Here is a 114264-nt window from a genome sequence, read left to right as displayed (position 1 = left end):
CCGCCGCGCCCACCAGATGACCGTCGGCCACCGCGACGACGCTGGGATGCTGCGCCTGCAGCGCGGCGACGACCTCCGAGAGCCGGAAGACGGCAGGCTCGTCGGTGGTGGCGCTCTCACCGTCGAGCCGCACCACCGCTTCGAGATCGTCCGGGATGAAGTCCCGCACGTGCCACACGGCCATGACCCCGCCCTCACACATCGCGTTCCGGGGCTTCCATCATCGGCCAGGTCCCGCCGGGCCGCCTGTTCTGACCAGGTCTGCCGGGGTGCGGGTGCGGCGGCGTGGGCTATGCGTCGAACTCGGTGAGGTCGATCGTGTACACCTGGAGCGGGTAGCCGTGGACCGGATGCGTCGTGGCGTGTCCGGGGACCATGCCCAGCTTGTGCGCGATGTTCTCGGAGGCCTCGTCGCCCGGCCGGATGATGCTGACGACGCGGTCGAGACCACGGTCCTGGAGGGCGAACTCCAATGCGGCGTGAGCGGCTTCCGACGCGTAACCCTGGCCCCAGAAGGACTGGCCGAGCCGCCAGCTGATCTCCACGGCGGGCAGTGTCTCCGGCAGGTACTCGGGCACGGAAAGGCCCGTGAAGCCCGCCAGCTCGCCCGAGGCCAGAAGTTCGACGGCGAAGAGGCCGAAGCCTTCCTCGTCCCACTCCTCCTCCCACCCCTCGAGGGCCTCCTCGGTGCGGTGCAGGTCGAGGACCGAGCCGTCGCCGATCCAGTGCATGACCCGGGGGTCGGCGTTGATCTCCGCCATGGGGGCGAGGTCGTGGTCGTGCCAGCGACGAAGGGTGAGGCGGGGAGTGTGGATCTCGGTCATGACGCCCATCCTGCCGAAGCGAGGGCAGCATGGGTAATCGGCGCCCGTCAGAGGGCCGGCGGCGGGGCGCGACCAGGAAGGAAGTCCGCCGCCGGCCCGGTCGGGCGACCGGCGGGTCAGCTCTTGTTCTGCTCCTTCCACTCCGCCTGGGCCGCGTTGAGCTCCTCGGCGACCTTGTCCGCGAACTCCTTCGCCGTCATGTCGCCGAGGAGCACCTTCTGGAAGTTCGGCTCGTTGCCGCTCTTGCTGATGGTGTTCCAGTCGGGCAGGTAGTACGGCAGATTGACGATCTTCGTCGAGCCGTCGCTGAGCGCCTCCATCGCGGCGCCGGTCGGCTCGGCCTGCTGGATCCAGGTGTCGGCGGCGGCGTCGATGTTGGCGGGTATGGAGCCCGCGGACGCGTTCCACGCGCTGTTCGACTTGTGAGAGGCGGCGAACTCGATGAGCTTCCAGGCGGCCGCCTTGTTCTTGCTGTTCTTGAACAGACCGAGACCGTCGACCGGGTTGGAGACCTGGACGCGCGAGCCGTCCTCCTGTGTCGGGAAGGGAAGACCCTTGAACTTCTCCGGTCCCAGCGCCTTCACATGGTCCTGGTACGAGGCGAGATTGTGGGTCAGCATGCCGATCGAGCCGTTGTCCCACTGGGCGACCATCTTGATGAAGTCGTTGTTGACGTCGGCGGACGGCGTCACCTTCTTGTACAGGGCGGCGTACTTCTCCAGGGCCGCCACGTTCCTCGGGTCGTTGACCGTGGTCTTGTCACCGTTCCAGAAGGACGTGATGCCGGACTGCCCGTACATCGCGTCCATCGCCGGGGCGATGGAGCCCGAGCCGCCGCGAATGGTGTAGCCGAACTCGTTCTTCGCCGCGGCGGTGAGCTTCTCGGCGGCCGCGTAGAACGTCGCCCAGGTGGTGGGCGCCTCCAGACCGGCCCGGGAGAACAGGTCCGTGCGGTACCACAGCGTGCCGTTGTTGGTGGAGGTCGGCACCGAGTACATCTCGTCCCCGCGACCGCCCGCCGCCTTGACGCTTGCCACCAGGGTGGGGACGAGCTTGCCCTTGAGGCTGCTCTCCTCGACACGGTCGCCGACCGGCTCCAGGACGTCCCGTACCACGAGGTTGGAGAGATAGGCGGTGCCGACGCCGCCGACGTCCGGCAGCCCCCCGCCGTCGATCGCCGTGTCGTACTTCGCCTGGACCTGGTCGATCGGAACACCGACGTACTTGACGTCGATGTCCGGGTACGTCTTCTCGAAGTCCTTGATGATCTGCGCCCAGATGTCCCGGCGCTCACCCGTGTTGTTGTCCCAGAGGGTGATCTGTCCCTTGCCGGAGCCCTCGCTGCCGCTCCCGCCGCTTCCGTCGTCACCGCACGCCGTCGCCGTCAGGGCGAGCGCCGCGGTCAAGGAGACGGCCGCGGCCGTCCGTCCTCTATATGCCTTCGAGATCCTCATGGCCGGCTCTTCTCTCTCGGGGTGGTTCATTGCTGGGGTGGATGTCAGGGAGGGGTGGTCAGGCGGTGATACGGGACGCGGCCGCGGCCTCGCGGGCGAGCGCGGCCGCCGCCGGGCGGTCGAGCCTGCCGTCCGCGACGACGGTGACCACGCGCCGGGCGAGACGCGCGCCGGCGGGCAGTGGCAGCCGGCGCCGCCAGGCGGGCGACGATCCGACCCCGGGATATCCGGCGGTGCGTACGAACCAGGGATCGTCGCGGGTGTCCTCGTCCGCCCCCGCGAAGATCAGGGTCCAGTCCGGTCCGGTGAGCGCCAGCCAGTCCGCGGTGCGCCCGTGCACCGCGTCCTCGCCCGTCGCGTCCTCGGTGAAGGCGTCCGGCGCCGCGTCCGCCGGGCCCGCCCTGGGCGCACGCCAGAAGAATCCGCCGTACCCCGCGCCCGGACGGCCGTTGGTGGCCGGGCTGCCGAAGGACAGGTCCTCGCCCGACACATTGCTCAGCGCCGAGGTGAAGTCGAGGGCCCACGCGTCGCCGGACAGTGCGAGGGCGCGGATCGTGCGCCGCTCGTTGAGCAGTTGGCGTCCTTCCCGCGTCCAGGAGAGCTCCTGCACGCAGCCGTCGTGGTCGCGCGACAGCCAGCCCGTGTGCTCCTGCGTGCCGTGGTTGTCGAGCTCGACGGAGCCCCGGTCGCGCACATAGGTACGTCCGCCCCAGAAGTTGCCGCCCGAGACGTCCGGCACGGCCATGGACACCCCGAGGTGATGCGGATGGTCGGCGGGCCGAAGCTCGGTCACGGTGACACCGCCGAGGGTGCGCACGGGATGCAGATACGGGCGCGGCGAGAGCGTCGCCGGCAGCCGCGGCCGGTACACGTAGTCGGCCACGGGGCGGCCGCCGCAGCACAGCACCGTGATACCCGGGGAATCCGGCGGCCCGCTCATGGCGCGTGCACCGCGGCCGGGGGAACGGCCCAGCCCGCGCCCAGTTCGGAGAAGGTGGAGAGACTCTCGGCGCTTGCCGCGACCAGAGCGTCGATGCCCTTGACGACCCGGCGCGGCGCGCGCTCGCCCTGCGCGCTGTACCAGGCGTCGGCCGGCAGTGGCTCGGGCTGGGGCCCGGTCCTGACGGCCTCGACGATCCGCATGAAGGCACCCGTGCGCGCGGGCGGTACGAGCAGGCGGGCGCCCTCGCGCCGGTGCGCGACCAGGTTCTCCAGCAGATCGGTACGCGGGTGGACGGTCTGGACCGGACCCCGGTTCGCGCGCTGCACCAGCACCCGGTCCTCCTTGTACCAGAAGGTGATCCTGCCGCTGGCCCCGTGGATCATGACGTACGGCTCCCCGGCCCGCTCCGCGCACAGGGTGACCGCGACCGTGATCCGGGTGCCCCTGGCCGTCTCCAGACGCAGACAACTGGTGTCGTCGGCCTCGATGTCGTTGGCCCTGAACTGCTCCAGCTCCACCCCGGCGAGGTCCTCGGCCAGATCGCTGCCGTCGAGGCGCAGCGCGGTGGCCACCGCGTGCGCGAGCGGATTGGTGAGCACCCCGTCCACGACGTCCCGCCCGTTCAGGGTGCGGCGCCCGGCCCAGGGCACGCGCTTGTAGTACGCGTCGTCGCGCACCCAGGCCCCGGCGGCGCCGATCCCGCGCAGCGGGCCGATGGCACCCTCCGCGATCAGCTCTCTTATCGCGTCGACGGCATGGGAGCCGAGCGACTGGAAGCCGACCTGACAGGCCGTGCCGAACTCGTCGAGCCCCGAGAGCAGCCGCTCGTACTCCGCGTACGACGCCGTGGTCGGTTTCTCCAGCAGGGTGTGCACACCGTGGGCGGCGGCGGTCAGCGCCAGAGCGGTATGGGTGTGGATGGGCGTGCAGATGACCGCGATCTGCGCGCCCGTGCGCTCCAGCAGCCCGGCGAAGTCGGCGGACTGCTCGGGGCTGCCGAAACCGGTCAGCTCCTCGGCGGTCAGCGGCTCCAGCTCGCAGATGCCCACGAGCCGTACCAGCCCTGCCTGTTCGAGACGGTGGATGTTGCGCAGATGCGAGCGGCCATGACCACGCGCACCGGCGAGTACGACGCGCAGGCTCATCCCTTCACCGCCCCCGCGCTGAAGCCGGTGATCAGCCCTTTCTGGATGTAGGCGAAGACGATGACGACCGGCACCGCGGAGATCACACCGCCCGCGGCCAGTGCGCCGAAGTCGACACTGTCCGCCCCGATGAGGGTGCTCAGCCCGACCGGGATCGTCTGCTTGTCCTGGTCCATGAGGAACATCAGGGCGAAGAGGAAATGGTTCCAGCTGGCGACGAAGGCGAAGGAGCCGACGGCGATCAGGCCGGGCCGCAGCATGGGCAGCACGATGATGCGGAAGGCCTGTAGCCGCGAGCAGCCGTCCACCCAGGCCGCCTCCTCCAGGGAGTACGGCACATTCTTGATGAAACCGCTGATCAGGATGATCGACAGGGGCAGCTGGAAGACCGTCTCGGCGATGACCACGCTCCCCAGGGAGTTGATCATCTGGAGGTTCTTGAAGATCTGGAAGAGCGGCACCAGCATCAGCGCGCCCGGGATGAACTGCGAGCACAGCAGCGCCAGCATGAACCCCTGCTTGATCCGGAAGTTGAAGCGCGCCAGGGCGTAACCGCCGGCGAGCGCGACCCCCGTCGTACAGATCAGGGTGCAGAGGCCGACCAGCGCGCTGTTCTGAAAGAAGACGGAGAAACTCCGGTCGTTCCAGACCTTCGCGAAGTGCTCAAGGGTGACCGGCCAGGGCACCAGCGAGTCGGAGCCCGCCGGCCGCACGGCGAACAGCAGCATCCAGTAGAAGGGGACGAGGGTGAAGAGCAGATAGAGGCCGAGGGGCAGATAGATCTGCCAGCGCGGCACCTCGTCGAAGGCGCGCTCGCGTTTCCTCCGCCGTACGGGCGGGAGCTGCGGGGGACCGGTCACGGGCTCGGTGTACGTGCCCTGTTCGGTGAGTGCCGCGGTCACTTGTCGTCGCCTCCGAACTTGCTCAGACGCAGATAGAGAATCGAGAAGAAGAGGAGGATCGCGAAGGCGACGGTGGTCAGCGCGGTGGCGTAGCCGAAGTCGTGCGCCTCGAACCCGGTGACCGCGACATAGAGCGGCAGTGTGGTGGTGACACCGGCCGGTCCGCCCTCGGTGAGGGTGAGCAGCAGGTCGACGTTGTTGAACTCCCATACGGCCCGGAGCAGTGTGGAGAGAATGATCGCGTCCTTGAGGTGGGGCAGTGTGATGTGGACGAACTGCCGGAACCTGCTCGCCCCGTCGACCGAGGCCGCCTCGTACAGGTCCCCGGGAATGGACTGGAGATCGGCGAGGATGAGGATCGCGAAGAACGGCACACCGCGCCAGAGTTCGGCCAGTACGGCAGCCCAGAAGACGGTGCCGGTGTCGGAGAGCACCGACGATCCGTATGTGCCGACGCCCGCGTCGGCGAGATAGCGGCCGATGCCCGTCGACGGGTTGTAGAGCAGCAGCCAGATGGTGGTGGTCAGTACGCCGGAGACGGCCCAGGGCGAGAAGACCAGGGCGCGGGCGATGGCACGGCCCACGAAGGTCTGGTTGACGAGGAGCGCGAGCACCAGGCCGAAGGCGAGCTGGAGCGAGACCTCGGTGACGACCCATTTGCCGCTGAAGACCAGGCTGTCCCAGAACAGCGGGTCATCGGTGAAGATCCGTTTGAAGTTGTCGAGGCCCGCGAAGCCGTTGCGCCAGGGCTTGGTGGCGTTGTAGTTCCGCAGGCTGTAGTAGAAGACGCTGAGCATCGGATAGGCGATGAAGCCCAGCATCAGCAGTCCGGCGGGGGCGATCAGCAGATAGGGGAGGCGCCGCGGCGTCGCTCCCGTACGGCGCTTGGGCGCCCTGGGTGCCCGGGGCGGAGCCCCTGATGAGTCCTGCGCCACAGCTGAGGCCATGACTGCTTCTCCGTTCCTAGGGTGAAGCGCTGCATAGTCGGAGTTCGGGGGGAGGGGACAGGGGGGGAGACGCGAATCTCAACCCACGTACGGGTCGGGCACCGTGCCCTGCCTGGCCAGGAAGGCGAAGTCGCAGCCGGTGTCGGCCTGGGTGATCTGCTCGTTGTAGAGGGCGCCGTAACCGCGCTCGTACCGCTCGGGCGGCGGCGTCCACGCGGCCCGCCGCTGCTCCAGTTCCTCGTCCGGCACGTGCAGATGGAGGCTGCGTGCCTCGACGTCCAGGGTGATCGTGTCGCCGGTGCGTACGAGCGCGAGCGGCCCGCCGATGTACGACTCGGGCGCGATGTGCAGGACACACGCGCCGTAACTCGTGCCGCTCATCCGGGCGTCGGAGATCCGGACCATGTCCCGTACCCCCTGCTTGAGCAGGTAGTCCGGGATCGGCAGCATCCCGTACTCGGGCATTCCGGGGCCGCCCTTGGGGCCCGCGTTGCGCAGCACCAGCACATGTTCGGGGGTGATCCCGAGTTCCGGGTCGTTGATGGTCCGCTGCATGGTCCGGTAGTCGTCGAAGACCAGGGCGGGACCGGTGTGCTTGAGGAGGCGCGGTTCGGCGGCGACATGCTTGATGACCGCGCCGTCGGGACAGAGATTGCCGCGCAGCACCGCCACCCCGCCCTCCGGCGCGAGGGGATTCCCGCGCGGCCGGATCACCTCCGGATCGTGGACGAGCGCGCCGTCGAGCTGTTCCCGCAGGGTGGCGTGCGCGACGGTCGGCCGGTCCAGATGCAGCACGTCCGTCAACCGCGACAGGAATCCCGGCAGTCCGCCCGCGAAGTGGAAGTCCTCCATGAGGTACTGCCCGCCGGGACGGAGGTTCGCCAGGACCGGCACGGTGCGGGCGATCCGGTCGAAGTCGTCGAGGGTGAGCCGTACGCCCGAGCGTCCCGCCATCGCGATCAGATGGATCACCGCGTTCGTGGAGCCGCCCAGCGCCAGAACTGTGGCGACCGCGTCCTCGTACGCCTCCCGGGTGAGGAGCTTCGACAGCCTCAGGTCCTGTTCCACCAGGGCGACGACGCGTCTGCCCGAAGCGGCAGCCATCCGGTCGTGCCCGGCGTCGACGGCCGGGATCGACGAGGCTCCCGGCATGGTGACCCCCAGCGCCTCCGCGGCGGCGGTGAGCGTGGAGGCGGTGCCCATGGTCATGCAGTGGCCGGGCGATCTGGCCAGGCCGTTCTCCAGCTCGGCCAGCTCGGCGTCGCCGATCAGCCCGGCCCGCTTGTCGTCCCAGTACTTCCACATGTCCGTCCCCGAGCCGAGGACCTCGCTCCGCCAGTGCCCCGGCAGCATGGGCCCGGCCGGCACGAAGAGGGCCGGCAGGTCCACGCTCGCCGCGCCCATCAACAGCGCCGGTGTCGTCTTGTCGCAGCCGCCCATCAGCACCGCGCCGTCGACCGGATAGGAGCGAAGCAGCTCCTCCGTCTCCATCGCCAGCATGTTGCGGTAGAGCATCGGGGTCGGCTTCTGGAACGTCTCCGAGAGGGTGGAGACGGGGAACTCCAGCGGGAAACCACCGGCCTGCCAGACCCCCCGCTTCACCGCCTGCGCACGTTCCCGCAGATGGACATGGCAGGGATTGATGTCCGACCACGTGTTGAGGATCGCGATGACCGGCTTGCCGAGGTGCTCCTCGGGGAGGTAGCCGAGCTGGCGGGTACGGGCGCGGTGGCTGAAGGAGCGCAGCCCGTCGGTCCCGTACCACTGGTGGCTGCGCAGGTCCTCGGGCCGTACGGTCATATCGACCACTCCGCCACGAGTGCGGCGACGGCCGCTCGCTGTTCCTCGGGCAGCGCGCTGCTCGGCGGGCGGATGTCGCGCAGGCACAGCCCGAGGGCGGCGAGCGCCTCCTTGACCATCGTCACGTTGTCGGCGGACTGCCGGACGGCGCGCAGTTCCTCGAAGGGCCTGATCTGTTCCCAGAGCTTCATGGCGGCCGCGTAGTCCCCGGCGCGCAGCGCGTCCAGCATCCCCAGTGAGACGGCCGGTGCGACATTGACGAGCCCCGAGGTGAACCCGGTGGCTCCGCCGGCGAAGTACGAGGGCGCGTACAGCTCGGCGAGTCCCGCGACCCAGACGAAGCGCTCCAGACCCGCGTCCCGCGCGAAGGCCGCGAAGCGCGCGGCGTCCGGCACGGCGTACTTCGCCCCGATGACATTGGGGCAGAGCTCTCCGAGCCGTGCCAGGCTCTCGCCGCTGAGCTGCGCGTTGCGGATGTACGGGACCACGCCGAGCCCGGGGACCGCGTCGGCGATGGAGCGGTGGTAGTCGATCCAGCCGTCCTGCGACACATAGGGATGGACGGGCTGATGCACCATCACCATCCCGGCGCCGGCCGCGCCGGCGTGCTCGGCCGCGGCCACGGCGGTCGGCACGTCCAGGCCGATCCCGACAAGGATCGCGGCCCGGCCGGCCGCCTCCTCGACGGTCAGCTCCGTGACCGTGCGGCGTTCCTCGGGGGTCAGCGCGTAGTACTCCCCGGTGTTGCCGTTCGGCGTGAGCGTGCGGACGCCGCCGTCGAGCAGCCGGCGCAGCAGAGCGCGGTGAGCCACGGTGTCGAGGGTGTCGTCGGCGGTGAACGGGGTCACGGGGATTGCCACGACATCGGCGAGCGCGTCCCGCAGCGAGGTGAAATCAGGGCTGTTCATATGGGGTCTCCCTCGGGGAACGCTCGCCGCACGAAGTCGGCGATGTGATCGTGCAGGGCCCGGGAGGCGCCGTCGGCGTCACCGGCGAGGGCGAGCCGCAGGATCTCCCGGTGTTCCCCGGCCTCCCGCTTCCACGACGGGACGGCGGACCAGGCGACGGTCGAGACGAGGGCCGCCTGATCGCGCACCTCGTCGAGCATCCGGGCCAGCAGCGGGTTGCCGCAGGGGAGATACAGCGCCCGGTGGAAGTCACGGTTGGCGAGCGAGCGCTCGGCCTGGTCCGCCGCTTCGTCGGCTCTGACCAGGGCTTCCCGCGCGGCGTCCAGCGAGGCGTGGCGGGCGAGGGAGCGCCGCAGCGCCTCCGGTTCCAGCAGCAGCCGTACGTCGTAGACCTCGTGGGCCATGGCGGCGTCGACCGTGCGCACGGTGGCGCCCTTGTACTGGCTCATGACGACGAGGCCGGTGCCGGCCAGGGTCTTGAGCGCTTCGCGTACCGGAGTCTTCGACACCCCGAACTGCGCGGCCAGTTCGGTCTCGACCAGGGCCTGTCCCGGGCTGAGACCGCCGGTGAGGATGCCGTGTTTGATCGCCTCCAGTACGTATTGGGTGCGGGAGGGGATCGGACTCGGGGCGAAGGCCATGGGCGCACTCACATCTCGCGTATCGCGTCTCATATATGACGTACGAAGTACGACGCGATGAAGCTAGGACCGCCTTTATGTTTCGTCAATGCTTCGCGCAGAAGTGATGTGGCGTCACGGGTGACCGACGTGAAGCGCTTCCATCGATCTCCGCAGGTCCGTTGACGTATGGCCGCGTGGCCTATAACTTCTGCCGGAAAGCGCTTACTGTCGAGCCCTCTGGAGACGTCGTCGGGAGCCGATTCCACCGGCGAGGGCGACCGGCCACGAGCTGCTCCTCCGCGCGGGAATGATCGCGTTGACGAGTAGTGTTCGTGAGGTGCCGGCTGGGCACCGCGACCCGTGCCGCACCGGAGGAGACAGGCGTAAAGGTGGTTCAGGCGTGAAGCTGACAATTCTCGGCGGCGGCGGATTCCGGGTGCCGCTGGTGTACGGAGCGCTGCTCGCCGATCATGCCGAGGGCCGCGTCACCCATGTCACCCTCCACGATCTGGACCCCGCCAGGCTCACGGCCGTCGCGCGCGTACTGGCCGAGCAGTCCGAGGGCATTGCCGACGCGCCGGCCGTGACGCACACCACCGACCTCGACGAGGCGCTGCGCGGCGCCGACTTCGTCTTCTCCGCGATCCGCGTCGGCGGGCTGGCGGGCCGCGCGGCCGACGAGCGCATCGCGCTGGACCAGGGGGTCCTGGGCCAGGAGACGGTCGGCGCCGGCGGTATCGCGTACGGACTGCGCACGGTCCCCGTCGCCGTCGACATCGCGCGACGCGTCGCCCGGCTCGCCCCCGACGCCTGGGTCATCAACTTCACCAATCCGGCGGGCCTGGTCACCGAGGCCATGTCCCGCCACCTCGGCGACCGTGTCATCGGGATCTGCGACTCGCCCGTGGGCCTGGGCAGACGCGTCGCCCGCGTCCTCGGCGCCGACCCGGACGAGGCGTGGATCGACTACGTCGGCCTCAACCACCTCGGCTGGCTGCGTGGCCTGCGCGTCGCGGGACGCGACGAACTCCCGCGCCTGCTCGCCGACACCGAGGCCCTCGGCTCCTTCGAGGAGGGCAGGCTCTTCGGTCCCGAGTGGCTCCAGTCCCTCGGCGCGATCCCCAACGAGTACCTGCACTACTACTACTTCAACCGGGAAGCGGTACGCGCCTACCAGGACGCCGAGCAGACGCGCGGCGCGTTCCTCCGCGACCAGCAGGCGCGGTTCTACGAGGAGATGGAGCGGACCGGCACCCCGGCCCTCGCGGCCTGGGACCGTACCCGCGCCGAACGCGAGGCCACGTACATGGCGGCGAACCGCGAGGCGGCGGGCGTCGGCGAGCGGGACGAATCCGACCTGGAGTCCGGCGGCTACGAGAAGGTGGCCCTCGCCCTGATGCGCGCCATCGCCCGCGACGAACGCGCCACGCTCATCCTCAACGTCCGCAACCGCACCACCTTGCGCGTGCTGGACGAGGAGGCGGTGATCGAGGTCCCCTGCCTCGTGGACGCGAACGGCGCCCACCCTCTGTCCGTGGCCCCCCTGCCGGATCACGCCACCGGCCTGGTGTGCGCGGTCAAGGCCGTCGAGCGCGAGGTCCTGGCCGCCGCCGCGAGCGGCTCGCGCACCACCGCGGCCAAGGCGTTCGCCCTGCACCCGCTTGTCGATTCCGTGACCGTCGCCCGCCGTCTCGTCGACGACTACACGAGCGCGCACCCCGGCCTGGCGTACTTGAACCGGCGGTAGGAGATCGGAAGACGGTCCCGGCGATGAGGAAACGCCCGGGCGGCGGGGTGGCCGAGGTTCATCGTCCAGTTGGAGCCACCCGCCCGCTGGTGAGTCTCTCCGCGGGAAGCCCCTGCGCGGCGGCCTCTGCGAGCAGCGTGCGCAGTCTGCCCTGCCATTCCTCGGAGAAGGGCGCCTCGGGCGGCCCGGGGTGTGCGGGCGGCCCCCGGCTCACTGTTTCGGGTGGTGTTCGCCGGCCCGCCGGAACCCCCGGCCCGTATCGGGGCCAGGACCGTTTCCGCCGCGCACCGCCGCGGCGGGATGTCCGGCCGCATGTGCGGAGGTTCTCCCCGGCCGGTGGACCTGGTCAGCGGGATACGCTGCTGACGTGGTGATCACCAGGGAGGACACACGAGCGGGTACCGCGCTGCTGCTCGCGGCCGCGCCGGCGGGCAAGGGCTGTCTCATCGACGCGGCATCCGTACTGCCCGCGCTCGCGGCCGTCCCCCCGAGCACCCTCACCGGCACGGCCGCGGCGACCGTGATCGAACTCGCCGACCCGCTCGACCCGCAGACCGTCCTCACCCGTATCCGCGCCGCGGCCGCCACGGCCGGCCCGCTGTCCCTCTACATCACGGGGCAGTTGCACCTGGACCACAAGCAGCGCCTGGTCCACCTCGCGCTGGCCCGCACGGCCCCGGCGACGCTGCGCTACACCGGCCTGCCCTGGCACTGGCTGGCCGCCGAGCTCAAACTGCGCCGGCCGGGTACCACCACGGTGGTCGTGGATCTGGTGGCCGACGCGGAAGCCTGGCAGCGACTGGGCGCCGAGGGGATCGGCCTCGGCTACGGCACCCGCCTGTACGGGCGCATCGCCCCGCCTCCGCCGCGCCGAACGGTCGCCGCCCCCGCGTACTTGGCGGCGTGCGCGGCGATCTGGCGCAGCGGGGCGCGGCCGCCGCTCACCCAGCTCCACGAGCAGGCCGCCGCGCGCGCCGGGGTCCAGGACGCGCTGCTGCTGGCCTTCGACGCTCCGCCCGTACACCACCTGCCGTTGGACAACGGTGCCGAGCCGGTACGCCATGACCGGCCGCCGGTCATGGCGCCGCCCGGCCCGCCAGCCGGGGCGGAGGCGGAGGCCGAAGGGCCAGGGGCCGATCCGCATCCGGCGATCCTGGCCGCCGCCCGGGCCGGGCGCCACACGGAGGCGGCGTCGATCGCGGCCCTGTGGGAGAGCACGGCGCTGCGCGCCCACGGGCCGGGCTCGATGCAGGCGATCCACTGGCTGGAAGTACGGGCCGATCTCGCCCGCCTCGCCCAGGACGCGGGCCGCAGCTGTGCATTATGGATGGCGGCAGCCGAAGCCCGCCTCGCCTCGCACCAGGCCCCGGATCACGAGGACGTCGAGGCCGCGGTCGACCGCGCCCACCACCAGTGGGAGCAGCTCCATGACCCGGCCCTGGCCCGCTCCCTGGCTCCGGCGCTGACCGCGCTGCGCCGCCGGGTGCCGGGCCGCAGGCGCGGCGCGATCGAGGCGATCCAGCGACAGATCGAGAACGTGCACTCGACTTACGCCGGGCCCGAGTAAGGCGGCTGACGGAGCGTCAGGTCCGCCGCCGGAGCGGAGGCGCCCCGGTCAGTGGCCGCCGAAGCGCCGGTCGCGTCTGCTGTACGCGACCGCCGCCGCCCACAGATCATGACGGCCGAAATCGGGCCAGAGGGTTTCGGTGAACAGAAGTTCGGCGTAAGCGCTCTGCCAGAGAAGGAAGTTGCTGAGCCGCTGCTCGCCGGACGTCCGGATGAAGAGGTCGACATCGGGCAGATCCGGCCGGTACAGATAGCGGCTGAAGGTCTCCGCGTCGATCAGCGCGGGATCGACGCGGCCCGCCGCGCTGTCCAGCGCCAGATGCCGGGCCGCCCGCCACAGTTCGTCGCGGGCCCCGTAGTTGATCCATACGGTCAGGTCCAGCCGGGAGTTGCCCGCGGTCCGTGCCTGGAACGCGTCGAAGCCGACGAGCATGTCCGCGCCCAGGCGTCCCCGCTCGCCCGACCAGGTGACGCGCACACCTCGCTGATCCAGCCAGTCGCCGTGGTCCGTCACGAACGCGCTGATCAGCCGCATCACCTCGCCGACCTCCGTCCGCTCCCGGCGCCAGTTCTCGGTGGAGAAGGCGAAGAGCGAGAGATGCCGCAGTCCGAGCTGCAAGGCGCCGTCGACCGTGTCCAGCACGGCCGCCACCCCCGCCCGGTGCCCGTCGGTGCGCGGCAGCCCGCGCCCGGTCGCCCAGCGGCCGTTGCCGTCGAGCACCACGGCGACATGGCCGGGCAGCCGCCCCTCGGGGATCCGCGGCGGCCCGTCGCCCGGGCGCGGTGACGGAGCACTGGACCGCGCCCGGGGGGCAGCGGGAACAGAAGGGATGACCACGAGCTCACCTTTGCCGGCCGGCGCGTCCACGATCGGACACTTCGGATACTCTCCGTGTCTCGATGGTAACAGCAGGTGCTGATGGGGGTCTTGCGGTGCGCGGTTCGCGGACCGGTGGCCAACTCCCCGCCCGAGCAAGGGAGATCGAATGAACGGCTGGCAGCGCGGACTGACGGAGGCCGGGGTGGGTGACCCCCGGCTGCGCGCGGAGTACACCCGGCAGGCGCGCGGACTGGCCCGGTACGTTCCCGCCCACTACGCGGCTCTGCGGCTGCTGCTGACCCCGGCGACGGCGGTACACGTGGTGGCCGCGATGTCGTTCATGCACACCTGCGACGAACTGCTGGACCGGGACGACCGGGCCCCGGCCGAGCTGCGGGCCGCCCGCTTCGCGGAGTACGAGACGCGGGTGCGGCTGGCGTTGGCGTCCCCCCGGGCTCCCTCGGGCGGCCTCGCGCCGCTGTGGCACACCGCCCGTACCCACCCGCGGCTGGCCGGCTGCGTCGAGGACTTCCTGCGGGCGGCGCCGACCGATCTGTACTTCGCCGGTTTCGAGCAGGAGTCGGACTTCGCGGCGTACGTGGACGGGTACACGCTGCCCGGACTGCTGCTGATCGCCGCCGTGCTCGCCGCTCCGGAGGAGCCCCCGGAGCGGCTGCGGGAGAGCGTCCGGCTGCTGGCCGTACCCGTCCAGCGGATCGATTTCCTGACCGACCTGGCCGAGGACCTGCGAGCCGGCCGGGTCTGCCTGCCGCGCGCGGACCTGCGGGCCACGGAGGTACGGCCCGACGATCTGCGGCAAGGACGCGGCACGGCCCAGGTACGGGCACTGCTGGCGCGCACCGCCGCCAAGTGCTGGGCGGATCTCGCGGCGGCGAAGCGGGCCGTGGCCGGCTTCCCGCCGCTGTACGTGCCCATGGTCGCGGCGCAGCTGGACGTCTACGCCCACCTGCTCCAGCTGGCCGAGGCCCGCGGCCCACGGCTGCTCCGCGCCGGCGTCCGGCCACGGATCCCGGCGGCGGCCGCCATCCTCCTGCGGCACCGAGGACGGACCCGCACGGAAGCTCCCCCGGCCACCAGCCGTCCGTCCCGCCCGGTCACTGCGGCTTCAGCGGGGCGGGACCGCCGTCGAGGGTGATCGGTCCTGCTCACTCAACCCGTCACCGACGTGAACGAGGCCGCCGACCGCATGCGCGGCAGCCTGGCCCGCTCGACAACGCGCCGCGCCCGGCCTCCGAAGCGAAGCGGACATATCGCCTTATCGTTCCAGGCAACCGCCCGCCAGCCTGAGGAGAACCGTGGGACAGCTCGACGGGAAGACCGCGGTCGTGACCGGTGGCACCACCGGGATCGGCCTGGCCGCGGCCCGGCGGTTCGCCCAGGAAGGGGCGCGGGTGTTCGTGACCGGCCGGCGTCAGGCCAGTATCGATGCCGCCGTGGAGGCGATCGGCGCGAACGCCACCGGCGTCCGGAGCGACGCGTCCGATCCGGCGGATCTCGACCGGCTCTACCGGACGGTGGAGAGCGACGGGAACGGCATCGATGTCCTGTTCGCCAATGCGGGCGGCGGCGAGCTCGCGCGACTTGAAGACGTCACCGAGAAGCACTTCGACGACATCTTCGGCCTCAACGTGAGAGGCACCCTGTTCACCGTCCAGAAGGCGCTGCCGCTGCTGAACGAGGGGGCCTCCGTCATCCTCAACGCGTCCATCGCCGGGAGCGTGGGCAGTGAGGCCTTCGGGGTATACGGCGCCTCCAAGGCCGCCGTGCGGTCCTTCGCCCGTACCTGGGCCAACGAGCTGAAGGGCCGCGCCATCCGGGTCAATGCCCTCAGCCCCGGTCCCACCGACACCCCCGGAATCACCGGCCTCGCCGCCGACGAGGAGCAGGCCGCCGAGCTCAGGAAAGCGCTGGTCGGCCAGACGCCCATGGGCCGCATGGGACGGCCGGAGGAAATCGCCGACGCCGTCCTGTTCCTCGCCTCCGACCAGAGCACCTACATCACCGGCATCGAACTGTTCGTCGACGGCGGCAGCAACCAGATCTGACGGCGGGCCGCGCGCCACGGATCCGGCCGGCTTCCCTTTCCGGCGGTACTGCCCGCACTGTCGGAACGCCGCTCAGCTGCCGCGTGCGACCGTGCTCGTGGGGACCGCCGCGCGGATCAGCTGACGCAGCGCGCCGTAGTAGACCTCATGGTCGGACATGCCCGCCAGGACGGCGTCCAGGTGCTCGGTCAGTACGGGAAACCGCGATGGGTCCAGTGGGGCGAGGGCGGTTCGGGTGGCCGCCGTGGCGGCGCCGGGGTGACGGTGGTCGACGAAGCCCGCGCTGCCGAGCGTGAGCAGATACATCCGCCGGTATGTGGCGACCGCGTCCCGCGGGCTCATCCCCGCCGCGATATTGGCGGCGATCTGCGGCTCGGTGAGCCGCGCCAGCAACTCGCGGCCCAGCCACGGACGGGTGCCGCGCAAGGTGGCCAGCCCCGGATGGGCCGTCAGCAGCTGATACAGCGCGCCGAAGCGTGTCTCGGTGGCCCGGGCCCAGTCCGCGTCCGGCGCGATATCGGGCAGCTGCGCGGCCAGGTGGTCGGCACACAGATCGAGAAGCCCCGCCAGGTCGCTGCAACGCCGGAAGATCGTGGCGTGCGAGACCCCGAGACGCTCGGCCACCCCCCGGAAACTCAGTGCGGAGGGACCGTCCTCGTCGATGATCGACAAGGCGGTCCCGGCGATACGGCTGGGGGTCGCCCCCTGAAGAGCGTGTGATTGCCGCGGCATGTGATACAGCGTAACGTACGCTGTATCACAAAACCCGCAAACGCTGCGCCCGCCCGGCCCGGCCAACCCGGCAGTCCGCTGCCCCCGCCGGGCGCGCGGCAGAGGAGACCCCTGTGTTCCAGCCGCTCACCTACGACGCCGTCCAGGAAGCCGCCGCCCGCATCGCCGGACGGATACGGCCGGTGACCGTGGTGCCCGTCGAGCCCGGCGCCGTCGCCACCGACGGACCGGTCGGACGGCCGGACCCCTGCCAGGTCTGGCTGGTGACGGAGTACATGCAGCACACCGGGTCCTTCAAGGCGCGCGGCGCTATGAACTTCCTCACTGCCCACCACGAGGCCGGCAGCCTCCCCGAAGCAGGCGTCACCATCGCCTCCGGCGGCAACGCCGGCCTCGCCTGCGCGTGGGCCGCGCGGCAGCACGGTGTCCCGGCCACCGTCTTCCTGCCGGAGCGCGCCCCGGGCGTCAAGGTCGCCAAGCTCCGTGGCTACGGAGCCGACGTACGCCTCATCGGTACCGAGTACGCCGAGGCGCTGGCCGCCTGCCAGGACTTCTCCGCCGAGACCGGAGCGCTGGCCAGCCACGCCTACGACCACCCGCTGATCGCCGCCGGAGCCGGCACGCTCATGGACGAGATCCTTCAGCGGATCCCGGACCTGGACACGGTGGTCGTCGCGGTCGGCGGGGGCGGCCTGTTCGCCGGCGTGGCCACGGCCGCCCGCCACCACGGGGTGCACACCGTTGCCGTCGAGCCCCAGGACTGCCGTGCGCTCAACGCCGCCCTGCGGGCCGGGCGGATCGTCGACGTCCCGGTGGACTCGGTCGCCGCCGACTCGCTCGGCGCCCGGCGCACCTCCGCCATCGCCCTGCACGCCGCCCAGCAGCCCGGAGTCAGCTCCGTGCTGGTCCCCGACTCCCGGATCGTGCACGCCCGTCAGGCCTTGTGGGACGACCGCCGCATAGTGGTCGAGCACGCCGCGGCGACGGCGCTGGCCGCCCTCGCCCCGCAGGAGGACACTCCCGCGCCCGTCGCGCCCGGCACCCTGGGCGACGCACCGCTACGGAGCTACCGCCCGCGCGGCGGCGAGCGGATCGCCGTGGTGCTGTGCGGTGCCAACACCGACCCGAGCGATCTCGTCGTCCGTACGGGCTGAGGCCGCCGGGGCAGGGGTGAACACGAGCGAGGCGTTGCGGCCGCCGAAGCCGAAGGATGGAGTCGTTTACGACGCCGGCACCCGGACCAGGTGCACCGCCGTGCTCGCCCAGTCGCCGGGTGGCAGATCGGGCAGGAGTCCGTACGCGGTCAGCACCGTCGCGTGATGGACTGCGCCGGTGCGGGCGTCGCGGTAGCGGGCCGCGGGGTCGAGGCCGGCGAGCCGGACCGGCAGCCGCGGGGCGCCGTGGCGTGGGGTCCTCTGCCAGATCAGCAACAGGGCCTCGCTCCGGTCCGCGGCGGTGTACTGCACCGCGGTCGGCCCGTCCTCGGCGGGGGTACGGAGCCGGTGCAGCGTCCCGTGCTGTACGAGATGACGCACCGTCTTGTACTGGTCCACCAGGGCGGCGCCTTCCGCCAGTTCGCCGTCGGACCAGCGGGTGAGGTCGCCCCCGACGCCCAGCACCCCGGCCATCGCGACATGGAAACGGAAGCGCAGCGGCACGGACCGTCCGGTGTGCTGGTTCGGTACGTCGGTCACCCAGGCCGCCATGGTCCGCGCCGGGTAGATCTGGCTGTAGCCGTGCTGGATGGAGACGCGGTCCGCGGCGTCGGTGTTGTCCGAGGGCCAGGCCTGGTCGGTGCGGGACAGGATGCCCAGGTCGACCCGGCCGCCACCGCCGCTGCACGACTCGATCCGCAGGGCGGGATGGTCGGCGCGCAGCCGGTCGATGACCTCGTAGAGGTTGTGGACGTAGGCCGTCCACAGCCGGTCGGCGCCCTCCGCCCGCTCCGGCCAGCCGGCTTCGCTCAGCGCGCGGTTCATGTCCCACTTGAGGAAGTCGATGGCATGCTCGGCCACCAGCCGCGTCAGCCAGCCGTAGGCCCAGTCCGCGACGTCACGGCGGGCGAAGTTGAGGACAAGCTGATGGCGCAGCTCGGTGCGGGCGCGGTGCGGGATGTGGAGTACCCACTCGGGATGCCGGCGGTACAGATCGCTGTCCGGGTTGACCATCTCGGGTTCCACCCACAGCCCGAAGCGCATACCGAGCCGGTGCACCTCGCGGACCAGCGGTCCGAGCCCGTCCGGGAAGCCCTCCGGGGACACGGTCCAGTCACCGAGGCCCGCCCGCTCGCTGCGGCGCGCGCCGTACCAGCCGTCGTCGACGACATAGAGCTCCACGCCGAGCGCCGCCGCCCGCGCGGCCAGCGCCTTCTGGCCGCTCTCGTCGACCTCGAAACCGGTCGCCTCCCACGAGTTGTACAGCACCGGCCGCACCTCTCCGGCATGCGGCAGAACGTGGGCGAGGGTGTACGCGTGCCAGGCACGGCTCGTCGCGCCGAAACCGCCGTCGGCATAGAGCCCGGCGTACGTCGGGGTGGTGAAGTCCTCGCCCGGCGCGAGTGGCAGGGCCGTACCGTCATGCCCGGCGCCGCCGGTGAAGCCCGCCCGGCCGTCGGAGCCACGGTGCACCGTGACGCGCCAGCTTCCGCTCCAGGCCAGGGCCGCGCTCCACACCTGGCCGTGGTCCTCGGTCGCCTCACCCGCGTCCAGCATCACCCAGGGATTCGCGTGGTGGCTGGTGACGCCCCGTCGGCTGGTGAGCACCGTTTCCCCGAACGCCAGCCGTTCCCGGTGCAGTTGGGTCTCACTGGCCCACTGTCCCGTGACGTGGCTGAGCCGGTGGTCGTCCCGGGGCGGCAGCGTCCACGCGGCGGAGTCGGCCCGCAGGAGGAGTACGGATTCACCGCCGGTGTTGCGCAGGACGGTCCAGCGTTCGATGACGTCGCTGTCGTCGTGGACGCGGTAGTGCAGGGTCGTCAGCAGGGGGTAGTGGCGGTCCCTGAACTCCAGGGCCAGTTCGGTCTGTCCCGGGACCGGCTCGTGGACGCGATGGCCCAGGGGCTGCCACTCGAAGGCGCGGGTGCCATCGGCGAACCGCACCTGCAGCGAGGGGGGACCGTAGCGTGTGCCGCCGTCGACGGGAAGCTCTTCCCCGGCCGCCGGTCTTCCTTCGAAACTGCTGGCGGCCGGCGCCGGGGGAGCGATGAGTTCCTCGGCCTCCTCAAGGGTCAGCCGTGGACCCCACGCGAGGTGACAGGGCGCACCTGTCTCGTCGACGCGGAGCGCGTACGACGTGCGCGGAGTGGAGAGCAGCCAGACCCCGGTGTCCGGGGCGAAGGAGATCACAGGCGTTGATCCTCACGGTCGGTTGGCTCCAGGAGAGCAGTCGGCAGCCAACCGCTCCTTCGATCACCTGTCAACACCGCCCACCCACCTCGCATTTGCGTGGCTGGTCCGGACCATGACGGGATTTCAGAAGGACCTTGCTTCTTTCATTGACAGAGGAAAAGAACCCCCCTACGTTTCCGGCCATGCGCTCGACACCTCGTCACGAGGCGGTTCCGGCCCCCACCCCGGCCGCTTCCCTCGTCTTCACCACCGTGCTGTCCCACGGCCCGCTGACGCGGGTGGAGATAGCCCGGCGGACGATGCTCTCCTCAGCGGCGGTGACCAAGGCCGTACGTCCGCTCATGGAGGCCGGATATCTGGTCGAAGGCGTGGACGAGGACGCACGCCCCTCCCTCGGCCGGCCCGCCAACGCCGTACGGGTCGACGGCGGACGGGCGCTGTTCATCGGGGTGAAGGTGACCGGCGACGAGATCATCGCGGTCCTGGCCGATCTGTGCTGCCGTATCCGGGTGGCCCGCCACACGCCGCTGACCGGCCGCGATCCCGGCGCGGTGCTCGCTTCGATCGCGACGCTCGTACAGGAACTGCTCACGGAGGCCGACGGGTTCGGCGTACGGGTCAGCGGGATGGGCCTCGCCGTCTCCGGCGACGTGGACCGCGCCGCCGGCGTGGTGCGCTACTCACCCTTCCTCGACTGGCGGGACGTCCCGCTCGCCGAACTGGCCGGGACCGTCACAGGACTGCCGGTCACGGTCGACAACGACGTACGGGCCCTGACCGTCGCCGAGCAGTGGTTCGGGGCCGGCGTGGGGCTCTCCGACTTCGCCCTGGTGACCGTGGGCGCGGGCATCGGCTGCGGCCTGGTGGTGCACGGACGGGTCGTCTCCGGTGCGCACGGCGTGGCCGGTGAGATCGGGCACCTGTCCATCGATCCGCTGGGCCCCGAGTGCTACTGCGGCAACACCGGATGCGTGGAGTCGATCGCCGGTGACGCGGCCATCGTCCGCCGCGTCCGGGAGACCACCGGTCTGCCCGTCGCCGGCGTCGCGCAGGCCCTGGAGCTGGCACACCAGGGTGAGCCCGGCGCCAGGGAGGCGTACACCCGGGCCGGTGAGGCCATCGGCCGCGCCATCGGAGCGGTGGTCAATGTCCTGGGGCCGCAACGGGTGATCATCTCCGGCGAGGGCCTGGCCGCCTACGACCTGTTCGCCGAGCAGATCCGTGACGCGTTCGCCGCGTCCGCCTTCGGCACCGCCGCCCAGTGCGACGTGATGACACGCCCCCTGCCCTTCGAGGAGTGGGCGCGCGGAGCCGCGGCCACCGCGATCCAGTCCTTCATCGGATCAAGCACGAGTTCTAGGAGTAGCGATGACGCTGCAGAGCCGCACCCCCTCGCTCGCCAGTGACCCCGGCCGCCGCAGAGTGGTCAACGGGCTGTTCGGACTCGGCGCCGCCGCGCTGGCCGCACCGCTCCTGACCGCGTGCGGTGGCGGACCGTCGGCCGACCCGAAGACGGTGACGTTCGGATCGAACGGGGCGGACGCCACACCCAAGACCGCCTACGCCGCGCTGACCAAGGCCTTCACCAAGGACAGCGGCCTCACGGTCAAGACGAACACCGTCGACCACGACACCTTCCAGAAGAGCATCTCCACCTACCTCCAGGGCACCCCCGACGACGTCTTCACCTGGTTCGCGGGTTACCGCATGCAGTACTTCGCCAAGAAGGGCCTGTGCCATCCCCTCGACGACGTGTGGGAGACCATAGGCTCCGGCTTCAGCGACGCCGCCAAGCAGCTGTCCAGGGGCGAGGACGGGAAGTACTACTTCGTTCCGCTGTACAACTACCCGTGGGCCGTCTTCTACCGCAAGAGCCTGTTCAAGGAGCGCGGGTACGAAATCCCGCGTACCTGGAGCGAGTTCACCGCCCTGGCCAAGCAGATGAAGAAGGACGGGCTCTCCCCGATCGCGTCCGGCTACGGCGGAGGCGACAGCTGGACCGTCCTCGGCGCCTTCGACTACCTGAACCTGCGCTCCAACGGGTACGACTTCCACATGTCGCTCATGCGGGGCGAGGTCTCCTGGACCGACCGTCGTGCCGCTGCCGTCTTCGACCACTGGCGCGAGCTGGCCCCGTACCACCAGCAGGGCGCCGGCGGCCGCTCATGGCAGGACGCCGCGCAGTCACTGCTCGACAAGAAGTCGGGCATGGCCGTGATCGGCCTCTTCCTCGGCCAGCAGATCACCGACGAGGCGCTGCGCGCGGACATCGACTTCTTCCCCTTCCCCGAGATCGACCCCGCCCACGGCCAGGACACCGTCGAGGCGCCCACCGACGGCTTCATGCTCAGCCGCAAGCCCAGGAATCCGGACGGCGCCAAGCGGTTCCTGGAGTTCCTCGGCAGCGCGGAGGCGGAGCAGCTCTACATGGGCGTCGACCCGAGCAATGTGGCCGCCCACGCACAGGCGGACACCGGCTCCTACAACGCCCTGCAGAAGAAGTCCGCGGCGCTGATCTCCTCGGCGAAGCACCTCACCCAGTTCGGTGACCGCGACAGCGACCCGGGCTTCATCTCCACCGTCGTGCTCCCCGGGCTGACCGAGTGGCTGGGCGACCCCGACAACGGCTCGGCCCTGCTGAAAAAGATCGAGTCCCAGCGCTCGCGCTTCTTCACGGCCTGATCAGGACCGGGAAGGTTCAGCATGTCCTCCGTACGCTCCGCGCCGCCCTCCCCGCAGCCCGCGTCGCAGTCCGCCCGCCGGCCCCGCCCGCCCCGTCGGCTCGGCGCCGGCGACCGGATCTTCCTCGCGGTCATCGTCGGTATCCCGCTGCTCGCCCTGCTGGCCTTCGTCTGGTTCCCCGCGCTGGCCTCCCTCGGCCTGTCCTTCACCAGCTGGGACGGCATCGACCTGTCCGACATCCACTGGATCGGACTGGACAACTACCACCAGATCTTCACCAACTACCCGCCGTTCTGGCCGGCCGTGCGGCACAACGTGGTCTGGCTGCTGTTCACCGCGCTGCTGCCCACCCCGTTCGGGATCTTCCTCGCCTACCAGCTCGACCGGAAGCTCCGCTTCACCAGGATCTACCAGACCGCGATCTTCCTTCCCATGGTGCTGTCACTCGCGGTGGTCGGCTTCATCTGGGAGATCATCTACAACCCCGACAACGGTCTCCTCAACGGCGTCCTGAACGCGGCGGCCCCCGGTCACCACATCGACTGGCTGGGCGACCCGGACCTCAACCTCTGGGCCGTTCTCGTCGCCTCGGCCTGGCGGCACACCGGCTACATCATGATCCTCTACCTGGCGGGCCTGAAGGGGTTCGACCCGGCGCTGAAGGAAGCCGCCGCCCTCGACGGAGCCAACGGACGCCAGACCTTCCTGCGGGTCGTCTTCCCCGCCCTCAAGCCGGTCAACATCATCATCCTGGTCGTCACCGTCATGGAATCGCTGCGGGCCTTCGACATCGTCTACGTACTCGGCGGCGGGATCGGCAGCAAACCGGGCATGGAGCTTCTCTCGCTCCTGATCACCGACAACATCATCGGCGAGTCCAGCCACATCGGGTACGGCTCCGCCCTCGCGGTCGTCCTGCTCGTCCTCTCGCTGGCCGCCATCGGGGCCTTCCTCTTCCAGAACTTCCGCAAGGAGGACCAGTGACCGCGACCGCCACACCGCCGGCCGCCGGCTCACGAACCCGCCGCGCGGCGCCTGCGGGCGGCAGTCCCCGGGGCTCCGGCCGCCAGACCGGCCGCCACCTGCTCCTCGGAGGCATCGCCCTGCTGTGGCTCGTGCCGCTGCTGTGGGCCGTCTACACCTCGCTGCGGCCCTACGCCGACACCAGCGAACACGGCTACCTCTCCTGGCCCGGCGCCATCAGCCTGGACAACTACGCCGACGCCTGGAACCAGTCCGGGATGCCGCACTTCTTCTGGAACTCCGTCCTCATCACGATCCCCTCGGTCCTGGGAACGCTGCTGTTCTCCGCGGCGGTGGCGTTCTTCGTCTCCCGCTTCGACTTCCGCTGGAACATTGTCCTGCTGATGCTCTTCACCGCGGGCAACCTGCTGCCGGCGCAAGTGCTCATCACCCCCCTGTACCGGCTGTACCTGCTGATCCCGCTGCCGGGGTGGATGAGCGACTCGTTCCTGCTCTACAACTCCGTCTGGGGCATCATCGCGATCCACATCGCGTACCAGTGCGGCTTCTGCACCTTCGTACTCAGCAACTACATGCGGACGATCCCGAAAGAGATCACGGAAGCGGCGCTGGTCGACGGCGCCCCCGCGTGGCGCCAGTTCTTCCAGATCGTGCTGCCGCTCTGCCGTCCCGCGTTCGCGGCGCTGGCCACCCTCGAATCCATCTGGATCTACAACGACTTCTTCTGGTCCCTCGCACTGATCGAGACCGGGGACAAGCGCCCGATCACCTCGGCCCTGGCCAATCTCCAGGGCCAGTACTTCACCAACCCCAACCTCATCGCGGCCGGCGCGCTGATGACCGCGATCCCGACGCTGCTCGTGTATTTCGCGCTCCAGCGCCAGTTCATCAGCGGGCTGACCATCGGCTCCGGCAAGGGCTGAGCCGCCGTACGTACGTCCCCGGCCCGTGGTCCACCGCGATACCCCCCGTGACCCGACAAACAGGAGGTCCGACCCATGCGGTCATCCTCGTACCCCGCCATGCCCGGAGCTTCCGCCGGCTCCGCCCGCCGCACCATGAGAGCCGTGCTCGTCCTGGCCCTTACCGCCGGTCTGGCGACGGCCGTCCCCGCGGCGGAGGCGGCCGCGCCCGCGCAGCCCGCGGCCCAAGTGAAGCCCACGGCCGCCGCGCAGCCCGCCGACGTCGCCGCGAAGCCGTTCATGGGCTGGACGAGCTGGAGCATGCAGTCCTCGAAGTACCCCGGGCTCAACCCCGACGGCGACTACAGCTACCTCACCGAGGCGAACGTCCTCAAGCAGGCGGACGCCATGGCGTCCAAGCTGAAGCCGTACGGCTACGAGTACGTCAACATCGACGCGGGCTGGTGGCGTACCAACGACTGGACACCCGAGTTCGACGCGTACGGCCGCCAGACCCCGGACCCGGACCGCTTCCCGCGCGGTATGAAGGCCGTCGCCGACCACATCCACGACAAGGGACTCAAGGCAGGCATCTACCTCCCCGTCGGCCTGGAGAAGGAGGCGTACGGCGAGGGCAAGGTGCCCATCTGGAACACCGAGTCCTGCACCACCGCCGACATCGTCCATCCGGACCTGCGCACCACCAACGGCTGGGACAGCGCCTACAAGATCGACTTCTCCCGCCCGTGCGCCCAGAAGTACATCGACTCGCAGGCCCAGCTGTTCGCCGACTGGGGCTACGACTTCCTCAAGCTCGACGGGGTCGGCCCCGGCTCGTTCAAGAGCGGTGAGAACTACGACAACGTCGCCGACGTCGCCGCCTGGCAGAAAGCCATCAGCACAGCGGGACGTCCGATCCACCTCGAACTCTCCTGGTCACTCGACATCGGCCACGCCGCCGACTGGAAGCGGTATTCGAACGGCTGGCGGATCGACACCGACGTCGAGTGCTACTGCAACACCCTCGTCAGCTGGGAGAACTCCGTCGACGACCGGTTCGACGACGCCCCGGGGTGGAGCCGCAAGGCAGGCCCCGGCGGCTGGAACGACCTCGACTCCATCAATGTCGGCAACGGACAGATGGACGGCCTCACCAAGGCCGAACGGCAGAGTTACGTGACCCTGTGGGCCATCTCCAAGTCGCCGCTCTTCTCCGGCGACGACCTCACCCGGCTCGACGACTACGGGCTCTCCCTGCTGACCAACCGTGAGGTCATCGCCGTCGACCAGGGCGACACCCCCGTCGCGCGGCCGGTCACCCCCGCCGGCGACCAGCAGGTCTGGGGCGCGAAGAACCCCGACGGCAGCTACACCGTCGCCCTGTTCAACCTCGCGGACTCGCCTGCCGCCGTGACCGCCGACTGGGCGTCCTTCGGCTTCACGGGCCGCGCCGGCGTCCGCGACCTGTGGAACCACGAGAACCTCGGCACGTACCAGAACAAGGTGACGCAGGCCCTGCCCGCCCATGGCTCACGCCTGTTCACCGTCACGCCCGCCGGGCCTCCGCTCAAGACCACCGGCTACGAGGCCGAGTCGGCGGCCAACACCCTCAGCGGCAACGCCTCGGTGGGCGGCTGCGACGCGTGCTCGGGCGGCCAGAAGGTCGGCAACCTCTACGGCGGCGGCACGCTCCGGTTCAACGGCATCACGGTGAAGAAGGCCGGGATCTACACCGTCAACGTCGCCTACGTCAGCGGTGACGCGCGCTCGGTGGCGGTCTCCGCCAACGGCAACGGCGCCACCAGCCTGACGTTCCCCTCGACCGGGGACTGGGGAACCGCGGAGACCGTCAGCGTGCCCGTGACCCTCAAGGCGGGCGCCAACACCCTCACCTTCGACAGCGGTTCCGGATACGCCCCCGACATCGACAAGATCGCCGTGCCGCAGTCCTGACCCCTGCGGTCCTCCCCCCGGCAGTCCTGCCCCCCGCAGCCCTGCCATCCCCGCATTCTGACCACCTGCCCCGGACATGGAGTGCACCGTGGACATCCAGCACACCGACTCACCAGAACGCCGGCCCAGCCGCAGAGGCTTCCTCGCCCTCGCCGCCGCGGCGGGAACCGTCACCGCCCTCGGCGCTCTGCCCCCCTTCACCGCCACCGCGGCCCCGCGCCGCCCCACCGAATCGCCCCTGCTGTCCGCGGCGGCGAAGAACGAACTGTGGTGGCAGGCGCCCGGCTCCGAGAGTTCGATGATCGAGCAGGGACTGCCGGTCGGCAACGGACGCCTCGGCGCGCTCGCCAGCAACGACCCCGGCCGCGAACTACTGATGATCACCGACGCGACCCTCTGGACCGGCGGGCTCAACGACACGCTCGACTCCGACGGCCAGTTCCCCTACGCCCGGGACGACTTCGGCTCCTTCACCCTGCTGGCGAAGCTGACCGTGGACATCCCCGGCCACGACCTGTCGGCCGTCTCCGGCTACCGCCGCGCCCTCGACCTCAGCCAGGGCCTGGTCACCACCTCGTACCTCCGCTCGGGCGTCACGTACCAGCGCCAGATCTTCGCCAGCCGGCCCGACGACGCCATCGTCCTGTACTTCTCCCAGAAGGGCGGCGGTCACTACACCGGCACCGTCTCACTGGACGGCACCCACGGCGAGACCACCACCGCGAACCGTTCCGGCGGGTACGCGTCCTTCGGCGCCGCGTTCCCCAACGGCCTGCGGTACGGGGCAGCCGTCACCGCGTACAGCCGGTCCGGCCGGGTCACCGTCGACGGAGCACGGATCTCCTTCGCCGGCTGCCAGGACCTGACCGTGGTCGTGAGCGGCGGCACCAACTACGCGCCCGACGCAGCCGCCGGCTACCGCGACCCGTCCCTCGACCCGCAGCGGCTGGCCAGGACCAAGGTCCTCGACGCGGCCGGACATCCGGCCGGCACCCTGCTGCGCACCCATGTCGCCGACTACCGCGACGTGTTCGAGCGGATGGACATCTCGCTCGGTACGTCCTCCCCGTCGCAGCGCGGCCTGGACACCTGGGAGCGGTTGCGGGCGCGCGCCAGGGACGGCGAGCCCGACCCCGAAATCGAGGCGGCCTATCTCCAGTACGGCCGCTACCTGATGATCTCCGGATCCCGGGGCAGCCTGCCGCTCAACCTCCAGGGCCTCTGGCTGGACGGCAACGACCCGGACTGGATGGGCGATTACCACACCGACATCAACATCCAGATGAACTACTGGATGGCCGACCGGGCGGGCCTGTCCGGCTGCTTCGACGCCTACGCCGACTACTGCCTGGCGCAGCTGCCGTCCTGGACCGATCTCACCCACCGGCTCTTCAACGACGAGCGCAACCGGTACCGCAACTCCACGGGCAGGATCGCGGGCTGGACCGTGGCCATCTCCACCAACATCCATGGCGGAGGCGGCTGGTGGTGGCACCCCGCGGGCAACGCGTGGCTGTGCCAGTCCCTGTGGGAGCACTACGAGTACACCCAGGAGCGGGAGTACCTGGCCAAGATCTACCCGCTGCTCAAGGGTGCCTGCGAGTTCTGGGAGGCCCGGCTCATCACCACGACCGTCACCGACCCCACGACCGGGGCCCCGCGCGAGGTACTCGTCGCGGACAGCGACTGGTCGCCCGAGCACGGGCCGCTCGACGCCAAGGGCATCACGTACGCCCAGGAACTGGTGTGGGCCCTGTTCGGCTCCTACCGCACCGCGTGCGCCGTGCTGGGCAAGGACCCCGGATACAGCGAGACGATCGACGCCCTCCGGGAGCGCCTCTACCTCCCCGTGGTGAGCCCGAAGACGGGCTGGCTGGAGGAGTGGATGTCTCCCGACAACCTCGGCGAGACCACCCACCGGCATCTCTCGCCCCTCGTCGGGCTCTTCCCCGGCGACCGGATCCGGCCGGACGACTCCACCCCGAAGGACCTGCTCGACGGCGCGACCGCTCTGCTCGCCGCGCGCGGCATGAACAGCTTCGGCTGGGCGAACGCCTGGCGCAGTCTGTGCTGGGCCCGGCTCAAGGACGCCGAGAAGGCTTACGAGCTCGTCGTCAACAACCTGAAGCCGTCGGCCAACGGCAGCAACGGCACGGCGATGAACCTGTTCGACATCTACGAGGTCGAACAGGGCCGGGGCATCTTTCAGATCGACGCCAACTTCGGCACCCCGGCCGCCATGATCGAGATGCTGGTCTACTCGCGGCCGGGACACATCGAGCTGCTGCCGGCCCTGCCGACGGCCTGGGCGCGGTCCGGCTCGGTGACGGGCGTGGGTGTACGCGGCGGCTTCGTCATCGACCTCGGCTGGCGGGACGGCGCGGTCACCGAGGCGCGGCTGCGCAGCGTCGGGGGCCGCTCCACCACCGTGGTGTTCGCGGGGAAGGCCCGGAAGGTGGACCTCGAGCCGGGCGGCTCCGTCACCCTGCGGGATCTCGGGTGACGGGCGCCCCGGCCCGGTCCCTGCCGGCGTACGCCGTCGCCGTCGTCTCCGCGCTGATCGTCGCGCTCTGCGTGCCCCTGAGCGCCGCCGCGGCGCACGCGCCGACGCGGACCGGTACGGCGGAGCCGGCCCGGCACACCGTCGTCACCTGGGGCGCCGCCGCCGACCGCCAGAGCGAGGGGCCGGCCGATCGCAGCTACCGGCTCATCGTGCGGACCAGCGTCGGCGGCAGCGATCTGCGCATACGTCTGTCCAACGCGTTCGGCGACCATCCGGTCACCTTCGCGAGCGCCTACGCGGGGCTGCGGAAGCAGGGCGCGGAGCTCGTCCGCGGCAGCAACCGGCGGCTCGGCTTCGGTGGCGCGGGGTCCGTCACGGTCCCGGCCGGGGAAACCGTCCTGAGCGACCCGTTGCCCGGGAAGCTCGCGGCGCTGAGTGATCTGGTCGTCAGCCTCTATGTGACGGGCGCCCAGGGACCGACGACCGGACACGGCATGGCCATGCAGACGTCGTACGCGGCCGCCGGAGACCACGCGCGTGAGGAGGGAGCGGCCCACTGGACCGACCCGATGGGGTCCTGGTACTGGCTGGACGCGGTCAGCGTGGAGACCGCTTCGGACATCGGCGCCGTGGTCGCGCTCGGCGACTCCATCACCGACGGCTGGCAGTCGGCCACCGACGAGAACCGCCGGTGGCCCGACTACCTCTCGCGCCGCCTCCGGGACGCGAGCGGCAGCACCGTGAAGGGCGTCGCCAACGAGGGCATCTCCGGCAACAAGGTCCTGGCGGACGGCGCGGGGCAGAGCGCGACATCCAGGCTGCGGCGCGATGTGCTCTCCCAGCCGGGCGTCCGTACGGTGTTCCTCTTCGAGGGCATCAACGACATCAAGGCGCACACCGGGGTCACGGTGGATGACATGATCGCCGGCTACCGGGAGATCATCGACCGGGTGCACGCGGCGGGCGTATGCGTCGTCGGCGCGACCGTGATGCCGTACAAGGGCTGGTCCGAATACGACGCCGAGGGCGAAGCCGTACGCCAGGGCGTCAACGACTTCATCAGGAACAGCGGTGAGTTCGACGCCGTGACGGACTTCGACAAGACCGTCCGGAGCCCGTACGACCCGGAGCGGATGCTGCCCGTCTTCGACGGCGGCGATCACTTGCATCCGAACGACAAGGGCATGCAGGCGATGGCCGACGCGGTCGATCTGTCAGAGCTGGACTGCGACCGCACCGACGGATGAGCCGTACCGCGCGGCCGGGCGGTCACGCCAGGGACAGCAGCTCCTCGACCAGGCCGCCCACCTGGCCGGTCTCGATGAGGAAGCCGTCGTGCCCGTACGGCGACTCGATGATTCTGAGCCGGTCGGCGCCGGGGACAGCGGCGGCGAGTTCCGCCTGCTGGGCGAGGGGATAGAGCCGGTCGGAGTCGACGCCCGCGATCAGGGCCGGCATCCGGACACGCCGCAGGGCCGCGGCCACGCCGCCGCGGTCCCTGCCGACGTCGTGTCCGTTCATCGCCTCGGTGAGCACCACATAGCTGCCCGCGTCGAACCGGCGTACCAGTTTGGCGGCGTGGTGGTCGAGATAGGACTCGACCTGGTAGCGGCCGCCCCGCCAGGGGTGGCCGCCCGGCTGCGGGTGTCCGCCGAACCGGGCGCCGAGTTCCGGCTCGCTGCGGTACGTCACATGGGCGATGCGGCGCGCGATACCCAGCCCCCGGTGCGGTCCGCCGCCGGCCGGCGCGTCGTGGTAGCGGCCCTCCCGCCATGCCGGGTCCGACCGGATCGCCGCTATCTGGACGGCGCCCCAGGCGATCTGTTCCGCGGACGCGGCCGCGGGACACGCGAGCACCAGCAGCGATCCCGTACGGTCCGGCCGGCTGACGGCCCATTCGAGGGCCCGCATGCCGCCCATGGAACCGCCGATGACCGCTGCCCAGCGCGCGATGCCCAGGGCGTCGGCGAGGGCCGCCTCGGCGGCCACCTGGTCGCGCTGGGTCAGATACGGGAACGAAGAACCCCAGCGGCCCCCGCCCGGCCGCGGCGACGAGGGACCTGTGCTGCCCTGACAACCACCCAGTACGTTCGGGGCGACCACGAACCACCGTGTGGTGTCGAGCGCCCTGCCCGGCCCGACCAGGGCGTCCCACCAGCCCTGGGTGGGATGCCCCGGCCCGGCCGGCCCCGCGACATGGCTGTCTCCCGTCAGCGCGTGCAGGACCAGCACCGCGTTCGAGCCGTCGGGGGCGAGCCGCCCCCACGTCTCGTACGCGAGCCGTACACCGGGCAGCAGCCCGCCGGCCTCCAGGGGAAGCGGAGCGTCGAGCGTCACCCAGGCGCGGCGGCCCGGCGCGTCCCCCTCCTGCCAGCCGCCGGTGGCCGGAGGGAGGGGGAGCGTGGCAGGTTCGGCCGACGTGTTCAGGACGCCGCCTTGGCGGCGCGGAACCCTGCCTCCAGATCGGCCTTGAGGTCGTCGACGCTCTCCAGCCCCACCGAGAGCCGCACCAGGCCGGGCGGGGTGCCCGTCGCGGTCAGCTCTTCTTCGCCGAGCTGGCTGTGGGTGGTCGACGCCGGATGGATGATGAGGCTCCGTACGTCGCCGATGTTGGCGAGGTGGCTGAAGAGCTCGACCCCGTCCACGAACCTCTTGCCCGCCTCGACGCCGTCGCGCAGTTCGAACGCGAGCACGGCTCCGGTACCGCGCGGAAGGTAGCGGCGCCCCGCCTCGTACCAGCGGTTGGAGGGCAGTCCCGGGTAGTGGACCGCGGAGACCTCGTCGCGCTGCTCCAGCCACTGGGCGAGGGCCAGGGCGTTGGACGTGTGCCGCTCGATGCGCAGGCTGAGGGTCTCCACGCCCTGCAGCAGCAGGAACGCCGAGTGCGGCGAGAGCGCGGGGCCGATGTCGCGCAGCAGCTGGACCCGGAGCTTCGCGGCGAAGGCGCCCGGTCCCAGGTCCGGCCAGTAACGCAGCCCGTGATAGCTGGGGTCGGGGGTGTGGAAGTCGGCGAACCGCTCGGTGTGCGCGCCGAAGTCGAAGGTGCCACCGTCGACCACCACACCGCCGATGGTGGTGCCGTGCCCACCGAGGAACTTCGTCGCCGAGTGGACCACGATGTCCGCGCCGTGCTCGATGGGGCGGAGCAGATAGGGGGTCGGGACGGTGTTGTCGACGATCAGCGGCAGCCCGGCGTCGTGCGCCGCGTCGGCCACCGCCCGTACGTCGAGGACATTGCCGCGCGGGTTGCCCAGGGTCTCCGCGAACAGGGCTTTGGTGTTGGGGCGCACGGCGGCGCGCCAGGCGTCGATGTCGTCCGGATCGTCGACGAAGGACACCTCGATGCCGAAACGGGGGAGGGTGTGACGGAAGAGGTTGTAGGTCCCGCCGTAGAGCGAGGTGCTGGAGACGATGTGGTCCCCGGCGCGGGCCAGCGTGAGGATCGCGAGCGTCTCGGCGGCCTGCCCGGACGCGACCGCGACGGCCGCCGCCCCGCCCTCCAGAGCGGCGATCCGCTGCTCCAGGACGTCCTGCGTGGGGTTGTGGATCCGGGTGTAGATGTTGCCGGGCTCGGCGAGGGAGAACAGGTCCGCCGCGTGCTGGGTGTCCCTGAAGACGAACGACGTCGTCTGGTAGATCGGTACCGCGCGGGCACCGGTCGTGGGATCGGGTGCGGCGCCCGCGTGGATCTGCTTGGTCTCGAAGGACCAGGAGGCGCCGGGTTCCTGCCGGGAGATGTCCTCGGGAGTGTGTCCCGCGGTGATGGAGTCGACGGGCTGGCTCATGCTCTGGCCTCGCACGGGTTCTGTGGCGGAATCGGGGGTACGTGAATGCTTGATTACGGACCGTAGAGGCCCTCGCGCGGCCGCCGGAAGCGCGACAGGGGAATGGCCACGAACCTGAAATACCTCGGCAACACAAGGTCCGCCCGGGGGTAAACGCGCAGGCACACAGATGACGCCCGCCGCCTGGCCGGCGGCGGGCGTCATCAAGAGTGACGGCGTGTTACGGGACGATCTTCAGAAGCTTGTTGGGCGAGCCGGAGCCGGGGTTGGTCACGACCCCCGACGTGGCACCGTTCACCAGCGCCGTGGCGACCTGGGCCGGGGTCGCGGTGGGGTGGCCGGAGAGATAGACCGCCGCCGCGCCGGCCACGTGCGGTGTGGCCATCGAGGTTCCCGAGATGGTGCTGCTGGCCGTGTCCGAGGTGTTCCAGGCGCTGGTGATGGAGCTGCCGGGAGCGAAGAGGTCCACCCGCGTACCGTAGTTGGAGTAGCTGGCGCGCGCGTCGGTGCTGGTCGTCGCCCCGACGGTGATGGCTTCCGGTACCCGGGCCGGCGAGTAGTTCTGCGCGTTGGCCCCGGAGTTGCCCGCGGCTATCGCGTAGGTCACGCCGCTCCTGATGGAGTTCAGCACGGCGGCGTCCAGCGCGGGGTCGACGCCGCCGCCCAGGGACACGTTGGCGACGGAGGGCCCGCTGTGGTTCTGCGTCACCCAGTCGATGCCCGCGACCACCTGGGCCGTGGTGCCCGAGCCCGCGTTGTTGAGCACGCGTACGGCCACCACCCTGGCCTTCTTCGCCACGCCGTACGCGGTGCCCGCCGTGTTGGCCGCCACGTGGGTGCCGTGACCGTTGCCGTCCTGCGCGGTGTTGTCGTTGTCGACCGCGTCGTATCCGTAGGAGGCGCGTCCGCCGAAGTCCTGATGGGTGATGCGGACCCCGGTGTCGATGACGTACACGGTGGTTCCGCCACCGGCGCTGTCGGGATAGGTGTACTTCTGGTCCAGCGGCAGCGAGGCCTGGTCGATACGGTCCAGGCCCCACGACGGCGGGTTCGTCTGGGTGGCGAGAGCATGCACCGTACGGTCCTGGAACACCTGCTCGACGGCCGGGTCGGCGGCGAGTCTGCGCGCCTGGGCGGGCGAGAGACGGGCGGCGTAACCGTTGAGAGCGGCCGTGTAGGTCCGCTCGATCGTGCCACCGTACTCGGACACCACGCTCCGGCCGGGAGCCGAGGCGGCCTTGAGGCCGGCGGTCTTCTTCAGGGTGACGATGTAGCTGCCCTGCACGGCGTTCTCGGCGCCGGCGCCGATGACCGTGCCGACGGCGGGCGCCGCCTGGGCGGGAAAGGAGACCGCGCCGAGGGCCGCGGCGGCCGCGGCCGCGGTGATCGCCGCGGCGATCCGGGTGGTGGTGAGCGTCGATGCCATGGTGAGGGGTTCTCCTCATCGTGGTGCGCCGGGGTGCATGCGCGGGTGGGGGGCGCGTACGGGAGGTACGCGCAGGCGGCGCGGACGGGTCCGGTGACCACCTGAGAGAACCCTCGCGGAGGTCTGAGGCCCGGAACAAGGAGTTCTGACGGGCTGTCATGTGTTTGACATGGCCATGTAATGACCTTGTAGTGAAGATCGTGCGTTCACAGGCCCCCGGGCGGGCACAGGCATGCGGTATTCAGGCCGCCCGACCTCTGCGACGGCCTCTCGGACGTCCGTCTACCATGGCGACCGTGACCGTGATTGATGCCGAGGACGTCCGCCGTATCGCGCTGTCCCTTCCCCGGACGGTGGAGAAGGAGGCGTGGAGCATGCCCACGTTCCGCGTCGCGGGGAAGATGTTCATCACGGTTCCCGACGATCAGTCGTCGTTCGCCGTGCGGTGCCCCAGGCACGAGCGGACCGAGCTGATCGCGGCGGAGCCGGAGAAGTTCTGGGTGCCGCCGCACGAGGCGAGTTCCGCATGGGTCCGCGTGCGGCTGGGCGCTCTGGAGGACCTGGACGAGCTGCGGGACATCCTCGTGGACTCCTGGAAGCAGGCGGCGCCGGAGCACCTCGTGGACGCGCTCCCCACCTCGGAACCGGGTACGGGAACGGGCGCGTAGAAGCCGGCTGAGCCTCGACGGTCACGCCCCGTGGGGCGCCCGGAAGTCAGCCGGCCGTGTCTCCGGAGTCACGGACCGCGCGCGGCCCGTTGTCGAGCACGTCGAAGAAGCGCAGCAGTCCGGCGAGCCGGAGTGTTCTGTGAACCTGCGGATTATTGAGGACCAGCGCCAGCCTGCCCCCGCGTTCGCGCACCCGGCTGCGCGCCCGGCACAGGACCGAGAGCCCGCTGCAGTCGATGAAGCTCAGATACTGGAGATCGATCACCACGTCGGGCTCCGGAGCGGCGGTCAGGGAATCGAGGTACGCGGAAATGACCGGCGCGGTCAACAGGTCCATCTCTCCGCGCAGTTCCACGACGGTGGTCCGGCCCACGATTCGCTCGCGCAGGCAGCTGGGCCCCTCGTACGACATGAAAATCACCTATGAATTCGGCTGATCCGTTCTCCGGCAAGGACGTTGATCCATCCCTCGGCACGGCCGAGGACAAGGACCATCCAAACCGCTGCCGCGCGTCAGGGGGAGTGCCGACCGGCCCTGTGCGGCGGGGTCGGCCGGCCCGGGCGGGCCGGCCACATGTACTCGGCCCTGATCACTAGGCCCTGATCACTAGGCCCTGATCACTCGGCCCTGATCATTCAGCCCTGTTCCGGGACGATCGCGACCGGGCAGGAGGCGCGACGCAGTACCGCGTGATTGACGCGGCCGAGCTGAAGTCCCACCGCTCCCCGCCGCCGTGCGCCGACCACGAGCAGATCAGCGGTGGCCGCCTCGTCGAGGAGCGTCCGGTGCGCCGTGCCCCGTACGACTTTCCGCCGGAGGGCCACCTCGGGATACTCCTCCCGGACGGCACCCAGGACCCGGTCCACCCACGCGTCCGCCCGCTGCCGGCCGTCCCCCGCCCGGTCTGCGCCGGCCGACGCGGACGGCTTGCTCAGGTGAGCCGTGCGGTGCCAGGCGCGTACGGCGACCAGCTCGCAGCCCCGTGACCGCGCCTCGCGAAAGGCGAAGCGCGCGGCGGCGGCGCTCCCGGCGGAGTCCCCGACGCCGACGACTACGCGCCGGTAGGTGGCCCGCCGGTTCGGCTCCGCGCCGCGCGCCACGACCACCGGGCAGTGGGCCCGGGCGGCGACGGCCAGACTCGCGGATCCCAGGAGCAGGCCCACGATCGGGCCGTGTCCGCGCGGCCCCAGCACGAGGAGAGAGGCCTCGTGCCCTTCTCTCAGGAGCGCCGTCACCGGATCCTCGGGCCACACCTCGGTGGATACCCGCACACCGGCGGCGAGCCGGTGCGCACGGTCCTCGGCGGTGGAGACGAGGTTCTCGGCGCACACCTGCTCGAGGGGGCGGTCCCCGCCGAGTCTCGGCCGTACGCCTTCGTAGTGCTCCCACAGCGAGGCGTGGACGAGCCTCAGTGGCAGGCCGGCGCGTTCCGCCGCCGCCACCGCCCAGTCGACGGCCTGCGGGTTGCCTTCCGATCCGTCCACTCCCACGACCACGGGAAGCTCCATCGCTCCCACTGCCCTTCCGCCCATGGCGATCGTTTGTGTGCGTTCGTATGAGCGCCGGACCCGCGAGTGTGTCCCGCGCTCCCTCCAGTGTGATGGCGGGGCACGGCCCCGGCAGGTCGCTGCCCGGATACCCGCCCGGCCCGCCCGTCACCCGAAGGGGCCGAGTGGCTCATGTCGCGCGGCCACATCGGCGCACACCCTTGAGGTGTGGCTGCGGCTCGGCGGTCACGGCCATGAAGGGAGTACGGACATGAATCCCCTCGTCACCGTGGGCCTGGACGGTACCCCCGAGTCACTGTCCGCCGCCCACTGGGCCGCGCAGGAGGCGCGAGTGCGTCACGCGACCCTGCGCCTGCTGCACGCGTGGGTGCTGCTGGCGGTGGAGCCGGCGACGCACCCCTCGGAGGCCGATCAGAACTACTGGGCCGAACGGATCGTGGAAGAGGCACGCTCCGCCGTCGAGAAGCGCTACCCGGACCTGCCCATCTACGAGGACCTGGTGGCCGAGGACCCGGTGACCGCACTGCTGGCAGCCGCCGGGGAGTCGGACATGCTGGTCCTCGGTTCCCGGGACATGGCCCCCATGGCCAGCTACTTCCTCGGCGACGTCGGCCTGCACGTGGTGGCGCGGGCCGAGGCCCCCTCGGTCCTCGTACGGGCCAGGGAAGACTCCGCGCCGCTCGCGGACGACGGCGATGTGGTGGTGGCCCTGGGCTTGCGCCGGCCCAGCGACGCTCTGTTCGAGTTCGCCTTCGACAGTGCGGCCCGGCGCGGTGTCACCCTGCGGGCCGTCCACGGCAGAAGCCTCCCGGCCCCCGTGTACACCCGTGGCGGCATCGACCCCTCCCTGTCCGAGGCGGCGGCCAAGGACGCGCGGCGGGAACTCACCGACGCGCTGCGCCCGTGGCGCGAGAAGTACCCGGACGTGCGCACGGTCGACAGCGTGTGGCTGGAGAGCCCGGCGCGAGCGGTCGTCCGGGGCGCCTCGGGCGCCGGGCTGCTCGTCGTCGGCCGCCGGAAGAACCGGCCCGCGCTGTCGCCCCGGGTCGGCCACGTCCTGTCGGCGGCCGTGCACCACGCACCGTGCCCCGTGGCGGTCGTCCCGCACGAGTGATCCGTACGAGTGATCCGTACGGGGACGGGTGACCCGTACGGGGGCGCGCTGCCAGGATGCCCCGACACCGTCAGCCGCTACGGTGGAAGTGCGGCCCGGTGGTGGTCTGATGCACGCGGGCCCCGACGGAGGCACCGTGAGCGACGACGGCGACAAGCGGACCGACGGCACTCCGAGGCGGCAGGATGTCCTGCCCGAGGAGTTGCAGGCCCACCTGGACGCGGTCCAGCACGGCACCCCCGAATCGGTGCAGAGCCTCCTCGAAGCCGTCCTCTCGGTCGGCCGGGAGCTGGACCTGCCCCAGGTGCTGCGCCACATCGTGGAGGCAGCGGTGGTGCTCGTGGACGCCGAGTACGGCGCGCTGGGCGTCATCGGCGAAGGAATGACGCTCTCCCAGTTCCTGACCAGCGGCGTCAGCGAGGAGCGGGCCACCGCCATCGGACACCTGCCCGAGGGCCATGGAATCCTCGGCGAGCTCATCCGCCATCCCGAGCCGCTGCGTCTCCCGGAGCTGGGCGAGCATCCCGCGTCGTACGGGTTTCCCTCGCACCACCCGCCCATGCACTCCTTTCTCGGGGTGCCGATCAGGGTGCGCGACGAGGTGTTCGGCAACCTCTATCTCACCGAGAAACGGGGCGGTGAGGACTTCGACGACGAGGACGAGACCGTCCTGTCCACCCTCGCCGTGGCGGCCGGCGTGGCCATCGAGAACGCACGGCTGTACGAGCAGGCGCGCGACCGGCAGCGCTGGCTGGAGGCCAATGCGGAGATCGTCGCCAGCCTGCTGTCCGGGGCGGGCGAGACCCAGGTGCTACGGCTGGTCGTCGACCACGCACGCCGTATCCTCGGCGCGGACCTGGGGGCTCTGGCGCTTCCCGACGAGGACGGAGCCGTCCTGCGGGTCGCGCTCGCCGCCGGGGTCGACGCCGAGGCGCATCATGGTCTGGTGCTCCCACGGGAGGGCACGTTCGTCGGCGCGGCCCTGTGCGCTCGAAAGCCACTCATCAGTCTCGACGTCCAGCACGACCCGAGAATCACCGCAGGACCCCCGAGGTGGAGCGGTCTGGGGCCCGCCGTCGCGGTCCCGATGGTCGCCAGCGACGAGGTACGCGGCGTGCTGCTGCTGGCCCGGGTCGACCGGAGGGCGCCGTTCACCCAGGCCGAGACGGCTCCGCTGCTTGCGTTCGCCGGGCAGGCGGCGCTCGCCATGGAACTCGCCGAGCGACGGAGCTCCGCGGAACAGCTCACCCTGCTGGAGGACCGTGACCGGATCGCGCGTGACCTGCACGATCTGGCCATCCAGCGGCTGTTCGCGACGGGCATGACCCTGCAGAGCACCGTGCGGTTCGTGGAGCATCCGGCGGCGCACGAGCGGCTGCTGCGCGCCGTGGACGACCTCGACGAGACCATCAAAATCATCCGGTCGACGATCTTCGGGCTGCGCGCCCGCGACGCGGGCCGTTCGGGCCACGGGCTGCGGATGCGCATCACCGGGGCGGTGGAGCAGGCCGTACGCCCCCTCGGCTTCACCCCGTCGCTGCGTATGGAGGGACTCATCGACACCGATGTTCCGGCGGTGATCGCCGAACATGTCGTCGCCGCCCTGGGAGAGGCGCTGAGCAATGTCGTACGGCACGCGCGGGCCACCTCGGCAGATGTGTCCCTCGTGGTCCGCGGCGGCAGACTGACGCTGACCGTCTCGGACAACGGCGTCGGTATCGCACCGGGCGGCCGCAGAAGCGGTCTGGACAACCTCGCCGGGCGAGCGGAGAGCCTGGGCGGCGGGATGACGGTCGAAGCGCCCGACCGCGGCGGCACCCGCCTCGAATGGACGGTTCCGGTCAGTCCCGGCTGAACCGGGCCGACCACGGGCACGGGCCGACCGCGAACACGGGCCGACCGTGGACACGGCTCGGGCACGGTGCCGGCGTCCGGTGGCGCTTCAGCGGGATCCGTGGCCGGGGTCACCGAGGTGCGTGGCGGCCTGGGTGGCGAGGACAGCGGCCTGGATGCGCCGCTCCACGCCGAGCTTGGCCAGCAGGCGCGAGATGTGGTTCTTGACCGTCTTCTCGGAGAGGTAGAGCCGCTTGCCGATCTGACGGTTGGTCAGCCCCTCCCCGACCAGGGCGAGGACCTCCCGCTCACGGGGAGACAGTCCGGACAGCGTGTCCGGCTCCGGCTCCTTCTCGGCGTCCTCGCCGCGCAGACTGCTCATCAGACGGGTCGTGGTCGCCGGATCGAGCATGGACTGACCGGACGCGACCGTGCGCACGGCGGCCACCAGGTCCGACCCCTTGATCTCCTTCAGTACGTACCCGGCCGCGCCGGCCATGATCGCGTCGAGCAGCGCGTCGTCGTCGTCGAACGAGGTGAGCATCAGGCAGGCCAGACCGGGCATCCGCGAGCGCAGTTCCCGGCAGACCGTGATCCCGTCGCCGTCCGGCAGCCGTACGTCGAGAATGGCGACGTCCGGCCGCAGAGCCGGGCCACGGGCCAGGGCATGGCCGATCGTGCCCGCGTCACCCACCACCTCGATGTCCGCCTCCGCGTCGAGCAGATCCTGCACCCCACGCCGGACGACCTCATGATCGTCCAGCAGGAACACCCGGATCGGCTTCTGCGGCGAGAAGCCCCGTACCACGTCCATGTCGATCCTCCGCGCTGTCGTGGATCCGCACCCACCCATCGTGGCCCTGCCCCCGGGGGCACACCAGGGGCCGAATGGACCCATGCCCCCGTCCGACCGGCGCCTGCCCCGCGGCGGGCCGCAGCCCTGTGCCGACGCGCCGCTGTCCTGCGCCGCGCAGACGGGCAGGGGCACGGTGGGAAGCCGGCATCAGCCGGGTACGAGCACCGCGGCGCCGTTCACCCGGTCCGCCGCCAGGTCGGCGAGCGCCCGGTCGGCCCGGCTCAGCGGGTACGGGCTGACCGTGACCCGGATACCGATGCGCGCGGCCAGGGCCAGGAACTCGCGTCCGTCCTCACGGGTGTTGGAGGTGACGCTGCGCAGATTGCGTTCCTGGAAGAGATGGCGCTGGTAGTTCAGCGCGGGAATGTCGGAGAGATGGATACCGGCGATCGATAGCGTGCCCGACCGGTCCAGGGCCTCCAGCGCCACCGGCACCAGATCGCCCACCGGAGCGAACAGGATGGCCGAGTCCAGGGGCTCCGGGGGAGGGTCGTAGGCGTCGCCCGCCGAGGCGGCGCCGAGTTCCATGGCGAGCTCACGCGCCCGCTCCGACCGCGTCAGCACATGGACGGTGGCGCCCTCGGCCAGCGCCACCTGGGCGGCCAGATGGGCCGAGGCGCCGAAGCCGTAGAGTCCCAGCCGCCCGCCCGCCGGCAGCGCGCTGCGGCGCAGCGACCGGTAACCGATGATCCCGGCGCACAGGAGCGGCGCCAGCAGGGCGGCGTCCCGGTCCTCCGGCAGCCGGTACGCGAAAGCCTCCGGAATCACGGCCAGCTCCGCGAAGCCGCCGTCCGCGTCCCACCCCGTGTACGTGGACCGGGGACAGAGGTTCTCCCGCCCCGTCGTGCAGTACCGGCAGGTGCCGCAGGTGCCGCGCAGCCAGGCCCCACCGGCCCGGTCGCCGGTACGGAACAGGGTGACCCCGTCGCCCACGGCGGCCACCCGGCCGACGATCTCGTGCCCGGGAAAGGCCGACGGGCGGTGGGGCGCGAGATCCCCCTCGGCCAGATGCAGATCCGTGCGGCACACACCACAGGCTTCCACCCGCACCAGCAGTTCCCCAGGACCGAGCGCCGGCACCCGCCGTCGGGTGACCACCAAGGGCCCGGTACCCATCGGCCCGGGCGTCTCGACGGCCCAGCCGCTCTGTGTCTCCGTGGCCTGGGTGGAGTGCGCCATACGTCCACCCTGCGGCCGGCCGGCAGCCCCGGCAACCCGCCCCGGCCGGACCCCACGGCCGGTGGCGGCCGGGGCTCACACGCCGAGTGCCGCCTTCATGACATTCCGCGCGATCGGTGCGCCGAGCCTGCCGCCGGAGATGTCCGCGCGGGAGATGTCCATGTCGGTCGGGTCGATGAAGACCGCGACCGCGACCGAGGCGCCGTCGGCCTTCTCGCCGTAGGAGACGAACCAGCCGTACGGTACTTCCTTGTCGACATCCACGCCGCGCTGCGCGGTACCGGTCTTGCCGCCGACCGTGATGCCGTCGATCAGCGCACGCTGCGCGCTGCCTTTCTCGGCGGTGAACTCCATCATCTCCCGCACCTTCCTGGCGGTGTCTTCGGAGACGGCCCGGCTCTTGAGCCGGGGCTCGTGCTCTTCGATCGAGGAGAGGTCAGGGCCGACCAGCTCGTCGACGATGTAGGGCTGCATCAGCTTGCCGTCGTTGGCGAGAGCGGCGGTCACCATGGCCATCTGCATCGGTGTGCTGGTGAGGCTGCCCTGTCCCATGCCGGTCAGCGCTGTCCCCGGCCGGTCGAGCTTGTCGGGGTAGAGGCTCTTGGTCGCGAGCATGTCCCCGAAGTCCTCGGAGTAGACATCGGCGTTGAACCCGAACTTCTCCGCGGTTTCGCGCATCTTGTCCGCGCCCACCTTGGACGCGGCGTCGAGGAAGACGTTGTTGCAGGAGTACTGCATGGCCGTCTTGAGTGAGGCCTTGTCACACACCGCGTCGCCGGCCTCGCTGCTGATCGTGTTCCTGGAGAGCGGCAGGGGGTACGGGGAAGGGGCGCCGGACGAGGCGTTGATGTCGCTGACCACGCCGTGCTCCAGGGCCGCGGCCGCCGTGAGGATCTTGAAGGTGGAGCCGGGCGGATAGGTCTCCCGCAGCGCCCGGTTCGCCAGCGGCTTGCCCTTGTCGGAGTCGAGCGCCTTGAACCTGTCGCCCTCCTTGAACGTCATTCCGGCGAAGACGGAAGGGTCGTAGGAGGGGGCGGACGCGAGAGCGAGCACCTTGCCGCTGCGCGGGTCGAGGGCGACGACCGCGCCTCTGGCGCCGAGGTCGGTCAGCCCCTTGTACGCGGCCTCCTGCGCCTTCGGGTCGATCGTGGTGATCACATCGCCGCCGCGCGGCGTCTCGCCGGTGAGGATGTCCCCGGCGCGCTGGAAGGCGAACCGGTCGTCCCGGCCGCTGAGCACGTCGTCGTAGGTCTTCTCCAGCAGCGACATACCTTGGGCCTGGGAGGCGTACCCGGTGACAGGCGCGTACATCGCGCCCTGCCTGAAGGTCCGTTTGTACGCGAAGTCAGCGCCGGAGACCTCCCGCGAGCCGGTGACCGGCCGTCCCCCCACGATGATGTCGCCGCGCGGCTGGGCGAATTGAGCGATCCGCACCCGCAGATTGTTCTCGTCGTTGGCGAGGGTCTCACTCTGGACGAACTGAACCCAGTTCGCCCGCAGCAACAGGGCCAGCATCAGCACCCCGCAGAAGACGGCCACGTGTCTCAACGGCCTGTTCATCGCTTCCCCGCTCCCCATGCCGGCGCACATGTCCCCATAACGATCTTCGAGTGTGTAAGACGAGGCTCAGCGGGCTTCGGTTGCGGAACGCGTCACCCGCTGGTCTCAACCCCCTTCGGCGGCAGGACCATTGGGCACACCGAAGCCGTTCGCGCGCCCGCGCGCGGTGCTTGTATATTCCGAGCTCGCCCACGTCCGCACCTAGGCCGTGTCCTCGTCAGTGGGCCCCAGTGCCAAGAAGCCACGGAGGAACGAGACATGAGTGCCCGTACGGGGGAGTGGGATGACGAGAGATCGTCGCGCAACGGGTGCACCGGGTGTCTCGCGCTGCCCTTCGTTATGGCTCATCGGGTGTTCCGGCCCAGCAGGCCCGACCGGATCAGAGACAGCGGGATCGAGCGGGCACAGATCGCCCGCACCGCCATCGGCATCGTGGCGACGCTCTGGATGATCTTCGCTTATCCGCTGCGGGAGTCGGCTGTGGATGTCGTCGGGGGCAAGTTCACCGAGGTCTTCCTCAGCACCGGGATCCTGCTGATCGCGGGCCCCCTCGCCCTGGCCGCGTTCGTGCTGTCCGCCCGCCCGCCGGTCCGGGCGCTCTACCGGCGACGGCTGACCGGGCCGCTGCGCGGTTTCGCCGCACTCTTCGGCTGCGCGGGGCTTCTGTTCCTGGTGACGAGCGGCGCCTTCTCGCAGATCGGCGCCGCCGCGCCGGTGGCCCTGCTCGGCACCCTGCTCGGGCTGTTCGCGGCGCTGTTCGCGCTGCCGTTCGGCATCACGGCGGCGGTGCTCTCGGTGCACTACGTCTTCCGCACGGCCGATGTGCACGAGGTGCTGCCCCCGTTGATATCGCCCCTCCTCGTCTGGTCGATGTTCGCCTTCCAGATCTTCGACAGCCCGCCGGTCGCCGCACCGGCCGTGGTCCGTGCGCTGTTTCTCATCGGCCCCCCGCTGTCCGTCACCCTGCTCTCGGTCTGGGAACTCCGGCGGCTGCGGATGCGCTTCGGTATCACCCTGGGCCGGGCTCTGCTCCGGCATCTGCCGGGGTGATCGGCAGACGTACCTGGAACCGCGTGTGGCCCGGCTGTGTCTCCACCCGGATGTCGCCCCGGTGCTTCCTGACGACGATGCGGTACGAGATGTCCAGGCCGAGGCCGGTACCGTCGCCCACCGACTTGGTCGTGAAGAAGGGTTCGAAGATCCGCGGCCTGACCTCCGCCGGGATGCCGGTCCCGGTGTCGGCCACCTCCACCAGCAGCCAGTCGCCCTCCCTGCTGGTGCTCAGGGTGAGTGTGCCCTTGCCCGACATGGCGTCCACCGCGTTGTCGATCAGGTTGGTCCACACCTGGTTGAGCTCGGCGCCGAACGCCGGGATCGACGGCAGACCGCGGTCGTACTCCTTGACCACCTTGACCTCCGGGGGAATCTTCGCCCGCAGCATGGTCAGAGTGGCGTCGAGCAGCGCGTGTATATCCACGGTCTGATGGGGTGCCCGGTCCAGCTGGGAGTACTGCTTGGCCGCCCCGACCAGATTGGAGACCCGGGTCGCGGCATCGTCGATCTCTCCCATCAGGAGTTCGGTGTCGATGGCGTAGGCGAGCCAGCGCACCGCCGAGTCCAGATGCTCCTCGCCGACCGTTTCGGCGACCGTGGCCAGCCACGGCACACCCACCCCTCCCGACACCAGGACCGGTGTGAGATCCCAGGCGTTCACCACCCCATGGTCATCGAGCCAGTCGCTGAGTTCGTCCTCCGCGTCGGAGGCGGTCAGCGCGGGCAGGGGGGAGGCCGCGGCGGCCTGCTTGACCGCCGCGTCCTGCAGCTCCACCAGACCGCGCAGCCGGGTGCCGTCCAGTCGGCCGTCGGCGATCAGGGCGAGCTTGTGGCGCATACCGGCCACCCGCTCGCGCAGCGCCTCGGTGGCTCTCACCGCTGCCGCGGCGGGGTTGTTGAGCTCATGGGTGAGACCGGCGGACAGCGCCCCGAGCGCGACCAGCCGCTCCCGTTCGCCCATGATCGTGTCCGCCGCCCGCGTGCCGAAGAACAGGCCTTCCAGCAGATGCAGCGCCATCGGGAACCAGGTGCGCACCGCTGTGGCGAACTCGTCGGCCGGCACCACGAAGAACTCCGCGTCGCTGACGGCCCCCATGGTGTTCGGATACACCTGGTCCACGCGGTCGCCCAGATATGCCTGCGTCGACCCGCCGTAGGCGCCGCGCTGATCGGTCCTGGTGACCTCGATGTCGTCGCCGTGCAACCGTCGGCTGAGCGTCACCGCACCACTCAGCAGCACGAAGAAGCAGGTGGCCGGCTCACCCTCGCGGTAGACGGCGCTTCCACCGGCCCGCTGCTCGACCCTGCCCCGCTCCGCCAGCCATCCCAGCTGGCTGTCATCGAGCGCCTCGAACAGGAACAACGTACGTATCTGCGCCGGCGTCAAACGATTCGAAGCGGTCACTGTGACTCCAAGTAGCGGTGGACCAGCGCGATGGCCATGGCGCCGTCGCCGACGGCCGAGGCCACACGTTTGAGAGAGGTGGCGCGGACATCGCCGGCCGCGAAGACCCCGGGCACGCTGGACTCCAGGTGGTACGGATCGCGTGGCAGCGGCCAGTTGACCGGCCGCTGTCCGTCGCTGACCAGGTCGGGGCCGGTGAGCACGAACCCGAGCGCGTCGCGCGCGACCACCCCGTCCAGCCATTCCGTACGCGGCTCGGCGCCGATGAAGATGAACAGCCAGGAGGTGGTGACCGTGTCCAGCGCCCCCGACCTGGCGTCCCGCAGCGTCAGCTGCTGCAGGTGACCGTCGCCCTTCCCCTCGACCACTTCGGTCCAGGGATGGACAATGATGTTGTCGATTCCGTTGATCTGCTCGACCAGGTAGCTGGACATCGACCGGCCCAGGTCGGCGCCCCTGATCAGCATGTGCACGCGCCCGGCGTAGCGGGAGAAGTACACGGCCGCCTGCCCGGCCGAGTTGGCGCCGCCCACCATGTACACCTCGTCGCCCGAGCAGGTGGGCGCCTCGGTGACGGCGGAGCCGTAGAACACACCGGCGCCCGTGAACTCGACCAGGCTGGCCGCCGCCAGCCTGCGGTACGAGACCCCGGTGGCCAGGACCACCGTATGGGCCGTGATCGCGGCGCCCTCACCGAACCGCAACACCCTGCCGGAGCCGACCGCCTCCAGGGCCACGACCTCCCGGGTGCTGAGGATCTCGGCGCCGAACTTCAGCGCCTGGCGGCGGGCCCGGTCGGTCAGCTGTGAGCCGGAGACACCGTCGGGGAACCCGAGATAGTTTTCGATCCGGCTGCTCTGTCCCGCCTGCCCGCCGGTGGCCTCGCGCTCCACCAGAACCGTACGCAGGCCCTCGGACGCGCCGTACACGGCCGCGCCGAGCCCGGCCGGCCCGCCCCCGACCACCGCGAGGTCGTAGAAGTCCGAGGTGGGTACGGTACTCAGGCCGACCCGCGCGGCGAGCTCCCCGTCACCGGGCGCCACCAGAGAGGTGCCGTCGGCGGTGACGACCAAGGGCACGTCGGCGGCGGTGACACCGGCGGCGGTCAGCAGGCGGGCGCCCTCCGGCTCGTCGGCCTGCAGCCACCGGTAGGGCACCAGGTTGCGGGCGAGGAAGTCGCGCACGGCGAAGGACGGAGCCGACCAGCGGTGCCCCACCACCCGGGTCTCCGTGGAGACCGGGTCCGGGGTGGCGACCCATACGTCCAGCAGCGAGTCGATCACCGGGTAGAGGTGCTCCTCCGGAGGGTTCCACGGCTTGAGGAGATAGTGGTCGAGATCGACGACGTTGATCGCCTCGATGGCGGCGCTGGTATCCGCGTACGCCGTCAGCAGCACCCGCCGGGCGAGCGGGAAGAGGTCCATCGCCTCCTCGAGGAATTCGAGGCCGTTCATCTGCGGCATCCGGTAGTCGGCGAGCATGACCGCGAGCCGTTCACCGCGCAGCTTGATCTCGCGCAGCGCCTCCAGCGCCTCGGCTCCGGAGACGGCGCGGACGACCCGGTACCGGTCGCCGTACCGGCGCCGGATGTCGCGGGCGACCGCCCGGGAAACCGCCGGATCGTCGTCGACAGTCAAGATCGTCGGATTCGCCATGACACCACCATCGCCTGAGGACGAAACAACCCTCCGGGAAGATTCACCCGCTCGGCGGAGGGGAGCGGCGGCCTTTACCGGCGGGCCGTTCAGCGCTCCCGCCCGGGAGGCCGGCTCCTGCTCCGGAGACCGGCGGATCATGTGGAAGGGGCCTCAGACCCCCAGTGTACGAGCGCACCGGGAATCACCCGGCGGCGAGCGGGATCTTGAGGGCGGTGGTGCCGCTCAGGTCCAGCCAGACCTCGGAGGGTCCGCGTACCAGGCGGAGTATCACGTGGTCGCAGCGCGGGCAGCGCGCCACCAGCCCGGGCGCGTGCGTGTACACACGCAGCTCCGCCACCGGTCCGGTGAGCCCGCAGGCCGCGCAGGTCCCGGTCGCCGCCGTGATGTCGGTCGCGAAGATCTCACGGAACGAGCCCGCCAGCACATTGCCGTCCTGGAATTCCGCCGTCCGGATGGGGTCCATGTCAGCCTCCTACGCGGGACCGAAGCGTTCGGTCCTTATCCGGGCGGGATCGTGGCCCTGTGCCACGAGGAGTTCCGCGGCCCGTTCGACGAATCCGGTCGGGCCGCAGACGAAGGACGCCGGTTCGAACTCGGCGGGCCAGCCGAGGGCGGCCAGCTCACCGGCGGCCAGCCGGCCCGGCCGCCGGTCCGAGTCCTCGGGCGCCGACCGGGTGTACAGGTAAGTCACTTCCAGCCCCGCGTCCCCGGACCCGGCGCAGTCCAGTTCCGGTACGTAATATCGGCCTCCGGGAGCGCGAACCGAGTACAACAGGCGGAACGGGACGCGGCTGCCCAGGCTGCGGCGCGTGCGGATCATGGACATCAGCGGGACGACGCCCGAACCGCCTCCCAGCAGCAGTACCGGAGAAGGGTCGGCCGGCTCCCAGACGAAATAGCCGCCCACCGGGCCGCGTAGTTCGAGGGGCTCGCCGACTTCCAGTACGTCGGTGAGATACGGGGACACCTCCCCGTCCGCCAGCCGCTGCACCGTCAGCTCGATGCGGTTGCCGTCCTCTGCGGAGGCCAGCGAGTAGCTCCGCTGGGTGCTGTAGCCGTCCTCCGCCGTCAGGCGTACGTCCACATGCTGGCCCGCGGAATGACCGGGCCAGGAGGGCACGTCGAGGACGAGTGTCCAGGCACTCCCGGTCTCCTCACGGCGTTCCACGAGCGTCGACGCCTGCCGGAGCAGGCGGCCGGTCAGTCGCCTTGATATCGCTGTTCGCGCCACGGGTCACCGTATTCGTGATAGCCGATGGTCTCCCAGAAGCCCAGCTCATCGGTGGACATGAGCTGGATGCCCGCCACCCACTTCGCCGACTTCCACAAGTACAGGTGCGGGACCAGCAGGCGGGCGGGCCCGCCGTGCTCGGCCGGCAGATCCTCACCGTCGTAGCGGTAGGCGATCCACGCCTGGCCGTCGAGCAGATCCTCCAGCGGCAGGTTGGTGGTGTAGCCGCCGAAGCTGTGGACCATGGCGTAGTCGCCGTCGCGGTCGATGCCGGCGAACAGGGTGTCCAGCGACACCCCTTCCCATTCGGTGCCGAGCTTCGACCACTTGGTCACACAGTGGAGGTCGACCGTCGGCCGTTCGCTGGGCAGGTCGAGCAGCTCCTGCCACGACCAGCGGTGCCGGGCCCCCTCAGCCGTGGTGATCGTGAAGCTCCAGGTCTCCGGCGGAACCCGCGGGGTGGGCCCGGCGGAGAGCACGGGGAAGTCATGTACGAGGTACTGGCCCGGCGGCAGCGTCACCTCCGTCGAGCGACGGCCGTGGAAGCCACGCGACACGATTCCCATGGAATCCCTCCTCGCCGGTCCGCCCTCCGCTTCACAGCGGCCAGGGGTCCTCGGCCGGCCATGCCCGGGCATGGCCGGAGGGGCCGCTCACCTGGGCGAGCCGCTGTGCTCCTGTGTCCCATTGTGGCGGCGCCGGCCGCAAAGCACCTGTCGGCAGCTCTTCTGAGCTGGCGTTCCGGGCGCCCGCTGATCCGCCAGCGGCTTCGGCCCGGCTGGGGAATACTCGACAAGGACCGCAGTCATCAACCGTCACCCGCGAGGCCGTTTACCGGCCCGTCACTCCGCGAGGCCGTCCCCCGGCGTCGACACGGACCTCCCTCCGCAGAACCACCGGTCACAGCTCGGACGAGACACTCGTCCGGACAGGAGGACCACGCTCATGACCACTGCACTACGCGCGCTCCGGCCGGCGTGGGCGAGCCGGCTGAATCTGGCGGAGTGGTTCAGGGCGCACGATCGCGGGCTGGCCGCGACCCGCCGCGGCGCACGCACAGCGATCGTCATGCCGGCGGTGTTCGCCTTTTCCAGCGAGGTGATCGGTAACCCGGTGGTGGCGACATTCGCCGCCTTCGGCGCGTTCTCCATGCTGCTCCTGTTCGGCCTCAGCGGGCCGATGAGCTACCGGCTGCGCGCCCAGGCCGCCCTCGCCGCGGTGGGAGCCGTGTTCATCTGCCTCGGCACCGTGGTCTCGCAGGTGACCTGGCTGGCCGCCCTGACCATGGCCGTCGTCGCCTTCGCCGTGCTCTTCTCGGGAGTCGTCAGCTCGGTCCTGGCCGGCGCGACGACCTCGCTGCTGCTGGCGTTCATCCTGCCCGTCGCCACGCCGGCGCCCCTGTCGGCGCTGCCGGAACGCCTGGCCGGCTGGGGCATAGCCACGGCCGCGTCCCTCGCGGCGGTCGCGCTGCTGTGGCCGCCGCCTGTCCGCGACCCCCTCAGCGAAGCCGCCTCGACCGCGAGCCGGGCGCTCGCCGCACAACTGCGCTCGGACGTGGCCTGGGTTCTCGGCGGCCGGGGCGCGCCGACGTACGACGAGAACCGCGCGACGGCCGAGCAGGGCGCGGCGGCGGTCGCCGAGCTGCGTCGCGGCTTCCTCGCCACCCCCTACCGACCGACCGGACTGACCACCAGCGCACGCGCCATCGTCCGCCTCGTGGACGAGCTGACCTGGCTCAACGCCATCGTCGTCCACAGCATGGCGCACCCCGACGGCGGGCCGGTCAGCCGCAGCGCCTGCGCGGTGCGGGCAGCGGTGGCCACCGTACTGGAGCAAGGAGCGGACCTGCTCGATACACGGCGGGGCGATCCCACCACCCTGCGCGCCGGGGTCGCCCATCTGCACGCGGCGCTGAAAGTCATGGTGCGAGAGGCCACCACCAGCCTGCCGGTGTACCGCTCCGCCGTGACACGGAGCAGCGCCGGGCCCGCGCGGGGACAGGACAGCGAGTTCCTCACCTCGCTCGACCCGTCCTTCCGCGCCCAGGAGATGAGCTTCGCGGTCTCACAGATCGCGGCGAACGTGGACCTCGCCGCGGCCGCCGAACGGCGCAGCTGGCCGGACCGGCTGCTCGGCCGCGATCCACGGGGGCTTCCCCCCGGGCTCTCGGCCGCCCACGAGCGCGCCACCGCGCACGTGGAGGCGCACTCGGTCTGGCTGCACAACAGCATACGGGGAGCGATCGGACTCGCACTGGCCGTCGCCACGGCCCATCTGACGGGCGTCGACCACTCGTTCTGGGTGGTGCTCGGCACCCTCTCCGTACTCCGCTCCAACGCACTGAACACCGGCCAGAACGCGCTGCGGGGACTGCTCGGCACCGTCGTCGGCTCCGTCATCGGTGGCGCCCTGGTGGTACTCATCGGCACGAACACCGACGTCCTGTGGTTCCTGCTGCCCGTGGCGATCCTGATCGCCGGCATCGCCCCCGCCATCGTGTCCTTCGCCGCCGGGCAGGCCGCGTTCACCCTGACCCTCGTGATCCTCTACAACGTCGTCCAGCCGGCCGGCTGGCACCTGGGCCTGGTGCGGGTGGAGGACATCGCCCTCGGTTGCGCGGTGAGCCTGGTGGTGGGGCTCTTCATCTGGCCGCGCGGAGCGGCCGCGGCGATGGGGAAGGCGCTCGCCGAGGCGTACCACGACAGCGCCCAATACCTGGCGGGCGCCGTGGAGTTCGCCCTCGGTGGCCGCAACACGGCGTCGGCGGACCCCTCGATGCCGCTCGGCGAAGCCACGCGCGCGGCGGCAGCGGCGAGCCGACTGGACGACACCTTCCGCAGCTATCTCGCGGAACGCGGCGCGAAACCCCTGCCGCTGGCAGAGATGACCGCCCTGGTGACCGGAGTCGCCGGGCTGCGCCTGGCGGCCGACGCCGTTCTCGATCTGTGGCAGCGCGCCGAGGGCCGAGCGCAGGGAGACCGCGCCGGCGCCCGCAGGGAGCTGCTGGACAGCGTGGAGAGCGTCTCCGGCTGGTACGTCGAGCTCGCCTCCAGCCTCGAAGGCCTGCGCGGCGTCCCCGAGCCCCTCCAGCACGACAAGGCAGCCGACGGGCGCCTGGTCGAGACGGTGCGCCAGGACCTGCGTGACGACCGCGGCCGGACCAGCGCCACCGCCGTGCGCATCATCTGGACGGGCGACCACTTGGACGCCGTCCGCAGGCTCCAGGCCGGCGTGGCGACAGCGGCCCGAGCGGCCGCGCGCCCGGTGCCCCTCATGACGCCGAAGACCTGAACTCCGGCGCGAGGCCCACGCACTTCAGGCCCGCGTCTCCAGCCTTCCGCGGTTCTGCAGGATGTAGAGGGCGGCCAGGGACGGCGCGATGAGGACCGCGGCCGCGCCCGCGACACTCGCCAGCACCCACAACGTGGGCGTCGGCGCGGCCGCTTCGGCGATACGGAGATGAGTGCCCAGCAGGAACGGGTACTGGGCCACACCCCAGCCGCACACCACCGTCGCCACCGCCAGGGCGGCCAGCATGCGCAGGGCGACGGGTCTCTTGCTCCTCAGCAGCAGAAGGCTGATCGCTCCGCTCAGCGCAGAAACGATGAGCAGCGGGAGGCCACGCTGACTCAACTGGCTGAACAAACGCGGGGAGTCGGCGTGCAGGACGAAGATCCCGGCCAGGCTGACCACACCGGTGACGGCGCCCGCGAGCAGCGCGCGGTGACGGAACCACGCCTCGAGCGGCGGGCTCTGGTTCTGTCGGGCGGAGACGGTCAGATACACCGCGGCGAGGTACGCGCACACCAATACCGCCAGCGCTCCGCCGAGGACGGATGTCGGGTTGTTCCAGCTGCTCACCGGGTCGCCGTTGCCGCCGGCGGGAACCCGCCCGGACGCGATGGCCCCGGCCACGCTGCCGAAGCAGTAGGGGGTGAGGACGGAGGACACCGCGAACGTCGCGCCGTAGATGCGCTGTTCGGGGGTGCGCATGGATGCCTTGCGGAAGGCGAAGCCGGCGCCCCGCAGGACGATTCCCAGCGCGGCGAGGCCCAACGGAATGTAGAGCGTGGTGGTGATGGCCACGAACGCGGTGGGGAAAGCGCTCCACAGCATGACGAGGCAGTAGATCAGCCAGGTGTGGTTGGCCTCCCAGACGGGGCCGATCGACACATCGATCAGATGACGCGGCTTGCTGCCGCGCGCCGCGCCGCCGGCGGTCAGGTCCCAGAAACCGGCGCCGAAGTCGGCCCCGCCGAAGAGCGCGTAGGCGATGACTCCGATGAACAGCAGGACCGAGATGGCATCGCTCATGTCCGCCGGCCCTCTCCCGTGTGCGCGTCGGTCAGCGGCCGGTCCGGACCGTACGGGACGTCAACTCCCTCGTCGCTTCCCTCTCCTCCGGTTCTCCATCGCCGCGTCATGGACCGCAGGGTCAGCACGGCGGCGGTTCCCACCGCGAGGTAGATGGCCAGCGCCGCGGCGAAGAACGGCCAGAGATTGCCCTGGGTCGTCACGGCGTCCTTGGTCAGCAGCAGGCCGACGACGGTCCACGGCTGCCGCCCGACCTCGGTGACCACCCAGCCGCTTTCCAGGCACACTACGGCGACGATCCCGCTCAGGGCGGCGCAGCCCAGGAACCACCGGTTGGTGGGCACTTCCCGTCGGCGCCACCACAGCCACGCGAACCACACGACGAGGAGAAGCAGGAGCGTCGCCGTTCCCACCATGACGTCGAACGCGAGGTGGACGACACTCACCGTCGCGTCCTCGGGGCGTACCGCGGGGGAGATCGCGTCGAGTCCGCGGATCTGAGTGGAGGGACTGAACGCGGCGAGCAGCGAGGCCAGGTCCGGGATCTGGAGGCCGTAGCGCACTTTGCCGTCGATCAGTACTCCGCCGAGCGTCTCGGGAACATGGCTCTCGGTGGTGGGAAGCAGTTCGAGGGCGGCGAACTTCGCCGGTTCGTTCTGGAAGACCTGGCGGGCGACGACGTCACCGACGTAGACCTGGACGGGCAGGGTGACGGCGGCCACGGTGAAGCCGATGAGGAACCCGAGCCGGTGATAGTGGTCGCGACGTCCCTTCAGCATTCCGACGGCGTAGACACCGGCCACCGTGAAGCCGGCGACGATATAGGCGGCGAGCAGCATGTGGACGCTCTCGAACCAGAAGGCGCCGTTGAAGAACACCTCGGCCGGACGGACCTCCACGACATGGCCGTCACGCATGGTGATGCCGCCCGGCTGGTTCATCCAGCTGTTCGCCGCGACCACAGCGGCCGTGCCGCCCATGCTCGCCACGACCACGGGTACGCCTGTCCAGAAGTGCACCCAGGGAGGGAGCCGCTTCCAGCCGTAGATATAGATCGAGACGAAGATCGCTTCCAGAAAGAAGAAGATGCCTTCGATCGCGAAGGGGAATCCGAAGGCGGCGCCGTAGGTACCCATCAACCCCGGCCACAGGATGCCGAGTTCGAAGCTCAGTACGGTGCCGGTCACCGCTCCTACGGCCACCAGGACGGCAGCGACCTTCGACCAGCGCTGCGCGAGCAGCAGGGCCTGCTCGTCGCCGTGCCGCAGACCGCGGTAGTTGGCGATGAGCATGAGAGCGGTGAGTGCCACCCCGAACGGCACGAGAATGATGTGAAAGCCCAGAGTGAAGGCCATTTGCTCCCGGGCGGGCAGCAACTGCGGCGGGTCGTCGGCCGAGGCCACAGCCCGAAGCAGAATCCCGGCAGCGTGAGCGGAGGATGGCATTCCCGCATCCTTCATGTGCCGGTGGGCGCGGTGCCCCGGCGACACGGAGCGGCGACGAGCGACACCCGTTCAGGCGATCAGGAACGGGGCCCCGTCGTAGTTGAGCTGTTCGGGTGACTTTCCGTCAGCATCGTTGTGGTGGTGTCACTCCCATGGGTTACTGAATGCATCCGAACCGGTGGGTCGCCCATCCCTTTCCCGGGAGCTCGGCAGTCGATCCATCCGTTTGTGCCTTCCCGGTAGGAAGGGCTTCAACGGCTGGGCCGCTGCACCGCGGCGAGCGATCCTGGGAAGTTGGGCGTACCGGCCGACGTGCACTGTGGACGTCGGCCGGTATACGGCCCGCCCTCACCGAGGACGCGATCCCCTCGCGCCCCACCGCGCTTGTGGCGGCAGGTCACTCGACGTATCCGCCGGCGCCCGGCACATCTCAGTCACCCACCCCCGCGTGACGCGGGTGGGCACCGCCTGCCCGGCAGGCGGCGGTCCGGGAGCCGAGCCGGTCAGCTCAAGCTGCCCGCACGGTTGGTGGGTTGAGGGTCGCGATCGGTTCAGAGGTCGTGCCGGTGCTGGTTCGGCGTCCATATCTCTTCGCAGGAGGTTTCCTCATGTCTGTGCCCGTAGCTTCCACTATCGCGTCCGCGGGTCTGCCGCTGGCGTTCCCCGTGGTGCCGCCGGTGCTCGTTGCCGGCGTGCCTGCCTTCGGTCCCACCTCCGGAGGCAACAAGGTTCTGCTTCTCGGTCTCGGTCTCAGTCCCGCCACCGGTGTTTCCTTCGGTGGCACACCGGCCACGATCGTCTCCCAGGACCTGTTCGGGTTCATCACGGTGGTCACCGCCCCGGCGCACGCGGCGGGAACGGTATCGGTGACGCTCACCACTGCGACCGGTACGAGTAACGCGGTGAGCTACACGTACATCGCCGCCCCGTTGCCCCCGACGGCCGCCAGTATCACCCCGGTGAGCGGCCCGGTCGCGGGTGGCACGCCGTTCACCATCACAGGGACGGGCCTGAGCAACGCCGCCGTGCTCTTCGGCGCGCTGCCTGCCACCGGTGTCGTGGTCAACGGCGCGGGTACGTCGCTGACAGGCGTCACCCCTCCCGGTGTCGCGGGCAACGCCACGGTCACCGTCATCACGCCCCTCGGCACCGCCAGTGTGCCCGGCGGGTACACGTACGTCGCCGCGGCGCCCACCGCGACCGCGATCATCCCCGCCACCGGCCTGGCCGCCGGCGGCACCCCGTTCGTGATCACGGGGTCCGGTCTGAGCGGCGCCACCGTCACGGTCGGCGGCGTCCCGGCCACGGGCGTGGTGGTCGACCCCACCGGGACGGTGCTGTTCGGCATCACCCCGGCCGGAGCCGCCGGGAACGTCCCGGTCGTCGTCACCACCCCGGCCGGCAACGCCGCCGTTCCGGGTGGATACACCTTCGTCTAACCCTCGATGTCACCGCCGCCCGCCCCCGGGCCACCAACCTCCCGGGCTACCCCCACGGTGACATGGTGCCGGCCTCCCGGAATCCCCCGGGAGGCCGGCACCGCTTCGCGCGCACCGAGGCGTTCGCCGCGATGGCAGCGGGGGAGTGGCACGATGTGGCGCTCCGGGAAGCGCTCCGACCTCGCTCCGGCCATTCAGCGCGCTGAGCTGGCTACGTAGGTTGCAAGCGGGAGCACTTGTCGGTGGATTCCAGCAGCACCGGCGTGGCGATGCCGCTGGTGATCACGCGTGCGGAAAGAGGTCGGGCTGTGTCAGCATGACGTCATGCTGATCCGAAAGGCCGATGCCGCGTAGGCGTCCGAAGGCCGTCCGTGCTGAGCGATGGCGGCCACGCAGGAATATTGCACTTCGCCGGGTTCGGGGTGTTTCCGCGCAGACGCGTGCAGCGGTCCGCCGTGTTGAAGACGAGCGGCTATGGCCCAACGCTGTCGCTGACGCGTTGTCCCGCTTTGAGTGGATGTTCAAGCAGCCGGGCCGTTATCTGTACGCGTCCCAGGTCTGGCAACCCGGCTTGGAGGTCGAGTACGCCCGCGATGACCTTGAGGAGGTCATGCTTCACCTCCCTCGCGGCGCCCGACGGGACCTGGGCCGACTGGTGGATCGCATCGATGACGAGTTCGAGCGTCGCACGCTGCCGGACCCTGGTCCCCCTAGCGAACAGACCGTGGGTGGCTGGTGGTGGTCAAGAATCCGGGAGCGCTGAGGCTGTTGGCGGATAGGACATCTGCTCGCGCGAGGCCGCCTCGGCGAGTTCGGGGAACTGGGCGCGGATGGTGGGCAGCCGCAGCATCCGGCATGCCTGGTCGATGGCCGCGTTGGCGGCCTGCTTGGTGAGTCCTCGTTGGTGGGGGAGGGCCATGGTGCTCTCTTTCAGGTGGTGGGGCGGTTGGGCCGGCGGTGTCGCAGCAGCTGGTCGTAGTGAGCCGCCGAGGGCAGCGGCCGGCTGTCGGACGGCAGGTGGGCCAGACGCCGTACGGTCAAAGACGTCCCCTTCGCGCAGTCAGCCGCAGGCGGTTCCGGCTCGATCGGTCCGCGGTGTCGGCTTCGGCCGCCTTGCGAGCCCAGCGCGACCGTGTCTGCCGTCAGAGCGCCGGCTCGCAGTGCGGCCGCGAGACCGACGACCAGGTGCTCGTGGGGCAGGTGGCGGCTCAGCAGCTGGACCTCGATCAGCGCGCGGGTGCCGTCGCGCTCGCCGTGGGCCTTGCGGGCCGCCGCCCACCAGGCGTCGTGGACCGGGGCGAACCTGCCCGCGGAGCGGGCCTGGTCGAGTGCGGTCGCCCCGGGCAGAGCTCCGGGCTTGCGGACCAGTGCTTCCAGGTAGTGGTCCAGGGCGAGACGGGTGCCGCCCTTGGCGATCAGCCGCTCATGGCGGGCGACTTCGTCCCGACCGTCGTAGACGATCAGCTCGGAGGCGTGCAGAATCGCCGGGACGGTCCGGCCGATGAACCGCACCGGCACCGAGTAGCAGTTGGTGCGGACGCTGATCTGGCTGTAGCGGTCGACGCGCAACGTGAACAGCCGGCCGGCGTCGAACGGCTCGCCCGGCAGCGGCGCCAACAGGGGTTGCTCGGCTGCGAAGTACTCGCCGATCGTGCGCGGGCGCGAGCGGATGCGGCGGGCATCGTCCTGCTCGTCCCACCGATCGATCATCGCGTTCAGTTGGGCCAGGGTGGCCACTTCGGGAACGGGGACGAGGTGGTTGCGACGGAACCAGCCGATCTGCCCCTCAACCCCTCCCTTCTCGTGGGCGCAGCATGTGGTGTCGCCCTTCGCTTACGACCTGGTGCACGATAGCCAGCGGGCTCCCGGCGTCATGCGACTCCGCCTCCGGCGTTGTCGTCAGTCGACGACGCTCCGCGTCGCCTCCCTCCTCCGCCTTGGATGCGAAGCCGCATGACGCCGCTCGCTGATCCACTGGCTATCGTGCACCAGGTCGTTACTGCCAGAGCCAGCGGGCGAAGGTAAGGAAGCCCAGTATCCAGACGGCGAAGAGCCCCAACACCAGCAAGGCCACGCCGACACAGGCGAGACGATCGGTGAACGCGTTCCTGATATCTTCCGGCTCGCCGTCGAGGGCGGAGGACAAGGTGTTCCAGTCGACCGGCCGGCCGAGATGGTCTGAGCCGGCTTCCCGCACGGCTGCCAGCTGTTGGGCTGCGAATGCGGTAGGGGCGAGAGATTCAGGCAGGCGCCATGCCAGAGCCAGCATTCGTCGATGCGGTGCGGAGTACCGCTCTTCGAAAGCGGACGTCTCCGCAGGATCCCGATCTGCTTCGAGGTACATCCAGCGCCCGGCTTCCGCCGTTTCGCCGTACAGCCGGTACACCTCGGCCAGGCGACGCCGCACCAACAGGTCCTGGGGGTAGGAGGACACGAGACCGCGCAGGCGCTGCCGGGCCATGGGGATCCGCCCTGCGGCAAGGTCCGCGTCCACGCGCGCAAGGGTATCGATGAGCGTCATGGGTGCATGATCACCGATGGAAGGAGCTGTCTGCTCGTCATTTAGCGCACCGGCCCCCCGCAGTCGGTATTCCTGCGGGCCATTCGATCGCGGCAGCCTGTCTCACTTCTCTCGCACCCCAGGGCGGCCGCACGGTTGCTTTCAGCGGGGCATCGCCCGTGGGGCCAGCAGCCATGAACCTCGCATGATCGGCTCATGGCATGGACGCAACCCCAACTCGCCATCACCCTGCCCCTGGTCCTGCTCGCCGTCGTGGCGGCCGGGTGCGCCGATCCGGCGGACGACCCCCGCGCTGGCGGTCCGGGACCGCCGCCCGCCTCGGCCGTGTCGAAGGGCGACTGTCCGCCTCCCGAGGAGCGGCGGGCGACGCCGTCCCCCTGCATCAGGCTCGACTGGAACGACCGGGTGGCGGAGAACCACGGGTACCGCAAGCAGATGCCGATCACCGAAGAGCAGAGGAAGAGTGACCTGTCTGCCGGCAGTGGGCGGACACTGACGGACCGACAAACAGCCACCGGGCAGCCCCCGGCGCCGGTGGCGTGCGCGGCGGCTCCGGTGGGGCCGGTCGTAAAGGATCATGACGATGGTCGCAAGAAACTGACGAATGGCTGTAGTTGAGTCGCAGGGATACGAAAACAGCTCGCAGGCATCTTGTGGAACGGGGCGCGCCGGTCCTACTGTCACCTCACCCCCACGGCGTCCGCTCCGCCGAGCGTCCCACGCGTTCCTCCTCCCCAAGAGAATCGAGCTTTAGATGTCGTGGAGCTTCAAAGGTGCCGCGGTGATCGTCGCCACGGCGGTCGGTCTCGGCGTGCTGAGCACCGGAACGGCCCTCGCCCGGCCGGACGTCGGCCGCGCTGCCGCGGGCCCTGTGGTGACGCGCGCCGCGCTCGACCCCTCCCTCGTCGCCGGGCGCGGCGCCGATGTCGGCTTCGCCGAGCAGGAGGCGGAGAACGCCACGACGAACGGCGCCGTCATCGGGCCGGACCGGGCCGCGTACACGCTGCCCTCGGAGGCCTCGGGGCGTACGGCAGTCAAGCTCACGCCCACGGAGTACGTCGAGTTCACGCTGCCCGCCGCGGCCAACGCGATCACCGTGCGCTACAGCATCCCGGACGCGCCCGAGGGCGGCGGCATCACCGCGCCCCTCGATGTCACGGTCAACGGCAAGAGCCGTAAGACCATGACGCTCACCTCGCAGTACGCCTGGCTGTACAACCAGTATCCGTTCTCGAACGACCCGAACGCGGACCTGCTGCACTCCGACTGGTGGATCACCGAGTGCTCCTGCGTGCCGGACGCCACCACGCCGGCCCCGGTGATCGCCAAGCCGTTCCGCCCGAGCCACTTCTACGACGAGCAGCGCCTGCTGCTCGGCACGACGTACCGCGCGGGCGACACGGTACGGCTGACGGTGCCCGCCGGGAGCAAGGCGGCGTGGACCGTGGTCGACCTGCTCGACTCGCAGCTCGTGGGCGCGCCGCACGTGCGGCTGGTCGCGGCGAACGCGGTGCTGTTCGGCGCGGACCCGACCGGGCGGCGTGACTCGGCGGACGCGCTGGACCGGGCCATCGCCTACGCGAAGCGCAAGCACCTCAAGGTCTATATTCCGCCGGGCACTTACCAGGTGAACCGCCACATCATCGTGGACGACGTCACGATCGAGGGCGCGGGCAACTGGTACACGATCATCAAGGGCCGCGAGGTCGCCCTCGCCGAGCCGGCCCCCGACGGCTCCGTACACACCGGTGTCGGCTTCTACGGCAAGGACGCGGCGGACGGCGGCAGTAAGAACGTGCACCTGTCCGGCTTCGCGATCGAGGGCGACGTACGCGAGCGTGTCGACACCGACCAGGTGAACGGCATCGGCGGCGCGATGAGCGACTCGACCATCGACGGGCTGCACATCCGGCACACCAAGGTCGGCCTGTGGTTCGACGGCCCGATGTCGAATGTCCGGGTCACCAACAGCATCATCGTCGACCAGATCGCGGACGCGCTCAACTTCCATACGGGCGTGACGAATTCGGTCGTGTCGAACAACTTCGTCCGCAACACGGGCGACGACGGACTCGCCATGTGGTCCGAGAAGACCGCCAACGCCAACAACACGTTCGACCACAACACGGTGCAGTCGCCGGTCCTCGCGAACGGCATCGCCCTCTACGGCGGCACGGACAACACCGTCTCGGGCAACCTGGTCGCCGACCCGGTCCGCGAGGGCAGCGCCATCCACGTCGGCGCGCGTTTCGGCGCCGAGGCGTTCGCGGGGAAGCTGCGAATCACCGACAACACCACGGTCCGCGCCGGAACGCTCGAGCTGAACTGGAACATCGGCCTCGGGGCCATCTGGTTCTACGCCCTCGACAAGGACATCGACGCGGACGTCCGGGTGACCGGCGACCGCTACCTCGACAGCACGTACAACGCGATCATGCTGGTCAGCGAGTACGCGGTGAAGGATCTGTACGCGATCAACGGCGTCCGTTTCAAGGACGTCAAGGTCGACGGCACGGGTACGTCGGTGGTCAGCGCCCGCGTCGCGGGGTCGGCGTCCTTCGAGAACGTGGACGCGCGCAACGTCGGCGCGGTCGGCGTCAACAACTGCGGCTCCTTCAACTTCACGCCCTCGGGTTCGGAGTTCGCGCTCACCGACCTCGGCTCCAACGAAGGGGGCAGGGGCACGGAGTCCTGGCTCGCGCCGTGGCTCCTGCCGAACACCATCACCTGTGACGACCGCCCGCCGGTCGTCACGCCCCCGGCGCCGTCCGCCTGGTGACATAGCGTCAGCCGACTGGCCGGAGGACGACCGGCGCCATCACGACCCGCTCGGGGTCTCTGGTCCCTCATACATTCTCTGACTAGAGTCAGAGAATGGATGAGGTGCAGGTCGACCAGGTGCGGCGGTTCAACCGCACCGTCACCGAACGCGTGGGCGTGCTCCATGACCACTACCTGGGCCTCGACCGGCCCATCGGCGAGGCCCGGCTGCTCTGGGAGATCGGCGAGCAGGGCGAGGACGTGCGGCGGGTGCGCGAGCGCCTCGGGCTCGACTCCGGATACGTCAGCCGGCTGTTGCGCTCCCTGGAAGCCGACGGCCTGGTGACGGTGGAGCCGCTGCCCCGGGACAGACGGGTGCGCACCGTCCGGCTCACCGACGCGGGCCGCGCGGAGCGCGCCGTGCTCGATGGCCGCAGCGACGAGCTGGCCGGCTCCCTGCTGGAGCCGCTCAATACCGCCCAGCGGGCCCGGCTGGTCGCCGCCATGGCCGAGGTCGACCGGCTGCTGACCGCTGCGACGGTCACGCTGACCGTCATCGACCCGGACCACCCCGACGCCCAGCACTGTCTGCGGTCCTACTCCACCGAGGTGCGGGAGCGCTTCGAGACCGGCTTCGACCCGGCGCGGAGCCTGCTGCCCGACGCGGGCGAACTCCGTCCGCCGCACGGCCTGTTCCTGGTCGCCCGGCTGCACGGCGAGCCCGTCGGCTGCGCCGGTCTGAAGCTACCGCCGGGCGCCCCGGCCGAGATCAAGCGCATGTGGGTGGCGCCCCACGCTCGCGGCGTCGGCCTCGGCCGCCGGTTACTGGGCGAGCTGGAGAAGCAGGCTGTCCGGCGCGGCTGCGACGTACTCCGCCTGGACACCAACAAGGCCCTCAGCGCCGCGATCGGCCTGTACCACTCCTACGGCTTCCAGGAGGTTGCCGCCTTCAACGACGAACCGTACGCCCACCACTGGTTCGAGAAGCGAATCACCCCGGCGTCGCCGGGTGGCGAGGACGGCCACAGCTCCTCGTACGGCCCCGAGTAGGGTCACCCCGTCGTTGGCGTACGAGTAGAGCGGGCCGGTCAGTGAATCTGGGCATCATCGGGCAGGCGGCCGGGCTGTTCGCCGTCACCAACATCGACGACATCCTGATTCTGGCGCTGTTCTTCGCCCAGGGGGCCGAGCACCGCGGCTCCGCACGCAAGATCGTGCTCGGTCAGTACCTCGGCTTCGCCGCGATCCTGGCCGTCGCCGCGGCCGCCGCGTTCGGCGCCACGTTCCTGCCCGAGTCGGCCGTCCCGTACCTCGGTCTGCTGCCGCTCGCCCTGGGCCTCAAGGCCGCCTGGCAGGCGTGGAGGAACCACCGGGGCAGCGAGGACGACAACGGCGCCGAGGCCAGAGAGGGTGGGCCGAGCCCGCTGGAGGTCGCCGCGGTCACCTTCGCCAACGGCGGCGACAACATCGGCGTCTACGTCCCGGTGTTCGCCACCGCCGGCGTCGGCGGGATGGCCGTGTACGCCGTGGTGTTCCTCGTCCTCGTCGCCGTGTGGTGCTTCGCGGGCCGGTTCTTCGCCACCCGCCCGGTCATCGCCAAGGCGCTCAGCCGCTGGGGCCACATCCTGCTCCCCGCCGTCCTGATCGCCATCGGTCTGCTCATCCTCATCGAAGGTGGAGCCTTCGGACTCTGAGCCGACTTCACCAGCCGTTCATATCATGCTATAGGCCAATAGTGGTGATATCGTCATAGGCTGCGGCGCACGGCCCGGAGGGGCCCCACGGGCTCTCGAAGGCGTGGGTGGGACCGAACCGCCCCGAATCCGGCTGACCACGCTCCGTGCGTGCATTGCGCCTCTCAACGCCGATTTCAGCCGATTTCATCTCAGCCGATTTCAATGGAGTGGGCCATGGCGACACAAACGCGTTCTCACCCGCGTGCGGCGGACACCGCCACGCACTTCAGGACCGCGATGATTCAAGGGGTGGAAGTCTTCTATCGTGAGGCCGGCCCTGAGGACGCACCGGTAGTGGTCCTCCTTCACGGCTTCCCCACCTCGTCGCGGATGTACCGAAATCTGATTCCGTATCTTTCCGACGCTTACCGCGTCATCGCGCCGGACTATCCCGGATTCGGGCACAGTGGAAAGCCGGACCGGTCGGACTTCACCTACAACTTCGACCACATCGCCGACGTGATCGACGGATTGCTCGATTATCTGGGTGTCAAGCGGTTCGCTGTCTACATGATGGATTTCGGGGGATCGATCGGATGGCGCCTGGCGGTCAAGCACCCGGAACGCATCAGTGCCATCGTCCTCCAGAACGCACCCCTCTACCGCGAGGGAGGCAACCCCGACGGGTTCTGGCACGACCTCATTCCGTACTGGAAGGACGGCACGGCTCAGCACCGTGACGCCGCCCGTTCCTATGTGACACCGGAGTGCACGAAGGATCAGTACCTCGACGGGGTCGCCGATCCTTCACTGATCGACCCGGATTGCTGGCTGACCGACCAGGCACTTCTGGATCGTCCCGGGGTGGACGAGATCATGCTCGACCTCCTGTACGACATCTCCAAGCAGGAAGTCGTCTTCGAGGCGGCCAAGGAGTTCCTCCGCACGAATCAGCCCCCCGCGCTGATCGCCACGGGTGCCAACGACGGTGTGTTTCCCGAATCCAACCAGCGTCTTTTCCTGGACGACCTTCCCCATGCGGAATTCCACGCGCTAGACACGGGACACTTCGCGCTGGAGGACAAGAGCGCCGAGATCGGTGATCTGATGCGGGAATTCCTGGACAGGAAGCTCGCTGAGTAACGACTGAGAAGCGGACAGCGCCGAGGCGGCCGCGGCTATGCGCCCCCTGCGAGGGAACAGCGCAAGCCGAGTGCGCTGTCCAGACGTACGGCGGCCAGCAGGTTCGTGTTCAGCTCCGTGCTCCAGTCGTCCTCGCCCAGCACGCCGGGGCAGTCCCTTCCGCCACGGCGCGCTGGCTACCCTTGCGAAATGACGATGTACGAGACCGTCCATGTGAGTGTTGACGCGATGATCGAGGACCTCAGGAGGCTCGTCGAAATCGAGTCTCCATCGCGTGATCTCGACGCCTTGAGGGTATCGGCCAATGCTGTCGCCGCTCTCATCGAGAGCCGCCTGGGCGGGCAGGCCATCCTCGTTGAGAGCGAAGCCGGGCCGCACGTCCACTGGTCCGCCGGCGGCGATCCCAAAGTGCTGATCCTCGGTCACCACGACACGGTGTTTCCGCTCGGAACCCTTGAACGCCGCCCGTTCATGGTCGAGGACGGGCAGGCAACCGGCCCCGGGGTCTTCGACATGCTGGGCGGTCTAGTGCAGGGCATTCATGGCCTGGCGACGCTCGATGACCGGTCAGGCGTCGAGATCTTGGTGACCGCCGACGAAGAGGTTGGCTCCCGCTCCTCTCGAGCTCTCATCGAAGAACGAGCCCTTGCCTGCGGCGCGGTGCTCGTACTCGAGGGCGCGGCGGATGGCGGGGCCCTGAAGACCGGCCGTAAAGGCTGTGGCACGTTCCAAGTCTCCATCGCGGGCCGGGCGTCGCACGCGGGCCTTGAGCCCGCGGCCGGGGTCAACGCCCTGATCGAAGCGGCACACCACGTACTGGATATCGCGGCGCTCGGTCGACCGGATATGGGCACGACTGTTACCCCGACCGTGGCGTCCGCAGGAACCCTGGACAACGTTGTTCCCGCACAGGCCACCGTCATCGTCGACGTACGGGTCGAGTCGGCAGCCGAGAAGGAACGAATCGAGTCCGCGTTCGCAGCACTGGCCCCGCATCTCGATGGGGCGGAGATCGCGGTTCAGGGAGCTGTCAGCCGGCCCCCGATGCCGGAGTCGGCGTCGGCAGAGCTCTTTGCGGTGGCAAAGCGGCTGCTTCCTGGCCTCGAAGGCAAGGCAGTCGGCGGCGGAAGCGACGGCAACTTCACGGCCGCACTGGGGGTGCCAACGCTGGACGGCCTCGGAGCAGTCGGGGGCGGTGCCCACGCCGACCACGAGTACCTGGTGATCGAAGCCATGGCTGAGCGGGCGAACCTTGTCGCCGGACTGGTGAAGGCGATTCAAAACGCATAGGCGAACGAGGTCGACCGTCGTACTCACCGCGGCGCTCTGCGCAGTCGTGGACGGCATGAACTGCGGGGATCCCGCACCGCCGACACCCCGGCAAGCGCCGCCGCAGCCGCCGTGATGCCGATACGGACACACGCTCCCCCCTGGCTCAGGCGCAACGAAGCCCTGGGGACTGCACCGGCCGGATGGACCGCCTCCGAGGTGGGGAGCGTAAACGCGCGGACAGTCGAGTCAGGGGAGGGGCAGAACATGGGAACGGTGCTGTTAGCGGTGTCAGCCGCCGTGGCCGGGGTGGTCGTCGTCGGGGGATTGGTGCGTGCCGGTCGTCGTGAGGCGCGGGCGGAGCGGGCGCGGCTGGTGGAGCAGGGCCGGGTCCAGGCCCTCCGGTCCATGGAGGCGGTCTGGCTGCTGGGACACCGCGAGTTCGAGGAGTACGTCGCGGAGTTGTGCCGCAGGGACGGTTGCACCGACGTGAAGCGCGTGGGCGGTGCCAACGACCTGGGCGCCGATGTGACGGGACGACTGCTGGACGGCCGGAAGATCGTGGTGCAGTGCAAGCGGTACGCGAAGCACCGTACGGTCGGCAGCCCGGATCTCCAGAGGTTCAACGGCACCGCCCGCGATGAGCACGGAGCGGACGTTCCCCTCTTCGTGGCATCGTGCACGTTCACCAAGCAGGCCCGAGCTTTCGCGGCCCGGCACCGCCTGGTGCTCATCGATGTCGACCTGCTCGGGTTCTGGAACAGCGGTACGGCCCTGACGGCGCTTCTCGATCTGGACATCGGCCGGTCCGGAACCAACCGCAGGCTGACCCCGGACACGTGAGCGTCGGCCATGACCGTGTCCTCTCAGCGGCCGGCGTCCGGACTCGACCCGGATCAGGGCGCCTGCGCCTCCAGGTGGTACGTCGTGTCGACCCAGAAGCCGCTCGTGGACCTGGCCTTGATCTCCAGTACGTACTGGCCCGGAGTGAGCGGCGCGATCCCGCCCCAGATCCCCCAGGCGAAGCGGCGGGTCAGCCCCGTCCGGAACGGCGCGGAAAGCTCCTGCAGCGTCAACGGAATGCCGTTGAGCAAGGCCGTGGCCTCCGCCACCGCCAAGGACTGGGGGACCTTCGAGTACGACCTGGTGTGCTGCATGTTGAGAACGGGGAAGAAGACCGGCTGGTCAGAGGGGACCGCACAGCGCCGCACCACGCGGCCGCCGTAGGTGCCGGCGAGGAACCAGAGGTCGTTCGGCTGGTTCCAGGCGGCGTGCTCGCCTGTCACGTCACGGACCGGGCTGCGGCCCTCAGGGGCGGACAGAGCCCACTTCCACCACCGGCCCGCGAGTACCCCGCCCTCCTTGTCGCTCAGCTTCCACGTGCTGTCGATCGATTCCGTACCGCTCATGACGCCCTCCCGCACACTGCCCCTGACCTGGGGCCAGTCTTGAACAAGCGGACAGACACTACCCCGCGCGGGTCAAGGACGTGACGCCGGTCGCACCCGGCGGACGGATGCCCCGGTGGGGCTGGCGGGAGGGCTCAGTAGGTGCAGTCGTTCCAGTGGGGATCGTCCCAGCGGTCGGCCTCGGCGAGCCCGAGCAGCCGTACGTGATGGAGCAGCTCCTCCGAGGCACCGTGGGCGCGAAGGCGGGCGGGGGCGTGGCGGGCCAGCCAGACCGCCAACTCGGTGCGCATGGCGGCCTCCTCGTCCTCGTCGCGCCAGCTCGTCCAGGGGAGCTGCTCCTCGCCCCGCAGGTCGTACTCCCACTGGGTCACCGCTTCCATCAGGTGCTGGTCGGCCACCGTGTGCGCAGTGGTTTCCCAGGTGCCGAGCCAGGGAGCGAGCGTGGCGGTGGCTTCGGCGCACAGTGCGAGGACCAGGTACACGGGTACGGCAGGGCCGGGATCGGCCAGGGTGTGGGCCCACCAGGCGTGCAGAAATTCCTGGACCGCGGCGGCTTCTTCGGCCGTCCCCTGCTCCCACCGCCCGCGAGCGATAGCCCGCCCGGCTTCCTCGATGTCGAAGTCGTCGACCAGGCCACCGACGAGGGCGGCAGCGAACTGAGGCAGGATCCGGCGTATCACGGAGGGGCTGTCCGCCCAGTCCGACGCCTGCCAGGTCCGGCGCAGAAGGTCGGGATCCAGCTCCACGTCCGGCACCTTCAGCAGCGCGAGTTCCTCCGCGCTGCCCCAGTGGCACTCGCAGTTGCGTTCGTCGGGGCGGGCGGTCATCCCTCGGAAGGTGGCATCCAGGCGTTCCAGGGCCGCGTCGAGCCGACGCTGTACGGGCATCCGGCCGAAATCCTTCATCAGCGGTGTCCTCGGGGGACTCCGGGCAGTGATGCCACCCGAAGATCACAACCTTACCGGCCCCGCGACGAATGCGGGGGCGCGGCGTGGAGGAGTACGGACACTTCGGATCGGACTGAGTACTGCTCGGTCGGAGAAAATGCGATGCGTGCCGACGGCAAGCCCGTCAAACTCACGGGCATGACTGCGAAGATCACGCGCCTCAACCCGGAGCAGTTGCATGAGACGCCCGGCTATCACCACATCACCGTGGTGGAGGCCGGCCGGACGGCCTACTTGGCGGGGCAGTGCCCGCTCGATCGGAGCGGTTCCCTCATCGGATCCGGATCCCTCGAGGTGCAAATCGACCAGGTCGCGGCGAACGCGCTCACGGCCCTGACAGCGGTGGGTGCCCAGCCGGAACACGTGGTGCGCTCGGTGATCTACGTGCGGAGCGACGACACCGATGTCCTGGGTATCGCATGGCGTCGGCTCACCGACTCAGTCATCGGACCGGCGTTCACCACCGCCAGCACGCTTCTGGGCGTTGCGCAGCTGGGCTTCACTGGACAGCTCGTTGAGGTGGACCTCACCGTGGCGCTACCCGACTGAGCCAAGCCATCAGACGGCGACAGCGGATCGGCGTCCAGAACGACGCCCCGCGCGCCGGGGAGCGGGATCCTCCAGGTGGACGGCGCCGTGGGACAGGACGACCATGGGGGAGACGGCCAGCGGCAACGAAGGCGGCACGTCGCCGTGCGCGCAGGGCGATGGGCCACGGCTGGGGCCAAGGACTCCAACGGGCATCCGAAGCTGTGGAGGAAGAACCATGGTGACGACGAAAACCGGACGGGGAGCCGAGGCGTGGCCGCGGTTGCGGGTCGCTGACTGGACCGAGACGCGCGACACACTGCACATGTGGACGCAGATCGTCGGGAAGGTCCGGCTGGCACATGCTCCGCTGCTCAATCATTGGTGGCAGGTGACGCTCTACGTCAGCCCACGGGGATTGACCACCTCCACCATCCCCTACGACGCCGGCGCCTTCGACATGGAGTTCGACTTCATCGACCACACACTGCGCCTGCGCACCAGTGAAGGCGGCGCGCGCAGCATCGGGTTGGAGTCCATGCCGGTGGCCGACTTCCACGCCCGTGTCCTACGGGCCCTGGACGAACTGGACGTCCCCACCACGATCCAGGGACATCCGAATGAGGTCGAGCCGGCGATCCCGTTCGCAGAGGACTTCCAGCACCACACGTACGATCCGCATGCCGCGCACCTGTTCTGGCGCCAGCTTCTCCATGCGAACCGGGCGTTGGGCGAGTTCCGCAGCTACTTCGTCGGCAAGGTCAGTCCGGTCCATTTGTTCTGGGGTGCCATGGACCTGGCCTGTACCCGCTTCTCCGGACGCGGTTCCCCCCGCCACCCCGGAGGCGCGCCGAACTGCGGTGACTGGGTCATGGAGGAGGGCTACTCACGCGAGCTGAGCAGTTGCGGGTTCTGGCCCGGCGGCGGTGACGAGGGGGCCTTCTACGCCTACGCCTACCCTGAACCTGACGGATTCGCCGACAGCCCTGTCACCCCCGCCGAGGCGTTCTACAGCCAGGAGAACGGCCAGTTTCTCCTGCCGTACGAGGCAGTACGTACCGCCGCCGACCCCGATCGAACGCTCTCCGGCTTCCTGCACACCACCTACGAGGCCGCCGCCGTGCGCGGCGGATGGGACCGTACGTCGCTGGAGGAGGATCCGGCCCGCTGGAGCGGGCACCGGTAGAAGCCACCGAAGCCCCCACGGCAGCGTCCGCCACTGTACGACTCACCCCGTCGTCCGGCTTCGCGCCCGCAGGAGCAGGGCAACCGTGACGGACCCGCACACCATGTGGGCCCGATGTGTCGTTCGCTCACGGCCTGGCCGGTGGTGGGAAGAAAACCGCTCACCGCCTCGACCGTAGGATTGATGGAATGAATATCCATCCCGTCTCCTTCGGGCACCCCGACGTCGTCAAGCTCAACGGTCGGGTGCAGCTTGAATACGCTGAGCGATACGGGGACGAGGGCGACGTCACGCCCCTCGACCCGGCTATGTTCGAGCCGCCGCAGGGCCTGTACCTGGTCGTCTACGACGATCAGGGCACCCCGGTCGCCACCGGCGGCTGGCGCAGCCAGGACGAGAACATCCACGGGTACACAGACGGTGACGCGGAGATCAAGCGCATGTACGTGATCCCGGAGGCGCGCGGCCGCGGCCTGTCCCGGCTGGTGCTGGCCGCCCTGGAGGACGACGCCCGTGCCGCGGGCCGCACCCGGATGGTCCTGGAGACCGGCACCGAACAGCCGGAGGCCATCTCCCTCTACTCATCCAGCGGCTACGAGCCCTGCGTCAAGTTCGGCCACTACCGCTTCCACGAGCTCAGCCGCTGCTACGCCAAGCCGCTGGCCGCCGGGCAGCAGAGCGGGGCTCCCACCGCGATCAGCGAGCGAAAGACGGCGACGGTGGACTCGCACCGGTAGTACGCGTGACGCAGCAGCCAGGGCGTGTGCCTGCGATCTTGGGTTCGACGGTCGGGTCCGTCCTGGCGGCCATTTAGGATCCGTCCATGATCGCTGACCTGCAGTGTGTGGTGTTGGACTGCTCTGATCCGGCGGAACTCGCCCGGTTCTACCAGTCGCTACTCGGTGGGACCGTCAATCAGCAGGATCGGCGGTGGGCACTGAGCGACGGCTGGTCGACACTGCACACGCCGTCCGGTCTCGTCCTCGCCTTCCAGCGGGCGGCGGACTATCGGCCGCCGTTGTGGCCCGACCCTGCCCGCCCCCAACAGTTCCATCTGGACTTCGGTGTCGCGGATTTGGATCGAGCCCAAGAGCAGGTGCTGATCCAAGGGGCGACGGTATTGGACGACGGTTCCGACGGACGGAGCTGGCGTATCTACGCCGACCCGGCAGGACACCCGTTCTGCCTGGTCCGGCACTGAGGCAAGATCACGGTCGGAGCCAGAATGAGGAGGGCTACGGCGGTGACGGTGCCGTCAGCCGTCGGACGGTGAACGCCTCCGCCAGCGCCGCCGGTACGACCATGCCACGGCGTCCGTGCCCGCCTGCTGCAGCAGCTCGAAGCCGTACGCGCCGAAATCGCCAGGCGCGGGCTTCACGGCCCCGGCCCTGGGTCCGGCTTCACGGCCTTGGCGATTCCGGCGCGGGCGGCTTCGAGCTGGGCGGCGAAGGCTATGCCGAGGAACAGCGCGACACCGGTCAGGTTGGCCCACAGCAGCAACGCGACAAAAGCCGTCAGGGGTCCGTACACGGCGCCGAAGGAGCCGCTCTTGGCGACGTAGAGAGCGAGTAGCCACGTGGCCGCGACCCACAGCACCAGATGGACCGCCGAGCCGAACGCGAGCCAGGTGTACCCCGGTTGGTCCCGGCGAGGAGCCCAGCGGAAGATCACCGCCGAGGCGATCCAGGCGAGAGCCATACCCACCGGTAGCTGAAGCACGTCCCACCAGCCGTTGGTGTCACGGGACCAGTCGAAGGCCTCCACCACCGACTCTCCCACGGCCTCGCCCGCGACGAGCACCAGAAATCCCAGGACCATGGGCATACCGGCCGCCACGGCGAGCAGCAGGGACCGGCCGTACTTCCTGAGGAACGGCCGGTCGCGTTCGATGCCGTAGATGCGGTTGGCGCCTCGTTCGACCTGCGCCATCGCCGAGGCCAGATTGAGGAGGGCGAAAGCCAGCCCCAGCCACATGGCGACGGCGCTCCATGCGCCGGAACCGGCACTGCGCCGCGTCCTGGCCAGAGCGTCCTGGACCAGGTCCGCGCTGGCGCCCGGCACGATCCGGCCAAGAGTGAGCTCGGTGATCCGCCCCAGGCTCTCCGTGTGCACGGTGGTGGCCACGCCGACCAAGGCAATGGTGAACGGCACCATACCCAGCACCACTTGGAACCCGAGGGAGCGTGCGCTGGTGAAGCCGTCGGCGTAACGGAACCGGGAGAACGCGTCCATGAGCAGGCGGCGACCTCCGTACCGTCGCAGCGCGGCCAGCGCCTCGTCCCCGGAGAGCTCGTCCCCGATCATGTCCCGGGTCTGCGGGACGTGCACAGCGGTTCCCATGAGGTGCGTCTCCTCGCGTCGTTCGCCCGGCGGCAGCGCGGCCGCCCGCCGGGAACACGGCCCGCCCTACCTTCTCCCCGGGCGCGCGGGATTCAGCCGCCCAGAACCCAAGAGATGGTCTGGCGCTGAGCGTGTCGTGCATCATGGCCAGCTTTATCAAGCAGTAGTGAAGTCGCTTGCCGATGGGTTTGGGAGGCGCCCCGTTCCACGGACCGGGGATGTGGATGAGGTCGGGAGGCACCGGAACCGTACGGCGAACATCAGCGTCCATCCGGGCGTCCGCAAGATCATGAACGCTGATGGAGGACCTCGCGCATGACTGGAACAGCCCCCCGTTACGTCTACCTCGCCCGGCACGGCGAGGCTTCGCCGGACGAGAGCAGCTTGACGGACAACGGCCGCCGTCAGGCGGTACTGCTTGGTGAACGGCTTCAGCGCAGCCCTCTCTCAGCGATCTATCACGGCCCACTCCCGCGAGCGGAGCAGACCGCACGGCTGATCTGCGACCAGCTCGACGACGTTCCCTTGCAGCCTTCGGAACTGACCGGCGACTACATCCCCTACGTGCCGCAAAGAGAAGAGCTGCCTTCGGAGCCGGCCGACGCCATGCTCGGCCGCCTGGCCCAGTTCCCGGCCGAGGAGCGCGAAAATGGTCCGGAGCTGGCTCGGAAAGCTCTCGCACAGTTCACCGGACCAGTTGGCGGTGACGAACCGCGCCACGAGCTGATCGTGACCCACAACTTCCTCATCGGCTGGCTCGTCCGGGACGCCCTCGACGCACCGAAGTGGCGCTGGATGGGCCTCAACCACGCCAACGCCGCGCTGACCGTCATCCGGTACGCGCCCGGCCGACCCGCTTCCGTCCTCTTCTACAACGACATGCGGCACCTTCCCGCAGAGCTTCGCTGGACTGGATTCCCGCCCGAGCTGCACGTCTGAGAGCAGCGATCCACCGTCCGCTTCAGCGGATGGCACATCGCCGTCTGCTGCTCGAACTCACCGCCAAGCGCTGCCCTTGGAAGGATTCTGGCTCACGTTCTACCCGTCATCTGCTCAGCGCGGGACCACATTGGAATGGGAAATGGGGGCACCGAATTGCTCCGAGCCCGGTCCGCTGACGCCGGGAATGTTCACGCCTTCAGCCTTCAACGCGGTCCGCATCATCCCGGGAGTGGACGACGTGGTCTCTCAGCGCTGGGTCGTCGCCCCCTACATCTACCAGGCGGCAGCCTGAAGCACGTGTACGGCGATGTCCTGAACCGACCGGTCATCCGTCGGGATGCGGATGGTGCCCGGTGCGGCCTCCTCATCCAAATGCCGTGCCATCCGCAGACTCCGCTCGATGTGAGCGGACAGTTGGGATCCGATTTCCCGTTGAGCGAGCCGCTGTCTCACAGTGGCCTCCTCAGCCGTGAGCAGGACGCAGGTAACTCTGATATCGCCGCCGCCCATGGCCCGGGTGATCATCGGCTCTTCCAGGACGCTCACCGTATTGGTGTAGATCAGGCGATGCTGGCCAAGAGCGGTGTAGTTGGACCAGACCGCGGCGATGTTCTGTTCCGTGATCGCTGTGCGACGGGGGTCATCGTCGGGGGCCGGATGAATCTGGTCCATGTAGTCCCCCTCGATCAGACAGTGCGCCGTTCCCTTCCCCTGCAAGAGGGCGGATACCTCCCATGCGACAGTGGTCTTCCCGACACCTGCACCACCACCGATGAGCAACAGTTCGTAAGCAGTCATGGCCCGTCAGCCTGGCAGAGCCCGGACTACCACGGCATGTGGTTTTGCCTGGCACGCGGCGCATCCGGCAGGTTCTCGCTGACTGCCTCGCCGCCCCGCGACGCCTCCGAACGCAGCTGGGACCACGAGGTTGAACGTCACCGCTGCACCGGGGAACACGTGCAACCGGCCGTCGGCTATGCCGGGGTTGAGGCGGGTGTTCCTGGGGTTTATGTGGGGTGGTTGTTGGTGAGGTGGGTGGCGCTTTTGAGTCCTCCGATTTGGTAGTTGAGGGTGAGGGCGTGGTGGAAGGTGAGGGGGCGGGTGTGGGTGCCGGGGACGGGGTCGAAGGGGAGGTTGGTGGCGGGTTGTTGGCAGTTGGTGGTGGGGCAGATTTGTTGTTGTTGCATCATGAGGAGGGTGAGGGCGGTGCTGATGCATCCGGCGGGGGCGCCGTTGTGGCCGAAGGTGCCTTCGTGGGAGGTCATGAGGAGGTTGTGGGGGGTGGGTCCGTAGAGGGTGGTGATGGCGTTGGCTTCGAATTGGGTGACGGTGGGGTTGCCGTCGCTGGCGCCGTGGATGTAGGGGATGTGGGTGATGTCGTGGTTGCGGAGGCAGCGGCGGATGGCGTTGACGAGTTCTTTGCCGGTGTGGTCGCTGGCGAGGGGGTTGGCGAGGCCGTCGCGGGTGGTGGTTTGGTTGAGTACTTGGCCGTAGGGGTGGGCGCCGCGTTGGGTGGCGTGTTGGCGGCTTTCGAGGATGAGGGTGGCTGATCCTTCGCCGTGGTTGATGCAGGTGGCGTGTTGGTCGTAGGGGCGCATGAGGGTGTTGAAGGAGGGGAGGAGGGTGGGCATGTCGGTGGTGCGGATGGTGTTGTAGGTGTGTTGTGCGCCGTGGAGGAGGTTTTGGATGTTTTGGATGAGGTTGATGTTGAAGACGTCGACGCCGGTGACGGCGACGATGTCGGCTTCGCCGTCGCGGATCATGGTGCGGGCGTGGCCGATTTGGAGGGCGGAGGAGGCGCAGCCGCAGGAGAGGGTGTAGCAGGGTCCGTTGGTTTGGGTGAGTGCTCCTTGGACGAGGGCGACGTCGGAGGGGGTGATGGCTTGTTCGGCGGCGACGAAGAGTTCCATGGCTTGGGCGGCGGTGGTGGTGTGGGGGTCGGCGTTGAGTACGGAGAGGTAGCTGTTGATGTTGGCGTCGATTCCGCCGCGTCCGACGAGGATGGCTGCGTGGTTGAGGTCTCCGTTGTGGATGTCGAGTTGGGCGTCGGTGCAGGCTTCGGTGAGGGATACGAGGCCGTAGCGGTGGGCGTTGGTGTAGTGGGCGGAGAAGAAGGGGGGGATGTGGGGGAGGCGTTCGTTGAACATGTCGTCGGTGAGGTTGACGGAGCCGTAGTAGATGCCGTCGTGGTCGAGGCAGGTGGCTCCGCGGGAGGTGATGTCCCACAGGTCGCCGGCGGTGAAGACGGGTTGTTCTTCGCCGGGGAGGCAGAATCCCATGCCGGTGACGACGGCGTCCCGGGGGTGGCTGGCGTTGCCGGGGTCGGTGGCGGGTGTGTTCATGAGGTGCCTGCGAACGGTGTCGGTGTCGTCACGGTGATCCTCCCGGACCAGTCGGTTACGCCTGCGGGCGGCGCTCGCGAGAAGGCGAACGCGGGGTTGCAGCAGGGTCGTTGGGGCGCCCGCAAGAGGGCGAACGCGGGGTTGTAGCGGGGTCGTTGGGGTGCCCGCATGAGGGTGAACGCGGTTTTGCAGCGGGGGCGTTGCGGGCTTGTGGCGGGGTGGGTACGGGGTTGGTGCGGGGTTGGGCTGGGGTGGGCGTTGGGGTGGGGGCGGGTTCTATTCGGCGATGTAGGTGCGGTAGCTCCACCGGTAGACGGGGCAGAGTTCGCCGTTGAATTCGGCGTATTGGCGGGTGAATTCGAAGTGTTCGTAGCCGTTGCCCCGCAGGATTTTGAGCCGTGTGTCGCACGGGCCGGGTTGCAGTTTCCAGGTCGCGGGGGTGCCGTCGGGGCCTCCGCGGAGGATTGCGTGTGTCGGTTGAGGCATGGCACTCACCCATCAGTGAACCGAGGGGGAAAAGAAAGAGGGGGTGCTGTGGGGCCGGCCTGAACGGGCGCTCCCGTACTGCCCGCTGAGGGGCTACCGGGCAGCGGGAAGAAAAGGGGTCAGCCGGTACAGCCGGTCATACCGCCGGGCATAGGGCCAGTCATGGGGCCGGTCATACGCCGGGGATGTGGCCACTCATGGGGCCGGCGGTGCGTCCGGGCGTATAGCCGGGGATGTGGCCGGTCATACGGCCGGGGATGCGGCCATGGCCGGGCAGGTGGCCGGGGACGCGGCCAGTCATGGGGCCAGTCATGGGGCCGGCCATGGGGCCGGCCATACGGCCGGTCATGTAGCCGGTCATACGGCCGGGGATGCGGCCGGTCATGGGTCCGGGCGCGTGGCCGGGGATGCGGCTGGGTGTGTGGCTGGGGGGCGTCCGGTGGCTGTGGGTGCCGGTGTCGGGGACGTGGGCGGGGCCAGGGGAGACGCGGAGGGTGCCGGGGCGGGCGGGCCGGGGGGCGCGGGTGAGGGGGCGGGTGCGCGGCGGCGTGTGTGCCGTGGTGTTCGTGGTGCTGGTGGCGTCGGCCGGTGTGTTTTCGCCGTGGGGCGGGGATGTTCGGGCGGCGGGCACGGCGACGGGCGCGGCTGCGGTGGTGGTGGCCGGCGGTGGGGGTGGGGTGGGGTTGCCGGTGGGGGTTGGGGAGGTGCGGGAAACTCGCATGAGGCCCCCTGGGGTGAGGTTCAGCGGGTCGCATCAGCCGGCGCCGGCAAGCGGCGCCGGCTGATGGATCCAATGCCTCTACGGGGGGCCCATTGCGGCAGATGGCCTGACCGCCGCCCGGGCGCTTCGGCGGTAGGTCGGCTGCCACTCCCCCGGAGAGGATGGGCGACCCACCGGTTTGGATGTATCCAGTTATCCATGAGAGTGAATATGACAGCAACAATCCCGTGACGAATCCACTCGAATGGCTCAACACGTCACGGGCGGCGAAAACGCCGGGCCGGCGGGCTGTCCGGGCGGCCCCGGGTACTGTCACCTGCCGCGATGCCCCACCGGCGCGTCGGCCCGCCCCCACAGGACCAGGGTGCGTGCCCCCGGGGGCCGTCGGGGCGCGGTCAGGCCCACCGTACTTGCGAAATACCCCGTTCTGTGCCCATACGTTCCTGGAAGGGGTGAGCAGTCGTCCGTGACGGCGCCCCGCCCCCGCCGCCAACTCCGGTCCCGCACCACCCGTCCCGCGCGGGCCGGATGGCAGCACCCGGCCCGCAGCAGCCAGCCTGTGTCACCCGGCCGCCAGCACCTGGGCGGCAGCACCCGGCCGGTGTCATCCGGCCGGCAATACCGGGCCCGTGCCAGCCGGATGGTGGCCTCCGGCCTGCCACTCCGAAACGTTCATCACCTGTGGCTGCGGTCGCCCGCATGACCTGGCGGCTTATCCGGCGAAACTCTGCGGCAGCCCGCGTGTGGCCTCTGGAGTGCAGTGCATTGGTCAGCCGGACTGGACACGCTGGACCGGTAGTGCCGTTCGCCTTTCGGCCCAGAAACGGTGGATGGCCCAGCCGGCCCCGAGCGCAGCGGCTGTCCAGACGATGGCCTCGGCGAGAATAATTGCCGGGGTCACGGTGAGGTGCGGCCGGGGCGGCAGCACGACCATCTGCACGGCAGCGCCTACCGGAACCGTCAGCGCCGCAAGCAAGCCGACCGGTCCAGGCCGTCTGATGGCTGCACCCACTACACCAAGGACGAGTCCGAACGGGAGACCTGTCACCAGCCAGTTGACCATATCGGTGCCGGCCCCCGAGACGAAGGCGTCCGTCGCGTAGTACGCCACCGTGGCAGCGACCAGGGCCAGGGCCCCGGCGAGCGCACCTCGGACCCATGTCCCGGCCAGCCAGCCCATCGCCACCGCCAGTGCGGCCCAGGACCAGCCTGCGTCCATCAGCAGGCTGAGCACCTTGGCGGCCTTGGCCCAGACGGTGCCCGTGAGCGACATTCCGAGCTCCACATATGGCGACGAAAGCGCGTTGACGAGTGAGGTAACCGCCCCGAAGCCGATCCCGGCGGCGAGGCCTCCCGCCATGGTTTTCATACCGTGAGGGTATCCAGTGCGCTGTGATGTCCCTCCGAGCTGTCGCTGACCGCTCGCGGTGGGTGCGCTCCGTTCATGTGACTCCGACCCAATCCGGCTGCTGCCCATGGAGCTGGACCTCTTTTGCCCGTTCGGGTGGACGAAGCCCGAGTGGTCCAGGGGGCACGTCCACCGAGCAGGGATCAGAAACAAATACTTGCGACAAACGGGCCTGCGTCTTTCATGGCACCGTTACCGTCGCGGCGATCGGGCTGTGGCTCAGGCCCCCGTCATTGGTTCCCTGTTCACCCTGTTCATCCGGCTTCCATGGCTTGGGCCCTGCGCTGCAGGTCCGCGGCGATGTGGTCCCAGTCCGGGCCGTGCAGCCAGAGGTTCTCGGCCGCTTCCCGTAGCAGTGCCGGCTCGTCCGGTCGCTGCAGGAGCACCAACCGGTAGGCGAGGTTGCGGACCCAGACCGGGAGGAGCCCGTCCACCACGTGTGGGCACAGCTCGTGCAACATGGCGAGGATCTCGTCCGGGTCAGCGAAGGTCAGCTCTTCGGCGAAGTAGTGCTTCCGGTGTTCAAGCGCGCACTCCGGCACAGCTCGGTACTCGTCTCCGAACAGACACCGGGCGTGCTCCGTCAGAGTGCTGTGCATGCCCGGGAGCCTACGTCGCCTTGATCCGCCGGACAGGACCTAGTGACCTGAGTCAGAGATTCCGCGTTGGTTGGGCATGAGTCGTCCGGGACCGAAGATTCCGCCGTTGTCGCTGTCTGACGCCCATCGGGCGGTGCTTGAGGGGTGGGTGCGTCGGCGCACGACGGCTCAGGCGCTGGCCCAGCGGTCCCGGATCGTGCTGGAGTGCGCGGACGGCCACTCGATCATGGAGGTGTCCCGCCGGCTGCGGATCGCTCCGGACACGGTCCGCACCTGGCGGCGCCGCTTCCTCGAGAACGGCCCGGACGGGCTGTGTGACGAGCCCCGGCCGGGGGTCCCGCGGAAGATCACCGACGCCGATGTGGAACGTGTGATCGTCAGGACACTCGAGGAAACACCGAAGAACGCGACGCACTGGTCGACCAGGTCGATGGCCGCGGCCACGGGGATGTCGCAGTCGACGGTCTCAAGGATCTGGCGGGCGTTCGCCCTGGCCCCGCACCGGTCGCAGACCTTCAAGCTGTCCACGGACCCGTTCTTCATCGACAAGGTCCGCGATGTCGTCGGTCTTTACCTCGACCCGCCGGAGAAGGCTCTGGTCCTCTGCGTGGACGAGAAGTCGCAGATCCAAGCCCTGGACCGGTCCCAACCGGTCCTGCCGATGATGCCCGGCGTTCCGGAACGCCGCAGCCACGACTACATCCGGGCCGGCACCACCACTCTCCTGGCCAAGCTCGACAAGGAAGTCCCGGCCGGCCTCCAGGTGCACCTGATCCTCGACAACTACGCGACCCACAAGACACCCGACATCAAGAAGTGGCTGCTGGCCCACCCGCGCTTCCACCTGCACTTCACACCCACAAGTGCGTCCTGGCTGAACCTGGTCGAGCGATGGTTCGCCGAGCTCACACAGAAGAAGCTCAAACGCGGCATCCACCGCTCCGTCCAAGCCCTCGAACGCGACATCCGAGCCTGGCTGACCGACTGGAACGACCAACCCCGCCCCTTCGTCTGGACAAAGACAGCCGACGAGATCCTCGACAAAGTCGCCAGCTACTGCCACCGAATCTCCGACTCAGGTCACTAGGCGGAGTGGCGTGTGACGAGGTGGGGTTGGAGGGTGATGTGGGGTTGGGTGATGGGTTCTTGGCGGAGTTGCGCGATCATGAGGTGTGCCATGTGGTGGCCCATGTTTTCGAGGGGCTGGTGGATGGAGGTGAGTGGGGGGTCGGTGTCGGTGGCGAGGGGGGAGTCGTCGAAGCCGATTACGGCGACGTCGTGGGGGATGCGGCGTCCGGATTCTTTGAGTACGCGTAGGGCGCCGATGGCCATGCTGTCGGAGGCGGTGAAGACGGCGTCGAGTTCGGGTGCGCGGGTGAGGAGTTCGCGCATGGCGTGGGCTCCGGAGGCGGCGGTGAAGTCGCCGTGGGCGGTGAGGTCGGTGCGCAGTCCGGTGTCGGTGAGTGCGGTGCGCCAGCCTTCGAGGCGGTCGGTGCCGGCGCGGGTGTCCAGTGGTCCGGTGATGGTGGCTATGCGGCGTCGGCCGCGGCTGGTGAGGTGGTGGACGGCGAGGCGGGCGCCTTGGTGGTTGTCGAGGTCGACGCCGTATTCGGGGTGGAATCCGGTGGGTGCGCCGACCATGACGGTGGGCAGGCCGGCTTCGTGGAGGTGCCGGGGCATGGGGTCGTCTCCGCGCAGGGAGCTGAGGAGTACGCCGTCGACGTGGCGTGCTGTGAGGTAGTTGGTGAGTTGTGCGTGTTCCTGTGGGGAGTGTGCGATGGCGAGGAGGAGTTGCAGGCCGGTGCCGCTGATGCCGGTGTGGACGCCGCGCACGATGGCGGAGAAGTAGGGCTCTTCCCAGAAGACGCGTTCTTGTGAGACGGCTACGACGAAGGCGAGTGTGTCGGTGCGGCGGCGTACGAGGGCGCGGGCTGCGGGGTTGGGTACGTAGCCGAGTTCGGCGACGGCGCGCAGTACCGCCCGGCGGGATTTCTGGCTGACGTTGCCGGTGGCGTTGACGACGCGGGAGGCGGTGCCCCGGCCGACACCCGCGCGGGCTGCCACGGCTTCGAGTGTCGGCCGCCGAACCTGCATGCTCCAAAACCTCCCTCTCCGGACGGTCTCCCGGCCGGATCACGCACAACGTCGTTTCCGCACACGCACGCGCGACCGTACGCACAGCCGTACACGCACATCCCTACCTGCACGGACGGACACGCGCGTCCGTCCGTACGCGTCCGTCCGCACGCGTCCGTCCGTACGCGTCCGGCTGTGCGTCCGTCGCGCGGGGTGGTCGTGTCCGCGTTTCCGGTCGTGCGCGTGCGGTTGGGTGTGCCCTACCTGACCTGGTGTCAGTTGTTCAGGTTAGCGCCCGAGTTGGGACCGTGCGGGCGGTACGGGCGGTACGGGCGGTACAGGCGATGCGGGCTGTGCGGGCGATGCAGGCGGTGCGGGTGTGGGGGGTGGGGGTGGTTGCCAGGTGTTGATGGTTTTGGCGGCGAGGGTCATGGCGAGCATGAGGAGGGCGAGCAGGCCGAGTGCGCGGGGGAGGCCGAGGGTGTGGGAGAGGAGGCCGATGAGGGCGGGGCCGGCGAGTAGTCCGATGTATCCGAAGGCGGCGACGGTGGCGATGGCTTTTCCGGTGTCGGTGGGGACTTGTTCGCCGGCTGCTTTGAACATTTGGGGCATGATGCAGGACAGTCCGAGGCCGAAGACGGTGAGGCCGGTCAGTGCGCCGAGGGGGTGGGCGGTGAGGAGGCCGAGGGTGAGTCCGGTGCCTGAGGTGAGGGCGGAGAGGGTGACCAGTTTCATGGGGCCGAGGCGGACGGCTGCCCGGTCGGCGAGGAGGCGGCCGGTGGCCATGGCGGCGGAGAAGAGGAGGTAGCCGGCGGGGGCGAGTGCGGGGGTGAGCAGTACGTGCTCGCGTAGGTAGACGCCGCTCCAGTCGGCGATGGCTCCTTCGGCGAGGAGGCAGGCGAAGCAGCAGGCGCCGAGGAACAGGACGCGGCTGTTGGCCAGGGTCCGGCCGCTCTGTCGTGGTGTGGGTGTGCGGGTGGGCGGGGGGGTGGGTGGGGGGGTGAAGTGGCCGCAGGCCAGGGCGGCGAGTACGAGGAGGGCGCCCAGGGCGGTCAGTCCGGTGTGCGGGGGGATGTCCAGTTCTACGGTGAGGATGCCGAGGCCGGATCCGGCGAGTGCGCCGGCGCTGAAGACGGCGTGGATGGAGGCGATGACGGGGCGTCCGTATTCGCGGTCGACCTGGACGGCCTGGGCGTTCATCGAGACGTTGTAGGCGCCGCCGGCGAGTCCGAAGAAGAGCAGGGCTGCCATGAGGAGGGGCAGGTCGGGGGCGGTGCCGGTGGCGGTCAGGCCGAGGGCGACGGCTATGGAGGCGGCGCGGCTGACGCGGGCGCTGCCCAGGCGGTCCACGAGGGGGCCGATCGCGGTCAGTCCGGCTACGGTGCCGGCCGAGGCGACCAGCAGGGCCAGGCTGAGCTGGACGTCGCTGAGTGCCATCTTGTGCTTGATGTCGGGGATGCGCGCGACCCAGGAGGAGAAGGCGATTCCGTTGATGAAGAAGTATCCCGATACGGCGCGCCGGGCGGTGCGGAGGTGGCGGGCGGGTGGTGCCGGTGAGGGGGGTGTGACGGTCACGGGCTATCGGGCTCCGACAGGTTCGGGGGCTGTCATGTCCAGGATTTCCCTGGCGAGTTCGGGCTGGCCCTCGCGTTCCATGGTGAGGGAGAGCCGCCTGAGGAAGCCGCCTTTGAGGTCGGGTACGTCGGAGAGCTGGATGGTCTGTCGTTGCAGCGAGATGCTCATCGCGTGGAAGAAGCCCGCGGTGTCCACTTCGGCCTTGCGCCGGTAGTAGTCGGCGCCGATGCGGCTGCGGTCGGAGGAGCCGGTGACGTTCTGGGGGATGCGGTAGAGGCTGGGGATGGATCCGATGTAGCCGAGGGCGCCGCCGCCCGCGGCCATCCGGAACCAGGTGTGTCCGTCCTCGGAGCCCCGTACGTCGGGGAAGGGGTGGGCGAGTGCGAGTTCGGTGCGGACGGCGACGGTGGAGGTCAGGGTGGTGTAGCCGGTTTCCACTCCCATGCGTATCCAGGCGTCGCGGCCTTCGACGGGTGCGTCGTGGTGGGATTCGATGATCTCTCTGACCGAGGGGGTCAGCCGGTTCTCCGGCACCGGGGCGCCGGCTTCGTCGATGACGGTGAAGGTCGAGTAGATGAAGTCGACCTCGGGGCGTTCGGTGAGGACGCGGCGGGTCAGTTCGAGGCGGCGGGGGTGTGAGAGGTCGTCGGCGTCCTGGAACAGGACGATCCCGGAGCCCTGTTCGTGGGCCCAGCGGACGCCGATGTTGCGGCAGATGCCCTGCCCGCGGTTCACGTCCTGCTGGAGCAGGACGATCCGCCCGGCCGAGGCGGCGGCCAGGTCCCGCAGCCGTTCACGGTCCCGCGGCTGCGGTGAGGCGTCGTCGACGATGACCAGCCGCCAGTCCCGGTCGCTCTGGCCGCGCAGGCTCGCGAGGGTCTCTTCCAGGTACTGGAAGGCTCTGGGGTCGTCACTGTAGTGCGGCATCACGAACGTGGCGGTGGCGGTGGCGGTGGCGGGCGGTGCGGGCGTCACGGTGCTCTTTTCTTCTTCTCTTTCGGAACCGGTGGATCCGCAGGCGGGAGGTCCTGCTGTCACCGGCCGGCCCACGGCATGGGCTCGACGGCGTCGAACGTCGACCGGATGACGGTGCGCGCCGTTGCGTCGGCGGTCCCGGAAATAGCCAGGACGATTTCCAGGACGTGCAGGGCATGCCGCGCGGACAGTCTCGGGCTGGCCCCCCGGTCTATCGCTGCCGCCATGTCCGCGACACCGCGGGAGAAGTCCATGTCGTGGGTGTCCTGGTAGCGGAACGGATAGTCGGCGGGGCGGACCAGCGGAATCTTTTCCGCCTCGGCCAGGTAGTGGTGCACCGACTCCGATACGTCCGCCCTGCGGCGTACCTTCACTTCCGCGCCGTAGTCCCAGCATTCCGATACCGACAGCACGCCCGCGTCGCCGACGATCTGCAGCGAATGGTTCTCGGGGGCCAGTGTTCCGCATGTGAGGCGGGCGACGACACCCGAATCGAATTCGATGCAGGCACAGGTGAAGTCGGCGGCGAACCCCGTGTCGGGCGTGCCGAGTTTTTCCGGCTGTATCAGCCGGCCGAACGACACCACTTCCGAGACGGGGCCGAAGAACGCGGTCAGCCAGGTCACGTAGTAGCCGGCGTGCTCCAGCGTGGGGCCGACCCGGAATTCGTCCTCGTAGGGCCACGGCGCACCCGACGGGCTGATCCACGTGCGGTAGGGCATCTGGTGGACCGCGCCGTCGTCGAGTTCCGCGTAGACCAGCCGCGGCCGGCCGATGACCTCGTCCCGCAGGGCCCGCCACACCGTCTGCGCGGTCTCACCGAGTGCGGAGCAGGGTGCGGAGGAGAGGGTGAGGCCCCGTTCCTCGGCGAATTCGACCAGGTCCGTCGCCTGCCGCAGGTCCTCCGCGAAGGGTTTCTCCGAGTAGACGTGCTTTCCCGCCTCCAGGCAGCGGCGGGACACCTCGTAGTGGCTGCCCGGGTTGGTGAGATTGACGACTATCGTCACGGTCTCGTCGGCGAGGAGTTCCTCGACCGAGGAGTACGGATGGACACCGTGAAACCCGGAGAACTTTTTCGACCGTTCACTGTCGCAGTCGTATACGCCACGCAGGGCGAGTTCCGGATGATTCGGAAGAGTCGCCATATAGAAATCGGCAACATATCCGCATCCGATAAAAGCGATACCTGTCGTGCCGGTCATTAATCCGCTCATGTGGAGTTCCCCCGAGAATTCTTTCGAGCGTCAGACAGTGCAGGTGAAGAAAGGCCTCCCGGACCCTGGAGCGGGCCGGGAAGACACACCCCGAGATGCGATGAGATCCGATGAGGTGCGGTACGGCGCGGTGCGGGCGGTGCGCTGCCTCCCGGCAGGGAGGGAAGGCTCCGGCCCGCAGGCCCCCACGATTCGAACATGATGTGAAGATGGATGTGATCACGGCAGGGAGTGCCGGGTCAAGCGTCTGCCGATGGCACGCTTCTCACCCCCGTGTACTGCGTGCTTCTTCGCCCCGTGGCAGCCGGCACCGGTAGATGGAACGGTCTGTGCCGGCCGCTTCTTTATCGAACACGGATGATCGCGCGGGCGTCAAGGCGTATTCGGTCCCGTGGCCGATTGAGCGTGGGGCGGGGGATCGCACGATCATTGCGGTCTGGTGTGTTTTGGGCGGACGGGCCGGACGGCTGGCCCGCTCCGGCCCGCTTCGGTCCGGCCCGGTCTCCGTGTCCGGAGGGTCACCGCTCTGACGTGCGAGGCCACCTCCGTCCCCGGACTCGGTCACCGGGCACACCGTGCCCCTCCGGTGGCCGGCCGGGCCTGCCCTCCGGGCCCGGCGGAGAGGGCAGGTTGGCGGAAACTCGTCCCCTCACACCGCCCGGAACGACAACCCGGCATCACTCCCGCCCCCGTAAGGCCCGCACACGACACAACACCGCCCGGGACGGTGCACCAGCCGCCCCCAGCAACGAACGCAACGACGCCGCGACGCAACGACGCAACGACGCCGCGACGCAACGACGCCGCGACGCAGCATTGCAACGGCGCGATGGTGCCGTGACACGACAGCGTGGCAGTGCAGCAGTTGTGACGGTGCGGTGTCGGTATCCGTCGGGCGGGGGTGCCGGGTCAGCCCATGCCGGGCAGGTGCGCGTTGACGGCCTTCGCGGTCGTGGCGAGTTCGGGCAGTTCCACCACGGTCACGCCGGCTGCCAGGAGCTGTTCGTAGCCGGTGCAGTCGGCGACGAACAGTGCGGGCTCGCGCCAGGCGATGACGACGCGTGGCAGACCCGCGGTGAGGATGAGCCGTGCGCAGGGGTGCGGGCGTGAGCGGCGCTGGGAGCAGGGCTCCAGCGTGCTGTAGATCGTCGCCGTTCTCAGGCGGGGGTCGCCGGGAGAAAGCTTTCCGAGCGCGGATTCCTCCGCGTGGACGTGCGCGTCGTTCTCACGGCTGTACCCGTGGGCCAGCTCGGTGCCGTCGGCGTCGACGATCACCGAGCCGACGGAGTACGCGCTCGTGGACGGCGGGCACAGGGCTGCCAGGTCGATCGCCCTGCGCATCCAGTGCAGGTCGCGGCCGTGGGTGGCGTCGCTCATCAGGCACGTTCCTTCGGTGCGTAGCGGAGCAGTACGGTATCGCCGACGGCCCGGGCCTCCAGCAGGCGCATCCGTGCGGCCGGTCCGCCGGGATAGTCGGCGGCGCCGAGGAATTTGCGGGCGTCCGGCTGTCCCACGAGCAGGGGGGCCACGGCGAGTTGGACCTCGTCGGCCAGGTCCTGTGCCATCAGCTGGGTGTGGAGGGTGCCGCCGCCCTCCACCATGAGGCGGCGGACACCGCGCCGGCCGAGTTCGTCGAGGACCTGGCCCCAGTCGAGCCCGGGGCCGGTGCTGACCACGTCGGCCAGTCCGCCCAGGGCCGCCCGCACTTTTCCGAGCGCGGCATCGACGGTGAAGACGAGTTTCTCACCGCCGTGGTGCCAGAACCTGAGGCCGGCGCTCACGTCACCGGAGGCGGTGACGGTGACTTTCAGCGGATACGCGGGCAGGCCCCGCGCCACCCGGGCCGCCCGGCGTTCCTCACTGTTCACCAGGAGCCGGGGGTTGTCGCCGCGCAGGGTGGCCGCGCCGATCAGGATCGCGTCGGCCTCCGCACGGACTTCGTCGACGCGGTCGAAGTCCGCGGCGCTGGACAGCAGCAGCCGCTGGTCGCTGGCGTCGTCCAGGTAGCCGTCGACGCTCATCGCGGCGGAAAGCAGGACGTAGGGGCGGGTGGTCATCAGGTCATCCGTTCTGTCAGGACTCATACGCGAGCACGGCGTCGGAGCGTTCACCCAGGCGCCTTCACACCGCCAAGGAAAACCACCCACCGGAACCCCGGAGACCGGAACCCCCGGGCGGCCGGAACCCACCGGAACCCCCGGAGACCGGAACCGCCGGTAGGGCGGAACCGCCGGTAGGGCGGAACCGCCCGGACAGCCAGGCCACCAGACAGCCAGGCCACCAAGCGGTCAGGCGGCTGGACAGCCAGGTGGCCCGGTTGCCGGACTGCCGGGGGAGTGGGGCGGGTGTGCGGGAGCCGGGTTGTCCGGAGCCGGTGATCACGGACCCACCCCCGGGGTGTGCCGGTGCGCCGGTGCCGCGTCCGCGGGCAGGCAGGAGGCAGCTCCCGCTGGGGACAACTCCCGCTGTGCGGAAGCCGGTCCATGGCGGCTGGCGCCACTGTATGCGCGTACCGCGGCCCCTGCGCAACCGCGCCCGCACCGCCGGCGGCCCGCGTTCCCGGCCCCCGCCCGCCGGAGCATAACGTTTCCCACCGCAAATCAGCACGGTATTCCGGAACCCCGCACCACCGGAAGAGGAAGGCCAAATTCCTTTCACCACGGGGCTTCTGTCATTCCGTGCCGCGCTCGTCACCGCCTTTTGCAGCAAAGTCTGATGTGTTCCGTACAGGCATACAGGAACGTTCTAGTGTGTGCGGATGATCTCGGAAACGAACCCAGAGCGAAGCGCCGCGGCCACCGCCGCGCACAGTCTGTCGTCCGGCAGCGGATGGGCGCCGACGGCCCCCCGGTCGGCCTCCACCACGCTGCTGGCACTCCGTCATGGCGAGACCGCGCTGACCCCCGAGAAGCGGTTCTCCGGAAGCGGCGGCACCGACCCCGAGCTCTCCGAGCGGGGCCGCTGGCAAGCGGACCGCGCCGCCGCCTCCACCCTCCTGGCCGGCGCCGGCATCGACGCGGTCGTCTGCTCCCCGCTGCGGCGCTGCCGGCAGACCGCGGCGGCCGTCGCCCGCCGCTTCGGCCTGGACCCCGTGGTCGAGGACGGGCTGCGGGAAGCCGACTTCGGCGACTGGGAAGAGCTGACCTACGAGGAGGTACGCGCCCGCTTCCCCCAGGATCTTCAGGCCTGGCACGCCTCTCCCCGGACCGCGCCCACCGGGAGCACGGAGAGCTTCGCCGACGTGGCCCGGCGCATAGCCGAAGCCAGGGACCGGCTGCTCTCCCGCTACCAGGGACGCACGGTCCTCGCGGTCACCCATGTCACACCGGTCAAGGCACTGATCCAGCTGGCGCTCAACGCCCCGGGGGAGGCGCTGTTCGCGATGGAACTGTCCCCGGCGTCCTTCTCGGGTGTGACATACACCGGCGAGAAGGCGTCCATGCGCCTGTACAACGACACCTCTCATCTGCGCTGATCCACGAAAACCCGTGGATCCGGGCGTAGTTGGGCCCATCGGGCGGCCGGCCCGCCGCACACCCCCGGGGGCCGGCGGGCCGGCCGCGACAAGCGCCTGGTCAGGGCGGCCGGACGGCCCGGGCGGACACGCACACGCCGCCCGCGGCCGCCACCACACCGGACAGTGGCCGCCCGGAACAGTGTGATCACCATGTGTTGACGCAGCCATAGGTGCGTGCCAAGGTCTTGGGAGCGCTCCCGAACTGACCGGGGGAGCGCGGGGTACGGCTTGGTGTTTCTTCTGTCCGGGGCGGAAGAACCGTCGTACCGGACCATGAACGGGGGACAACGCACTGCCATGCACTTACGTGACCATGACGATCCATGCCGTCGCCGCAGGCTGCCCGGACGCGCCGGGCGCAGGCACTCCATTCCCGAACCGCCTTCCCGCCGGGCCCGGTTGAGGCCGTCGCCGGAAAGATGCCGCGCGGACCGTACGGTGAATCAGCCCGCCGCCCCTCCTGACCGCTGACCCCGGCACGTACACGCCGGTCCGCCGGCCCGTACGGGGATCACCCGCGGTTCGCGGTGACCACAGGCACACGCCCCACCGGAAACCCACCGAACCCACCGGGCGCCTGCCGGGACTCACCCGGGCAGGATCTGGTGTGATCCAGGGGGACTTGGCGGGGTCGGGCGGGTCCGTTCGCAACCCACTGAGCACACCACGGGGCCGCGCACCTGCCTGCGCGCCGTACGGGGCTGACGGCGTGCCCGCGAGGCATCACCACGCCTCGTCGTACGCCTCACCACCCGCCTCGCCATGCGCGTAACCCACCCGCCTCGTCGTATGCCTCACCACCCGCCCCGCTATACGCCTCACCGCACGCCTTGCCGTACGCGTTGCCGCCTGACCTGCTTCGTCGTACGCCTGAGCACGCTTTTCCGTATGCCCCGCCGTCTGCCCCGCCGTCTTTCTCACCCATGCCCTTTTCGCCCTTCACCTTTCGCCTTCACCGCCGGGGCCGGGCCGGGAGGCGGAAGGGGGCGCCGGTACGCGCCTGACGCCGGGCGGCCGTCAAAGAAACGGGCCTGGCGTGGGCCGGGGGGCGGGCCTGTTCTGTCACGCACCAGACCACACTGCCGTGAGACAAGGAATGACAGATGACTCAGAACACACTGACACCGGACGTGGGCCAGGAGCGGCCGCCGCTGAGTGTCCGTACCACGGTGAACATACCGATCAGGCTCCAGGACGGACGGGAGACGACTCCCCGCGTCAGTTCCTTTGGGGGGCTGCCGTCCAACTGGCCTGTCGACAAGGAGCCGTTGGCCCTGGTGTTCGGTGACCCCGGCGCCGTGCCCCTGGTGCGCCTGCACTCGGAATGCCTCACCGGTGATGTCTTCGGATCGCTGCGCTGCGACTGCGGACCGCAACTCGCCGAGACACTGAGCCTGTTCGCCGACGAGGGCGGCATCCTCATCTATCTGCGCCAGGAGGGCCGGGGCATCGGGCTGTACAACAAGCTGGACGCCTATGTCCTGCAGGACAGTGGCGTGGACACCTTCGAGGCCAACCGGATGCTGAACCTGCCTGACGACGCGCGGGATTACTGGGTGGCGGCCGCGGCCTTGTCCGCTCTCGGCCACCGCGAGATCCGGCTGGTGTCGAACAACCCCGACAAGCAGCGCCAGTTGTCCGACCTGGGGATCCGGGTCGCCGAGTCGGTGCCGACCGGCTGTCACATCAACCCGTTCAACGACCACTACCTGCGTACGAAGGTGGACTACGCCGGGCACCAGATCGCCGTCGAGCCGAGGACTCTTGCGTGAACCCCTCCCTGTACGAGTCCCTCCGCAAGCGCCTTGAGGCACTGTGCCCGCATCGGGTCCTCACCGCGGGCCATCCCCGCTACGACGAGGTCCGGGGCATGTTCAACGGCATGCACGACCGGCGTCCCGCGGTGATCTGCCTGCCGGCCGACGGCGCCGAGATCCAGGCTGTGGTCACGGCCGGACGGGAGGCGGGCATCCCCGTCACCGTCCGGGGCGGCGGACACAACGTCGCGGGATCGGGCTCGAACGACAACGGCCTCGTCATCGACCTCCGTCTGATGCGGCAGGTGACGGTCGACCCCGAACACGCTCTGGCCCGTGTGCAGGGCGGAGCCACCTGGGACGACGTCGACGCGGCCGCCGCCGAGCACGGCCTCGCCACCACCGGGGGGACCGTGGGCTCCACCGGGGTCGCCGGGCTCACCCTCGGCGGCGGCCTCGGCTACCTCTCCCGCAGCCTGGGCCTGACCTGCGACCGGGTCCGGTCCTACCGGACCGTCACCGGCGACGGACAGCGCCGGCAGGTCGACGCCGACCACGACCCGCAGCTCAACCGGCTGCTGCGCGGCGCGGGGCACGGGCTGGGTGTCGTCGAGGAGTTCACTTTCCGTCTCGCCCCCGTCTCGCGGGTGTACGGCGGCCGGTTCGCCTACTCCCTGCGGCACGCGGCGCCCGTCCTGGCCGCCTTCGGTGACCTGATGGCGGACGCGCCGCCGGAACTGACCTGCCTGCTGATGCTCGAACCGTGGGGAGATCCGCCCGCCCGGTCCGTCGTCGCCAACGTCTTCTACTCGGGCGGCGACCAGAGGGTCGTCGACCGGATCAGAAGCACCATGGGCGGCTGCGCCCCGCTGACCGGCCTCGACTTCGCCCCCCGCTCCTACCTGTCCATGCAGGCCTCGCTGGGGGAAACCGATTTCGGCCTGCGCCACTACTGGACCACGTGTTCCCTGAGCGCGCTGCCCGGTGATCTGGCCGAGGGTCTGGTCGAGCAGTACGCGCGTGGCGGCTGCGGTGACGGTGTCGATGACACGATCATCATCACACCGCTCGGCGGGGCGGTGAGTACCCCGGCCGAACCGGGAGCCATCTCCTTCCGCGACGCGGCGTATACCGTGCTGTCGATGGCCATCTGGCGTGACCCCGCACAGGACGACGCGCGAAGAGAGTGGGCACGCGGCGTCACCCGGCTGGCGCGTCCCTGGTCGCTCGGCGGTGACGGGCATGTCGACTACGTCAACTACGCCAGCGATCCCGTGGACCGGCACCGTCCTGACGGGCTGTCCGACGAGACGAGCCGGGCCCTGCGCGAGGTCAGAGCGCGCGTGGATCCCGACGGCGTCTTCACCCCCGTACTGCCCGCCGCCCCCGCCCTGCCCGCCCCGGCAACGGCCTGACCCCACCACCCCTGCCCACCACCCGACCGCCACCCCGCCCCGACCGCCACCCCGCCCCGGCCGGGCCCCCGCCCCGGCCGCCTCCGGCCCGGCCCTTCCCGCCGGCCCCCGCCCCGCCTCCCGCCCCGCCTCCATCTCGATCTCGCCCTCGCCCCCCATCTCGCCCCCACTTCGCCCCCCGCCTCGCTTTCCAACTCGCCCTCCACCGAAGGACTTTGATGACACACCCGCCCGACCCGCAGGTTTGCGTGGTGATACCGACCTACAACCGGGCCGAGCTCCTGCGCCGGCAGCTCGAGGGGCTCACCCGGCAGCGTCTCGCGCCGGAACGGTTCGAAGTCGTCGTCGCCGACGACGGGTCCTGCGACCACACCGCCGAGGTGGTCGCGTCGTTCTCCGGCAAGCTGAGGATCGGCTATCACACCCAGGAAGACCTGGGCTTCCGGGCCGCCGCCGTCCGCAACGCCGGCGCCCGGCTGGCCACCGCCCCGCTCCTGGTCTTCCTGGACACCGGCGCCCTGATCGGCCCCGACTTCCTCACCGCGCACCTCGCAGCACACCAGGACCCGGACCCGGCCCAGGACCGGGACCAGCAGGACCAGGACCAGGACCGGGACCAGCAGGCCCAGGCCCAGGCCCAGGGCCCGGACCCGGACCGGGACCAGGGGCCGGAGGGCCCCACGGGCGGCCGGCTCGTACTGGGCTACACCTACGGCTACAACCCCTACCAGCCCTTCCCGGGACTCGCCGACGCCCTGGCCGGCAGCGACCCGGAGGACGTGGTGCGCAGGTACTCCCACCAGAGCGAGTTCCGGGACCTGCGCCACGCCGACCTGGAGAAGGCGGGCTTCGACCTCGGCCGGCTCGCCGCTCCGTGGATGAACGTATGGGCGCTGAACATGTCCCTGCCGGCCGCCGACTTCCATGCCGTCGGCGGCTTCCACGAGGACTTCCGCTCCTGGGGCGGGGAAGACCTCGAGTTCGGCTTCCGGGTCCATGAGCGGGGTCTGCCCATCGTCCTCTCGCGCCAGGCGTGGGCCCTGGAGAGCCCCCACGACCGTGATCTGGACGGTAACCGCAGCAGCAACTGCGCCAACTCCTGGCTGCTGTGGGAGAAGCACCCCGAACCGGTCATGGAGCTGTACGGGGCGATGTATTCCCGCAATCACTACGACCCGCCGCTGGAGTACGAATACCAGCGGCTGCTGGAGTGGAGGGACCGCTGCCACGACAGTGACGTGAGCGGGGAGGTGGCCCGGCTGGCGGCCGGCCCGCTGCCGGACGGCGGGCGGGCGTCCCGCGTGGTGGTCATGGGCGCCGGCGGCCACCGGCCGCCTCCCGCCGACGGCGTGACGTACACGCTGCTCGACTTCGACGAACGGCTGCTGGCCGGTATCCCGGCCGGGAACGGTACGGCCGTCCTGCACGCCATCGGCCTGCGCACCGTCCTGGAAGCGGGCTGCGCCGACCTCGTCGTGATCACCTCCCGGCTGCGCGGACTGTGGGAGCGCTGGTCGGCCGATGTGCTGACCGAGGCCTGCCGGATCGGCGGCTCGGTACGGGTCGCCTTCACCGACAGCACCGGGCCGCTGTGAGCGCGACCGCCACCCGGACACCGCTGGCCGCCACCCCCCAGCGGAAGATCATGCTCGGTGTCCTGCTCGTCGACACGATCGCCGCCGGAGCGTTCTACCCGCTCACCTTCCTCTATCTCCGGCTCAGCACCGACCTGCCGGTCGCGCAGATCGGTCTCATCCTGACCGGCGGCGGTCTCATCGCCCTGGTGCTCAACCCGGTCGCGGGCAGCGTGGCCGACCGCTGGGGCCCGCAGCGGACCATCGTGTGGGCGAACTTCTGCTGCGGCCTGGGCTACCTCGGGCTGATCGACATCCACGGCTGGCCCCAGCTGGTCGCCGCGGTGGCGTTCATCTCCCTTTCCCAGCGCCTGTACTGGGTCGGCTGGCCGGTGTTCGTGGCCGAACAGGTCGCCGAGGGCGAGACGCTGGACCGCTGGTTCGCCGTCGTCAACGCCTTCAAGAGCGGCGCGCTCGGCCTCGGCGCGGCCGCCGCCGCCCTCGCCCTGGCGATCGGTGACGTCGGCACGCTGCGCGCCATCCTCGTCGCGGCCGTACTGGCCTCCTTCCTGTCGGCCGCGGTGTTCTTCCGGCTGCGCATGAACCCTCAGGCCCCACCCCCGACCGACCCCACCACCACCGAGGCCACCAGCACCAGCACCGGTGGTGCTGGTGGGCCGGTGGGGTGGCGGGCGGTGCTCAGCGACCGTCCGTACGTCGCGATGACCGCCGCCCACACCGCTCTGACGTTCGCCTGGCTGCTGCCCAGCGTCGTCCTGCCCGTCTACCTCGTCGACACCCTGGACCTGCCGCCCTGGGTGCCTTCCATCGCGTTCGCGGTGAACACCGCCATGACCGTGCTGCTCCAGACCACCGTGGCCCGCGCCCTGGTCCCGCTGCGGCGCACCCGCGCGGTACTGGTGGGGGCCTGTGCCTTCCTGCTGGCCTTCACCGTGTTCGCCGGCGCCCACAGTGCTCCCCGGACGGTCGCGCTGGTGCTCACCGCGGCGGGCATCATGCTGTTCTCCCTCGGTGAGATGTCGGCCGGGCCGCCCGCCCAGGCCCTGTCGATGGAAGCGGCGCCGGTGCCCCTGCGCGGCAGATACTCATCGGTCTTCCAGATGTCGTGGACCATCTCCAACATCGCGGGGCCGGCCGTCGTCGGCGCGCTCCTGCAGTGGAACAGCCTGGTCCTGTGGCTGGTCCTGGGCGCGCTCATCGGCATCGGCGGGCTGGGCTTCGTCGCCTGCGAGAGGGCCTTCCCGGCACGTGTCCTGTACTCCGAGGCGAAGAGAAGTGACCTATGAACCAGGGCGGACCCCGCATCCTCCATGTCAGCACCACCAGCAAACTGGGCGGTGTCAGCGAAGTCGTCCGCAGTGAACTGCCCTACCTCACCGAGCTGGGATGGCAGACCCGCTGGGTCGCGGCGAGCGACCTGGACGAGGCGCACGACGCCGCGTTCGTCCTGCACAACGCCCTCTACGGGGTGCCGGCCGGTGATTTCCCCGCGGACCAGGTGCGCTCGGGCGTCAGCCGGTTCCTCGCCGCCAACACCGAAGCGGTCGTGGCGGCGGCACGCGAGGCGGACGTCGTCGTCCTGCACGATCCGATGGTCCTCACCCTGGCCACCGCGATCCGGCCGGTGACACCGAAGATCGCCTGGCGCTGCCATGTCGGCTCCGAAGACCTGGAGACGATCGACCAGGACGCGATCACCTTCCTGCGCCCCCAACTCGACGTCGTGGACCATCTGCTGTTCTCCCACCACAGCCTGATCTGGCCGGGATGGCAGGACGACAGCCGCATCATCGTCGTCCCCCCGGGTATCGATCCACGGTCATGGAAGAACCGGGATCTGCCGGAGGAGACGTACGAGGCCCTGTGGTCCGACCTCCATGCCGCCCGCGGCACCTGCCTGGCACAGGACACCGGCGAGCAGGACGCCCGCATCACCCTCGACGACTTCGGCACCGGCGGCCTGCGCGCCCCCGGCTCCCCCTTCGTCCTGCAGGTGTCGCGCTGGGATCCCCTCAAGGGACAGCTCGGAGTCGTCCGGGCCTTCGCCCGCCTCGCCGAGGACGATCCGGACACCGAACTCGTCCTGGTCGGCCCCCACATCGACGACCGGCAGAACTACCCCGTCAACCGCCGGGTGTGGCAGGACCTCATGCGCGCCCGCCAGGAACTGGACAGCCCGGTACGCGAACGGGTGCACATCTGGCGGTTCGGCCCGGTACAGCGCACCGGCGAGGACCTCGCCCTCAACGTGCTGCGCAGGCAGGCCCGCACGGTCGTGCAGAACAGCAGCAGGGAAAGCTTCGGCCTGACCGTCGCCGAGGCCATGTGGAAACGCGCCGTCGTCGTCGGCGCCGATGTCGACGGCATCAGCGCGCAGATCCACGACGGCGTCAACGGCCTCCTCGCCCCCTACACCGAGGGCGAAGGACCCTGGGCCGACACGGTGCGCCGCTCACTGACGGACGAGGCGGGACGCTCCCGCTGGAGCACGGCCGCGCGCGCCACGGTCGAAGAGCGCTACCTGTCCCGTCCCGGCGTACAACGCCAGACGGCCGCCTTCACCGGCACCCCGGACACCGGCAAAAACACCCCCTGACCCGCCCCCTGCTCCCTGACCCCCGCCCCCGATCCCCTCTCCCCCCTGACACCCCCTGATGCACCGGCTGTTGACCGGCCGGTGAGAAGAGACGAGGCACCCCCCATGAGCGTGACGATGTGGTTCGACCCCACCTGCCCCTTCACCTGGCGCACCTCGCGCTGGCTGCGCACCGAGGCGCGGGCCCGGGGCGAGAAGGTGACCTGGCGGCTGATGAGCCTGGCCGTACTGAACGAGGCCCGCGACGTCCCGGACCAGCACCGGGAGGGCCAGCAGGCCGGAGTACGCGTGCTGCGCGTCCTGGCGGCGGCGGGCGAACTCCACGGCAACGACGCGGTCGAGGCGCTCTACACCGAACTGGGCATACGCGTCCACGACCGGGGCGGCCGCTACGACACCGGGACCATCGCCGACGCGGTGACCGCCGCCGCACTGCCCGCCGGGCTGGCCGGGGCCGCCGACGACCCGGCCCGGGACGCGGCCGTACGGGCCAGCCACGAGGAAGGGCAGGCCCGCGCCGGCCAGGAGTCGGGCTCTCCGCTGACCGCCTTCGGTGACAGCGCCGGCTTCTTCGGACCGATCCTCACCGCCGTCCCCACCGGCGAGGACGCGGCCCGCCTCTACGACAGCATGGCCGCGCTCTCCACCATCACCGCCTTCAGCGAACTGAAGCGGGCCAGGACCTGAACCACCACCCCACCCAGCCCAGCCCAGCCCAGCCCAGCCGAGCCCGGCCCGCCCCGGGGCCGGTCCGGTGCGGTGCGAAGCCCCCGGCCGGGGTAGACGGCGTCCATGGCATCGCACAAGAAGCTCTACCCCCTGGTCCCGCGGGCCGTGCGGCAGCTGCGCCGTGTCCGTTCGCTGTACGCGGGGGGCGTCGCGCTGTGGGCTCTGGGTCTGCTCCTGGAGGCGGGGAAGAGCCCGGGGAGCCGGCAGATGTGGATCGCCCTGCTCATCATGGGCGTCTTCACCGTTCTGCTGTCGGTGACGTTCTTCCGGCTGTGGCGTCACGGCGCGGCCCTGCGTGTGAGGTCCGGCAGCGGCCGCACGGGATGAACCGGGCGCCTGAGCGCATCCGGCCGGCCGGGTGTGCTCAGGCCGTGGTGCGTCCGGTGAGGTCCCGGGCCCTGCGTACGGTCGCCGCGTCGACCATGGCGCCGTGTCCGTCGCGGAACGCGCCGCTGCCGCGCCGCTGGTGATGTTCGAAGAGGTCGAGCAGGGCGTGTGCGTCGGCGAGTTCGGCGGGGTCGGTGCCGAACACCTCGTTGGCGATGGTGACCTGGTCGGGGTGGATGCAGGCGCGGCCCTGGAAGCCGAGGGCGCGCAGGTGCAGGCTCGACGCGCGGAACGCGGCGTGGTCGGCGGTGTGGACGCAGACGGGTGCGACGGCGCTGTCGAGCCGGTGGGCGACGGCGTGCGTGACGGTCAGCCCGCGGGCCCAGTCGAGCAGGTGGTCGCCGGGGTCGGGTGGCATGCGCAGGTCCGCGCGCAGGTCGACCTCGCCGAGCTGGACGCGGCGCACCGCGGGGTGGGGGGCGGTGGCGCCGAGGGTGAGCAGCCCGGCGGCGCTTTCGACAAGCAGCCCCAGGGCGACGGCCGGGACCGCGTCCGGAGCGACGGCCGGGGCGGCACCCGGGACGGCGGTGGAAGCGGCCGCGGTGGAAACGGCGGCGGTGAGTGCGTCGAGATCGGCGCCGGCGGCCGCCTTGGGAATCCAGAGGCCGTCGATCCGGCCGGTGGCGAGCAGGGCGCGGGCGTCGTCGAGCCCGCGCGGGCCGGTGTTGATCCGTACCCAGAGTTCGGGGCCGCCGGTGCGGCGGGCGAGGGCGAAGGCGACAGCGGCGGCGCGGGCCTCGTCCTTGTGCCCCGGCGCGACGGCGTCCTCGAGATCGAGGATGAGCGCGTCGGCGTCGCTGCGCGTGGCACCGCGCAGAAAGCGGGGCTGGTCGGCGGGAACGTAGAGGTGCGAACGGGGCGGCAGCGGGGGCACCGACCACTCCTCACATATAAAGAATCGGATGATGCATTTTCTAATGTGGTGATGTAGCTTACCAGTCGAGATACTTCGGGTTGGGGTGCCGTACGGGACCGGCCCCGCCACGCTCCCGGCCTGTGACAGGGGCGCGGAGGGCGCGGCCGTCCCGCCCGTGCGACGAGGAGAGGACCGCAGCGTGTTCGACGCCGACAGCGTCACGATTACCGTGCTGGTCGAAAACCAGGTGGACATGCTGCTGCCCGACCAGGCCAGCCCCGCCGGCGCGGACGACCACTGCGTCAGCCGGTACGGGCTGATCGAGCACTTCGACCCCAAACGCGTCCCGCCCCAGGCGGAGAACGGCATCAGCTTCCTCGTCGAAGCGGTCCGCGGCCGCCACACCCTGCGTGTCCTGTTCGACGTCGGCCTGACCGGCACGGTCCTCGAACACAACATGCGGGCCCTCGGCGTCGACCCCGCCACCATCGACCACGTCGTGATCAGCCACGGCCACCCGGACCACTTCGGCGGCATCCACCGCTTCCTCGGCCTCGCCGGGCGCCGTATCCCGGTCGCCACACACGCGGACGCCGAACTGCCGCGCTACGCCGTCATGGCCGACGGCCGCACCTCACCGGTCTACAACGCCGCCTTCGGTTTCGGCGAGGTCGAGCGCTCCGGCGGCGTACCCGTACTGACCCGCGACTCCCTCGACCTCGGCTGGGGCGTCCACACCACCGGGGAGATCCCCCGCACGGTCGCCTTCGAAGCCGGCGCCGCACCCGGCTTCACACCCGGCGACCCCGGCCTCTACCAGGTCTCCGCCCAGGGCAGGCTGCGCCGGGACGACGTCATGGACGAGATGGGCCTCGTGGTGGACGTACGCGACGTCGGGCTGGTGATCCTGACCGGCTGCGCGCACGCCGGCGTCATCAACACGATCGCCCAGGCCCGCGCGGTGTGCGGACCCAAGCCGGTCCGGGCGGTGATGGGCGGCTTCCACCTCGGCTTCCCCACCACCCCGGCCGAGAACGTCGGCCTGACCTCGGCCGCGCTCGCCGAACTCGAGGTCGCCACGGTCATGCCGATGCACTGCAGCGGACTGCGTACCCACGCGCGACTGGCCCACGACCTGTCCGCGCACTACGTGCAGCCCTCGGTGGGCACCGTGCTGCACTTCGGCCGGTGACCGCGGACCTGCGGGGCATCAGGGTCATCGCGGTCGAACAGGCCGTCGCCGCCCCCCTGTGCACCCGCCACCTCGCCGACCTCGGCGCCGAAGTGATCAAGATCGAACGGCCCGGAGGCGGGGACTTCGCCCGCGGCTACGACGAGAGCGTCCACGGCCAGGCCAGCCACTTCGTCTGGCTCAACCGCGGCAAGCGCAGCGTCGTACTCGACCTGAAGAGCGAACCGGGGCGCCACGTGCTGCGTCGGCTGCTGCGCGAGGCGGACGTGCTGGTGTGCAACCTCGCCCCGGGCGCCCTGCACCGGATCGTCACCGACGAGGAACTGGCCGCGCTCAACCCGCGCCTGGTGCGCTGCTACCTGTCCGGGTACGGGGCCTCCGGCCCCTACGCCGGGCGCAAGGCGTACGACGCGCTGGTGCAGGGCGAGGCCGGCACGATCACCGCGACCGGTACGCCCGAGACGCCGGCCAAGCCCGGGGTGTCGCTGGCCGATCTGGCGGGCGGGACGTACGCGCTGACCGCCGTCACCGCCGCCCTGTACGCGCGGGAGCGGACCGGCCTGGGCCGGCGGATCGACGTGGCCCTGTTCGACGTGCTGCTGGAGTGGATGAGCCCGCTCCTGCTGGCCGAGATGCACTCGGGCTCGGCGCCCAGGCCCGCCGGACTGCGGCACGCCAGCATCGCCCCCTACGGGCCGTACACGACGGCCGACGGCAAGGACGTCCTGATCGCGGTGCAGAACGAGGGCCAGTGGAGCCGGCTGTGCCGTACCGTGCTCCGGGCCCCGGCGCTGCTGGAGGATCCCGCGTTCGCGTCGAACAGTGCCCGGGTGCGGCACCGCGAGCGCACCGAACGGGCCGTGCAGGCACGGCTGATCACCCTGTCCACCGCCGAGGTCACCGACCGCCTGGAACGGGCGGACGTGCCCTACGCGCGGCTGAACCAGATCACCGATGTGCTGGCCCACCCGCAGGCCGAGGCGACCGGACGCTGGTCGCAGGCGACGCTGCCGGACGGGCGTACGGTACGGGTGGTCACCTCCGCGCTGCACCGTGACCCGGAGCCGCCCGGCGGCCGGCGGGTGCCGGGGCTGGGCGAGCACACCGCGCAGGTGCTGCGTGAACTGGGCCTGTCCGAGGGCGAGATGGCCGGCGTGCTGGAGCCGCCCGCGGAATCCGGCACCCCGCCCTCCACCGCACCGGCCCGCTGACCCCCGCCCCCAACCGCCCACTGCCCCGCCGCAGTCCGCCGGGCGGTGGGGCAGGCATCGGGCCGGGCCGGGGCCCGGGGGGGGTCAGTCGTTGTCGACGTCGAAGGGGTCGGTGATCGGCTGCCCGGTCAGGTGCCTGCCCAGTGCCAGGAAGCTGCGGGCGAGGTGCCACTCCGTCGCCTTGGCCAGTGCGTCGCCGTCGCCGAGCCGGGCCGCGGCCAGCATCGCCCGGTGTTCGTTGGAGGTCTCGTCGGCCCGGTCGTGGAGCACCTGCAGTACGTCCCAGGGGAACTTCTGCCACAGCTGGTCGATCTCGTCGGTCAGCCCGTCGTTGCCGCACTTGGCGTAGAAGAGGAAGTGGAACTGCCGGTTCGTGGCGTTCAGCCGTGCCCGGTCCCCCTCGGCCGCGGCCTGTTCCATCTGGGTGACCAGCCGTTCCGCGAGGTCGATGTCGAGCGGTGAGAGCCGCCGGGCGGCCCGCTGCATCGCGTACGGCTCCACCAGGCGGCGCAGCAGGTAGACGGTCTTGACCTGCTCGTAGTCGGCGTCGGCGACCCGCACGCCCTTGTGCGGCTCGCCGACCAGCACACCCTCGGCCTCCAGCAGGCGCAGCGCCTCGCGGACCGGGGTGATGCTGGTGTCGAACATCGCGGCGAGCACGTCCTGTTGGATGCGGCTGCCCCGGGGCAGTTCCCCCTCGCTGATCATCCGCCGCAGCTCGATGGCGATGCGGTCGCGCTTGGTCAGCGGTTTCGCCCCCTTCGCTGCGACGCCGTCAGTCGCGGCGGAGGAGAGTCGGCGGGCCGGCGGCGGCATGGGCATGTCCTTAACGGGTCAGCGCTCGGGGAGCGTCGGGTCGGCGGGCCTGATGAGTGTCGCACCGGCGGAACGGATCGCGGTCATACGGGCAGTTGGCGCGGGCGGCCGGGCGGGACGGGCGGCGGGCGGCCGCTCCGGTGACGGCCATCACGCACCGCTCCCGGACAGGCCCGGCACACGGCGGGAGTCCCGCCCGGGACCGCCGTCCCGGCCGGACGGCGGCGGTCCCGGAAGCGGCGGCATCGGAAGCAGCTCCGGAGGCGGCGGTCCTGGAGGGGGCACCGGGTCGAGGGTGCGGTGGAAGGCCGCGAGTGCGGCGGCGAAGGCGCTGGGGTCGTCCAGGTAGGCGAGGTGTCCCGCGCCGGGCACCTCGGCCGCCGCGCCGCCGAGCTGCCCGGCCAGGGCGGCCGCCGCGCCGGCGCTGATCCGGTCGTCGTGCGCGCCGCGCAGTACCCGGCAGGGCAGGCCGAGGGGCCGGGGCGGCGCGTGGCCGGCCCAGCCGAGTGTCACGCGCAGGGAGTTGAGCAGGGTGTCCGGGCGGGTCGCCGCCATCGACCGGTACAGCAGGTCACGGCGGGCGGGATCGGTGCTCAGGAGAGTGCTGTCGGTGTAGCCCCGGGCGAACAGGGCGGTGCCGTCGCGGCGGAGCGCGGCCTCGGTGTGTGCCAGCCGGCCGGCCGCCGCGGGCCCGGTGGCCGGGGGAAACCCGGCGAGGGTCAGCGAGCGCACCCGGGACGGCCGGTCGAGGGCGAGGGCGAGCGCGACGAGGGCGCCCAGGCCGGAGCCGACGACATCCACCCCGCCGGCACCGGCGCCGCCCTCCTCCACGCCCTCGTCCCCTTCTACATCCTCTTGCGTGGTGCGGGACAGCAGCCGGTCGCGGGCCGCCGCGGCCGCCGACACGGCGCCGGCCAGGGTGAACGGCTCGGCGGCGCGGACGCCGTGGCCCGGCAGGTCCGGCGCCGATACGGGCCTGCCGCCGGCCCGCAGATACGGCAGGGCAGGCGCCCAGGTCCCGGCGTCGCCGCCCCAGGTGTGCAGAAGCAGGAGGGGCGTCGTCATCGCAGTCATAGGCACCTCACACCAGGATCATGCATTTTTCTGTTTCTGAAGTATGGCTATTGCATGTCAGGCATCCTAGCCCCAGAATCCCCGGTATGACCACGATCAAATCCGTGCGGCACAGTGCGGGCGACGCGCGGCGCGACCCCGCGGGCAATGCGCAGGGGGCGGCGGCCACGGCCGCACCGGCCGGCGCCCACAACGGCGCGACGGTCACGCTCGACGGGCTGACCATGCGTTTCGGTGACCGCACGGTATCCCAGGACATCAGCCTGGCCATCGGTGCGGGAGAGGTCCTGTCCATCGTCGGGCCGTCCGGCTGCGGCAAGACCACACTGCTGCGGGCGGTGGCCGGGCTGATCCGGCCGGCCGAGGGCGTGGTCCGTATAGACGGGCAGGCGGTGACCGGTACCCCGGACGGCGTGGCGATGGTCTTCCAGCACTTCGGCCTCTTCCCGTGGAAGACCGTCGAGGCGAATGTCGCCTACGCCCTGCGCGTGCGCGGCATCGCGAAGAAAGCCGCGCTGGAGCGGGCCCGGGAGCTGATCGCCCTCGTCGGCCTGTCCGGCTTCGAGAAGTCCTACCCCCATCAGCTGTCCGGCGGCATGCAGCAGCGCACCGGCCTGGCCCGGGCCCTGGCCGTACGGCCCCGGCTGCTGCTCATGGACGAGCCGTTCGGCGCGCTGGACGCCCAGACCCGGGAGGTCCTGCAGTTCGAACTGCTGCGGATCTGGCAGGACCATCCCGTGACGATGCTGTTCGTCACCCACTCGATCGACGAGGCCGTTCTGTTCGGGGACCGGGTCGCCGTGCTCAACGGCCGGCCCAGCGGTGTCGCCGAGCTGATCGACGTGCCGCTCCCGCAGCCCCGCGACCGGTCCGTGCCGGCCATCCCGGAATTCCTCGCCATCCGCGAGCGGGTCTGGTCCCTGATCATGAACGCCGGCCCGGCGGACTGACCGCCCCGCCCCACCGCCCCGCCCCACCACACCGCCCCACCACACCGCCCCGCCGGCACAACGGCCCCACCATCACACCGCCCGCCCCACCGGCACACCGCCACCGTCCCACCGTCACACCGCCCCCCGCCCCGCTCACCCACCGCCACCCTGCCGTGCCCTCCGCGCGGCAGCAGAAGGAGCAGTTCGCATGACGATTTCGCGGCGCAGACCCGCCCTGGTCGGGGTGGCCACACTCCTCGCGCTCATCACCGCCCTCGCCGGCTGCGGCGACAACGGCTCGCAGTCCGCCGGCAGCGCCACGTCCGGCGGACCCGAGAAGATCACCATCGGCGTGCCCGGCATCCCGCCGATCTTCCTCAACACCGTGATGTACGTCGCCAAGGAAGAGGGCTTCTTCGCCGACCGCGGCCTCGACGTCACCCTGCGCCCGCTGACCACCGGCGCCGACGTCGGCCGCGCGGTACAGAGCGGCGAGATCCAGGGCGGCATCATCGGCACGCCCGGCGCGGTCGCCCTGCGCGCCAGCGGCGGCTCCGTCGTCTCACTCATGGGCTTTCCCAAGCCCACCTACCTGCTGGCCAGCACCGACCCCGGCGTCACCAGCTGCGCCGACGTGAAGGGCAAGACCATCGCGGTCGACGCGGTCGGCGCGCCGAAGGCCCTCGGCCTGGCCGCCATGCTCGCCAGCTGCGGCCTCGGCAAGAACGACGTCAGCACGATCAACGTGGGCGGCCCGCCCACGGTCGACGCGCTGGTGGCCGGCCAGGTCGAGCTGGCCGTCCTGCACCCCGACGAACTCGCCACCGTGCAGGAGAAGATCGCCCCCACCACCCCCGTCAGCGAAGTCATGACCCTGGCCGACGTCGACCCGCTGCAGCACTACACGGTCCTCGTCGCCCCCAAGGACCAGCTCAGCGGCCCCGCCCGGGACACCTGGGTCAAGGTGATCGCGGCCGTACGCGAAACCATCGCCTACATGTACGACCCGGCCCACACCAAGCAGGTCGCCGCCCAGGCCGCCGCCGTCACCAAGGAACCCGCGAGCGTGACCGAGGCGGCGCTGCCGAAGTTCCTCTCGCTCGGCGTCTGGGCGAAGCAGGGCGACGGCCTGGACCGGGCCGCCATCCAGCACACGATCGACGGCGCGGTCGCCGCGGGCAACGTACCCAAGGCCAAGGCGCCCACCTACGAGCAGATGGTGGACCCCTCGGTGTTCGCCGACGCGACGGGCAAGTGATGCGAGCACCCCGGCCGCGGGCGCCCGGGCAAGGAACCGGCGCCCGCCTTGGGCCGCCGGCCGTGTCGGCGGCCGGGCTGCTGGCCGGGCTGGGCCTGTGGCAGCTGGCCGGCTGGCACGACCCCGTCCTGTTCGCCACGCCCGGCCGGTCGGCCGAGGCCCTGCTCACCCTGACCCGGGACGGTTCCCTGCCGGCCGCCCTGCTCTCCTCGGGCAGACTGCTCGTCGTCGGACTCGCCCTGGCGATCGTCGCCGGCGTCGGATCCGGCCTGCTGCTCTCCCGGGCCCGGCTGCTGCGCGCCAGTACCGACTGGCTGCTGTTCGCGCTCCAGTCCGTCCCGATCGTCGCGCTGGCCCCCCTGATCCTGTCGGCGTTCGGCTTCGGCCTGCCGGCCAAGACCCTGGTGGTGTTCCTGACCGCGGTCTTCCCGATCGTGGTCAACACCGCGGAAGGAGCGCACCGTGTACCGGCCACCTTGCTGGAGGTCACCCGTACCTTCCGCAGCAGCGAATGGCGGATCTGGAAGGACCTGCTGCTGCCCCACACCGTGCCGTACGCGATGACCGGCGTGCGCCAGGGCATCGCGATGGCCTTCGTCGGCACCCTCGCCGCCGAGTTCTTCCTCAACGCCAGCGGCATCGGCGGACTGCTGCTGGCCGCCGGCACCCAGTTCGACACGGCCACCGTGCTCGGCCTGACCGTGCTCGTGTCGGTGCTGGCCGTGGCCCTGATGGGCTGCGGCCGGGCGGTCGAACGCCACTTCGCGCGGTGGCGGGCGGTGCAGGCATGACGGCCCGCCCGGCCCCCCGGCCCCCCGCACCCCCCGTACCCGGCTCGTCCGGCCCGTCCGCGGGGGCAGCCCCGGACCCCGCCCGCACCACACCCCCGCCCACACCCACACCCGCGTCCGCGTCCGGTGTACGGCGGACCGGCCGGGTGGCCGGTGTCCTCGGCAAGCTGGCCGTCGCGGCCTTCGTCATCGTCGTCTGGGAGAGCGCGGTGCGGCTGTGGCTGCCCGCCTACCTGCCCACCCCCTCCGGTGTGGCCGGCGCGGCGTGGCCGACGCTGACCTCCCCGGCGTTCCGCACCGCCGTGGGCGAGACACTCGGCGGGGTGGCACTCGGCCTGCTCCTCGGCTGTACCGCCGGTACGGCGCTCGGCCTCGGCATCGGGCGGGTGCCGTGGCTGCGGCACCTGACCTCCCCGTACCTCAGCGGCCTGTACGCGATGCCGATGCTCGCGATCGTCCCGATGGCGACGATCTGGCTCGGTTACTCCAGCCAGACCCGGCTGGCGGTGATCGCCCTGTCGGCGTTCCTGCCCTGCGCGGTGAGCACCGGCGACGGAGCCCGCAATGTGCCGGCCCAGTTGGGTGAACTCGCCCAGATACTGCGGCTGTCCCGCCCCCGGGTGGTAGTGGACGTGCTGCTGCCCTCGACGCTGCCGTTCGTCATCGCCGGCGTGCAGGTGGCGGTGGGCCGGGCCCTGGTCGGCGCGGTGGCGGTGGAATTCCTCGCCAGCCTGCCGGGACTGGGCACGTTCATCCTCACCAACGCCCACTCCTTCGAGCAGAACACCGCGTTCGTCGCCGTCCTCGCCCTGGCCGCGCTCGGCATCGCCGCGCGCAGCGGCACCCAGAGCGCCCTGCACCGGCTGGCCCCCTGGCACCTGCACGTCAACCGCTGACCCTGACCCACCCCCACCAACTGCCCCGCCCCAGAAGAACCCAGAGCCCAGAGCCAAGGAGCCCAGGAAAAATGCCCGACGACGGCGGCCCGCGGCCGTTCCGCACCGAGATCACCGACGGCATGCGCATCGAGTGGGACGTACCGATCGAGATGGACGACGGGACCGTGCTGCGCGCGGACGTGTTCCGTCCGGTCACCGGGCCGGCGCCGGTGATCATGACCTACGGTCCGTACGCCAAGGGCCTGCCCTTCTCCCGCGGTTACCCCAGCGCGTGGGAGGCGATGGCCCGGGACCACCCCGACACGGTCGCGGGCACCTCGAACCGGTACCAGAACTGGGAAGTCGTCGACCCGGAGAAGTGGGTGCCGCACGGCTACGCCTGCGTACGGGTCGACTCGCGGGGCACCGGACGCTCACCCGGCCGCGTCGACCCGTTCTCGCCACGCGAGACCCGCGACTTCCACGACTGCATCGAGTGGGCCGGCACCCGCGACTGGAGCAACGGGCGGGTCGGCCTCAACGGCATCTCCTACTACGCGATGAACCAGTGGCAGGTCGCCTCCCTGCGCCCGCCGCACCTTTATGCGATCTGCCCCTGGGAGGGAGCCGCCGACTTCTACCGGGACGGCTCCCACCAGGGCGGCATCCGCTCCACCTTCTGGGACAACTGGTACGACATGCAGGTCAAGACCGTCCAGTACGGCATCGGCGAAGCCGGCGGCCGCAACCCGAGCACCGGACAGCTGATCTGCGGCGACGATCTCCTCACCCCGGCGGAACTGGCCGCCAACCGCACCGACCTGGGCGCGGACATCGCCGCGCACACCTTCGACGACCGCTACCACCGGGACCGCTCGGCACACTGGGACGCCATCGACATCCCGGTCCTCAGCTGCGGCAACTGGGGCGGACAAGGACTCCACCTGCGCGGCAACGTCGAGGGCTACCTGCGCGCGGCCTCCCCCCACAAGTGGCTGGAGATGCACGGCCACGCCCACTGGCCGCTGTTCTACACCGACTACGGCGTCGCCCTGCAGCGGCGCTTCTTCGACCGGTATCTCAAGGACGAACCCAACGGCTGGGAGGACCGGCCCCCGGTGCAGCTGCAGATCCGGCACGTCGACGCCACCTTCACCCCGCGCGGCGAGAGCGCCTGGCCCCTGCCGGCCACCCGCTGGACCCGGCTGCACCTGCACCCCGGCCGCACGCTCGCCGCCCCGGAGCCCGCCACCGCGGACACCGCCCAATTCGCCGCGCTCGGCGACGGCCTGGAGTTCACCACGGGCCCGCTGCCCGAACAGACCGAGATCACCGGCCCCCTGGCGGCGAAACTGTTCATCTCCTCCACCACCACCGACGCCGACCTCTTCCTCGTCGTACGCGTCTACGCACCGGACGGCGAAGAAGTCGTCTTCCAGGGCGCACTGGACCCCCACACCCCGGTCGCCCAGGGCTGGCTGCGCGCCTCGCACCGCCGCCTCGACCCGGACCTGTCGACCCCCTACCGCCCCTACCACCCGCACGACGGCGCCGAACCCCTCCAGCCCGGCACCGTCTACGAACTCGACATCGAGATCCTGCCGACCTGCCTGGTCATCCCGGCCGGCTACCGGATCGCACTGCAGGTACGCGGCCGCGACTACGTCCACCCCGGCCCCGTCGCCCGCCTGTCCAACCTGAAGAACGACCTCACCGGCTGCGGCCCGTTCCTGCACAACGACGACCTCGACCGCCCCGCCGGCACCTACGACGGGCACACCACCGTGCACACCGGCGCCCCCCACGCCTCGTACCTGCTGCTCCCGGTCATCCCGGCCCCCTGACCACCCGGACCGGCCCGGGACGACCCCGCCCGCTCCCGGGACGGCCCGCTCCCGGCCCGCTCCCGGGGCAGCCCGGCCCGCCCTCGGCCGGCCGGTCCCCGCCGTGGTTCTCCGGCGGGTGTCTGACGTGCGCAACAGTCCAGAAATCTTCATGTCCACGTCATCATGGGGCGGGGTGTGCGCCACTCGCCGGACGCAGAGTGGCGGCCGCCCGCACGCCGACACCCGCCCCAGCACACGGGAGACCCCATGAAGCTCCGGCGATCCGCCCGAGCCGCCTTCCTCACCGTCCTGCTCTCCGCCGGACTGCTCACCGCACCCACCCAGGTGCACGCGGCCGGGCCCAGCGACGCCGACCTCGCCTACCGCTGGGCCCCCGTCCACCACCAGGACACCTCGGCGGCCTATCCCACCGCCGACTACCTCGCACGGGTCGACTACGACGAGGACTGGAACACCCTCAACAACTGGGAGAACCTCGACGCCAACGCCGGACGGCTGACCGGCACCGCCTACTACTCCGTGGTCGAGACCGCCACCCACTGGTACCTGACCTACGCGTTCTACCACCCGCGTGACTGGAAGGACTATCCGCTCAACCTGTTCTCGCACGAGAACGACATGGAGGGCGTCCTCGAGATCGTCAGCAAGGACGGCAGCACCTACGGCACACTCCAGGCGGCCGTCACCCTGTCACACGACAACTACTACGCCTACGTGCCCGCGGGCAGTGCCTTCACGGGCAACCGCGAGTCCGTCGACGGCACCCTGCTCACCCAGACTCATGACGGCGCCGAGCACCCCACCGTGTTCCAGGAGGCCCGCGGCCACGGCGTGAACAACTGGAGCGGCGGCGGCTTCCCCGGCGGCGACGGCATCGTCTACCGCCCCAGCCGCACCACGGGAACGGTGCCGGCGGGCGGGAACGACCGTGCCGCGTCCTACCAGCTCATCGACATCTTCGCCCCCGGCGGCCTGTGGGAGCGCCGTGACGCGAAGCCCCCGTACGCCTCCTGGGGGACCTTCGCCGGGGACAACGGCAAGGACAACGCCGCCCACACCCCCTGGGCCTGGGACGACACGAACGACGGCGGCGACCTCCAGGCCGGCTCCATCGCCGGCGACCCGGCCTACCTGACCGCCCAGTACTTCACGAACACCGGGCCCCTCAGCCTGAGCTACACCCGTAACCCCTACCAGCCCTGACCCCCCGCCACACCCGCCCCCCGCCACACCCCGCCACACCCCGGGCCGGAGTACCGGGGCCGGCCCCCGCCCCGTCCCCGGCGGGAGGCCGGCCCCGGCCCCGGCCGGGCGCCGGAGCGTCAATTGGCCTTGCCGAGGGCCTTGTCCCGCATGGCCCCGATCAGCGGCAGCACCCGTTCCTGCGGCACCTCGCCGCCGGTACGGGTCAGGTAGCCGATGACGCTGCGGGCGATGGTGGCGGTCTGCTCCGCGTCGGCGGACCAGGACAGCTCCGTGAGGGTGTCGGCCAGCAGCAGGGACACCTGGACCGCCGGATCGGTGACCAGCTGCTCCTGCGCCGCCTGCCGCTGCGCGCCGGACATCCCGTCATGGAATCCGGCCGTCGCGAACACCAGGGCGTGAATGATCCCGCTGCCGAATTCGGCGACCAGACGCGGCATCGGCTGCTCACCGTCCCCGCGCCGCATGAGCGCGCCGAGAGCCTCGGTGTCCTCCTCCCAGACCGCCTCGAAATAGGCGGAGGCGGCAAGAATCTCCTGCCGCGTCAGTGAATCCGGCATCAGCGCCACTCCCCGCGATCGTCACTCACCCCGCCCGGCAGACCACCGCAGACCACCCCGGACCAGCTCTCCGGGGCGGGCACCCCCGGCCATCCGGGCTGCTCCGGCGGGCAGTTGATATCCCCGCCGATCATGCCCTACGTCCCCTCAGCCCCCGGCGCCGCCCGCGTGGGGACGGTCACACAGGTCGTCCAGCTGGAACGCGCCGTCCTCGTGCTGGAATTCACTCTCCTTGTCCAGCTGTTTCAGCAGCCGCGTCAGGTTCGCGCTGTCGTGCGGCGCGGCCAGGAACTCCAGTACGGCGCGGCTGAAGGCGTCCCGCAGCGTCGGCGGCATCGCGTCCGACGCGTCGAAACAGATCCGGTCCGCGCCGTCCAGCAGCGCCTGGACGGTCCGGGTACCGGGAGTCGGCGGCCTCGTTCCGGCGATCGACCCGCCCGGGAACAACGGCTGCTCCTGCGGCCGCGCCGCGGCCACCCAGTCCCTGCGCGCCTCCTCGGACGTCAGTTCCCGCACCAGCCGCCAGGCGTCGTCACTCTCCTTGAAGACCGCGGCCATGTCCCCGGACACCTCGAACGCCGTCTGCCGGGCAGCCCTCCCGTGCACGAAAAGCGCCGTCGGATACGGCAGCACCTCGTTGCCGTAGTGGCGGCGGATGAACGAACCCTGGTGCTCCTGGCCGCAGGCCGTCCCCCGGTTGAGGAGCCCGTACCGGCCGCCCCCGATGTCCTCGAAAGACGTGGAGAGCGCGTCCGCCGCCGACTCGGGAGTCAGCAGATCCGCCCACTCCTGCCACGCCCCCCTCACCTCCGGGCCGCTCCACGCCAGCCGCCCCGTCGCCCAGTCCTGGTACACCTGCGCGCCCCGCCGCTGCAGCAGCAGGTCCTCGATCCAGTCGGTGCCGGGCCAGCCGGACGTGGCCTCCGACGCCATCCCCAGACACCACGACGACGGCGACGTCGTCGGCGGCGAGCGGCTCCACACCAGACTTTTCAGATCGATCCGTACCGGCACCCAGTACGCGTTCTCCCGGGTCGTTCCCGACCCGTCCGTGACCTGTACCCGCGGCGCCCACGGCTTGACCGCCGAGCCGGCCACCCCTTCCGGCAGCGGCCGGGCCGCCCCGTCCCGCGCGTACTCGACGAGATCACCCAGATTGTTCAGCACGGCCACGTCCGGGGGAGCGCCCGCCTGGAGCTGGGCCACCAGCGTCTCCCGCAGGGAACGGGTGCCCTGGTACACGTAGCGGTGGCCGGTCCGCTCGCCCACCGCGTCCAGCACCTTCAAGAAGGGCTTCTCCTCGCCTCCCGTCCAGGGGCCGAGAACGACCAGGGTCCGCCCGCCGCCGCCCCCGCAGCCCGAGACGACGGCGCTCACGGCGAGCAGACACCCCGCCAGCACCACCCGCAGCACGACCCCCACCACGGTCCTCACCACGTTTCCCGAGCCGCTCACAGCTCCGCGTACCTCCCCCGGACCAGATATTCACGGCCGTACAGGAACAGCGTGATCCCGCACGCCAGCGCGCCGGCCGTGCCGACGGAGAGCGCCACACCCGCCGTCGCGGACCAGCCCGCCGGACGCGCCCGGCGTATCCGCTCGGCCATCTCCGCCGCCCGGTTCCTGATCTCGCCGCGCGCCGCCGGTGTCACCCCCTCGGCGCCCTCGCCCGCCCGGGCGATCAGAACCGCCACCTCGCCCACCTGCCGCTGCGCCCCCTGCTCGATGACGGCGCCGGCCGCCAGCGGGACCAGCGCCAGCAGCACCGGCGCCACGGCGAGTGCCAGCAGCACACTGAACAGGCGCAGCTGGAAGCGGAGATAGACCAGGGTGCCCGCGGCCACCACGGCGAACAGGGCGGCCGCCAGAGCTGTCGCCACCGCCGCCCCCACCGCCACCGCGCTCCACGCGGCCGCTTCTCTCGCGTCCTGGCCCAGCTGCCGCTCCAGCCCCCTGATCCGCTGGAGTACGGCGGTCGTCTCGCCCGGCGCGCCGTTCAGCATCGAAGCGGCGTACCGCAGGCCGGCCCGGCGCAGTATCTCCGGGTTCGATCGCCGGTCGGCCCAGGCGATCCAGTCGCCGTACGCGACGACCAGCCCGGACACGACCCGCAGTTCCTGCTCCTGGCCCCGGTCCAGGGCGCCCGTCTGCGCGGCCCGGTTCAGGCTCTGCGAAGCCTCCGTGTACAGCGAGCGGTATTCCTCACCGAGCCCCACCTCGACGGGCTGGCCGAGCCGCCGCTCCGCCTGGTCCTGGGCCAGCCGCAGGGCGGTCCGCGCGTCGGCCAGGTACACCAGGGCCGGCGTGTAGCGGTCGCGCAGGCTCTCCGTACGGTCGTGGACGTCGAAGTACGCCGTCCTGGCCGGCAGGAGGACCATCAGCCCGAGCACGGGCAGCAGCAGCATGCGCCCGCGCAGGAACCGTGAGGTGGGCTTGCGGGCGATGGTCCGCGACCCCTCCGGGCCGGTGTCCTCCCCGGCCGGGGCCGGCCCGGCGTGGCCCGCCGCCCACCGCCACAGCGCCGAGAGCGCCCCGGACACCGGACGCCCGGCCCCGCGCACAAACGCCCCACGCAATGCCCCGCGCAGGAGTGTGCCGCGCATGATGTTCCTCATCCGTCCTCCCGGGAGGGTCGCGGCCGCGCACCCGGCAGCGGCCACGGCCGCCGCTCACCGCGCCAGTGACGCAGCCCGATGGACCGGGTGCGGTTGGCGTTGTCCAGCAACGCGTCGAACAGGTCGTCGTCCCCGCCCCCGGTCCGCGGCACCTGCCCGGCGAGCCGGCGGTAGCCCTCGGAGAGCTGCTCGCGCAGCTCGTCCTCGGTGCCCGGTGCCCGGACACCGGGCGGCAGTGCCTGGTGCAGCTCGGCCAGCAGGCCGTCTCCCGCGCCCCGCTGCGGCGCGGCCTCCACCATCAACAGCAGCAGCTCCCGCAGGTCCGTGGCCAGCCGCTCACGGGCATGCCGGTCGGTCAGCCCCTCGCTGCGCGTGAGCCGGTGCAGCGTCGTGTACGCGCGGGCCGCGGCGGCGACCGACGGCACCGAACCGTCGGCGGGCACGTCGGCGTGGATACGGACCATCGCGGTGCGGGCCGCGGTGCGGTGCCGGGAGTCGGCCGGCACACCGGCCAGCGAGGCGAGGGCCAGATCGGGCCGGCCCTGCGCCAGATGGATACGGGCCAGCCCGAACGCGGCACTGCCCAGGGCGTGATTGCGCCGCCAGACCGCCCGGTAGAACTCCACCGCCCGGTTCTCGTTGCCGAGTCTCTCGTGGCAGTAGCCGAGCGCGAGCTTCGGCGCGTACTCGCCGGGGATGGCCGCGTACACGCTGCTGAACTCCTCCAGGGCCGCCGAGGGCCGCTCGTGCGCGAGATGGAGGAGCCCCTCGTGCCAGTGCAGGCGCCAGTCGAAGTCGGCGAGGTCCCGCAGATGACGGCGGGCTCTTTCCAGTTCGAGTCCGGCGGTGACCAGCGCGTCACCACGGGAGGAGGCCGGATCCCGGGCGCGCTCCAGATGGAGGCGGCAGCGCAGCAGATGCAGCTCCGGTGACGCCAGCCACTCGTCGCTGAGCTGGAGCAGCCCGGCCGGATCGTCGTACGACGTGCGCTGCAGCTCCTTCCAGTTGAGGTCGTCCCGGTCGGGCTTGGGCACCGGAAGCCCCGCCGCGGCCTCGGCCGCCCCCGGCACCTGCACGGTCAGCGGCCGCTTGCGGCTGCCGCCGCCGCGCCACTGCTGCAGCGGCGGGGCGGTACCCAGCCCGCCGTCGAGCGCCGCCGCCGAGGGGCCGAAGAGCGGCGACGGCTCGAAGGTCTCCTCGTCCAGGCGCAGCGAGCGCAGTTCCCGCAGTACACCGCGCAGTTGCACGGCCATTTCCCGGGCGCTGGCGTAGCGGTCCCTGGGGGCGTGCGCCGTGGCCCGTGACAGGGCCAGCTCCAGGGACTCGGACCCCAGGTCGGAGGGGCGCGGCGGCGCCGTGCGCAGCAGCTGCCGCAGTACGACCCCGACCCCGTAGAGGTCACCGGCGACACTCATCTCACCCGCCTCGCCGATCTCCGGCGGGCGGTGGGTGACCGGGCCGGGGGAGCCGATCTGCCGCACGCCGGCCAGGTCGATGAGCTTGATGCCGTTGCCGCAGTGGAGCACATTGGTGAGGGAGATGTCGCCGTAGACGAACTCCTCCCGCTCGTGCAGATAGCTCAGCGCGTCGAGTATCCGCAGCCCGTAGGAGACGACGAACTCGTGCACCCGGAACCCGTCGAACGGCGGCTCGTTGCCCGCTATCTGTGCGGCGACCCACTCCAGTGAGGCGCCGTCGGCGAACTCCATCACGATGAACTCGGCCGCACTGCGCGGATGCTGGGCGTAGTTGATGACCCGGATGATCGAGGGATGGTTGAGGCTGACCAGCCGCAGCCGCTCCCGCCTCGCCTGGCTGACGGCCCCCGGATCCCGCGGATCGAGCACACCCTTGAGCGCCACGGGACGGCTGAGCAGCGGCAGGTCGCGGGCCAGATAGACCTTGCCGTAACTGCCCTGGCCCAGCGGGCCGACGACCCGGTACTGCTGGTGCAGCAGATCACCGCGGACCAGCGCGTGGCCGTCCTCGTCAGGGGCACCGCCGGGACCGGCCAGCGCGTCCGGATCGTGCACGGCCACCAGCGGCAGATCGGTCAGCCCGTCGCCGGGCGGCTCCACGACGAAATCGCGGGGCCCGTGCGGGCGGGCCAGCCGCCGCTGCGCCGCCTCGGCCTCACCCAGCGCCTCCTCGGCCTCGATGCCGACCCGGAACAGCCGGTAGGCCAGGGCCGGCGCCCCGGCCCGCGGACCGGAGCCCCGCAGCGAGCCCAGCGCGGCGAGCAGTTCCGCGGCCCGGGGCTGCGGGGCCCGCGGGCCCGGCCTGCCGGAGCCGCTCGCCGGGACCTGCCGTAACCGGTGTTCGAGTTCGTCGAGCCGGGCCAGCCGCGCCCCGATGTGCTCCGCGCGCTCCTGCGCCCAGTCCGCCGCCAGCAGGTCCCTGCGCACCAGGGACAGCAGCGGGGACTCCGGGTCGCGGAAGACCAGCAGAAGCCGGCTGAGGCCCCGCCGGCGCAGGGCCCGTAACAGGTCCATGACCTCCTCGTCGGAGGAGGCCGAGCGGTCCACCGACAGGAACGCCGCGGCCAGCCGGGGGCTGTCGGCGGCGATCAGCTCCAGCAGCCCGGCGGGGTCCGAGGGGGCCAGGCCGCCGCGTTCCGCCACGCGCCGGGCCAGCTCGGCGGCGCTGTGGTTGGTGGCGTCCATGGCGAGGTCGATGCTGCCCGCCCGCGGTTCGTCGGCGGTGGCGTCGGAGGAGGGCCGCGGATTCTGCTCACGGTCGGCGAGCGTGAGGACGGAGTGGATCGCCGGCATGGTCCGCTGATCGCCCTCCCGTGCGAAGGCGATCTCCACCGCACCGGTGCCGGGCGCCTCGTCCAGCCAGCGGGCCAGCCACCGGCGCAGCCCCGGGGCGCCCCGGTTGCCGGTCTGGCGGGGCGAGACGGCGATCTCACGGGAGACGGCGCGGGCGCCGCTCACCGTCAGGCCGAGCCGTTCCAGCGGCAGGTGTTTCAGCACCGTCTCGGTCGGGATCATGTACGCGTGCTGGGGGCCGGTGGGCGGCGCGTCCGCCCTGCCGTACTGGTGCACCACGATGCCGACCACCCCCTGCGAACGGTTGTGCACCACGCCGCTGCCGCTGTAGCCGCGCCGCACGATGTACGGCGGACCCGGGGTCGTATCGAGCTGCACCCACTCGGGGATGATGCCGGGCCCGCCGGTGCCGCCGAGCCGCGCCGCGATGTTCTCGCCGCCCCACAGGTCGTCGGGGTAGCCGGTGGTGTGGACGTGTTCGCTGTCGGCCGGGCTCTGCCGGTGCAGGGTCGCGGGAGGGACCGGGGGAACGCGGTCGAGTTTCAGCAGCGCGAGGTCTCCGCCGCCGAAGCTCGGGGTGGGCGCGACCAGGTACTCCTGCATCACCCGGGCCCGCAGCGGGGTGGGAACGGCCTCCGGAGCACCGGGGAAGTCGATGTACACCGACTCGAAGGGCTTGCCGGCGCTCTGCCCCCCACCGTCCCTGACGGCGCGGTGGAGCACCACATGGGCACAGGTCAGCACGAGCCCGCCCGGCAGCAGCACTCCCGCTCCCAGCGGCGGACGGGGCCCGCGGACCTGGGTACGGAACAGCCGCGAACGCC

General features: G+C 70.6%; 99 protein-coding genes and 2 pseudogenes (2 of these 101 running past the window's edge). 47 read left to right on the top strand and 54 right to left on the bottom strand.

The window, feature by feature from the left end; all coding sequences use genetic code 11:
• The 10 genes from ACFVWW_RS00740 to ACFVWW_RS00695 all read right to left on the bottom strand — a co-directional run.
• Nucleotides 1-184 carry the start of an ATP-binding protein gene (locus ACFVWW_RS00740; RefSeq protein ID WP_384180223.1) on the bottom strand. Its footprint begins 1085 nt before the window's first position, so 184 of the gene's 1269 nt are visible here — the first part of the coding sequence; the start codon lies at nt 182-184; the stop codon falls past the left edge of the window.
• A 106-nt stretch (nt 185-290) separates the two neighbouring features.
• On the bottom strand, nt 291-824 hold the full coding sequence (locus ACFVWW_RS00735) for a GNAT family N-acetyltransferase (RefSeq protein WP_384180225.1): 534 nt from the start codon (nt 822-824) through the stop codon (nt 291-293).
• 116 nt (nt 825-940) lie between these two features.
• Nucleotides 941-2278, bottom strand: a complete 1338-nt coding sequence (locus ACFVWW_RS00730; RefSeq protein WP_386875058.1) for an ABC transporter substrate-binding protein — start codon at nt 2276-2278, stop codon at nt 941-943.
• A gap of 58 nt (nt 2279-2336) precedes the next feature.
• Entirely contained in the window at nt 2337-3218 is an 882-nt protein-coding gene (locus ACFVWW_RS00725; RefSeq protein ID WP_386875056.1) for a PmoA family protein, read from the bottom strand.
• Complete coding sequence (locus ACFVWW_RS00720) at nt 3215-4366, bottom strand: Gfo/Idh/MocA family protein (RefSeq protein WP_384327456.1); 1152 nt, start codon at nt 4364-4366, stop codon at nt 3215-3217. The genes ACFVWW_RS00725 and ACFVWW_RS00720 overlap by 4 nt, the downstream gene beginning before the upstream one ends.
• Entirely contained in the window at nt 4363-5268 is a 906-nt protein-coding gene (locus ACFVWW_RS00715; RefSeq protein ID WP_384180233.1) for a carbohydrate ABC transporter permease, read from the bottom strand. The genes ACFVWW_RS00720 and ACFVWW_RS00715 overlap by 4 nt, the downstream gene beginning before the upstream one ends.
• Nucleotides 5265-6215, bottom strand: coding sequence for a carbohydrate ABC transporter permease (locus ACFVWW_RS00710; RefSeq protein WP_384180235.1), 951 nt, complete (start codon nt 6213-6215; stop codon nt 5265-5267). The genes ACFVWW_RS00715 and ACFVWW_RS00710 overlap by 4 nt, the downstream gene beginning before the upstream one ends.
• 78 nt (nt 6216-6293) lie before the next feature.
• On the bottom strand, nt 6294-8015 hold the full coding sequence (gene araD / locus ACFVWW_RS00705; RefSeq protein WP_384180237.1) for an L-arabinonate dehydratase: 1722 nt from the start codon (nt 8013-8015) through the stop codon (nt 6294-6296).
• On the bottom strand, nt 8012-8923 hold the full coding sequence (locus ACFVWW_RS00700; protein WP_386875053.1) for a dihydrodipicolinate synthase family protein: 912 nt from the start codon (nt 8921-8923) through the stop codon (nt 8012-8014). The genes araD and ACFVWW_RS00700 overlap by 4 nt, the downstream gene beginning before the upstream one ends.
• On the bottom strand, nt 8920-9564 hold the full coding sequence (locus ACFVWW_RS00695; RefSeq protein ID WP_386875051.1) for a GntR family transcriptional regulator: 645 nt from the start codon (nt 9562-9564) through the stop codon (nt 8920-8922). Before ACFVWW_RS00695 ends, ACFVWW_RS00700 begins: the two co-directional genes overlap by 4 nt.
• Before the next feature lie 382 nt (nt 9565-9946).
• Here ACFVWW_RS00695 and ACFVWW_RS00690 point away from each other — a divergent pair, with 382 nt between their 5' ends.
• Together ACFVWW_RS00690 and ACFVWW_RS00685 are read left to right on the top strand one after the other, a co-directional pair.
• On the top strand, nt 9947-11293 hold the full coding sequence (locus tag ACFVWW_RS00690) for a 6-phospho-beta-glucosidase (protein WP_384180243.1): 1347 nt from the start codon (nt 9947-9949) through the stop codon (nt 11291-11293).
• Nucleotides 11294-11660: 367 nt separating this feature from the next.
• Entirely contained in the window at nt 11661-12860 is a 1200-nt protein-coding gene (locus ACFVWW_RS00685; RefSeq protein WP_384180245.1) for a hypothetical protein, read from the top strand.
• Nucleotides 12861-12908: 48 nt separating this feature from the next.
• Here the strand turns inward: ACFVWW_RS00685 and uppS are convergent, their stop codons facing one another.
• Nucleotides 12909-13697, bottom strand: a complete 789-nt coding sequence (uppS, locus tag ACFVWW_RS00680) for a polyprenyl diphosphate synthase (protein WP_384180247.1) — start codon at nt 13695-13697, stop codon at nt 12909-12911.
• A gap of 148 nt (nt 13698-13845) precedes the next feature.
• On the opposite strand from uppS, the gene ACFVWW_RS00675 reads away from it, so the two are divergent.
• Together ACFVWW_RS00675 and ACFVWW_RS00670 are read left to right on the top strand one after the other, a co-directional pair.
• Nucleotides 13846-14835: a squalene/phytoene synthase family protein gene (locus ACFVWW_RS00675; RefSeq protein ID WP_384180249.1), complete on the top strand. Its 990-nt coding sequence runs from the start codon at nt 13846-13848 to the stop codon at nt 14833-14835.
• 160 nt (nt 14836-14995) lie between these two features.
• Nucleotides 14996-15745 (top strand): glucose 1-dehydrogenase, encoded by a 750-nt coding sequence (locus ACFVWW_RS00670; RefSeq protein WP_386875048.1) that lies wholly within the window; start codon nt 14996-14998, stop codon nt 15743-15745.
• A 72-nt stretch (nt 15746-15817) separates the two neighbouring features.
• On the opposite strand, the gene ACFVWW_RS00665 is transcribed toward ACFVWW_RS00670, so the two are convergent.
• Entirely contained in the window at nt 15818-16477 is a 660-nt protein-coding gene (locus ACFVWW_RS00665) for a TetR/AcrR family transcriptional regulator (RefSeq protein ID WP_386875046.1), read from the bottom strand.
• 113 nt (nt 16478-16590) lie between these two features.
• On the opposite strand from ACFVWW_RS00665, the gene ACFVWW_RS00660 reads away from it, so the two are divergent.
• Nucleotides 16591-17631, top strand: coding sequence for a threonine/serine dehydratase (locus tag ACFVWW_RS00660; RefSeq protein ID WP_386875044.1), 1041 nt, complete (start codon nt 16591-16593; stop codon nt 17629-17631).
• A 66-nt stretch (nt 17632-17697) separates the two neighbouring features.
• Here ACFVWW_RS00660 and ACFVWW_RS00655 read toward each other — a convergent pair whose 3' ends face one another.
• The gene (locus ACFVWW_RS00655; protein ID WP_386875042.1) at nt 17698-19821 is read right to left on the bottom strand and encodes an alpha-galactosidase; all 2124 of its coding nucleotides are present in this window, start codon (nt 19819-19821) and stop codon (nt 17698-17700) included.
• Nucleotides 19822-20006: 185 nt separating this feature from the next.
• Here ACFVWW_RS00655 and ACFVWW_RS00650 point away from each other — a divergent pair, with 185 nt between their 5' ends.
• The 7 genes from ACFVWW_RS00650 (at nt 20007) to ACFVWW_RS00620 (ending at nt 30095) form a co-directional block, all read left to right on the top strand.
• Nucleotides 20007-21230 (top strand): ROK family protein, encoded by a 1224-nt coding sequence (locus ACFVWW_RS00650; protein WP_384180258.1) that lies wholly within the window; start codon nt 20007-20009, stop codon nt 21228-21230.
• Nucleotides 21193-22506: an ABC transporter substrate-binding protein gene (locus tag ACFVWW_RS00645; protein ID WP_384180260.1), complete on the top strand. Its 1314-nt coding sequence runs from the start codon at nt 21193-21195 to the stop codon at nt 22504-22506. Before ACFVWW_RS00650 ends, ACFVWW_RS00645 begins: the two co-directional genes overlap by 38 nt.
• A 21-nt stretch (nt 22507-22527) precedes the next feature.
• Complete coding sequence (locus ACFVWW_RS00640) at nt 22528-23490, top strand: carbohydrate ABC transporter permease (RefSeq protein ID WP_386875039.1); 963 nt, start codon at nt 22528-22530, stop codon at nt 23488-23490.
• Nucleotides 23487-24413, top strand: a complete 927-nt coding sequence (locus ACFVWW_RS00635; RefSeq protein ID WP_386875037.1) for a carbohydrate ABC transporter permease — start codon at nt 23487-23489, stop codon at nt 24411-24413. Before ACFVWW_RS00640 ends, ACFVWW_RS00635 begins: the two co-directional genes overlap by 4 nt.
• Before the next feature lie 75 nt (nt 24414-24488).
• Complete coding sequence (locus ACFVWW_RS00630; RefSeq protein WP_386875035.1) at nt 24489-26345, top strand: alpha-galactosidase D; 1857 nt, start codon at nt 24489-24491, stop codon at nt 26343-26345.
• Nucleotides 26346-26433: 88 nt separating this feature from the next.
• Entirely contained in the window at nt 26434-28848 is a 2415-nt protein-coding gene (locus tag ACFVWW_RS00625) for a glycoside hydrolase N-terminal domain-containing protein (RefSeq protein ID WP_386875033.1), read from the top strand.
• Nucleotides 28845-30095 (top strand): SGNH/GDSL hydrolase family protein, encoded by a 1251-nt coding sequence (locus ACFVWW_RS00620; RefSeq protein WP_384180269.1) that lies wholly within the window; start codon nt 28845-28847, stop codon nt 30093-30095. The genes ACFVWW_RS00625 and ACFVWW_RS00620 overlap by 4 nt, the downstream gene beginning before the upstream one ends.
• Nucleotides 30096-30117: 22 nt before the next feature.
• Here the strand turns inward: ACFVWW_RS00620 and ACFVWW_RS00615 are convergent, their stop codons facing one another.
• The 3 genes from ACFVWW_RS00615 to ACFVWW_RS00605 all read right to left on the bottom strand — a co-directional run bounded on the left by ACFVWW_RS00615 (nt 30118) and on the right by ACFVWW_RS00605 (nt 34059).
• The gene (locus tag ACFVWW_RS00615) at nt 30118-31275 is read right to left on the bottom strand and encodes a homoserine O-acetyltransferase (protein WP_384180522.1); all 1158 of its coding nucleotides are present in this window, start codon (nt 31273-31275) and stop codon (nt 30118-30120) included.
• Nucleotides 31272-32633, bottom strand: coding sequence for a bifunctional o-acetylhomoserine/o-acetylserine sulfhydrylase (locus ACFVWW_RS00610; RefSeq protein ID WP_384180271.1), 1362 nt, complete (start codon nt 32631-32633; stop codon nt 31272-31274). The genes ACFVWW_RS00615 and ACFVWW_RS00610 overlap by 4 nt, the downstream gene beginning before the upstream one ends.
• Nucleotides 32634-32853: 220 nt before the next feature.
• Nucleotides 32854-34059 carry a S8 family peptidase gene (locus ACFVWW_RS00605; protein WP_386875030.1) on the bottom strand — a complete coding sequence of 402 codons (1206 nt, stop codon included), beginning with the start codon at nt 34057-34059 and terminating at the stop codon, nt 32854-32856.
• Nucleotides 34060-34346: 287 nt separating this feature from the next.
• Between ACFVWW_RS00605 and ACFVWW_RS00600 the strand changes: the two genes are divergently transcribed.
• Nucleotides 34347-34727: an MmcQ/YjbR family DNA-binding protein gene (locus ACFVWW_RS00600; protein ID WP_384327405.1), complete on the top strand. Its 381-nt coding sequence runs from the start codon at nt 34347-34349 to the stop codon at nt 34725-34727.
• Between the two features lie 46 nt (nt 34728-34773).
• Here ACFVWW_RS00600 and ACFVWW_RS00595 read toward each other — a convergent pair whose 3' ends face one another.
• The gene (locus ACFVWW_RS00595) at nt 34774-35139 is read right to left on the bottom strand and encodes an STAS domain-containing protein (protein WP_384180277.1); all 366 of its coding nucleotides are present in this window, start codon (nt 35137-35139) and stop codon (nt 34774-34776) included.
• Nucleotides 35140-35363: 224 nt separating this feature from the next.
• Nucleotides 35364-36260 carry a universal stress protein gene (locus tag ACFVWW_RS00590; RefSeq protein ID WP_386875028.1) on the bottom strand — a complete coding sequence of 299 codons (897 nt, stop codon included), beginning with the start codon at nt 36258-36260 and terminating at the stop codon, nt 35364-35366.
• A gap of 226 nt (nt 36261-36486) precedes the next feature.
• Between ACFVWW_RS00590 and ACFVWW_RS00585 the strand changes: the two genes are divergently transcribed.
• Both ACFVWW_RS00585 and ACFVWW_RS00580 read left to right on the top strand, forming a co-directional pair.
• Nucleotides 36487-37350 (top strand): universal stress protein, encoded by an 864-nt coding sequence (locus ACFVWW_RS00585; RefSeq protein ID WP_384180281.1) that lies wholly within the window; start codon nt 36487-36489, stop codon nt 37348-37350.
• A 136-nt stretch (nt 37351-37486) separates the two neighbouring features.
• Entirely contained in the window at nt 37487-39205 is a 1719-nt protein-coding gene (locus ACFVWW_RS00580) for a GAF domain-containing protein (protein WP_384180283.1), read from the top strand.
• 87 nt (nt 39206-39292) lie between these two features.
• On the opposite strand, the gene ACFVWW_RS00575 is transcribed toward ACFVWW_RS00580, so the two are convergent.
• From ACFVWW_RS00575 to ACFVWW_RS00565, 3 genes are all read right to left on the bottom strand, one after another.
• Entirely contained in the window at nt 39293-39997 is a 705-nt protein-coding gene (locus ACFVWW_RS00575) for a response regulator (protein ID WP_384180285.1), read from the bottom strand.
• Between the two features lie 189 nt (nt 39998-40186).
• Nucleotides 40187-41218 carry a zinc-binding alcohol dehydrogenase family protein gene (locus ACFVWW_RS00570; protein WP_384327396.1) on the bottom strand — a complete coding sequence of 344 codons (1032 nt, stop codon included), beginning with the start codon at nt 41216-41218 and terminating at the stop codon, nt 40187-40189.
• Nucleotides 41219-41293: 75 nt separating this feature from the next.
• Nucleotides 41294-42778, bottom strand: a complete 1485-nt coding sequence (locus ACFVWW_RS00565; protein ID WP_384327394.1) for a peptidoglycan D,D-transpeptidase FtsI family protein — start codon at nt 42776-42778, stop codon at nt 41294-41296.
• A gap of 258 nt (nt 42779-43036) precedes the next feature.
• On the opposite strand from ACFVWW_RS00565, the gene ACFVWW_RS00560 reads away from it, so the two are divergent.
• The gene (locus ACFVWW_RS00560) at nt 43037-43828 is read left to right on the top strand and encodes a hypothetical protein (RefSeq protein ID WP_386875024.1); all 792 of its coding nucleotides are present in this window, start codon (nt 43037-43039) and stop codon (nt 43826-43828) included.
• Here ACFVWW_RS00560 and ACFVWW_RS00555 read toward each other — a convergent pair.
• From ACFVWW_RS00555 to ACFVWW_RS00535, 5 genes are all read right to left on the bottom strand, one after another.
• Nucleotides 43788-45236 carry an ATP-binding protein gene (locus ACFVWW_RS00555; RefSeq protein WP_384180293.1) on the bottom strand — a complete coding sequence of 483 codons (1449 nt, stop codon included), beginning with the start codon at nt 45234-45236 and terminating at the stop codon, nt 43788-43790. The genes ACFVWW_RS00560 and ACFVWW_RS00555 overlap by 41 nt on opposite strands.
• On the bottom strand, nt 45233-46891 hold the full coding sequence (locus tag ACFVWW_RS00550) for an FAD-dependent oxidoreductase (RefSeq protein ID WP_386875022.1): 1659 nt from the start codon (nt 46889-46891) through the stop codon (nt 45233-45235). The genes ACFVWW_RS00555 and ACFVWW_RS00550 overlap by 4 nt, the downstream gene beginning before the upstream one ends.
• 184 nt (nt 46892-47075) lie before the next feature.
• Nucleotides 47076-47357, bottom strand: a complete 282-nt coding sequence (locus tag ACFVWW_RS00545) for a DUF6510 family protein (protein ID WP_384180296.1) — start codon at nt 47355-47357, stop codon at nt 47076-47078.
• Between the two features lie 9 nt (nt 47358-47366).
• A complete protein-coding gene (locus ACFVWW_RS00540) occupies nt 47367-48125 on the bottom strand; it encodes a ferredoxin reductase (protein ID WP_386875020.1) in 759 nt (252 codons plus the stop codon).
• On the bottom strand, nt 48095-48691 hold the full coding sequence (locus ACFVWW_RS00535) for a sulfite oxidase-like oxidoreductase (RefSeq protein ID WP_384180300.1): 597 nt from the start codon (nt 48689-48691) through the stop codon (nt 48095-48097). Before ACFVWW_RS00535 ends, ACFVWW_RS00540 begins: the two co-directional genes overlap by 31 nt.
• Nucleotides 48692-49070: 379 nt before the next feature.
• On the opposite strand from ACFVWW_RS00535, the gene ACFVWW_RS00530 reads away from it, so the two are divergent.
• A complete protein-coding gene (locus ACFVWW_RS00530; RefSeq protein WP_386875018.1) occupies nt 49071-51416 on the top strand; it encodes an FUSC family protein in 2346 nt (781 codons plus the stop codon).
• A gap of 24 nt (nt 51417-51440) precedes the next feature.
• On the opposite strand, the gene ACFVWW_RS00525 is transcribed toward ACFVWW_RS00530, so the two are convergent.
• Together ACFVWW_RS00525 and ACFVWW_RS00520 are read right to left on the bottom strand one after the other, a co-directional pair.
• Nucleotides 51441-52439 (bottom strand): cytochrome d ubiquinol oxidase subunit II, encoded by a 999-nt coding sequence (locus ACFVWW_RS00525; RefSeq protein ID WP_384180304.1) that lies wholly within the window; start codon nt 52437-52439, stop codon nt 51441-51443.
• Nucleotides 52436-53884 (bottom strand): cytochrome ubiquinol oxidase subunit I, encoded by a 1449-nt coding sequence (locus ACFVWW_RS00520; protein ID WP_386875015.1) that lies wholly within the window; start codon nt 53882-53884, stop codon nt 52436-52438. Before ACFVWW_RS00520 ends, ACFVWW_RS00525 begins: the two co-directional genes overlap by 4 nt.
• Nucleotides 53885-54492: 608 nt before the next feature.
• On the opposite strand from ACFVWW_RS00520, the gene ACFVWW_RS00515 reads away from it, so the two are divergent.
• Nucleotides 54493-55323: an IPT/TIG domain-containing protein gene (locus ACFVWW_RS00515; protein WP_384180307.1), complete on the top strand. Its 831-nt coding sequence runs from the start codon at nt 54493-54495 to the stop codon at nt 55321-55323.
• Between the two features lie 775 nt (nt 55324-56098).
• Here the strand turns inward: ACFVWW_RS00515 and ACFVWW_RS00510 are convergent.
• The 3 genes and pseudogenes from ACFVWW_RS00510 to ACFVWW_RS00500 all read right to left on the bottom strand — a co-directional run.
• Nucleotides 56099-56242 (bottom strand): annotated as a pseudogene (locus ACFVWW_RS00510) (AAA family ATPase); the annotation flags it as partial.
• A gap of 11 nt (nt 56243-56253) precedes the next feature.
• Nucleotides 56254-57060: a hypothetical protein gene (locus tag ACFVWW_RS00505; protein ID WP_386875013.1), complete on the bottom strand. Its 807-nt coding sequence runs from the start codon at nt 57058-57060 to the stop codon at nt 56254-56256.
• A 259-nt stretch (nt 57061-57319) separates the two neighbouring features.
• Nucleotides 57320-57844, bottom strand: coding sequence for a DUF6584 family protein (locus ACFVWW_RS00500; RefSeq protein ID WP_386879491.1), 525 nt, complete (start codon nt 57842-57844; stop codon nt 57320-57322).
• A 195-nt stretch (nt 57845-58039) separates the two neighbouring features.
• Between ACFVWW_RS00500 and ACFVWW_RS00495 the strand changes: the two genes are divergently transcribed.
• The 7 genes from ACFVWW_RS00495 to ACFVWW_RS00465 all read left to right on the top strand — a co-directional run bounded on the left by ACFVWW_RS00495 (nt 58040) and on the right by ACFVWW_RS00465 (nt 65535).
• Complete coding sequence (locus ACFVWW_RS00495) at nt 58040-58462, top strand: hypothetical protein (protein WP_386879490.1); 423 nt, start codon at nt 58040-58042, stop codon at nt 58460-58462.
• A 136-nt stretch (nt 58463-58598) separates the two neighbouring features.
• The gene (locus ACFVWW_RS00490; RefSeq protein ID WP_386879489.1) at nt 58599-60623 is read left to right on the top strand and encodes a glycosyl hydrolase family 28-related protein; all 2025 of its coding nucleotides are present in this window, start codon (nt 58599-58601) and stop codon (nt 60621-60623) included.
• Between the two features lie 95 nt (nt 60624-60718).
• Nucleotides 60719-61654, top strand: coding sequence for a GNAT family N-acetyltransferase (locus tag ACFVWW_RS00485; RefSeq protein ID WP_386879488.1), 936 nt, complete (start codon nt 60719-60721; stop codon nt 61652-61654).
• 41 nt (nt 61655-61695) lie between these two features.
• A complete protein-coding gene (locus ACFVWW_RS00480; RefSeq protein ID WP_384180312.1) occupies nt 61696-62298 on the top strand; it encodes a cadmium resistance transporter in 603 nt (200 codons plus the stop codon).
• 216 nt (nt 62299-62514) lie between these two features.
• Entirely contained in the window at nt 62515-63423 is a 909-nt protein-coding gene (locus ACFVWW_RS00475; protein WP_386879487.1) for an alpha/beta fold hydrolase, read from the top strand.
• A gap of 189 nt (nt 63424-63612) precedes the next feature.
• Nucleotides 63613-64713, top strand: a complete 1101-nt coding sequence (locus ACFVWW_RS00470) for a M20 family metallopeptidase (protein ID WP_386879486.1) — start codon at nt 63613-63615, stop codon at nt 64711-64713.
• Nucleotides 64714-64959: 246 nt separating this feature from the next.
• Nucleotides 64960-65535 (top strand): restriction endonuclease, encoded by a 576-nt coding sequence (locus ACFVWW_RS00465; RefSeq protein WP_386879485.1) that lies wholly within the window; start codon nt 64960-64962, stop codon nt 65533-65535.
• A gap of 53 nt (nt 65536-65588) precedes the next feature.
• Here the strand turns inward: ACFVWW_RS00465 and ACFVWW_RS00460 are convergent, their stop codons facing one another.
• Together ACFVWW_RS00460 and ACFVWW_RS00455 are read right to left on the bottom strand one after the other, a co-directional pair.
• Complete coding sequence (locus ACFVWW_RS00460; RefSeq protein WP_386879484.1) at nt 65589-66101, bottom strand: hypothetical protein; 513 nt, start codon at nt 66099-66101, stop codon at nt 65589-65591.
• A gap of 134 nt (nt 66102-66235) precedes the next feature.
• On the bottom strand, nt 66236-66988 hold the full coding sequence (locus tag ACFVWW_RS00455) for a hypothetical protein (RefSeq protein WP_386879483.1): 753 nt from the start codon (nt 66986-66988) through the stop codon (nt 66236-66238).
• Between the two features lie 198 nt (nt 66989-67186).
• On the opposite strand from ACFVWW_RS00455, the gene ACFVWW_RS00450 reads away from it, so the two are divergent.
• The 4 genes from ACFVWW_RS00450 (at nt 67187) to ACFVWW_RS00435 (ending at nt 69963) form a co-directional block, all read left to right on the top strand.
• Nucleotides 67187-67597 (top strand): RidA family protein, encoded by a 411-nt coding sequence (locus ACFVWW_RS00450; RefSeq protein ID WP_384180323.1) that lies wholly within the window; start codon nt 67187-67189, stop codon nt 67595-67597.
• Nucleotides 67598-67814: 217 nt separating this feature from the next.
• The gene (locus tag ACFVWW_RS00445; RefSeq protein ID WP_386879482.1) at nt 67815-68762 is read left to right on the top strand and encodes a DUF5996 family protein; all 948 of its coding nucleotides are present in this window, start codon (nt 67815-67817) and stop codon (nt 68760-68762) included.
• Nucleotides 68763-68950: 188 nt separating this feature from the next.
• Nucleotides 68951-69499 (top strand): GNAT family N-acetyltransferase, encoded by a 549-nt coding sequence (locus ACFVWW_RS00440; RefSeq protein ID WP_386879481.1) that lies wholly within the window; start codon nt 68951-68953, stop codon nt 69497-69499.
• 86 nt (nt 69500-69585) lie between these two features.
• Nucleotides 69586-69963 carry a VOC family protein gene (locus tag ACFVWW_RS00435; protein ID WP_384327342.1) on the top strand — a complete coding sequence of 126 codons (378 nt, stop codon included), beginning with the start codon at nt 69586-69588 and terminating at the stop codon, nt 69961-69963.
• 54 nt (nt 69964-70017) lie between these two features.
• On the opposite strand, the gene ACFVWW_RS00430 is transcribed toward ACFVWW_RS00435, so the two are convergent.
• Together ACFVWW_RS00430 and ACFVWW_RS00425 are read right to left on the bottom strand one after the other, a co-directional pair.
• On the bottom strand, nt 70018-70140 hold the full coding sequence (locus ACFVWW_RS00430; RefSeq protein WP_386879480.1) for a hypothetical protein: 123 nt from the start codon (nt 70138-70140) through the stop codon (nt 70018-70020).
• Nucleotides 70137-71102 carry a YihY/virulence factor BrkB family protein gene (locus ACFVWW_RS00425; RefSeq protein WP_386879479.1) on the bottom strand — a complete coding sequence of 322 codons (966 nt, stop codon included), beginning with the start codon at nt 71100-71102 and terminating at the stop codon, nt 70137-70139. Before ACFVWW_RS00425 ends, ACFVWW_RS00430 begins: the two co-directional genes overlap by 4 nt.
• A 315-nt stretch (nt 71103-71417) precedes the next feature.
• Here ACFVWW_RS00425 and ACFVWW_RS00420 point away from each other — a divergent pair, with 315 nt between their 5' ends.
• Nucleotides 71418-72041, top strand: a complete 624-nt coding sequence (locus ACFVWW_RS00420; protein ID WP_386879478.1) for a histidine phosphatase family protein — start codon at nt 71418-71420, stop codon at nt 72039-72041.
• A gap of 276 nt (nt 72042-72317) precedes the next feature.
• Here ACFVWW_RS00420 and ACFVWW_RS00415 read toward each other — a convergent pair whose 3' ends face one another.
• The 6 genes from ACFVWW_RS00415 to ACFVWW_RS00390 form a co-directional block, all read right to left on the bottom strand.
• Nucleotides 72318-72842, bottom strand: a complete 525-nt coding sequence (locus ACFVWW_RS00415; RefSeq protein WP_386879477.1) for an AAA family ATPase — start codon at nt 72840-72842, stop codon at nt 72318-72320.
• A 209-nt stretch (nt 72843-73051) separates the two neighbouring features.
• Nucleotides 73052-74386, bottom strand: coding sequence for a beta-ketoacyl synthase N-terminal-like domain-containing protein (locus ACFVWW_RS00410; protein ID WP_384327333.1), 1335 nt, complete (start codon nt 74384-74386; stop codon nt 73052-73054).
• Between the two features lie 276 nt (nt 74387-74662).
• Complete coding sequence (locus ACFVWW_RS00405) at nt 74663-74872, bottom strand: DUF5988 family protein (RefSeq protein ID WP_384180339.1); 210 nt, start codon at nt 74870-74872, stop codon at nt 74663-74665.
• A gap of 172 nt (nt 74873-75044) precedes the next feature.
• Complete coding sequence (locus tag ACFVWW_RS00400) at nt 75045-75593, bottom strand: hypothetical protein (protein ID WP_386879316.1); 549 nt, start codon at nt 75591-75593, stop codon at nt 75045-75047.
• A gap of 769 nt (nt 75594-76362) precedes the next feature.
• Nucleotides 76363-76962 carry a hypothetical protein gene (locus tag ACFVWW_RS00395; RefSeq protein ID WP_386879315.1) on the bottom strand — a complete coding sequence of 200 codons (600 nt, stop codon included), beginning with the start codon at nt 76960-76962 and terminating at the stop codon, nt 76363-76365.
• Between the two features lie 293 nt (nt 76963-77255).
• On the bottom strand, nt 77256-77600 hold the full coding sequence (locus ACFVWW_RS00390; protein WP_386879314.1) for a hypothetical protein: 345 nt from the start codon (nt 77598-77600) through the stop codon (nt 77256-77258).
• A gap of 76 nt (nt 77601-77676) precedes the next feature.
• On the opposite strand from ACFVWW_RS00390, the gene ACFVWW_RS00385 reads away from it, so the two are divergent.
• Nucleotides 77677-78687, top strand: a complete 1011-nt coding sequence (locus ACFVWW_RS00385; protein ID WP_386879313.1) for an IS630 family transposase — start codon at nt 77677-77679, stop codon at nt 78685-78687.
• Here the strand turns inward: ACFVWW_RS00385 and ACFVWW_RS00380 are convergent.
• The 5 genes and pseudogenes from ACFVWW_RS00380 to ACFVWW_RS00360 form a co-directional block, all read right to left on the bottom strand.
• Nucleotides 78684-79694 carry a LacI family DNA-binding transcriptional regulator gene (locus tag ACFVWW_RS00380; RefSeq protein ID WP_386879312.1) on the bottom strand — a complete coding sequence of 337 codons (1011 nt, stop codon included), beginning with the start codon at nt 79692-79694 and terminating at the stop codon, nt 78684-78686. The two genes, ACFVWW_RS00385 and ACFVWW_RS00380, sit on opposite strands and share 4 nt — an antisense overlap.
• 270 nt (nt 79695-79964) lie before the next feature.
• Nucleotides 79965-81251 (bottom strand): MFS transporter, encoded by a 1287-nt coding sequence (locus tag ACFVWW_RS00375; protein WP_386879311.1) that lies wholly within the window; start codon nt 81249-81251, stop codon nt 79965-79967.
• Between the two features lie 3 nt (nt 81252-81254).
• The gene (locus tag ACFVWW_RS00370; protein ID WP_386879310.1) at nt 81255-82226 is read right to left on the bottom strand and encodes a glycosyltransferase family 2 protein; all 972 of its coding nucleotides are present in this window, start codon (nt 82224-82226) and stop codon (nt 81255-81257) included.
• 59 nt (nt 82227-82285) lie between these two features.
• Nucleotides 82286-83428 carry a Gfo/Idh/MocA family protein gene (locus ACFVWW_RS00365; protein WP_384327319.1) on the bottom strand — a complete coding sequence of 381 codons (1143 nt, stop codon included), beginning with the start codon at nt 83426-83428 and terminating at the stop codon, nt 82286-82288.
• A 921-nt stretch (nt 83429-84349) separates the two neighbouring features.
• Nucleotides 84350-85497 (bottom strand): annotated as a pseudogene (locus tag ACFVWW_RS00360) (dihydrofolate reductase family protein).
• A gap of 701 nt (nt 85498-86198) precedes the next feature.
• Between ACFVWW_RS00360 and ACFVWW_RS00355 the strand changes: the two are divergent.
• From ACFVWW_RS00355 to ACFVWW_RS00320, 8 genes are all read left to right on the top strand, one after another.
• Nucleotides 86199-86915, top strand: coding sequence for a histidine phosphatase family protein (locus tag ACFVWW_RS00355; protein ID WP_384180359.1), 717 nt, complete (start codon nt 86199-86201; stop codon nt 86913-86915).
• Between the two features lie 1145 nt (nt 86916-88060).
• Entirely contained in the window at nt 88061-88729 is a 669-nt protein-coding gene (ribA, locus tag ACFVWW_RS00350; protein ID WP_384180360.1) for a GTP cyclohydrolase II, read from the top strand.
• Nucleotides 88726-90129 carry an FAD-binding oxidoreductase gene (locus ACFVWW_RS00345; protein ID WP_386879309.1) on the top strand — a complete coding sequence of 468 codons (1404 nt, stop codon included), beginning with the start codon at nt 88726-88728 and terminating at the stop codon, nt 90127-90129. Before ribA ends, ACFVWW_RS00345 begins: the two co-directional genes overlap by 4 nt.
• A 248-nt stretch (nt 90130-90377) precedes the next feature.
• Entirely contained in the window at nt 90378-91724 is a 1347-nt protein-coding gene (locus ACFVWW_RS00340) for a glycosyltransferase (protein ID WP_386879308.1), read from the top strand.
• A complete protein-coding gene (locus ACFVWW_RS00335; RefSeq protein ID WP_386879307.1) occupies nt 91721-93010 on the top strand; it encodes an MFS transporter in 1290 nt (429 codons plus the stop codon). The genes ACFVWW_RS00340 and ACFVWW_RS00335 overlap by 4 nt, the downstream gene beginning before the upstream one ends.
• Nucleotides 93007-94320 (top strand): glycosyltransferase, encoded by a 1314-nt coding sequence (locus ACFVWW_RS00330; protein ID WP_386879306.1) that lies wholly within the window; start codon nt 93007-93009, stop codon nt 94318-94320. The genes ACFVWW_RS00335 and ACFVWW_RS00330 overlap by 4 nt, the downstream gene beginning before the upstream one ends.
• 105 nt (nt 94321-94425) lie before the next feature.
• A complete protein-coding gene (locus tag ACFVWW_RS00325; RefSeq protein ID WP_384180370.1) occupies nt 94426-95007 on the top strand; it encodes a disulfide bond formation protein DsbA in 582 nt (193 codons plus the stop codon).
• Between the two features lie 105 nt (nt 95008-95112).
• On the top strand, nt 95113-95376 hold the full coding sequence (locus tag ACFVWW_RS00320; RefSeq protein ID WP_386879305.1) for a hypothetical protein: 264 nt from the start codon (nt 95113-95115) through the stop codon (nt 95374-95376).
• 37 nt (nt 95377-95413) lie between these two features.
• Here the strand turns inward: ACFVWW_RS00320 and ACFVWW_RS00315 are convergent, their stop codons facing one another.
• Nucleotides 95414-96310 carry an HpcH/HpaI aldolase/citrate lyase family protein gene (locus tag ACFVWW_RS00315; protein WP_386879304.1) on the bottom strand — a complete coding sequence of 299 codons (897 nt, stop codon included), beginning with the start codon at nt 96308-96310 and terminating at the stop codon, nt 95414-95416.
• Nucleotides 96311-96491: 181 nt separating this feature from the next.
• Here ACFVWW_RS00315 and ACFVWW_RS00310 point away from each other — a divergent pair, with 181 nt between their 5' ends.
• Both ACFVWW_RS00310 and ACFVWW_RS00305 read left to right on the top strand, forming a co-directional pair.
• Complete coding sequence (locus tag ACFVWW_RS00310) at nt 96492-97484, top strand: MBL fold metallo-hydrolase (RefSeq protein WP_384180375.1); 993 nt, start codon at nt 96492-96494, stop codon at nt 97482-97484.
• Complete coding sequence (locus ACFVWW_RS00305) at nt 97481-98695, top strand: CaiB/BaiF CoA transferase family protein (protein WP_386879303.1); 1215 nt, start codon at nt 97481-97483, stop codon at nt 98693-98695. Before ACFVWW_RS00310 ends, ACFVWW_RS00305 begins: the two co-directional genes overlap by 4 nt.
• 84 nt (nt 98696-98779) lie before the next feature.
• On the opposite strand, the gene ACFVWW_RS00300 is transcribed toward ACFVWW_RS00305, so the two are convergent.
• Complete coding sequence (locus ACFVWW_RS00300) at nt 98780-99511, bottom strand: GntR family transcriptional regulator (RefSeq protein WP_384180379.1); 732 nt, start codon at nt 99509-99511, stop codon at nt 98780-98782.
• 150 nt (nt 99512-99661) lie between these two features.
• A complete protein-coding gene (locus ACFVWW_RS00295; RefSeq protein WP_386879302.1) occupies nt 99662-100576 on the bottom strand; it encodes an alpha/beta fold hydrolase in 915 nt (304 codons plus the stop codon).
• A 95-nt stretch (nt 100577-100671) separates the two neighbouring features.
• Between ACFVWW_RS00295 and ACFVWW_RS00290 the strand changes: the two genes are divergently transcribed.
• The 6 genes from ACFVWW_RS00290 (at nt 100672) to ACFVWW_RS00265 (ending at nt 107494) form a co-directional block, all read left to right on the top strand.
• Nucleotides 100672-101535 (top strand): ABC transporter ATP-binding protein, encoded by an 864-nt coding sequence (locus ACFVWW_RS00290; RefSeq protein ID WP_386879301.1) that lies wholly within the window; start codon nt 100672-100674, stop codon nt 101533-101535.
• A gap of 190 nt (nt 101536-101725) precedes the next feature.
• Nucleotides 101726-102775, top strand: a complete 1050-nt coding sequence (locus ACFVWW_RS00285; RefSeq protein ID WP_386879300.1) for an ABC transporter substrate-binding protein — start codon at nt 101726-101728, stop codon at nt 102773-102775.
• Between the two features lie 62 nt (nt 102776-102837).
• Nucleotides 102838-103566, top strand: coding sequence for an ABC transporter permease (locus tag ACFVWW_RS00280; RefSeq protein ID WP_386879299.1), 729 nt, complete (start codon nt 102838-102840; stop codon nt 103564-103566).
• On the top strand, nt 103563-104462 hold the full coding sequence (locus ACFVWW_RS00275) for an ABC transporter permease (protein WP_386879298.1): 900 nt from the start codon (nt 103563-103565) through the stop codon (nt 104460-104462). The genes ACFVWW_RS00280 and ACFVWW_RS00275 overlap by 4 nt, the downstream gene beginning before the upstream one ends.
• A gap of 71 nt (nt 104463-104533) precedes the next feature.
• Nucleotides 104534-106288: a CocE/NonD family hydrolase gene (locus ACFVWW_RS00270; RefSeq protein WP_386879297.1), complete on the top strand. Its 1755-nt coding sequence runs from the start codon at nt 104534-104536 to the stop codon at nt 106286-106288.
• A gap of 249 nt (nt 106289-106537) precedes the next feature.
• Nucleotides 106538-107494, top strand: a complete 957-nt coding sequence (locus ACFVWW_RS00265) for a hypothetical protein (RefSeq protein WP_384180393.1) — start codon at nt 106538-106540, stop codon at nt 107492-107494.
• 119 nt (nt 107495-107613) lie between these two features.
• Here ACFVWW_RS00265 and ACFVWW_RS00260 read toward each other — a convergent pair whose 3' ends face one another.
• The 5 genes in view from ACFVWW_RS00260 to ACFVWW_RS00240 are tightly spaced (at most 13 nt apart) and all read right to left on the bottom strand, a layout consistent with a single transcriptional unit that may run on beyond the window.
• Complete coding sequence (locus tag ACFVWW_RS00260; protein ID WP_386879296.1) at nt 107614-108054, bottom strand: hypothetical protein; 441 nt, start codon at nt 108052-108054, stop codon at nt 107614-107616.
• Nucleotides 108054-108188 carry a hypothetical protein gene (locus tag ACFVWW_RS00255; protein WP_386879295.1) on the bottom strand — a complete coding sequence of 45 codons (135 nt, stop codon included), beginning with the start codon at nt 108186-108188 and terminating at the stop codon, nt 108054-108056. The genes ACFVWW_RS00260 and ACFVWW_RS00255 overlap by 1 nt, the downstream gene beginning before the upstream one ends.
• Nucleotides 108189-108201: 13 nt before the next feature.
• Nucleotides 108202-109509: a hypothetical protein gene (locus ACFVWW_RS00250; RefSeq protein ID WP_386879294.1), complete on the bottom strand. Its 1308-nt coding sequence runs from the start codon at nt 109507-109509 to the stop codon at nt 108202-108204.
• Nucleotides 109506-110657 carry a hypothetical protein gene (locus tag ACFVWW_RS00245; RefSeq protein WP_386879293.1) on the bottom strand — a complete coding sequence of 384 codons (1152 nt, stop codon included), beginning with the start codon at nt 110655-110657 and terminating at the stop codon, nt 109506-109508. The genes ACFVWW_RS00250 and ACFVWW_RS00245 overlap by 4 nt, the downstream gene beginning before the upstream one ends.
• An 8-nt stretch (nt 110658-110665) precedes the next feature.
• Nucleotides 110666-114264, bottom strand: the 3' portion of a protein-coding gene (locus tag ACFVWW_RS00240) for a tetratricopeptide repeat protein (protein ID WP_386879292.1). Its footprint extends 49 nt past the window's final position; the window shows 3599 of its 3648 coding nt (coding positions 50-3648); its start codon lies off the right edge, out of view; the stop codon is at nt 110666-110668.

This window comes from Streptomyces sp. NPDC058198, assembly GCF_042882605.1.
Taxonomy (GTDB): Bacteria; Actinomycetota; Actinomycetes; order Streptomycetales; family Streptomycetaceae; genus Streptomyces.
Note: the sequence above shows the minus strand (reverse complement) of the source record. Positions and strands in the feature narration are given on the sequence as shown.

Excerpts from the sequence above, each read along its gene's own strand:
- ACFVWW_RS00735 (WP_384180225.1), bottom strand. The coding sequence starts at position 824 with ATGACCGAGATCCACACTCCCCGCCTCACCCTTCGTCGCTGGCACGAC.
- ACFVWW_RS00730 (WP_386875058.1), bottom strand. The coding sequence starts at position 2,278 with ATGAGGATCTCGAAGGCATATAGAGGACGGACGGCCGCGGCCGTCTCC.
- ACFVWW_RS00725 (WP_386875056.1), bottom strand. The coding sequence starts at position 3,218 with ATGAGCGGGCCGCCGGATTCCCCGGGTATCACGGTGCTGTGCTGCGGC.
- ACFVWW_RS00720 (WP_384327456.1), bottom strand. The coding sequence starts at position 4,366 with ATGAGCCTGCGCGTCGTACTCGCCGGTGCGCGTGGTCATGGCCGCTCG.
- ACFVWW_RS00710 (WP_384180235.1), bottom strand. The coding sequence starts at position 6,215 with ATGGCCTCAGCTGTGGCGCAGGACTCATCAGGGGCTCCGCCCCGGGCA.
- araD (WP_384180237.1), bottom strand. The coding sequence starts at position 8,015 with ATGACCGTACGGCCCGAGGACCTGCGCAGCCACCAGTGGTACGGGACC.
- ACFVWW_RS00700 (WP_386875053.1), bottom strand. The coding sequence starts at position 8,923 with ATGAACAGCCCTGATTTCACCTCGCTGCGGGACGCGCTCGCCGATGTC.
- ACFVWW_RS00695 (WP_386875051.1), bottom strand. The coding sequence starts at position 9,564 with ATGGCCTTCGCCCCGAGTCCGATCCCCTCCCGCACCCAATACGTACTG.
- ACFVWW_RS00675 (WP_384180249.1), top strand. The coding sequence starts at position 13,846 with ATGAACGGCTGGCAGCGCGGACTGACGGAGGCCGGGGTGGGTGACCCC.
- ACFVWW_RS00665 (WP_386875046.1), bottom strand. The coding sequence starts at position 16,477 with ATGCCGCGGCAATCACACGCTCTTCAGGGGGCGACCCCCAGCCGTATC.
- ACFVWW_RS00650 (WP_384180258.1), top strand. The coding sequence starts at position 20,007 with ATGCGCTCGACACCTCGTCACGAGGCGGTTCCGGCCCCCACCCCGGCC.
- ACFVWW_RS00645 (WP_384180260.1), top strand. The coding sequence starts at position 21,193 with ATGACGCTGCAGAGCCGCACCCCCTCGCTCGCCAGTGACCCCGGCCGC.
- ACFVWW_RS00640 (WP_386875039.1), top strand. The coding sequence starts at position 22,528 with ATGTCCTCCGTACGCTCCGCGCCGCCCTCCCCGCAGCCCGCGTCGCAG.
- ACFVWW_RS00630 (WP_386875035.1), top strand. The coding sequence starts at position 24,489 with ATGCGGTCATCCTCGTACCCCGCCATGCCCGGAGCTTCCGCCGGCTCC.
- ACFVWW_RS00610 (WP_384180271.1), bottom strand. The coding sequence starts at position 32,633 with ATGAGCCAGCCCGTCGACTCCATCACCGCGGGACACACTCCCGAGGAC.
- ACFVWW_RS00605 (WP_386875030.1), bottom strand. The coding sequence starts at position 34,059 with ATGGCATCGACGCTCACCACCACCCGGATCGCCGCGGCGATCACCGCG.
- ACFVWW_RS00600 (WP_384327405.1), top strand. The coding sequence starts at position 34,347 with ATGGCGACCGTGACCGTGATTGATGCCGAGGACGTCCGCCGTATCGCG.
- ACFVWW_RS00595 (WP_384180277.1), bottom strand. The coding sequence starts at position 35,139 with ATGTCGTACGAGGGGCCCAGCTGCCTGCGCGAGCGAATCGTGGGCCGG.
- ACFVWW_RS00590 (WP_386875028.1), bottom strand. The coding sequence starts at position 36,260 with ATGGGCGGAAGGGCAGTGGGAGCGATGGAGCTTCCCGTGGTCGTGGGA.
- ACFVWW_RS00585 (WP_384180281.1), top strand. The coding sequence starts at position 36,487 with ATGAATCCCCTCGTCACCGTGGGCCTGGACGGTACCCCCGAGTCACTG.
- ACFVWW_RS00575 (WP_384180285.1), bottom strand. The coding sequence starts at position 39,997 with ATGGACGTGGTACGGGGCTTCTCGCCGCAGAAGCCGATCCGGGTGTTC.
- ACFVWW_RS00570 (WP_384327396.1), bottom strand. The coding sequence starts at position 41,218 with ATGGCGCACTCCACCCAGGCCACGGAGACACAGAGCGGCTGGGCCGTC.
- ACFVWW_RS00565 (WP_384327394.1), bottom strand. The coding sequence starts at position 42,778 with ATGAACAGGCCGTTGAGACACGTGGCCGTCTTCTGCGGGGTGCTGATG.
- ACFVWW_RS00560 (WP_386875024.1), top strand. The coding sequence starts at position 43,037 with ATGAGTGCCCGTACGGGGGAGTGGGATGACGAGAGATCGTCGCGCAAC.
- ACFVWW_RS00550 (WP_386875022.1), bottom strand. The coding sequence starts at position 46,891 with ATGGCGAATCCGACGATCTTGACTGTCGACGACGATCCGGCGGTTTCC.
- ACFVWW_RS00545 (WP_384180296.1), bottom strand. The coding sequence starts at position 47,357 with ATGGACCCCATCCGGACGGCGGAATTCCAGGACGGCAATGTGCTGGCG.
- ACFVWW_RS00535 (WP_384180300.1), bottom strand. The coding sequence starts at position 48,691 with ATGGGAATCGTGTCGCGTGGCTTCCACGGCCGTCGCTCGACGGAGGTG.
- ACFVWW_RS00530 (WP_386875018.1), top strand. The coding sequence starts at position 49,071 with ATGACCACTGCACTACGCGCGCTCCGGCCGGCGTGGGCGAGCCGGCTG.
- ACFVWW_RS00525 (WP_384180304.1), bottom strand. The coding sequence starts at position 52,439 with ATGAGCGATGCCATCTCGGTCCTGCTGTTCATCGGAGTCATCGCCTAC.
- ACFVWW_RS00520 (WP_386875015.1), bottom strand. The coding sequence starts at position 53,884 with ATGCCATCCTCCGCTCACGCTGCCGGGATTCTGCTTCGGGCTGTGGCC.
- ACFVWW_RS00515 (WP_384180307.1), top strand. The coding sequence starts at position 54,493 with ATGTCTGTGCCCGTAGCTTCCACTATCGCGTCCGCGGGTCTGCCGCTG.
- ACFVWW_RS00500 (WP_386879491.1), bottom strand. The coding sequence starts at position 57,844 with ATGACGCTCATCGATACCCTTGCGCGCGTGGACGCGGACCTTGCCGCA.
- ACFVWW_RS00495 (WP_386879490.1), top strand. The coding sequence starts at position 58,040 with ATGGCATGGACGCAACCCCAACTCGCCATCACCCTGCCCCTGGTCCTG.
- ACFVWW_RS00490 (WP_386879489.1), top strand. The coding sequence starts at position 58,599 with ATGTCGTGGAGCTTCAAAGGTGCCGCGGTGATCGTCGCCACGGCGGTC.
- ACFVWW_RS00485 (WP_386879488.1), top strand. The coding sequence starts at position 60,719 with ATGGATGAGGTGCAGGTCGACCAGGTGCGGCGGTTCAACCGCACCGTC.
- ACFVWW_RS00475 (WP_386879487.1), top strand. The coding sequence starts at position 62,515 with ATGGCGACACAAACGCGTTCTCACCCGCGTGCGGCGGACACCGCCACG.
- ACFVWW_RS00470 (WP_386879486.1), top strand. The coding sequence starts at position 63,613 with ATGACGATGTACGAGACCGTCCATGTGAGTGTTGACGCGATGATCGAG.
- ACFVWW_RS00465 (WP_386879485.1), top strand. The coding sequence starts at position 64,960 with ATGGGAACGGTGCTGTTAGCGGTGTCAGCCGCCGTGGCCGGGGTGGTC.
- ACFVWW_RS00460 (WP_386879484.1), bottom strand. The coding sequence starts at position 66,101 with ATGAGCGGTACGGAATCGATCGACAGCACGTGGAAGCTGAGCGACAAG.
- ACFVWW_RS00455 (WP_386879483.1), bottom strand. The coding sequence starts at position 66,988 with ATGCCCGTACAGCGTCGGCTCGACGCGGCCCTGGAACGCCTGGATGCC.
- ACFVWW_RS00450 (WP_384180323.1), top strand. The coding sequence starts at position 67,187 with ATGACTGCGAAGATCACGCGCCTCAACCCGGAGCAGTTGCATGAGACG.
- ACFVWW_RS00445 (WP_386879482.1), top strand. The coding sequence starts at position 67,815 with ATGGTGACGACGAAAACCGGACGGGGAGCCGAGGCGTGGCCGCGGTTG.
- ACFVWW_RS00440 (WP_386879481.1), top strand. The coding sequence starts at position 68,951 with ATGAATATCCATCCCGTCTCCTTCGGGCACCCCGACGTCGTCAAGCTC.
- ACFVWW_RS00435 (WP_384327342.1), top strand. The coding sequence starts at position 69,586 with ATGATCGCTGACCTGCAGTGTGTGGTGTTGGACTGCTCTGATCCGGCG.
- ACFVWW_RS00425 (WP_386879479.1), bottom strand. The coding sequence starts at position 71,102 with ATGGGAACCGCTGTGCACGTCCCGCAGACCCGGGACATGATCGGGGAC.
- ACFVWW_RS00420 (WP_386879478.1), top strand. The coding sequence starts at position 71,418 with ATGACTGGAACAGCCCCCCGTTACGTCTACCTCGCCCGGCACGGCGAG.
- ACFVWW_RS00415 (WP_386879477.1), bottom strand. The coding sequence starts at position 72,842 with ATGACTGCTTACGAACTGTTGCTCATCGGTGGTGGTGCAGGTGTCGGG.
- ACFVWW_RS00410 (WP_384327333.1), bottom strand. The coding sequence starts at position 74,386 with ATGAACACACCCGCCACCGACCCCGGCAACGCCAGCCACCCCCGGGAC.
- ACFVWW_RS00405 (WP_384180339.1), bottom strand. The coding sequence starts at position 74,872 with ATGCCTCAACCGACACACGCAATCCTCCGCGGAGGCCCCGACGGCACC.
- ACFVWW_RS00400 (WP_386879316.1), bottom strand. The coding sequence starts at position 75,593 with ATGCGAGTTTCCCGCACCTCCCCAACCCCCACCGGCAACCCCACCCCA.
- ACFVWW_RS00395 (WP_386879315.1), bottom strand. The coding sequence starts at position 76,962 with ATGAAAACCATGGCGGGAGGCCTCGCCGCCGGGATCGGCTTCGGGGCG.
- ACFVWW_RS00390 (WP_386879314.1), bottom strand. The coding sequence starts at position 77,600 with ATGCACAGCACTCTGACGGAGCACGCCCGGTGTCTGTTCGGAGACGAG.
- ACFVWW_RS00385 (WP_386879313.1), top strand. The coding sequence starts at position 77,677 with ATGAGTCGTCCGGGACCGAAGATTCCGCCGTTGTCGCTGTCTGACGCC.
- ACFVWW_RS00380 (WP_386879312.1), bottom strand. The coding sequence starts at position 79,694 with ATGCAGGTTCGGCGGCCGACACTCGAAGCCGTGGCAGCCCGCGCGGGT.
- ACFVWW_RS00365 (WP_384327319.1), bottom strand. The coding sequence starts at position 83,428 with ATGACCGGCACGACAGGTATCGCTTTTATCGGATGCGGATATGTTGCC.
- ACFVWW_RS00355 (WP_384180359.1), top strand. The coding sequence starts at position 86,199 with ATGATCTCGGAAACGAACCCAGAGCGAAGCGCCGCGGCCACCGCCGCG.
- ribA (WP_384180360.1), top strand. The coding sequence starts at position 88,061 with ATGACTCAGAACACACTGACACCGGACGTGGGCCAGGAGCGGCCGCCG.
- ACFVWW_RS00330 (WP_386879306.1), top strand. The coding sequence starts at position 93,007 with ATGAACCAGGGCGGACCCCGCATCCTCCATGTCAGCACCACCAGCAAA.
- ACFVWW_RS00325 (WP_384180370.1), top strand. The coding sequence starts at position 94,426 with ATGAGCGTGACGATGTGGTTCGACCCCACCTGCCCCTTCACCTGGCGC.
- ACFVWW_RS00320 (WP_386879305.1), top strand. The coding sequence starts at position 95,113 with ATGGCATCGCACAAGAAGCTCTACCCCCTGGTCCCGCGGGCCGTGCGG.
- ACFVWW_RS00300 (WP_384180379.1), bottom strand. The coding sequence starts at position 99,511 with ATGCCGCCGCCGGCCCGCCGACTCTCCTCCGCCGCGACTGACGGCGTC.
- ACFVWW_RS00295 (WP_386879302.1), bottom strand. The coding sequence starts at position 100,576 with ATGACGACGCCCCTCCTGCTTCTGCACACCTGGGGCGGCGACGCCGGG.
- ACFVWW_RS00290 (WP_386879301.1), top strand. The coding sequence starts at position 100,672 with ATGACCACGATCAAATCCGTGCGGCACAGTGCGGGCGACGCGCGGCGC.
- ACFVWW_RS00285 (WP_386879300.1), top strand. The coding sequence starts at position 101,726 with ATGACGATTTCGCGGCGCAGACCCGCCCTGGTCGGGGTGGCCACACTC.
- ACFVWW_RS00275 (WP_386879298.1), top strand. The coding sequence starts at position 103,563 with ATGACGGCCCGCCCGGCCCCCCGGCCCCCCGCACCCCCCGTACCCGGC.
- ACFVWW_RS00270 (WP_386879297.1), top strand. The coding sequence starts at position 104,534 with ATGCCCGACGACGGCGGCCCGCGGCCGTTCCGCACCGAGATCACCGAC.
- ACFVWW_RS00265 (WP_384180393.1), top strand. The coding sequence starts at position 106,538 with ATGAAGCTCCGGCGATCCGCCCGAGCCGCCTTCCTCACCGTCCTGCTC.
- ACFVWW_RS00260 (WP_386879296.1), bottom strand. The coding sequence starts at position 108,054 with ATGCCGGATTCACTGACGCGGCAGGAGATTCTTGCCGCCTCCGCCTAT.
- ACFVWW_RS00255 (WP_386879295.1), bottom strand. The coding sequence starts at position 108,188 with ATGATCGGCGGGGATATCAACTGCCCGCCGGAGCAGCCCGGATGGCCG.
- ACFVWW_RS00245 (WP_386879293.1), bottom strand. The coding sequence starts at position 110,657 with ATGCGCGGCACACTCCTGCGCGGGGCATTGCGTGGGGCGTTTGTGCGC.